At 67.0% G+C, this 114,177-nt stretch carries 105 protein-coding genes (2 of these 105 only partly in view); 36 read left to right on the top strand and 69 right to left on the bottom strand.

Annotated elements, in window-relative coordinates:
- The 13 genes from recA to thyX all read right to left on the bottom strand — a co-directional run.
- On the bottom strand, positions 1-557 hold the 5' portion of the coding sequence (gene recA, locus EYE40_RS03105; protein WP_130980576.1) for a recombinase RecA. Its footprint begins 586 nt before the window's first position; 557 of the gene's 1,143 nt are visible here — the first part of the coding sequence; its start codon is at positions 555-557; its stop codon lies off the left edge, out of view.
- A gap of 245 nt (positions 558-802) precedes the next feature.
- On the bottom strand, positions 803-1,027 hold the full coding sequence (locus EYE40_RS03100; RefSeq protein ID WP_130980575.1) for a DUF3046 domain-containing protein: 225 nt from the start codon (positions 1,025-1,027) through the stop codon (positions 803-805).
- 63 nt (positions 1,028-1,090) lie between these two features.
- Complete coding sequence (locus EYE40_RS03095) at positions 1,091-1,414, bottom strand: helix-turn-helix domain-containing protein (RefSeq protein ID WP_130980574.1); 324 nt, start codon at positions 1,412-1,414, stop codon at positions 1,091-1,093.
- Between the two features lie 168 nt (positions 1,415-1,582).
- Positions 1,583-2,074, bottom strand: a complete 492-nt coding sequence (locus EYE40_RS03090) for a CinA family protein (RefSeq protein ID WP_130980573.1) — start codon at positions 2,072-2,074, stop codon at positions 1,583-1,585.
- Positions 2,067-2,666 carry a CDP-diacylglycerol--glycerol-3-phosphate 3-phosphatidyltransferase gene (gene pgsA, locus EYE40_RS03085; protein WP_130982736.1) on the bottom strand — a complete coding sequence of 200 codons (600 nt, stop codon included), beginning with the start codon at positions 2,664-2,666 and terminating at the stop codon, positions 2,067-2,069. Before pgsA ends, EYE40_RS03090 begins: the two co-directional genes overlap by 8 nt.
- 39 nt (positions 2,667-2,705) lie before the next feature.
- The gene (locus EYE40_RS03080) at positions 2,706-5,480 is read right to left on the bottom strand and encodes an FtsK/SpoIIIE family DNA translocase (protein WP_130980572.1); all 2,775 of its coding nucleotides are present in this window, start codon (positions 5,478-5,480) and stop codon (positions 2,706-2,708) included.
- A 57-nt stretch (positions 5,481-5,537) separates the two neighbouring features.
- Positions 5,538-6,770, bottom strand: coding sequence for an ABC transporter permease (locus tag EYE40_RS03075; protein ID WP_130980571.1), 1,233 nt, complete (start codon positions 6,768-6,770; stop codon positions 5,538-5,540).
- On the bottom strand, positions 6,767-7,492 hold the full coding sequence (locus tag EYE40_RS03070; protein ID WP_130980570.1) for an ABC transporter ATP-binding protein: 726 nt from the start codon (positions 7,490-7,492) through the stop codon (positions 6,767-6,769). The genes EYE40_RS03075 and EYE40_RS03070 overlap by 4 nt, the downstream gene beginning before the upstream one ends.
- Complete coding sequence (locus EYE40_RS03065; RefSeq protein WP_130980569.1) at positions 7,489-8,499, bottom strand: efflux RND transporter periplasmic adaptor subunit; 1,011 nt, start codon at positions 8,497-8,499, stop codon at positions 7,489-7,491. Before EYE40_RS03065 ends, EYE40_RS03070 begins: the two co-directional genes overlap by 4 nt.
- Before the next feature lie 122 nt (positions 8,500-8,621).
- Positions 8,622-9,293 (bottom strand): hypothetical protein, encoded by a 672-nt coding sequence (locus tag EYE40_RS03060; RefSeq protein WP_130980568.1) that lies wholly within the window; start codon positions 9,291-9,293, stop codon positions 8,622-8,624.
- Positions 9,294-9,360: 67 nt separating this feature from the next.
- Positions 9,361-11,037: a ribonuclease J gene (locus EYE40_RS03055; protein ID WP_130980567.1), complete on the bottom strand. Its 1,677-nt coding sequence runs from the start codon at positions 11,035-11,037 to the stop codon at positions 9,361-9,363.
- Positions 11,038-11,086: 49 nt separating this feature from the next.
- The gene (gene dapA, locus EYE40_RS03050; protein ID WP_130980566.1) at positions 11,087-12,064 is read right to left on the bottom strand and encodes a 4-hydroxy-tetrahydrodipicolinate synthase; all 978 of its coding nucleotides are present in this window, start codon (positions 12,062-12,064) and stop codon (positions 11,087-11,089) included.
- Between the two features lie 855 nt (positions 12,065-12,919).
- Positions 12,920-13,618 (bottom strand): FAD-dependent thymidylate synthase, encoded by a 699-nt coding sequence (gene thyX / locus EYE40_RS03045; RefSeq protein WP_130982734.1) that lies wholly within the window; start codon positions 13,616-13,618, stop codon positions 12,920-12,922.
- Between the two features lie 140 nt (positions 13,619-13,758).
- On the opposite strand from thyX, the gene EYE40_RS03040 reads away from it, so the two are divergent.
- Genes EYE40_RS03040 through EYE40_RS03025 form a run of 4 tightly spaced genes read left to right on the top strand, consistent with a single transcriptional unit; the run spans position 13,759 to position 16,004 of the window.
- Entirely contained in the window at positions 13,759-14,166 is a 408-nt protein-coding gene (locus EYE40_RS03040) for a thioredoxin family protein (protein ID WP_130980565.1), read from the top strand.
- 8 nt (positions 14,167-14,174) lie between these two features.
- Positions 14,175-14,639, top strand: a complete 465-nt coding sequence (locus tag EYE40_RS03035; protein ID WP_130980564.1) for a DUF4395 domain-containing protein — start codon at positions 14,175-14,177, stop codon at positions 14,637-14,639.
- 37 nt (positions 14,640-14,676) lie between these two features.
- A complete protein-coding gene (locus tag EYE40_RS03030) occupies positions 14,677-15,102 on the top strand; it encodes an OsmC family peroxiredoxin (protein ID WP_130980563.1) in 426 nt (141 codons plus the stop codon).
- Entirely contained in the window at positions 15,102-16,004 is a 903-nt protein-coding gene (locus EYE40_RS03025; protein WP_130980562.1) for a TIGR01777 family oxidoreductase, read from the top strand. Before EYE40_RS03030 ends, EYE40_RS03025 begins: the two co-directional genes overlap by 1 nt.
- A gap of 10 nt (positions 16,005-16,014) precedes the next feature.
- Here EYE40_RS03025 and EYE40_RS03020 read toward each other — a convergent pair whose 3' ends face one another.
- Both EYE40_RS03020 and dapB read right to left on the bottom strand, forming a co-directional pair.
- Positions 16,015-16,464, bottom strand: a complete 450-nt coding sequence (locus EYE40_RS03020; protein WP_130980561.1) for a hypothetical protein — start codon at positions 16,462-16,464, stop codon at positions 16,015-16,017.
- Entirely contained in the window at positions 16,464-17,198 is a 735-nt protein-coding gene (gene dapB / locus EYE40_RS03015) for a 4-hydroxy-tetrahydrodipicolinate reductase (protein WP_130980560.1), read from the bottom strand. Before dapB ends, EYE40_RS03020 begins: the two co-directional genes overlap by 1 nt.
- 53 nt (positions 17,199-17,251) lie before the next feature.
- Here dapB and EYE40_RS03010 point away from each other — a divergent pair, with 53 nt between their 5' ends.
- Positions 17,252-17,725, top strand: coding sequence for a GNAT family N-acetyltransferase (locus tag EYE40_RS03010; protein WP_130980559.1), 474 nt, complete (start codon positions 17,252-17,254; stop codon positions 17,723-17,725).
- On the opposite strand, the gene EYE40_RS03005 is transcribed toward EYE40_RS03010, so the two are convergent.
- From EYE40_RS03005 to EYE40_RS02995, 3 genes are all read right to left on the bottom strand, one after another.
- A complete protein-coding gene (locus EYE40_RS03005; RefSeq protein WP_130980558.1) occupies positions 17,709-18,062 on the bottom strand; it encodes a hypothetical protein in 354 nt (117 codons plus the stop codon). The two genes, EYE40_RS03010 and EYE40_RS03005, sit on opposite strands and share 17 nt — an antisense overlap.
- Positions 18,063-18,226: 164 nt before the next feature.
- On the bottom strand, positions 18,227-18,829 hold the full coding sequence (locus EYE40_RS03000) for a histidine phosphatase family protein (protein ID WP_130980557.1): 603 nt from the start codon (positions 18,827-18,829) through the stop codon (positions 18,227-18,229).
- 13 nt (positions 18,830-18,842) lie between these two features.
- Positions 18,843-20,201, bottom strand: coding sequence for a M16 family metallopeptidase (locus EYE40_RS02995; RefSeq protein WP_130982732.1), 1,359 nt, complete (start codon positions 20,199-20,201; stop codon positions 18,843-18,845).
- Between the two features lie 183 nt (positions 20,202-20,384).
- Between EYE40_RS02995 and EYE40_RS02990 the strand changes: the two genes are divergently transcribed.
- Positions 20,385-20,987, top strand: a complete 603-nt coding sequence (locus tag EYE40_RS02990) for a TetR/AcrR family transcriptional regulator (protein ID WP_193554476.1) — start codon at positions 20,385-20,387, stop codon at positions 20,985-20,987.
- 96 nt (positions 20,988-21,083) lie between these two features.
- A complete protein-coding gene (locus tag EYE40_RS02985) occupies positions 21,084-21,410 on the top strand; it encodes a hypothetical protein (RefSeq protein WP_130980556.1) in 327 nt (108 codons plus the stop codon).
- Positions 21,411-21,469: 59 nt separating this feature from the next.
- On the opposite strand, the gene EYE40_RS02980 is transcribed toward EYE40_RS02985, so the two are convergent.
- The 3 genes from EYE40_RS02980 to EYE40_RS02970 form a co-directional block, all read right to left on the bottom strand.
- Complete coding sequence (locus EYE40_RS02980; protein ID WP_193554475.1) at positions 21,470-22,435, bottom strand: aldo/keto reductase; 966 nt, start codon at positions 22,433-22,435, stop codon at positions 21,470-21,472.
- 275 nt (positions 22,436-22,710) lie between these two features.
- On the bottom strand, positions 22,711-24,990 hold the full coding sequence (locus EYE40_RS02975; RefSeq protein WP_130980555.1) for a polyribonucleotide nucleotidyltransferase: 2,280 nt from the start codon (positions 24,988-24,990) through the stop codon (positions 22,711-22,713).
- Positions 24,991-25,212: 222 nt separating this feature from the next.
- Positions 25,213-27,147, bottom strand: a complete 1,935-nt coding sequence (locus EYE40_RS02970; RefSeq protein ID WP_240034687.1) for a GDSL-type esterase/lipase family protein — start codon at positions 27,145-27,147, stop codon at positions 25,213-25,215.
- A gap of 135 nt (positions 27,148-27,282) precedes the next feature.
- Here EYE40_RS02970 and EYE40_RS02965 point away from each other — a divergent pair, with 135 nt between their 5' ends.
- Positions 27,283-27,882, top strand: coding sequence for a DedA family protein (locus EYE40_RS02965; protein WP_130980553.1), 600 nt, complete (start codon positions 27,283-27,285; stop codon positions 27,880-27,882).
- On the opposite strand, the gene EYE40_RS02960 is transcribed toward EYE40_RS02965, so the two are convergent.
- Together EYE40_RS02960 and EYE40_RS02955 are read right to left on the bottom strand one after the other, a co-directional pair.
- Complete coding sequence (locus tag EYE40_RS02960) at positions 27,860-29,185, bottom strand: UDP-glucose dehydrogenase family protein (RefSeq protein WP_130980552.1); 1,326 nt, start codon at positions 29,183-29,185, stop codon at positions 27,860-27,862. The two genes, EYE40_RS02965 and EYE40_RS02960, sit on opposite strands and share 23 nt — an antisense overlap.
- A 63-nt stretch (positions 29,186-29,248) precedes the next feature.
- A complete protein-coding gene (locus EYE40_RS02955; RefSeq protein WP_161972338.1) occupies positions 29,249-30,523 on the bottom strand; it encodes a S8 family peptidase in 1,275 nt (424 codons plus the stop codon).
- A 149-nt stretch (positions 30,524-30,672) separates the two neighbouring features.
- Here EYE40_RS02955 and EYE40_RS02950 point away from each other — a divergent pair, with 149 nt between their 5' ends.
- Together EYE40_RS02950 and EYE40_RS02945 are read left to right on the top strand one after the other, a co-directional pair.
- A complete protein-coding gene (locus tag EYE40_RS02950; RefSeq protein WP_130980550.1) occupies positions 30,673-31,365 on the top strand; it encodes an ABC transporter ATP-binding protein in 693 nt (230 codons plus the stop codon).
- Positions 31,362-32,678 (top strand): FtsX-like permease family protein, encoded by a 1,317-nt coding sequence (locus tag EYE40_RS02945; protein ID WP_130980549.1) that lies wholly within the window; start codon positions 31,362-31,364, stop codon positions 32,676-32,678. Before EYE40_RS02950 ends, EYE40_RS02945 begins: the two co-directional genes overlap by 4 nt.
- A gap of 171 nt (positions 32,679-32,849) precedes the next feature.
- On the opposite strand, the gene EYE40_RS02940 is transcribed toward EYE40_RS02945, so the two are convergent.
- Together EYE40_RS02940 and EYE40_RS02935 are read right to left on the bottom strand one after the other, a co-directional pair.
- The gene (locus EYE40_RS02940; protein ID WP_130980548.1) at positions 32,850-33,467 is read right to left on the bottom strand and encodes an FMN reductase; all 618 of its coding nucleotides are present in this window, start codon (positions 33,465-33,467) and stop codon (positions 32,850-32,852) included.
- The gene (locus EYE40_RS02935) at positions 33,464-34,576 is read right to left on the bottom strand and encodes an LLM class flavin-dependent oxidoreductase (protein WP_130980547.1); all 1,113 of its coding nucleotides are present in this window, start codon (positions 34,574-34,576) and stop codon (positions 33,464-33,466) included. Before EYE40_RS02935 ends, EYE40_RS02940 begins: the two co-directional genes overlap by 4 nt.
- A gap of 213 nt (positions 34,577-34,789) precedes the next feature.
- Between EYE40_RS02935 and EYE40_RS02930 the strand changes: the two genes are divergently transcribed.
- Positions 34,790-40,537 (top strand): family 78 glycoside hydrolase catalytic domain, encoded by a 5,748-nt coding sequence (locus EYE40_RS02930; protein WP_130980546.1) that lies wholly within the window; start codon positions 34,790-34,792, stop codon positions 40,535-40,537.
- A gap of 48 nt (positions 40,538-40,585) precedes the next feature.
- Here EYE40_RS02930 and EYE40_RS02925 read toward each other — a convergent pair whose 3' ends face one another.
- From EYE40_RS02925 to EYE40_RS02910, 4 genes are all read right to left on the bottom strand, one after another.
- On the bottom strand, positions 40,586-42,349 hold the full coding sequence (locus tag EYE40_RS02925) for an adenylyl cyclase (RefSeq protein WP_130980545.1): 1,764 nt from the start codon (positions 42,347-42,349) through the stop codon (positions 40,586-40,588).
- Positions 42,350-42,526: 177 nt separating this feature from the next.
- Positions 42,527-42,925 (bottom strand): hypothetical protein, encoded by a 399-nt coding sequence (locus EYE40_RS02920; RefSeq protein WP_130980544.1) that lies wholly within the window; start codon positions 42,923-42,925, stop codon positions 42,527-42,529.
- Between the two features lie 23 nt (positions 42,926-42,948).
- Entirely contained in the window at positions 42,949-44,832 is a 1,884-nt protein-coding gene (locus EYE40_RS02915) for a CASTOR/POLLUX-related putative ion channel (RefSeq protein WP_130980543.1), read from the bottom strand.
- A gap of 127 nt (positions 44,833-44,959) precedes the next feature.
- A complete protein-coding gene (locus tag EYE40_RS02910; protein ID WP_130980542.1) occupies positions 44,960-46,351 on the bottom strand; it encodes a cation:dicarboxylate symporter family transporter in 1,392 nt (463 codons plus the stop codon).
- 112 nt (positions 46,352-46,463) lie between these two features.
- On the opposite strand from EYE40_RS02910, the gene EYE40_RS02905 reads away from it, so the two are divergent.
- From EYE40_RS02905 to EYE40_RS02885, 5 genes are all read left to right on the top strand, one after another.
- Positions 46,464-48,044 carry a sensor histidine kinase gene (locus tag EYE40_RS02905; protein WP_161972337.1) on the top strand — a complete coding sequence of 527 codons (1,581 nt, stop codon included), beginning with the start codon at positions 46,464-46,466 and terminating at the stop codon, positions 48,042-48,044.
- Positions 48,041-48,715, top strand: coding sequence for a response regulator (locus EYE40_RS02900; protein WP_130980540.1), 675 nt, complete (start codon positions 48,041-48,043; stop codon positions 48,713-48,715). The genes EYE40_RS02905 and EYE40_RS02900 overlap by 4 nt, the downstream gene beginning before the upstream one ends.
- A gap of 68 nt (positions 48,716-48,783) precedes the next feature.
- The gene (locus EYE40_RS02895) at positions 48,784-50,097 is read left to right on the top strand and encodes a YhjD/YihY/BrkB family envelope integrity protein (protein ID WP_204742208.1); all 1,314 of its coding nucleotides are present in this window, start codon (positions 48,784-48,786) and stop codon (positions 50,095-50,097) included.
- 32 nt (positions 50,098-50,129) lie between these two features.
- Positions 50,130-51,161, top strand: coding sequence for a M4 family metallopeptidase (locus EYE40_RS02890; RefSeq protein ID WP_130980539.1), 1,032 nt, complete (start codon positions 50,130-50,132; stop codon positions 51,159-51,161).
- The gene (locus tag EYE40_RS02885; protein ID WP_130980538.1) at positions 51,158-51,424 is read left to right on the top strand and encodes a protealysin inhibitor emfourin; all 267 of its coding nucleotides are present in this window, start codon (positions 51,158-51,160) and stop codon (positions 51,422-51,424) included. Before EYE40_RS02890 ends, EYE40_RS02885 begins: the two co-directional genes overlap by 4 nt.
- 415 nt (positions 51,425-51,839) lie before the next feature.
- Here the strand turns inward: EYE40_RS02885 and EYE40_RS02880 are convergent, their stop codons facing one another.
- From EYE40_RS02880 to EYE40_RS02865, 4 genes are read right to left on the bottom strand one after another with little or no spacing between them, the layout of a single operon-like run.
- Positions 51,840-52,796 carry a glycoside hydrolase family 43 protein gene (locus EYE40_RS02880; protein ID WP_240034686.1) on the bottom strand — a complete coding sequence of 319 codons (957 nt, stop codon included), beginning with the start codon at positions 52,794-52,796 and terminating at the stop codon, positions 51,840-51,842.
- A complete protein-coding gene (locus EYE40_RS02875) occupies positions 52,793-53,647 on the bottom strand; it encodes a carbohydrate ABC transporter permease (RefSeq protein ID WP_130980537.1) in 855 nt (284 codons plus the stop codon). The genes EYE40_RS02880 and EYE40_RS02875 overlap by 4 nt, the downstream gene beginning before the upstream one ends.
- On the bottom strand, positions 53,644-54,591 hold the full coding sequence (locus EYE40_RS02870; protein WP_130980536.1) for a carbohydrate ABC transporter permease: 948 nt from the start codon (positions 54,589-54,591) through the stop codon (positions 53,644-53,646). The genes EYE40_RS02875 and EYE40_RS02870 overlap by 4 nt, the downstream gene beginning before the upstream one ends.
- Positions 54,584-55,897: an ABC transporter substrate-binding protein gene (locus EYE40_RS02865; RefSeq protein ID WP_130980535.1), complete on the bottom strand. Its 1,314-nt coding sequence runs from the start codon at positions 55,895-55,897 to the stop codon at positions 54,584-54,586. The genes EYE40_RS02870 and EYE40_RS02865 overlap by 8 nt, the downstream gene beginning before the upstream one ends.
- A 211-nt stretch (positions 55,898-56,108) precedes the next feature.
- Between EYE40_RS02865 and EYE40_RS02860 the strand changes: the two genes are divergently transcribed.
- The 3 genes from EYE40_RS02860 (at position 56,109) to EYE40_RS02850 (ending at position 60,105) form a co-directional block, all read left to right on the top strand.
- The gene (locus EYE40_RS02860) at positions 56,109-57,119 is read left to right on the top strand and encodes a LacI family DNA-binding transcriptional regulator (RefSeq protein ID WP_130980534.1); all 1,011 of its coding nucleotides are present in this window, start codon (positions 56,109-56,111) and stop codon (positions 57,117-57,119) included.
- 49 nt (positions 57,120-57,168) lie between these two features.
- Positions 57,169-58,962, top strand: coding sequence for a glycoside hydrolase family 2 protein (locus EYE40_RS02855; protein WP_130980533.1), 1,794 nt, complete (start codon positions 57,169-57,171; stop codon positions 58,960-58,962).
- Between the two features lie 183 nt (positions 58,963-59,145).
- Positions 59,146-60,105, top strand: coding sequence for a hypothetical protein (locus EYE40_RS02850; protein ID WP_130980532.1), 960 nt, complete (start codon positions 59,146-59,148; stop codon positions 60,103-60,105).
- Position 60,106: 1 nt separating this feature from the next.
- On the opposite strand, the gene EYE40_RS15485 is transcribed toward EYE40_RS02850, so the two are convergent.
- Together EYE40_RS15485 and rpsO are read right to left on the bottom strand one after the other, a co-directional pair.
- The gene (locus EYE40_RS15485) at positions 60,107-60,280 is read right to left on the bottom strand and encodes a hypothetical protein (RefSeq protein ID WP_193554473.1); all 174 of its coding nucleotides are present in this window, start codon (positions 60,278-60,280) and stop codon (positions 60,107-60,109) included.
- Between the two features lie 124 nt (positions 60,281-60,404).
- Entirely contained in the window at positions 60,405-60,674 is a 270-nt protein-coding gene (gene rpsO, locus EYE40_RS02845) for a 30S ribosomal protein S15 (protein WP_130980531.1), read from the bottom strand.
- Between the two features lie 217 nt (positions 60,675-60,891).
- Between rpsO and EYE40_RS02840 the strand changes: the two genes are divergently transcribed.
- Positions 60,892-61,929 (top strand): hypothetical protein, encoded by a 1,038-nt coding sequence (locus EYE40_RS02840; protein WP_130980530.1) that lies wholly within the window; start codon positions 60,892-60,894, stop codon positions 61,927-61,929.
- Positions 61,930-62,034: 105 nt separating this feature from the next.
- Positions 62,035-63,411: an HNH endonuclease signature motif containing protein gene (locus EYE40_RS02835; protein ID WP_130980529.1), complete on the top strand. Its 1,377-nt coding sequence runs from the start codon at positions 62,035-62,037 to the stop codon at positions 63,409-63,411.
- 24 nt (positions 63,412-63,435) lie between these two features.
- Here the strand turns inward: EYE40_RS02835 and EYE40_RS02830 are convergent, their stop codons facing one another.
- Together EYE40_RS02830 and EYE40_RS02825 are read right to left on the bottom strand one after the other, a co-directional pair.
- Complete coding sequence (locus EYE40_RS02830) at positions 63,436-64,047, bottom strand: GyrI-like domain-containing protein (protein ID WP_130980528.1); 612 nt, start codon at positions 64,045-64,047, stop codon at positions 63,436-63,438.
- A gap of 8 nt (positions 64,048-64,055) precedes the next feature.
- Positions 64,056-64,550 (bottom strand): TIR domain-containing protein, encoded by a 495-nt coding sequence (locus EYE40_RS02825; RefSeq protein ID WP_130980527.1) that lies wholly within the window; start codon positions 64,548-64,550, stop codon positions 64,056-64,058.
- Positions 64,551-64,662: 112 nt separating this feature from the next.
- Here EYE40_RS02825 and EYE40_RS02820 point away from each other — a divergent pair, with 112 nt between their 5' ends.
- Complete coding sequence (locus EYE40_RS02820; RefSeq protein ID WP_130980526.1) at positions 64,663-65,412, top strand: SDR family NAD(P)-dependent oxidoreductase; 750 nt, start codon at positions 64,663-64,665, stop codon at positions 65,410-65,412.
- A gap of 7 nt (positions 65,413-65,419) precedes the next feature.
- Here the strand turns inward: EYE40_RS02820 and EYE40_RS02815 are convergent, their stop codons facing one another.
- From EYE40_RS02815 to EYE40_RS02805, 3 genes are all read right to left on the bottom strand, one after another.
- Entirely contained in the window at positions 65,420-66,346 is a 927-nt protein-coding gene (locus EYE40_RS02815; RefSeq protein WP_130980525.1) for an NADP-dependent oxidoreductase, read from the bottom strand.
- Positions 66,347-66,405: 59 nt separating this feature from the next.
- Entirely contained in the window at positions 66,406-67,263 is an 858-nt protein-coding gene (locus tag EYE40_RS02810) for a nuclease-related domain-containing protein (RefSeq protein WP_130980524.1), read from the bottom strand.
- A 113-nt stretch (positions 67,264-67,376) separates the two neighbouring features.
- Positions 67,377-69,623 carry a HelD family protein gene (locus EYE40_RS02805; protein ID WP_130980523.1) on the bottom strand — a complete coding sequence of 749 codons (2,247 nt, stop codon included), beginning with the start codon at positions 69,621-69,623 and terminating at the stop codon, positions 67,377-67,379.
- Positions 69,624-69,857: 234 nt separating this feature from the next.
- On the opposite strand from EYE40_RS02805, the gene EYE40_RS02800 reads away from it, so the two are divergent.
- Positions 69,858-70,940 (top strand): hypothetical protein, encoded by a 1,083-nt coding sequence (locus EYE40_RS02800; protein ID WP_130980522.1) that lies wholly within the window; start codon positions 69,858-69,860, stop codon positions 70,938-70,940.
- 13 nt (positions 70,941-70,953) lie between these two features.
- Here the strand turns inward: EYE40_RS02800 and EYE40_RS02795 are convergent, their stop codons facing one another.
- The 7 genes from EYE40_RS02795 to EYE40_RS02765 form a co-directional block, all read right to left on the bottom strand.
- Complete coding sequence (locus EYE40_RS02795) at positions 70,954-72,201, bottom strand: PrsW family intramembrane metalloprotease (RefSeq protein WP_130980521.1); 1,248 nt, start codon at positions 72,199-72,201, stop codon at positions 70,954-70,956.
- 57 nt (positions 72,202-72,258) lie between these two features.
- Positions 72,259-73,179, bottom strand: coding sequence for a hypothetical protein (locus tag EYE40_RS02790; RefSeq protein WP_130980520.1), 921 nt, complete (start codon positions 73,177-73,179; stop codon positions 72,259-72,261).
- A gap of 30 nt (positions 73,180-73,209) precedes the next feature.
- Entirely contained in the window at positions 73,210-74,523 is a 1,314-nt protein-coding gene (locus EYE40_RS02785) for an MFS transporter (protein WP_130980519.1), read from the bottom strand.
- 62 nt (positions 74,524-74,585) lie between these two features.
- Complete coding sequence (locus EYE40_RS02780) at positions 74,586-75,395, bottom strand: SDR family NAD(P)-dependent oxidoreductase (RefSeq protein ID WP_130980518.1); 810 nt, start codon at positions 75,393-75,395, stop codon at positions 74,586-74,588.
- A 1-nt stretch (position 75,396) separates the two neighbouring features.
- Positions 75,397-75,945, bottom strand: a complete 549-nt coding sequence (locus tag EYE40_RS02775) for a carboxymuconolactone decarboxylase family protein (protein ID WP_130980517.1) — start codon at positions 75,943-75,945, stop codon at positions 75,397-75,399.
- Between the two features lie 20 nt (positions 75,946-75,965).
- Positions 75,966-76,619, bottom strand: a complete 654-nt coding sequence (locus tag EYE40_RS02770) for an MDR/zinc-dependent alcohol dehydrogenase-like family protein (protein ID WP_130980516.1) — start codon at positions 76,617-76,619, stop codon at positions 75,966-75,968.
- A 57-nt stretch (positions 76,620-76,676) separates the two neighbouring features.
- Positions 76,677-78,029, bottom strand: a complete 1,353-nt coding sequence (locus EYE40_RS02765) for an FAD-binding oxidoreductase (protein ID WP_130980515.1) — start codon at positions 78,027-78,029, stop codon at positions 76,677-76,679.
- A 107-nt stretch (positions 78,030-78,136) separates the two neighbouring features.
- Between EYE40_RS02765 and EYE40_RS02760 the strand changes: the two genes are divergently transcribed.
- Genes EYE40_RS02760 through EYE40_RS02750 form a run of 3 tightly spaced genes read left to right on the top strand, consistent with a single transcriptional unit; the run spans position 78,137 to position 81,104 of the window.
- Positions 78,137-79,612, top strand: a complete 1,476-nt coding sequence (locus tag EYE40_RS02760) for an AlkA N-terminal domain-containing protein (protein ID WP_130980514.1) — start codon at positions 78,137-78,139, stop codon at positions 79,610-79,612.
- Positions 79,609-80,091 carry a DUF6328 family protein gene (locus EYE40_RS02755; RefSeq protein WP_130980513.1) on the top strand — a complete coding sequence of 161 codons (483 nt, stop codon included), beginning with the start codon at positions 79,609-79,611 and terminating at the stop codon, positions 80,089-80,091. Before EYE40_RS02760 ends, EYE40_RS02755 begins: the two co-directional genes overlap by 4 nt.
- Complete coding sequence (locus EYE40_RS02750) at positions 80,088-81,104, top strand: YihY/virulence factor BrkB family protein (RefSeq protein WP_204742207.1); 1,017 nt, start codon at positions 80,088-80,090, stop codon at positions 81,102-81,104. The genes EYE40_RS02755 and EYE40_RS02750 overlap by 4 nt, the downstream gene beginning before the upstream one ends.
- Here the strand turns inward: EYE40_RS02750 and ku are convergent.
- Positions 81,085-81,954 (bottom strand): non-homologous end joining protein Ku, encoded by an 870-nt coding sequence (gene ku / locus EYE40_RS02745; RefSeq protein ID WP_130980512.1) that lies wholly within the window; start codon positions 81,952-81,954, stop codon positions 81,085-81,087. The two genes, EYE40_RS02750 and ku, sit on opposite strands and share 20 nt — an antisense overlap.
- Before the next feature lie 89 nt (positions 81,955-82,043).
- On the opposite strand from ku, the gene EYE40_RS02740 reads away from it, so the two are divergent.
- Together EYE40_RS02740 and EYE40_RS02735 are read left to right on the top strand one after the other, a co-directional pair.
- Positions 82,044-84,479: an ATP-dependent DNA ligase gene (locus EYE40_RS02740; protein WP_130980511.1), complete on the top strand. Its 2,436-nt coding sequence runs from the start codon at positions 82,044-82,046 to the stop codon at positions 84,477-84,479.
- 54 nt (positions 84,480-84,533) lie between these two features.
- Positions 84,534-85,109: a protoporphyrinogen oxidase gene (locus EYE40_RS02735; protein ID WP_130980510.1), complete on the top strand. Its 576-nt coding sequence runs from the start codon at positions 84,534-84,536 to the stop codon at positions 85,107-85,109.
- Between the two features lie 3 nt (positions 85,110-85,112).
- Here the strand turns inward: EYE40_RS02735 and EYE40_RS02730 are convergent, their stop codons facing one another.
- The 3 genes from EYE40_RS02730 to EYE40_RS02720 all read right to left on the bottom strand — a co-directional run bounded on the left by EYE40_RS02730 (position 85,113) and on the right by EYE40_RS02720 (position 88,004).
- Positions 85,113-86,582 (bottom strand): aspartate ammonia-lyase, encoded by a 1,470-nt coding sequence (locus EYE40_RS02730; protein WP_130980509.1) that lies wholly within the window; start codon positions 86,580-86,582, stop codon positions 85,113-85,115.
- A 64-nt stretch (positions 86,583-86,646) separates the two neighbouring features.
- Complete coding sequence (locus EYE40_RS02725; RefSeq protein WP_130980508.1) at positions 86,647-86,859, bottom strand: hypothetical protein; 213 nt, start codon at positions 86,857-86,859, stop codon at positions 86,647-86,649.
- Entirely contained in the window at positions 86,859-88,004 is a 1,146-nt protein-coding gene (locus EYE40_RS02720; RefSeq protein WP_130980507.1) for an inorganic phosphate transporter, read from the bottom strand. The genes EYE40_RS02725 and EYE40_RS02720 overlap by 1 nt, the downstream gene beginning before the upstream one ends.
- A gap of 173 nt (positions 88,005-88,177) precedes the next feature.
- On the opposite strand from EYE40_RS02720, the gene EYE40_RS02715 reads away from it, so the two are divergent.
- Both EYE40_RS02715 and EYE40_RS02710 read left to right on the top strand, forming a co-directional pair.
- Positions 88,178-89,437 (top strand): DUF2510 domain-containing protein, encoded by a 1,260-nt coding sequence (locus tag EYE40_RS02715; RefSeq protein WP_240034683.1) that lies wholly within the window; start codon positions 88,178-88,180, stop codon positions 89,435-89,437.
- 312 nt (positions 89,438-89,749) lie between these two features.
- The gene (locus EYE40_RS02710) at positions 89,750-91,183 is read left to right on the top strand and encodes a DUF2510 domain-containing protein (RefSeq protein WP_161972336.1); all 1,434 of its coding nucleotides are present in this window, start codon (positions 89,750-89,752) and stop codon (positions 91,181-91,183) included.
- A 322-nt stretch (positions 91,184-91,505) separates the two neighbouring features.
- Here EYE40_RS02710 and EYE40_RS02705 read toward each other — a convergent pair whose 3' ends face one another.
- On the bottom strand, positions 91,506-93,665 hold the full coding sequence (locus EYE40_RS02705; protein ID WP_130980505.1) for a DEAD/DEAH box helicase: 2,160 nt from the start codon (positions 93,663-93,665) through the stop codon (positions 91,506-91,508).
- Between the two features lie 183 nt (positions 93,666-93,848).
- On the bottom strand, positions 93,849-94,202 hold the full coding sequence (locus EYE40_RS02700; RefSeq protein WP_130980504.1) for a DUF6804 family protein: 354 nt from the start codon (positions 94,200-94,202) through the stop codon (positions 93,849-93,851).
- Positions 94,203-94,292: 90 nt separating this feature from the next.
- Between EYE40_RS02700 and EYE40_RS02695 the strand changes: the two genes are divergently transcribed.
- Positions 94,293-95,270 (top strand): phosphodiesterase, encoded by a 978-nt coding sequence (locus tag EYE40_RS02695; protein ID WP_130980503.1) that lies wholly within the window; start codon positions 94,293-94,295, stop codon positions 95,268-95,270.
- Here the strand turns inward: EYE40_RS02695 and EYE40_RS02690 are convergent.
- A complete protein-coding gene (locus EYE40_RS02690; protein WP_130980502.1) occupies positions 95,250-96,755 on the bottom strand; it encodes a stealth family protein in 1,506 nt (501 codons plus the stop codon). The two genes, EYE40_RS02695 and EYE40_RS02690, sit on opposite strands and share 21 nt — an antisense overlap.
- Before the next feature lie 9 nt (positions 96,756-96,764).
- Positions 96,765-98,237, bottom strand: coding sequence for an FAD-dependent oxidoreductase (locus EYE40_RS02685; protein WP_130980501.1), 1,473 nt, complete (start codon positions 98,235-98,237; stop codon positions 96,765-96,767).
- Positions 98,238-98,297: 60 nt separating this feature from the next.
- Here EYE40_RS02685 and EYE40_RS02680 point away from each other — a divergent pair, with 60 nt between their 5' ends.
- The gene (locus EYE40_RS02680) at positions 98,298-99,623 is read left to right on the top strand and encodes a M20/M25/M40 family metallo-hydrolase (protein ID WP_130980500.1); all 1,326 of its coding nucleotides are present in this window, start codon (positions 98,298-98,300) and stop codon (positions 99,621-99,623) included.
- Here EYE40_RS02680 and EYE40_RS02675 read toward each other — a convergent pair.
- The 8 genes from EYE40_RS02675 to EYE40_RS02640 form a co-directional block, all read right to left on the bottom strand.
- The gene (locus EYE40_RS02675) at positions 99,620-100,543 is read right to left on the bottom strand and encodes a glycerophosphodiester phosphodiesterase (RefSeq protein ID WP_130980499.1); all 924 of its coding nucleotides are present in this window, start codon (positions 100,541-100,543) and stop codon (positions 99,620-99,622) included. The two genes, EYE40_RS02680 and EYE40_RS02675, sit on opposite strands and share 4 nt — an antisense overlap.
- 94 nt (positions 100,544-100,637) lie before the next feature.
- Positions 100,638-100,844: a hypothetical protein gene (locus tag EYE40_RS02670; RefSeq protein WP_130980498.1), complete on the bottom strand. Its 207-nt coding sequence runs from the start codon at positions 100,842-100,844 to the stop codon at positions 100,638-100,640.
- Positions 100,841-102,328, bottom strand: a complete 1,488-nt coding sequence (locus EYE40_RS02665; RefSeq protein ID WP_130980497.1) for an SDR family oxidoreductase — start codon at positions 102,326-102,328, stop codon at positions 100,841-100,843. The genes EYE40_RS02670 and EYE40_RS02665 overlap by 4 nt, the downstream gene beginning before the upstream one ends.
- 48 nt (positions 102,329-102,376) lie before the next feature.
- Entirely contained in the window at positions 102,377-103,231 is an 855-nt protein-coding gene (locus EYE40_RS02660; RefSeq protein ID WP_130980496.1) for an aldehyde dehydrogenase family protein, read from the bottom strand.
- The gene (locus EYE40_RS02655; RefSeq protein WP_130980495.1) at positions 103,228-104,730 is read right to left on the bottom strand and encodes an aldehyde dehydrogenase family protein; all 1,503 of its coding nucleotides are present in this window, start codon (positions 104,728-104,730) and stop codon (positions 103,228-103,230) included. Before EYE40_RS02655 ends, EYE40_RS02660 begins: the two co-directional genes overlap by 4 nt.
- Positions 104,731-104,742: 12 nt before the next feature.
- Positions 104,743-105,768 (bottom strand): deoxyribose-phosphate aldolase, encoded by a 1,026-nt coding sequence (gene deoC / locus EYE40_RS02650; RefSeq protein WP_130980494.1) that lies wholly within the window; start codon positions 105,766-105,768, stop codon positions 104,743-104,745.
- Positions 105,765-106,703: a sugar-binding transcriptional regulator gene (locus EYE40_RS02645; protein ID WP_130980493.1), complete on the bottom strand. Its 939-nt coding sequence runs from the start codon at positions 106,701-106,703 to the stop codon at positions 105,765-105,767. Before EYE40_RS02645 ends, deoC begins: the two co-directional genes overlap by 4 nt.
- 107 nt (positions 106,704-106,810) lie before the next feature.
- The gene (locus tag EYE40_RS02640) at positions 106,811-107,299 is read right to left on the bottom strand and encodes an SRPBCC domain-containing protein (protein WP_130980492.1); all 489 of its coding nucleotides are present in this window, start codon (positions 107,297-107,299) and stop codon (positions 106,811-106,813) included.
- Between the two features lie 43 nt (positions 107,300-107,342).
- Between EYE40_RS02640 and EYE40_RS02635 the strand changes: the two genes are divergently transcribed.
- Together EYE40_RS02635 and EYE40_RS02630 are read left to right on the top strand one after the other, a co-directional pair.
- Positions 107,343-107,723, top strand: coding sequence for a hypothetical protein (locus EYE40_RS02635; protein ID WP_130980491.1), 381 nt, complete (start codon positions 107,343-107,345; stop codon positions 107,721-107,723).
- A complete protein-coding gene (locus tag EYE40_RS02630) occupies positions 107,720-108,667 on the top strand; it encodes an ROK family protein (RefSeq protein WP_130980490.1) in 948 nt (315 codons plus the stop codon). The genes EYE40_RS02635 and EYE40_RS02630 overlap by 4 nt, the downstream gene beginning before the upstream one ends.
- Before the next feature lie 141 nt (positions 108,668-108,808).
- Here the strand turns inward: EYE40_RS02630 and EYE40_RS02625 are convergent, their stop codons facing one another.
- A complete protein-coding gene (locus EYE40_RS02625) occupies positions 108,809-109,279 on the bottom strand; it encodes a hypothetical protein (protein ID WP_130980489.1) in 471 nt (156 codons plus the stop codon).
- Between the two features lie 39 nt (positions 109,280-109,318).
- A complete protein-coding gene (locus EYE40_RS02620; protein ID WP_204742206.1) occupies positions 109,319-110,569 on the bottom strand; it encodes an MFS transporter in 1,251 nt (416 codons plus the stop codon).
- Positions 110,570-110,619: 50 nt separating this feature from the next.
- On the opposite strand from EYE40_RS02620, the gene EYE40_RS02615 reads away from it, so the two are divergent.
- On the top strand, positions 110,620-111,261 hold the full coding sequence (locus EYE40_RS02615) for a maleylpyruvate isomerase N-terminal domain-containing protein (RefSeq protein ID WP_130980488.1): 642 nt from the start codon (positions 110,620-110,622) through the stop codon (positions 111,259-111,261).
- Between the two features lie 49 nt (positions 111,262-111,310).
- A complete protein-coding gene (locus tag EYE40_RS02610) occupies positions 111,311-111,583 on the top strand; it encodes a hypothetical protein (RefSeq protein ID WP_130980487.1) in 273 nt (90 codons plus the stop codon).
- Here EYE40_RS02610 and EYE40_RS02605 read toward each other — a convergent pair.
- The 4 genes in view from EYE40_RS02605 to truB are tightly spaced (at most 11 nt apart) and all read right to left on the bottom strand, a layout consistent with a single transcriptional unit that may run on beyond the window.
- Positions 111,573-112,508 carry a bifunctional riboflavin kinase/FAD synthetase gene (locus tag EYE40_RS02605; protein ID WP_130980486.1) on the bottom strand — a complete coding sequence of 312 codons (936 nt, stop codon included), beginning with the start codon at positions 112,506-112,508 and terminating at the stop codon, positions 111,573-111,575. The genes EYE40_RS02610 and EYE40_RS02605 overlap by 11 nt on opposite strands.
- Positions 112,508-112,927, bottom strand: coding sequence for a hypothetical protein (locus tag EYE40_RS02600; protein ID WP_130980485.1), 420 nt, complete (start codon positions 112,925-112,927; stop codon positions 112,508-112,510). Before EYE40_RS02600 ends, EYE40_RS02605 begins: the two co-directional genes overlap by 1 nt.
- A gap of 11 nt (positions 112,928-112,938) precedes the next feature.
- On the bottom strand, positions 112,939-113,307 hold the full coding sequence (locus tag EYE40_RS02595; protein ID WP_130980484.1) for a hypothetical protein: 369 nt from the start codon (positions 113,305-113,307) through the stop codon (positions 112,939-112,941).
- Positions 113,304-114,177 carry the 3' portion of a tRNA pseudouridine(55) synthase TruB gene (gene truB / locus EYE40_RS02590; RefSeq protein WP_130980483.1) on the bottom strand. 104 nt of this gene lie beyond the right edge of the window, so 874 of the gene's 978 nt are visible here — the last part of the coding sequence; the start codon falls outside the window, past its right edge; its stop codon occupies positions 113,304-113,306. Before truB ends, EYE40_RS02595 begins: the two co-directional genes overlap by 4 nt.

Raw genomic sequence — 114,177 nt, 5'->3', positions numbered from 1 at the left:
GTCTGGCTGAGGCCACCGGTGAGCTTGCGCAGCGCCTGCGACATGAGGCGCGCCTGGAGACCAACGTGGGTGTCACCCATCTCGCCCTCGATCTCGGCGCGGGGCACGAGTGCTGCGACGGAGTCGATGACGATGAGGTCGATGGATCCCGAACGCACGAGCATGTCGGCGATCTCGAGCGCCTGCTCACCCGTGTCAGGCTGCGAGACGAGGAGCGAGTCGATGTCGACGCCGAGCTTCTGCGCGTACTCGGGGTCGAGGGCGTGCTCCGCGTCGATGAAGGCTGCGATTCCACCATTGCGCTGGGCGTTGGCGATCGCGTGCAGGGTCAGGGTTGTCTTACCCGACGACTCAGGGCCGTAGATCTCGACGATGCGGCCGCGCGGGAGTCCGCCAATGCCGAGCGCGACATCCAGCGCAATGGAGCCTGTCGGGATGACGGCTACGGGCGCTCGTTCGTCGCTGCCGAGGCGCATGACCGAACCTTTGCCGAACTGGCGGTCGATCTGGGCGAGGGCGGTGTCGAGGGCCTTTTCGCGGTCTGCTGCTGATGCCATTTTCGTGCTCCTTGGAAATCGTGGGTTGCTGCCCATAGGCTGTCGCTGATCCGGGAACCGATCGTGCAAGGTTCCCAGCCTCCCGACAAAGGCTGATGTTTCAGTTGCGTCCCACCGTATGCGTGGCCGCCGACATTCCGGTGGACCGACGTGCCCGATGGTGGACAACTCGTCTTCGAGAGACGCTATGAAGGAGCCTAGCCATATTCGAACCAGTGTTCGAACGATAAACAGGTGTGTCGCGACTATTCCTTGGGCTCGCGCTGCCCCACGCCGTAGCGCCGCGACTCGGGAACCTCCGACGCCTCACAGAGGGCGAGCCAGATTTCGCGCGGCGCAACCCCGGCCTTGATCGCCTGCACGGCGGTCATGCCGCCGACGGCACTCAGCACCAGGTCGCTCGTGAGCACGCGTCCGTACAGTTCGCCGAACTCGTCGGAGACCGCCGTCCAGAACTCACTCACGCGCATCGAACAAACCTAACCCTTAACGAGGAATGCCCCCGCCATGAGCGGGGGCATCCTCTGAGAAAATCAGCGGCTGACGAGCTCCGAATCGAACTCGGCCACGAGGTCGTCGGGCAGAGTGTCGGGTATCGACGAGACGGTCTCGAAGACAACGCCTTCGATGACGGCCAGGCGGTCGCCGACCTCGCGCATGATGACGGAGATAGGAGTATCGAGAGCATCTGCCACCGAGGCGAGGATCTCGGAGCTTGCCTCTTTCTGGCCACGCTCCACCTCGCTCAGGTATCCGAGTGCAACGCTCGCGCGCGACGCAACCTGACGCAGGGTGCGGCCTTTCTGCAAACGGAAGTCGCGGAGCACGTCTCCGATTTCCTGACGAACTAGAACCATTGGACCCTCCTCATGACTGTGTGCCCTGTACCGACGACCGAAGGGTAATCGACCGATGGAGCAGTAACACTACAACCACCACCTGCATGAACTCTAACCAGAGGTCACTGTGTGGCGCTTGTGAATCCACGAGATGTAACGCGATCGAAACGACGGCTATTCCCGCCGCTAATCCGAGATAGTCAGCAGTCTCGTGAGCTCTAACAATGATTCGTAGACGACGGCCGATCGGATGGCCTCGCGGTCCCCCTCGAGGGCAAGTTCCAGCACGTGGATCTCGATTCCAATGGCGATTGCGACGAAGACCGTGCCGACCGGCTGCCCGCCCTGCGGGTCGGGGCCGGCGACTCCGGTCGTGGCGATGCCGATGTCGGCCGGCAGACCGTCGACCGTGAGGGCCGAACGTACGCCTGCCGCCATCTGTCGTGCGACATCGGGATGCACCGGCCCATGCACAGCGAGAACACTCACGTCGACCGCGAGCAGGCTGGCCTTGAGCTCGGTGTTGTACGCGACGATTCCGCCCCGAACCACCGCCGAGGCACCGGCAGGTCTGATCAGCTCAGCCACGAGCAGGCCGCCCGTAAGCGACTCCGCCACCGCGACGGTGAGACCGCGCTCGGTGAGCGTGGCGATCAGGTCGGCAGCAAGGTCAGACACGAGAAGAACGGTTCTGCTTGTACGCCTGCACGAGGTAGTCGATGCCGGTGTAGACGGTCAGCACGAAGGCTGCGGCCATAGCGACCCAGTTGAGCCACAGCACCCAGTCGCCCAGGAACACCCAGAGCGGGGTGAGGAACAGGGAGATGGCGACCGACTGCACGATCGTCTTCAGCTTGCCGCCGCGGGAGGCCGGGATGACGCGCTTGCTCAGCACAGCGAACCGGAAGATGGTGATGCCGAGCTCGCGCACGACGATGATGATGGTCACCCACCACCACAGCTCCCCCAGGATCGACAGCCCGATGAGCGCACCGAGGGTCAGCACCTTGTCAGCGATCGGGTCGAGGATGATGCCGACATTCGTGATCAGGTTGCGGCCGCGGGCGAGGATGCCGTCGAGGCTGTCCGTCGCGATCGCGAAGATGAAGAGGCCGGCAGCGAGCCAACGCTCGACCCCCAGCTGCCCGTTGTCGACCAGCAGCAGCCAGATGAAGAGCGGTGCAAGCAGGATGCGGATCACCGTGATGATGTTCGCGATGTTCGCGTTGCTCGCGGGGGTATCGCCCGCGCTGAGCACACGACCCCGCATGGTCCCGTAGCGCGGAACGCCAGATTCTGTGGCCACGCGCTACTCCCGGTCGGTCAGGTTCCAGGCATCCTCATCCGACGAGGCCTCGACCTCATCGTATCCGCTGAGTTCCTCTTCGAGAGATTCGGCGACCAGGTCGCGCTGCGGTGCAGCCGGTGCCGGAGACGGTTCGTCCCCTCCGCGGAGCCGCGCGAGCACAGACGGCAACTGCTCCACTGTCACCAGCACGTCGCGAGCCTTGGAACCTTCTGAGGGTCCGACGATCTCGCGCGATTCGAGCAGGTCCATGAGGCGGCCGGCCTTGGCGAATCCGACCCGCAGCTTGCGCTGCAGCATCGACGTCGAGCCGAACTGGGTGCTGACGATGAGCTCGGTCGCGGCGAGCAGCAGCTCGAGGTCGTCACCGATGTCGGCGTCGACCACCTTCTTCTCGGCGACGACGGCGACGTCTTCGCGGTACTCGGGGCGTGCCTGCGCGATGACGTGCTTGACGACCTCGGAGATCTCCTCCTCCTGCACCCACGCGCCCTGCACGCGGATCGCCTTGGAGGCACCCATCGGCAGGAACAGCGCGTCGCCCTGGCCGATCAGCTTGTCGGCGCCCGGCTGGTCGAGGATGACCCGGGAGTCGGTCATGCTCGAGACCGCGAACGCCAGGCGAGACGGCACGTTGGCCTTGATGAGGCCCGTGACGACATCCACCGACGGCCGCTGCGTGGCCAGCACGAGGTGGATACCGGAGGCGCGCGCGAGCTGGGTGATGCGAACGATCGAGTCTTCGACGTCGCGCGGGGCGACCATCATGAGGTCGGCGAGCTCATCCACCACAACAAGGAGGTAGGGGTACGGCGACAGCTTGCGCTCGGAGCCGACCGGCAGCACGATCTCGTTCGCGACCACGGCACGGTTGAAGTCGTCGATGTGGCGGAAGCCGAACGACGCGAGGTCGTCGTACCGCATGTCCATCTCCTTCACGACCCAGGCGAGCGCTTCGGCGGCCTTCTTCGGGTTCGTGATGATAGGCGTGATGAGGTGCGGCACACCCGCGTAGATGGAGAGCTCGACGCGCTTCGGGTCGATGAGCACCATGCGCACCTCGGCCGGCGTCGCCCGCATGAGGATCGACGTGATCATCGAGTTCACGAAGCTCGACTTGCCCGAGCCGGTGGAGCCGGCGACGAGCAGGTGGGGCATCTTCGCGAGGTTCGCGACGACGAAGCCGCCCTCGACGTCCTTGCCGAGACCGATGGTCATGGGGTGCACGCTCTTGGTGCTCGCATTCGAGCGCAGCACGTCGCCGAGCGATACGATTTCGCGGTCCTTGTTCGGTATCTCCACGCCGATCGCACTCTTGCCCGGAATCGGCGAGAGGATGTTGACCTCGTTGCTCGCGACCGCGTAGCTGATGTTCCGCGCGAGTGCGGTGACCCGCTCGACCTTGACACCCGGGCCGAGTTCGAGCTCGTAGCGCGTGACCGAGGGTCCGCGGCTGAAACCGGTGACTGAGGCATCCACTGCGAACTGCTTAAGTACCTCGGTGATCGAGGCGATCACCTCGTCGGTGTCAGAGCTGCGGGCCTTCGACGGCGTGCCGGGCGTCAGCAGCGAGGCGACGGGCAGGCGATACGGCGCGGTGTTGCCGCGAGGCTTCGCCGGTGCTGGGGATGCCACGGGCTCGGGGCCATCGAACTCTCCCGCTTCACCCTTCTCGCTGGCTTTGGTCGTGAAGCCGGGCAGGGGTGTGACGGGTCCGTCCTCGCGGATTCCCGTCTGGTGCGGCTCCACCTCTCCGGTGAATCGCTTGACGGCGTCTTCGGCCTTCACGAGCTCGTCGAAGAGCTGAATGCCGAAGTCGGCCGAGTCATTGAGAGACGAGGCGGGAGCCACGGCTCCGACGATCTCCGTGGCCTGGTCGCGGCCGATGACGGGCGAGTCGAAGGCCTGGTCGTTGGAGCGGGCCTTATTGCGACGCCACCAGGGCAGGCTCGCGGGATCGTCGTCATCGCCGGCGCCGAGGCCCAGGCTGTCGAGATCGGTGAACTCGAGGCTCGTCGTCGACGTCGATCCGTCGGCCTTCTTCTTCGGCTCGGGCACCTCGGTGCCGAACAGGTAGGCGTAGAGCTCACCGAGGCGCGCGCCGATCTTGTTCGGCGGGGTCTTGGTGATGATGAACAGCGACAGCACAAGCAGGGCGAGCACCAGCGGCACGGCCAGCCAGGCGGTTCCGATGGCGACCATCCAGCCGGCGAGCAGCCAGCCGAGAATACCGCCGGAGAGCGCGACGGCCTCGATGCCGTCGGCGGGGGCGGACTGGCCGCCGAAGATGAAGCACAGGCCGCTCACGCTCGTGAGAAGCACCGCGAGGCCGATGCCGATGCGGCCGTTGTCGTGCACGCTCGCGGGGTGGCGGAACAGCCAGATCGCGAACAACAGCATGATCACAGGCAGCGCGAAGGAGACCCGGCCGAACAGGCCGCCGAACGTGTACGCGCTGAGGGCCGAAGCGATGTCGTCGGTCTGGAACCACTCGATGACCGCACCGGCGATCGCGAGCAGGAAGACAAAGAAGGGAACGCCGTCGCGGCGCTCCTCCTTGGCGAGGGTCTCTTTGCCGAGAACGCGCGCGGCGCCGCCGACGACGTGTGCCAGACCCTGCCAGGCGGTGGTCAGGAGGCCCGGTTCATCCGGAGCAACCGTCTTGGACTGAGCCCGCGTCGCAGGCAGCTTTTTGGTCGGTGCGTTCTTGCTCGCAGCCGACCGCGCGCGGGTCGACGACGTGCGTGCGCGCGGGGTCGATCTCGTGCTCGTAGCCATGCGCTCCACGGTACCTGCAACCACCGCCACAGCCCGGTTAGACGGGGCGCGTGTCAGCTAGTAACGAATGGCGTCGATCACCTTGACGCGCACCGCGACGAGGGCGGGAAGGAGGCCCGCGAGGGCTCCGACCGCCGTCGCGCAGATCATGCCCAGCACGGCCGCCTCGACCGGGAAGCCGGGCACGTCCTGCAGTTGCGGCGCAACCTGCGCGCGCACCCACTCGTTCGAGACGACGAGCACCGCGAAGATGACGCCCGCGAGGCCCGCGACGATCGTGCCGACGATGCTCTCCATCATGACCGCGAAGAACACCCGGCCTGCCGTCGCACCGAAGCTGCGGCGGATGCCGATCTCTCGGATTCGCTGCCGCACCGTCACGAGCGAGATGTTGACGAGGCTCAGCGCGCCAAGGAACAGCACAAGCGCAGAGACGCCGCCGACCACGATCTTGAACGGCAACAGTGGATCCTCGCCGCCGGCCTGGTCGGCCCAGCCCGCGTAGTCCTGGCGGGACACATCGACCATGACGCCGGTGCCGAGCGCTCCGGCCACGTCGCGCTTGATAAGGTCAGTGAGGTCGCGAGCGAGCGCCGGCGGAACCCACGCCTCATAGCTCGGCGGGTTCGCCTCGAGCTCGGCGGGCGTCGCGATGCGCTCCCACGCCGAGTAGAGCATCCGCATCTCGGGGTAGTCCTCGTACTGCTGCTTGGGCATCACGGCGGTGACGACGGCCGTGACCGTACCGTCTCCGAGCAGGTCGAGGGTGGGATGGGTGCGCAGGTCGGGTGAACCCATCTTCTCCCAGATGAAATGGTTGACGATGAGGTTCGGGGCGAGACGCTGCTCGTCGGCGTCGGTGAACCACGCGCCCTCCCCCACTGTGGTGCGGTGCATCACCGCGTAATTGACGTCGGTGAGGATGATGTTCACGTCGAGCACGCCGTCCACGAACTGCACGCGCTTTGTGCCGTAGCCGTTGCGGGCCGTGTGACCGATCTTGTAGCGCTCCGCGGCGGTGTCGAACGCGGTGGCGAACTCCGCCGTGTCGATCGGATCCCCGCTCTCGCTGTATGCGCTCACCAACAGCAGCGCGGGTCGGCCACCCTGGGCCTCGTACTGTTCCCGCTGCGCCTGCTCGGCGATCGCCGCGACCCCCACCACACCGGTGATAGCCGCGACCGCGACTGCCACACCAATGAGACTGAGCAGAACCCTTGTCTTGTGGATGCGCAGCTCGGCCCACGCCTCCACGAAAGCGCCGACCAGCCCGGCGAAGAACCCGTTCACAGGGTCACCTCCGGAACGGACTGCGCGAGCGCCTTGGTGATGTCGACTCCGGTGAGCACGCCGCTATCCAGCCGGTAGTGACGCCGGGCGAGAGCCGCGACGTTTGCGTCGTGAGTAATCGTGATGAGGGCAGCGCCCGACTGCTCGGCCACTTCATCCAGAAGCGCCATCACCGACTCGCCGGTCTCGATGTCGAGAGCGCCGGTCGGCTCGTCCGACAGGATCAGTCGCGGTCGGCGCACCAGCGCGCGGGCGATCGCGACGCGCTGCTGCTCACCGCCCGACAGCTTCTCGGGCATGGAATCCATGCGCGTCGACAGGCCCACGCGGTCGAGCATCTCCATCGCGAGGCGTCGGCGCGACCAGAACTGCTTCGCCGGTGCGTAGAGCAGCGGGGTGATCACGTTTTCGAGGGCGGTGCGGCCGGGCAGCAGGTTGAACTGCTGAAAGATGAAGCCGATGTCCGCGCCGCGCTTGCGGTCGCGCTGCCCCGTGCGCAGGGCGCGCACGGGTTCGTCGTCGAAGAAGATCTCGCCGCTCGTCGGGTCGTCGAGCATACCGAGCAGGTTGAGCAGCGTCGACTTGCCGGAACCGGAGCGGCCCACGATGCTCACGTGGTCGCCGACGTCGACCACCAGGTTGACGCCCTTGAGGATCTCGAGCGGCTGCGCGTCGGGCAGTTGCACCGAACGCGTCACCTGCTCGAGGCGGAGCAGGGTCACCGTGATCCGTCCGAGCAGATCTCCATACCGGTCTCGTCGATGACGCACTCACCCGGTTGCAGCGGCATGCCGTCCGGACCGAGGACCTCCTCGCCGCCGAGCGCCCCGGGGACGAACTGCAGGATCAGTTCGCCCTCCTCGAGGCCGTCCTTGATCTCAACGTTGATGCCGTCATTCAGGCCCAGGGTCACGGCGCGCAGCTCTGGCTCGCCGCCCTCGACCACGACGTACACGTTGCCGGTCTCGGCGGTGCCCTCGACCGCGGTCATCGGCACGACGAGCACGTTCTCGGCGATGCCGCCGGCGATCACGATCGTCGCGGTCAGCCCCGGGAAGACGCGCACGTCTGCCGGAACCGCGCACTGCACCAGCGGTCCACCGCTCGACTCGCCCTCACCGGGCTCCTCGCCGGCCAGCGGCGACGTGATGCGCAGGTTGGTGCACGTGAACGGGGCGGGTCCACCGTTGATGGTCACCTCAGCCGTCTTGGGCTGCGTGAGCAGTCGATAGAGCTGTTCGGGCGGGATGCTCCCGCTCACCGTGAACGACGGCGGCGCGATCTGCCCGATCGGGTCTCCCACGACGAAGCTCTGGCCGACCAGTGCGGTCAGGTTGGAGACCGTGCCCGCAACCGGAGCCTTCACGTTGACGAACCTGCGCACGCTCGTGCCGTCGTCACTGAACGTCTCGCTGCGCAGCACGACCATGAGCTGGCCCTTTTTGACCTTCTGTCCGGCCTTGACGTGCACACGGTGCACCTCCCCCGCTGCCGTCGCCGGAACGGCCACGGCCGGGTTCGCGGCGATGTTGCCGGCGAGCGACACGTCGTTCTGCACGGTTCCCAGAGCGACCGGGATCTGCGGTTCAACGATCTCCGCGCTCGGCGACTGCGAGTTGTCTTCGACCGGCTTATCGGGGAAGAATGCGAACTTCACGAGCGCCACCGCCACCACCATGAGAAGCAGGATGCGCAAAATCGGAAAGACCCACGTGCGTGCGATGACCACTCAAAACCCCCAGCTCGGAACAGCGTGCCCGTAACCATAACGCGGGCCATGATCCAAATGAATCATTCGTGAGGATGAACCACAACCCAACGTTTCTCGTCAGTTGTACGTCGTTGCCACGGTCATGCGCTGACGCAGTTTCCGAAGCCGGCGTCGGAATTGGCGAAGGAGTAGGGCTTCACATCGGTCGGGATCACGTGCGCGATCCAGATGACGCCGGGGTCGTAGCCGATGGACGTGTCATTGCCGGCCTCAAATACCAGCTGACCGCTCTCGCCCGCGATGACGTAGAGGTCGATGAGTTCGCTCCGGGTCAACACCGCATCGGGATAAACGGCGAGGAGCTCCTTGACCGTGCTGCCGATACCGATGTCGCCGGCTGTTCGAACGCGGGGGTCGAGTGTGAACAGTGCCTGAAGAACACCGTCGACAATGTTCACGCTGAAGGGAGGCTTGCCGTACTCTCCCGGCCCCCACGGGTAGTTAGTGACCCATTTGCCGGGATCGGTGATCCACCCCGCGGCCACGTCCTCGGCGCAGTACTCCGGGTCGAAGATGACCACGTCGACGTCGGGATGCGTCACGGGAGGCTGCTCCCCGATTCTCAGCGGTCCGAGTCCGTCGGCGCTCAGCACCAGTTCCTCGACGGTCGGCTTGGTCGGCTCCGGCGTGGGAGTCGCCGACGGCGTCTCGGCCGCGGGCGGTGGCGAGGTGGTCTCGGGTGCGGATGGTGCGCATCCGGCCAGCAACACAGTAGTCAATGCGACCAACGCTGCCGCGCGAGGAATGTTCATGCAGCGAGTATTGCAGAAAGGGGCAGACCTTCCGGTCCGCCCCGATCACAAATCCATCACCGTTCGGCTACGCCTCGATAACGACCGGAACGATCATCGGCTTGCGACGGTGCTGGGTGTTTACCCAACGGCCGACCGTGCGGCGGATGACCTGCTGGAAGGCGTGCGTGTCGCGGGTGCCGTTTGCCGCGGCATCCTCAAGGGCCTTGATGACCTGGGGCAGGACCGCATCGAACACGGCGCCGTCCTCGGCGAAACCGCGGGCCTGGATCTCGGGACCGACGATGACGCGACCGGTCTGCTTGTCGACCGCCACGAAGATGGACACGAAGCCCTCCTCCGCGAGGATGCGACGATCCTTGAGGTCGGCATCGGTGATCTCGCCCACGCTAGAACCGTCCACGTAAACGAACCCGAGGTCGAGCTGGCCTACCACGGAGGCGTAGCCGTCCTTGAGGTCGATCACGGTGCCGTCCTCGGCGATGATCGTGTTCTCCTCGGGCACACCGGACTGCACGGCGAGGGCGGCGTTGGCCACGAGGTGACGCTGTTCACCGTGCACGGGCAGAACGTTCTTCGGGCGCAGGATGTTGTAGCAGTAGAGCAGTTCGCCGGCCGAAGCGTGACCCGATACGTGGATTCGGGCGTTGCCCTTGTGCACAACGTTCGCACCGAGCTTCATCAGCCCGTTGATCATGCGGTAGACGCCGTTCTCGTTGCCGGGGATGAGACTCGAGGCGAGAATGATCGTGTCGCCCTTGCCGATCGAGATCTGGTGCTCCTGGTTGGCCATGCGCGACAGCACGGCCATAGGCTCGCCCTGGCTGCCCGTCGACATGTAGACGAGCTTGTCGTCCGGGAGGTTTACGGCCTTCTTCGCGTCGAGCAGCACACCCTCCGGCACTTTCAGGTAGCCGAGGTCGGCGGCGATGCCCATGTTGCGCACCATCGAGCGGCCCATGAGCACGACCTTGCGTCCGTTGGCGTGGGCGGCGTCGAGAACCTGCTGCACACGGTGAATGTGGCTGGAGAAGCTCGCGACGATCACTCGACGCGGCGCCTTGGCGATGAGCGTCTCGAGCACGGGGCCGATGTCACGCTCGTTGGGCGTGAACCCCGGGACATCCGCATTGGTGGAATCGCTCATAAAGAGGTCGACGCCGGCCTCGCCGAGTCGCGCGAAGGCGCGCAGGTCGGTGATGCGGTTGTCGAGGGGAAGCTGGTCCATCTTGAAGTCGCCGGTGTGCAGCACGGTTCCGGCGACGGTCTTGATCGCGACAGCGAGTGCGTCAGGGATCGAGTGGTTGACCGCGACGAATTCGAGATCGAACGGGCCGAGCTTCTCCTTCTGGCCTTCAGCGACGGTGAGCGTGTACGGCGTGATGCGGTGTTCCTTGAGCTTCGCCTCGATGAGGGCGAGCGTGAGTGTGCTTCCGATGAGCGGGATGTCCGCACGCAGCCTGAGTAGGTACGGAACCGCGCCGATGTGATCCTCGTGGCCGTGCGTGAGTACTACGCCGACGATGTCATCAAGGCGGTCCCGGATGGGCGAGAAGTCGGGCAGGATCAGGTCGACGCCGGGCTGGTGCTCTTCGGGGAAGAGCACACCGCAGTCGACGATGAGGATCTTGCCGTCGATCTCGAAGGAGGCCATGTTGCGGCCGATCTCGCCGAGGCCGCCGATCGGGATGATCCGGAGGGTTCCGGGGCGGAGTTTTGCGGGTTCATAGATCGTGACTGGCATCTGTTCCTTTATTGGAGTTGTCGGGGTTTCACCCCATGTTCAAGCCTTGTTAGCGGGTTGTTCCCGCGACCTTGGGCAGTGCTCCGCCGGCGGCCGCGTTGCGGTCGGGGCGGAAGTTGCTGAGGTCGACACCGGGGATCTCGCCGACGAGCGCGATGTCGTCTTCGATCTGCGCGGCTTCGAAGTCTTCGGGACCGACGAGCGGCAGGCGCACGCGCGGGGATCCGATGCGGTGCAGGCCGTGCAGCACGTATTTGGCGGCGACGGTTCCGGGCACGTGGGTCATGATGGCGCGCACGAGCGGCTCGAGCTGCTTGTGCGCGGCTGTTGCGGCGGTCAGGTCGCCGCGGTTGACGGCGTCGACGATGACCCGGTACGGCGCAGCGGCAACGTTGGCGGTGACGCCGATGAGGCCGGTTGCGCCGATGGAGAGGTGCGGCAGGATGAGCGCATCGTCGCCGGAGAAGTAAAGCAGGTCGGTCTGGTTGAGCACGCGGCTCACCTCGGACAGGTCGCCCTTGGCGTCTTTGATGGCGAGGATGTTGGGGTGCTTGGCGGCGCGCAGGATCGTCTCGTACTTGATAGGGATGCCGGTGCGGCCCGGGATGTCGTAGAGGATGACGGGCAGGTCGGTGGCATCGGCGATCATGCGGAAGTGGGTGAGTACTCCGGCCTGCGTCGGCTTGTTGTAGTACGGGGTGACGATCATCACGCCGTCGGCACCAGCCTTCTCGCTGGCCTTGTAGAGCTCGATGGCGTGTGCGGTTTCGTTGGATCCGCCGCCGGTGATGATCTTGGCGCGGCCGCTGCTTACTTTTTTCGCGACTTCGACGAGCTTGAGCTTCTCGGGGTCGGTGAGCGTGGAGGTCTCGCCGGTGGTGCCGGTGACGACGATACCGTCGGCGCCGTCGTTGATTACGTCGTCGATGTGCTTCTCGACGCCAACCCAGTCGACTTCACCGTCTGCGGTGAACGGGGTCACCAAAGCGACGAGGACCTGGCCAAAGGGGTTATCGATCGTAGACACGGTCTAAGGCTATCGCTCGCCATGCCTCCCGGCTCAATCCGGCCCGGGCCGCGAGCGCCCTGCAGCTTCGGACTTGGCGTAGGGCGATGTCCTTGTCAACGGCGACTGCATCTCCGGGCAGTCGCTGTCGACTCCAGTGGAAGAAGACATCCTGCTCGAGCCTTGCGGCGGCCAGGTGGCGTGAGGACGATCGCTCGATGCTCACGTGGCAGGTGTCGAGCCATTCGTAGGAGACGGACCCGACGTGGTACGCGAGGGCACCCACGCATGCGAGTCGCCCGCCTGCCCTGCGCGCTTGCAGCGCGAATTCCGGGATGTTGTTCGTCGCCCACCATCCTTTGCAGACGCGGGTGATGACTCCGTACCGGGCGTCCATGTGTATTTGCTCAAGGATGTGCTTGTCGGCGAGCAGTTGCGCGGTCGTCGCAAGACCGCCACGCTGCCGAATCGACCGTTCTATTGCTCTCATACATCGACTGTCCTCCGAACGCATTCGGCCCAGGTCGAGAGCCGGGAGATTGTGGAAAGTCGAGCCTTCGCTTACGTCGTGAAGGACCGGTCGTACTGGTAACGGTCCACCCCTGGAAACGTTCGTGTTCAACAGGACAAAGACGCGCCTTAAGAACAGGACGCGGGGATAGCGACACCGCTGGTTGTGAAGCGGGATTTACTGCCGCGGTCCTGGTTACGGGTTCACTCCATGTCATGTTCACGGGTTCACGCGACGTCCTGTTTATGGTGCGCGTGTTTGTCCTGTTTAACACGAACGTTTTGGGGTCCAAACATTGCCCTCGCAGCACGGAGCCGCAGACCACCCGGGCGCGCCCGTGACCGAGCCAGGCCCGAGCGCCAGCGCTACGGCGAAACCCGACCGTTCCCGTTGAACGACTCGTAGGTCAGCGGCATGAGCCGGGCGAAGTGATCTTCCATCTGCTCCGCCACCATCTCGATCTCCCGCTGCGGGAAGGACGGGAAGTGCGAGCCCTCGCGCGTTGTACGCAGCGAGAGGAAGGCCATCAGCGAGCGCGCATTCATCGTCACGTACATCGACGAGTAGATGTTCAGCGGCAGCACGATTCGGGCGACCTCGCGGGCGATGCCGGCGTCGAGCATCCTCTGGTACGACTCGAAGGCAGCGGTCGAGGTGGCACGCACTTCGGCCGTGACCAGCTCGGACTGCTCGGGCGTACCCGGCAGGAAGTTGTAGGCGCCCGCCTTGCCGACCTGCAGCAGGTTGCGCTCCGGCGCCGGAACATAGAACGTGCCGTTCAGCTGACGGTAGCGACCGCTCTCCTCGTTGTACGAGTTCATGCGGTGCCGCATGAACTCGCGGAACACGAAGATCGGCGCCTGCACGTAGAACGTCATCGAGTTGTGCTCGAACGGCGAACCGTGACGGTCGCGCATCAAATAGTTGATGAGGCCCTTGCTGCGGGATGCATCCGTCTCAGCATCCTGCGCACTCTCAAGGGTCTTCTCCCCCTGTGTGGAGACGCGGGCGGCGAATAGCACATCTGCATCGCTCGCATTGGCGCGGACCAGTTCCACCTTCATGTCGGAACGGAACTCGATGGGCTGGGGCTCAGTCTCTTCAGGCACGGCCTTCACACTATCCGTAAGCAACGACAGAGGGCGACGTAACAGCCCGTCACACTCCGAAAAAGCGGCCAAACCGGCCGTAGCGTGAACCCACCATGACCGCTCTCGCCATCGCCGGCGTCCTCGCCGCACTCATCGCCACAGCGACAGTGCTCGGCCTGCTCTGGAAGCGACAGGACGGACGCGCCACCCGCGGCAGCGGCAGAGTCGGCCGCGGCGAGATAACGCTCGGAAGCACCGCCACCCTGCTTCAGTTCTCCAGCGAGATCTGCGCCTACTGCCCCGCGACAAGGCGCGTGCTGTCACAGGCCGCAACCGACGACATCGCCTTCGTCGAACTCGACGTCGTCGACAACCAGAAACTCGTGACCAGGTTCAACATCCTGCAGACACCCACGACCCTGATCCTCGACCACAACGGTGCCGTGCAGGCCCGAATCGGCGGCGCGGTGCGACCGGAAACTCTCAATGCAGAACTCGACCGCATACTCGCCGCAGCCTAGGAGCCAGCATGAGCAACACAGGAATCGACCCGCGCGGCCCCCGCTTCGGTGCGGCCATCACCGCAGCACTCCTGCTCGTCGTCATCGGCCTCGCACTGGCCGGCGCCACAACCGCAGCGACCATCATCTTCGCGCTGCAGGTGGCCCTGTTCGCGTGGGGTGCGTTCGCGGGAATCCAGCGGCACCCGTACGGCATCCTCTTCAAGAAGCTCATCAGGCCGCGGCTGGGTGCACCGGCCGAACTCGAAGACTCCACTCCCCCGACCTTCGCCCAGGGCGTCGGCTTCGCCATCACCCTCGTCGGCCTCGTGCTGCAGCTGGCGGGCGTTCCTTTCGGAATAGCGATCGCTGCATCCGCCGCCTTCATCGCAGCGTTTCTCAACAGCGTCTTCGCCTACTGCCTCGGCTGCCAGCTGTACCTACTGCTCGTGCGGGCAGGGATTCTGGGAAGGAAGGGTGCATCCGCACAGTAGGGCGACCTAGGCTGGGCGTGACGAAAGGGACAACACCATGTCAGTCACCAGCGAAGCCACAACCCTCTGGTTCGGAGATCTGTTCGGCGGATCCGGCACCACCTCACTCGATTCCTCGGATGCTGCCGAGTTCCCGGTCTCCTGGGCCGCACGCTCCGAAGGCGCAACCGGCAAGACCAACCCCGAAGAACTGCTCGGCGCCGCGCACTCCGCGTGCTTCTCGATGGCCTTCGCCAACGAACTCGCCACCGCCGGAACCCCGCCCGAGAGCCTGCAGGTCACCGCGGCCGTCACCTTCGAGCCCGGCAAGGGCATCACCGGCAGCCACCTGCTCGTGAGCGCCAAGATCCCCGGCATCAGCGAAGAGGACTTTCAGAAGATCGCGGCCGCTGCCAAGGAGAACTGTCCGGTCAGCCAGGCGCTCTCCGGCATCCCGATCACCCTCGAAGCCAGCCTCGCCTGATGGCTGTGACGGAGCCCCTGCGCGTACTCGTCTCCGGCGCGAGCGGATTCATCGGCACGGAGCTCCGTCGCCAGCTCGGGGCCGAGGGGCACACCGTGCTGCGCCTCGTGCGCCGCGAGCCGACGACGCCCGACGAGTTCGAGTGGGATCCGTCATCCCGAATGATCGACGCGACAGTGCTCGACACCGTCGACGCCGTGATCAACCTCTCGGGGGCGCCGCTCGCGCGTTTCCCGTGGACGCGCGCGTACAAGCGGCAGATCCTCAGTTCGCGCGTGGATGCAACAGCCACCCTCGCCGAGGCGATCCTGTTGAGCGCCACCCCGCCCAAGGTCCTCATCAATGGGTCGGCCGTCGGCTTCTACGGTGACCGCCCGGGGATTCCCGTGGACGAAACGGCCCCCAAGGGTGACGGGTTCCTCGCTGACGTCGTCGACGCGTGGGAACAGGCCGCGCACCTCGCCGATTCCGCCACTCGCGTTGTGACGGCACGCACCGGTCTCGTCGTCGGTCCCGGCGGCGCTTTCGCACCGCTCTCCCTCGCGACGAAGTTCGGTCTCGCCTCGCGGATGGGTCCGGGCACGCAGGACTGGCCGTGGATCAGCCTGCACGACGAGGCCGCCGCGCTGGTGCACCTGCTCACCTCGGAGCTCAGCGGCCCGGTCAACCTCGCCGGCCCCGTGCCCGCAACGTCGGAACAGGTGACGCGAGCCATGGCGCGGGCGCTGCACCGCTGGCACCCGCTCGTGATCCCGACGATCGCCATCCGGACCGCGCTCGGTGAAGCGGGAGTCGCGCTGCTGCTCAAGGCCAACAAGCAGGTGCCGAGCGCGCTGCTGAACGACGGATTCGAGTTCCGCCACAGCACAATCGACGACGCGATCGCTGCGACCTGGAAGTAAGAGCGTGGGGCTAGCTCTTCTGGAGCCGGATGGCCTCGCGCGTCGCCCAACGGGCACGGGCGCGGTCGCCGCTCGCGTCGTAGGCGAGCCCGAGCCGGAACCAGGCGCGCCAGTCATCCGGGGCATCCTCGACCGCGCTCTTATAGATAGGGAACTGCGCGTCTGCCGCTACGGGATCCGCGCGGCCGCTCGGCATCCGCGGCAGGTCGTCAACCGGCAGTGCGCCCTCCGCGCCGAGCTGGGCGAGCAGCTTCTGGGCGTGCAGCACGAACAGCAGCTCGCGCACGAGCAGCCACGCGCCGATGAGCGGGAGCACGAGCAGCGCGATCCCCATCACCACACCGACCACCTCGCCGGTCGACATGAGCGTGATCGCGTACTGGATGACCGCGACGAGATAGAGCGCGAGCAATGCCGCCATCACGATGACCGCGAGACGGCCCCGGTTGGTCTGCTTCATCAGTTGATGCCGGGCAGAAGCTTGTCGAGCCCCACCGTGACGCCGCGCGCGGTGCGGGTGGCCCTCAGGGCCAGCATGATGCCGGCCTCGTAGGCGGTCGGCGAGAGTGTCTCGTGGCTGAGGGTCAGCGTCTCCCCCGTGCCGCCGAAGATGACGTCCTGCTTGGCGACGATGCCCTGCATGCGCAGACTGTGGATCGGCACACTCGAGACCTGCTGCCCGCGGGCGCGCTGGTCGGCGTGCGGGGCGCGCACCGGCCCGAGGTCCAGGCGGGCGTCGCCGATGAGCTCGGCGGTGCGCACGGCGGTGCCGGAGGGCGAATCGACCTTGGTGGACGCGTGCGCCTCGATGATCTCGATGGACTCGTAGAACCGTGCGGCGAGGGCCGCGAACGACGTGGCGAGCACCGAGCCGATCGAGAAGTTGGGAACGATGATGACGCCGACGTCCAGCTTGTCGGTGATGGTTCGCTCGAGCGCGGTGATGCGGTCGTGGGACCAGCCCGAGGTTCCGACGAGCACGTTCAGTCCGTTCGCAACGGCGAACTCGACGATGCTCTGGGACACCGCAGGCAGGGTGAGGTCGACGACCAGGTCGGCGCCGAGCATCCCGGTCAGTTCGTCCTGGGAACCGAGGGAGGCGACGAGCTCGAAATCCTCCGACGCCTCGATGAGACGGGTGGCGAGCTGGCCCATACGGCCCGATGCTCCGACGATGGCGACCCGAGTTCTCATGGGTCAAATCTACCAAGCTCGGGATGCCCGCCCGCTCGTTCTAGGCTGGCTAGATGGTTCGGTACCGGGAAGCGCTTGTCACAGAGGATGCGGCGCACTCGCTGCTCGCCGAATATTTCGAGAGCCGTCGCGCCTCGTTCCCGCCTGCCCAGGGCGAATATCGCACGGTGTTCCCGGATCCGGCGCGGTTCGTGGCCCCGGACGGCGCGTTCCTCGTCGTCGAGTCGGAACCGGAGGGCGACGTGGGCTGCGGCGGCATCCGGCGGGTCGACGAGGTGACCTTCGAGGTCAAGCACGTCTGGATCCAGCCGCGTATGCGCGGTGCGGGCCTCGGCAAGCGGCTGCTCACCGAGCTCGAGCGACGGGCTGCCGAGCTGGGCGCCACCCGCATTGTGCTCGACACCAACGAGTCGCAGGCTGCCGCGGCGAACCTGTACCGCACGACCGGCTACGTCGAGATCGAGCCCTACAACGACAACGCCAACGCGACCAACTGGTTCGCGAAGACGCTCAGTTCGCCCAGTTGATCTGACACAGGATGATTTTCGGGTCACCCTCATATGCGCAGAACTCGTAGCAGACGGAATCCTCTGCCGAGTCCGCGATCTCGGGGAACTCCTCTTCGATCCAGTCGGCAACGGCGCGTTTACGGCCGGAGCGCTCGTCGAATGACGGGACGTCAACCCAACTGACCCGACGCGCGTCGTCTCGCGTGAACCACGGTTCGGCCACGCGCCCGACTCTGTAGCCCTCGATGATGGGCTTCACCGGATCGACTGCCCATCGGCTGAGACGCGGATGCTCGTGAGTCGACTCATCAAAGAACCCATCAGCGCTCACCGTCATCGATTCGACTTCCCCCATGGTCCCACCGTATCTCCGTTGGCAGAGACGTCCGCCCGCGGCAACCAGAAAGTCCTGGGGCCGGGCATCCGCTTCATCTACTCAGCGCTCGCCATCGTGGGCGGGATCATCCTCGCGGTGCGCTACTCGGGCGGCGGCGCTTCGACAGGCTTAGGGACCGACGGTTACCAGGGCTGCGACTCGGGCAGTCCGGTGCGCAGTTCGGGCGGCAGGTGGCCGAGGTCGTTGTGCACGACCAGCACGGGCGGCTTGGCGGAGCGCACGCGGATGATGGTTAGCCCGCAGTTTGCCTGGTGCACCCCGAGCCACCGCCATTTGGGGGCGTCGAGCACCTCGCGCACGAAGTTGCCGATCACGAAGTTGTGGGTGATGAGCAGGTCGTGGCGGTCGCCGCGGGCGGGGGCGAGGTACTCGTCCATCGCGTCGGCCATCTGGGCTTCGCCGGCCTCGATCTCCTCGTCGGTGACTCCCCCGAAGAAGGAGTTGAACGCCGCGGGCATGTCGGGCGTGGGGCCGCTCGGGTAGCAGTCGAACAGGAGATTCGACGGCTGGAGGTCGAGTGCGGGCATCCGGGACCTGATGATCTTGGCGGTGTCTTCGGCGCGCTGCAGCGGCGAATGCCAGGCACCGGTGAACGGCACACCGCTCAGTCTTTCGGCGATAGCCTCGGCCTGGCGACGGCCACGAGGCGACAGAGGTCCGTCGGGAAGCCCGTGCTCGGCGTCCTGCTGCTCGCCGTGGCGAACCAGGTAGAGGTAGTGCGACATGTGCTCCTGCGTCCTATTCTGCGAGGGCCGGCGACTCTGCCAACCCGTCGAAAGCTGCTTCATCCACTGTGCCGACTGCGGCAATCGATAGTTCTCGGGACACGAGTTCCCCAGCGAGTTCACGGATACCGTCGGGCGTAACGAGGTCGATGCGACGCAGCGCCTCGTCGAGGTCCACGAACTCGCCGAGCGTGATCTCGCTGCGGCCGAGGCGCGACATGCGCGTGTCCGAGTCTTCGAGTGCGAGAGCGGATGCCCCGCCCAGCTGGCCAACGGCCCGACGCAGTTCCTCGTCGGTGACGCCGCCGGCCGCAAGCCCACGGAACTCCCCGAGCATCAGCTCGGAGACCTGACCGACCTTCGACGGGGAGCAGCCGGCGTAGATGCCGAAGAGGCCGGCATCGGAATAGCTCGGCGAGAAGGAGTAGACGGAATAGGCGAGACCGCGCTTCTCGCGGATCTCCTGAAACAGGCGGCTGGACATCCCGCCGCCGAGAATCGAGTTGAGCACGGTGAGGGTCGCGCGGCGCGGGTCGGTCGCGGCGATGCCCTCGACGCCGAGCAGCACGTTGGCCTGCTCGATCGGGCGCTGCACAACGACGAGCGGGCTGCCGCGGCGGATGGTCTCGCCGGTCGCCTCGCGGCGCTCTACCGGGGACGCCTCGGTGTCGAGGTTCCAGTCGGCCTTTCTGAGCGCGTCGATGACGCCTGCGACCAGCACATCGTGGTCGACGGCTCCCGCAACAGTGATGACGAGGTCCTGGGCGCGATAGTTGGCGCGGTAGTGGTCCCAGACGGCATCCCGCGACACGGCCTGGATCGTCTCGGGGCTGCCACCGATGGGCCGGCCGAGCGGGTGGTCACCGAGCACCGCCTCGAAGAAACGCTCGCTGGTGACGTCGGTCGGGTCATCGTCGGCCATTGCCAGTTCTTCGAGGATGACGCCGCGCTCGGTCTCGAATTCTTCGCGATCCAACACGCTCGAGGTGAGCATGTCGGCGATGACCTCGACGGCCATCGCGAGGTCCTGGTCGCGCACCTTCGCGTAGTAGCAGGTGTACTCCTTCGCGGTCATGGCGTTGTGCTCGCCGCCGACCGCATCGAAGGCGACGGCGATGTCGAGAGCGGTGCGCGAGTTTGTGCCCTTGAAGAGCAGGTGCTCGAGGAAGTGGGTGGAGCCGAAGGTGTGCGGCTGCTCGTCGCGGGAGCCGACCGCCACCCAGTAGCCGATTGTGGCGCTGCGGGCACCCGGCACGTGCTCGCTCAGGATGCGCACGCCGCTCGGCAACACCGTGCGTCGCACGAGGGAGTCGCCGGAGGCGGTGAAGGAGAGTTCGGCAAGGTCGAGGGGAAGCTGCACGGCACCGTTGATCACCGCCCGAGCCTACGTCATCGAGGTTGCCGGCACGTTTTCCACAGCTTTTAGCACACGAAATTAGTTGCGTAAATAAGCAAGAAACTATTGATGTGGACAAACAGACAAGTCTGTCTGTCCTCTAAGATGATCAAGTCGCCATCCCGACGACACATTCCCCAGCACTTTTAAGGAGCGACCGTGACGGTTGTTGACAGCGACCCGACGCTGCAGCGGGCCCCGTGGGCAAAGCAGCGCATTCTGGATACGGCAAACGAACTGTTCTACGACGACGGCATCCGCGTCGTGGGCATCGACCGGCTCATCAGCGTTTCCTCGGTCACCAAGGCCACGTTCTACAAGCACTACGGCTCGAAAGACACGCTCATCCTCAAGTACATCCGCTCGCGTCACGAGTCGATGCGCCAGGACCTGACTGCGACCATCGACAACTCGGCCGGCGCGGAGCAGGCACTGCGACAGATCGTCGGCGACCTCGCCGCTCGCATCTCGCAGCCCGGCTTCCGCGGTTGTGCGTTCCTCAATGCTGCAGCAGAGTTCCCGGACCCGCAGCACCCCGTGCGCGAGGTCGTGACGGCACACCGCGAGTGGTACACCGACGTGCTCTCGAACCTGCTCGGCGACATGGGGCACCCGATGCCCGGCGACGCGGCTGACGAGTTCCTGCTCGCGATCGACGGTGCTCAGAGCGGCGGCTACGCGGGCGACCCCGTTGCCGCGACGACGAGCCTCCAGCGTGCTGTGGATCGCATCCTCGGCAGCGCGACTCTGAAAGCTGCCTGAACGTAGGCTGACACCAAGCCGATGGGGGCACTAGCCTTGGGTGGCGGATTTACGGTCCCGTAGATCCGCGCCCTTCCCCCATCGAAAGGCAGAGCAATGCCCGAAATCACTCTTCTGTTCATCATCACCCTGCTCGCCGGCGGCCTGTCGCTGTATGACGGCATCGTGCGCCTGCGCGGCCGTGGCAACAGCTCGATCCTCGCGATCGCCGAGCTGGTGCTGGGCGCGCTCCTGCTGCTCTCCCTGTTCGTCGCGGCACTGAACTTCGCGCTCGTTCCGATCCTGCTGCTCATCACGCTGCTCATCATCATCTTCCTGCCCGGCAAGGGACGCAGCGCGCGCACGATCACGATCATCGCTGCCGTGCTCACCGCGGTGCTCGTGCTCACCAGCCTCGGCTGGCTCAATATCCCCGGCTTCTAACCGGCACGCGAAACGGCCCGACCTCTCCAGAGGTCGGGCCGTTCTGCGGTTAACGGCGACTAGGCGGAAGCCCGGTCGAGCTCGGTGATCTGGTGCCGTGTGAGACGCACACTCGCGGCGGCCGTGAGCTCGGGCACCTGTCCCGCGTGGCTCGCGGAGACGACGGGAGCGACGACGTTGCGCTTGGCGAGCAGCCAGGCGAGGGCGACGGTCGCGACGCTCTCCCCGGTCTGGAGCGCGACGATGTCGAGGGCGTGCAACACACGAAGCCCGCGGCGGCCGAGGTAGCCCGACGCATCCTTACCGCGGGTATAGCGACGCAGGTCGGCACGTGAGCGGTACTTGCCCGAGAGAAAACCACTCGCGAGGGCGAAACGCGGCATGACGCCGAGGCCCTGGCGGTCGGCGACGGTCGCAAGATCGCCCTCGAACTCGGTGCGGTTGAGCAGGCTGTACTGGTTCTGAAGCGCGATCATGGGTGCGACGCCGATCTGGGCGGACGCGATGCGCGCCTCGAACAACCGGTTGCCGGTGTGGTCGGACACCCCGAAGTGGCGCACCTTGCCGGCGCGAATGAGCTTGTCCACGGCGAGCAGCGTCTCCTCGAACGGCACGGACTCGTCGTCGATGTGCAGGTACAGCAGGTCGATGAAGCTTGTCTGCAGGCGCTCGAGGGAAAGATCCACGGAGCGTGCAATGGAACCCGCCGAGAGGCCCGGATTATCGAAGCTCTTGCCGACCTTGGTCGCCACGACCATGTCATCGCGGTTGCGGCGGTCGCGCATCCAGTTGCCGATCATGATCTCGCTGCGGCCCGCCGCATACGAGTCTGCCGTGTCGACGAAGTTGCCACCCAGATCGAAGTAGGTGTCGAGGATGCCGTCCGTCGTGGACGTGTCGGCCGTCCAGCCGAAGATATTGCCGCTGATGGCGAGCGGGAAGACGTGAAGGGAGGAGGAGCCGATCTGTCGCAGGGTGGGACGTGGCTGGAGCGTGACCCTGTCGGAGTCGATCGCCGTCGTCATGTTTCAGTACTCCCCCGCGGCTACGCCGCACCTGCCCAATAGATACCCTGCACCCTCCGGGGCAGACCGATCAGTCTGCGTCCTTGGTCGTGACATTACGGGAAAGTGCTTCACAAAATGCGCACGACACGAGAATTGTTACCAGCCCGTCATCTGCCGGACTTTATCGGGCACAAACGGGCCCGAACGCACAGAAACCCACCCCCGAAGGAGTGGGTTTCTGCGTCTTACTCGAGCGCCTGGCGAGAGGCCCCGAGCAGATCTATCTCGCGGCTCTAGCCTTCGGCGGGGGCTTCAGGACCCTCGGACGCGGCAGCAGAGCTGTCGGTGTCCGCGGAGTCGGCCTCGTCGGTGACGGGAGCGAGCGACAGCTTTCCACGGTCGTCGATCTTGGTGATCTCGACCTGGATCTTCTGGCCGACCGCGAGAACGTCTTCGACGTTCTCGACGCGCTTGCCACCGGCGAGCTTGCGGACTTCGCTGATGTGCAGCAGTCCGTCCTTGCCGGGGGTGAGCGAGACGAACGCACCGAAGGTCGCGAGCTTGACGACGGTTCCGAGGAACCGCTCACCGACCTCGGGGTTCAGCGGGTTCGCGATCGCGTTGACAGCGGCGCGCGCAGCCTCGGCCGAGGGACCATCAACGGCACCGATGTACACGGTTCCGTCATCCTCGATCGAGATGTCAGCTCCGGTGTCATCCTGGATCTGGTTGATGTTCTTGCCCTTCGGGCCGATCAGCTCGCCGATCTTGTCAATCGGGATCTGCACGCTGATGACGCGAGGCGCGGTGGGCGCCATCTCGTCGGGAGCGTCGATCGCCGCGTTGATGACAGCGAGAATCGCGGTACGGGCTTCCTTGGCCTGCTTGAGAGCTCCGTCGAGCACGGAGGACGGGAGACCCGCGAGCTTCGTGTCGAGCTGGATGGCCGTGATGAACTCAGACGTACCGGCGACCTTGAAGTCCATGTCGCCGAGGGCGTCTTCAGCGCCGAGGATGTCGGTCAGGGCCGCGTAGCGCGTCTGTCCGTCGACCTCGTCGGAGATGAGGCCCATGGCGATGCCGGCGACCGGGGCGCGCAGCGGCACACCGGCGTTGAGCAGCGACAGGGTCGAGGCGCAGACGGAACCCATCGACGTCGAACCGTTGGAGCCGAGAGCCTCGGACACCTGGCGGATCGCGTAGGGGAACTCCTCGCGGGGCGGCAGCACCGGCACGAGGGCGCGCTCGGCGAGGAAGCCGTGCCCGATCTCGCGACGCTTCGGGCTGCCGACGCGACCGGTCTCACCGGTGGAGTAGGGCGGGAAGTTGTAGTGGTGCAGGTAGCGCTTCTTCTTGACCGGGGCCAGGGAGTCGATCTGCTGCTCCATCTTGAGCATGTTCAGCGTCGTGACACCCAGGATCTGGGTCTCGCCGCGCTGGAAGATCGCCGAGCCGTGAACGCGCGGGATGACCTGGACCTCGGCGTCGAGCGCACGGATGTCGCTCAGGCCGCGGCCGTCGATACGGATGCCCTCGGTGAGCACGCGCGTGCGCATGACCTTCTTGGACACCGACTTGTACGCGGCCGAGATCTCGCCGAGTGCGGATCCCGGAAGTTCGCCGGCTTCAACCTTGGCGGCGATGTCGACCTTGACGCGATCCTTGAGAAGATCGTCCGCCGTCTGGCGCTCGATCTTGTCGGCGATCTGGTAAACACCCTTGAGCTCGTCGTAGGCGAAGCCCGCGACTGCATCGTAGGTGCCCTGCTCGTAGGGCGGGAACAACTGGTAGTCGGCGATCGGCTTTGCGGCCTCGTCGGCGATGGACTGCTGTGCCTTGATGAGCTGCGTGAGGAACGGCTTTGCAGCCTCGAGGCCCTGCGCGACGATGGTCTCGTCAGGCTTCGTGGCGCCCGCCTTGATGAGCTCCCAGCTGTTCTCGGTTGCTTCTGCTTCGACCATCATGATGGCGACGTCTTCGGCGCCGTTCTCATCGACGACGAGGCGACCGGCGACCGTGAGGTCGAACACAGCCTCTTCGAGCTGGCTGAACTTGGGGAATGCCACCCACTGGTCGCCGATGAGGGCGAGACGGATGCCGCCGACCGGACCGTAGAACGGCAGGCCGGAGATCTGGGTGCTGACGCTGGCCGCGTTGATGGCCAGGGCGTCGTAGAACTCGTCGGGAGCGATGCTCAGGACGGTGATGACGATCTGCACCTCGTTGCGCAGGCCTTCGACGAAGGTCGGGCGCATGGGGCGGTCGATGAGGCGGCAGACGAGGATGGCCTCGGTGCTGGGACGGCCCTCGCGACGGAAGAAGGATCCGGGGATCTTTCCTGCGGCGTACGAGCGCTCTTCCACGTCGACGGTCAGCGGGAAGAAGTCGAATCCTTCACGCGGGTGCTTGCCTGCCGAGGTGGCCGACAGGATCATGGTGTCTTCATCGAGGTACGCGGCGACGGCACCCTGTGCCTGCTGCGCGAGTCGACCGGTCTCGAAGCGGACCGTGCGAGTGCCGAACTTACCGTTATCGAGAACGGCTTCGGCAAACTTGATTTCTGGACCCTCCATTGGGGGGTTTCTCCTCTTTGTTTATGGTCGCCACCCGTGTGGCAGCGACGCTCGAGGAGCAGGAGCGGGTTCGATGGCGCACTTATCGAAAGCGCGCACGTGCGTATCCCTAGAGTTGGGGCATGTCTGGCCAACAGTAGAAAAGCTCTCAGCCACTGAGAAGTTCACCACCGGTGACCAGCGTCTTGCCGGCCTGCTCCGTTGTGTTACGTCTACAGGGTATCAGTACGGCCTGTGGCGAACCAGAGCAGGCGCGCCGTCGGTCGGGTTGATCGGCACGAGCGCGCTGTGCTTGGCGACGCGACCGGTGCCTGCGACGCGACCGACCATACGGCGCCCGACCCACGGTCGAACGTGCTGCCAGATCCATTTCGGTGTGCTGAGGGATGCCACGGTCTCCTCGTGCAACGCCACCTCGAGCTCGGCGAGCTCGCGCACGTCGGGCACCCCGAGCAGGGTTGCGGCGCGGTAGGCGAGAACGCGGTGGCCGTGCGAGCTCAGGTGGACGCGGTCCGCTCCCCACGCGCGCGGGTCGGCACACGCCGGGTCGTCGGCGAAATCGAGGATGGTCACGCCGGGATCGTTCGCAACCGAGCGCAGTACGCGGTTGAAGCGTCCGATACGGGCGTGCAGCGCGCCGAGGTAGCGGTAGTGCGGGGCGAAGGCGGTGACGAGCAGCACGTGGGCGCCGGTCGCACGGATCTCGTTCACGGAGGCGACGACCCGCGCCGCGAGACGCTCGGGGTTGGCGGCGCCCCGCACCAGGTCGTTGGCGCCGACGAGCACCGACACGAGGTCGGCCCGCAGGGTGAGCGCGAGCGGCACCTGGTCCTCGACGACGTGGCGCACCCGGCGCGAACGCACCGCGAGGTTGGCGTAGAGCAGGGGTGTGCGGCGCGGTGTCGCGTGGCCGAGCAGCTCGGCGAGCCGGTCGGCCCAGCCGCGGAAGTCGCCGCTCGCCTGGCGGGAGCTGTCGGAGAGCCCCTCGGTGAGCGAGTCCCCCACCGCCACGTAGCGGGCCCAGGCACGTGGCGGGACCGGTGAGACGACGGGGTCCGCGCCGGGGACCAGGTTCCGGAAGTGAGCGAGCAGCTCGTCGCCGAGTCCCGACCAGGTGCGGTGCGCGACCGAGGCGCGGGCCGCGCGACCGAAGGCCCGGCGCTTGACCTTGTCACCGACGAGGTCCATGACGCGAGCGCGCAAGTCGTCGAGGTCGCCGGGCTTGTACAGCCAACCGGTCTGACTCTGGCGAACCAGGTCCACCGGTCCACCCACGCCCGTAGCCACCACCGGCACACCGCTCGCCAGTGCTTCCTGAATGGTCTGGCAGAACGTCTCGTTCTCACCCGGGTGCACAAAGACATCGAAGTTCGCCACAACGTCGGCGAGGGCATCCCCCGCCAGAAAACCGAGGAACTTCGCTTTCGGCAACTGGGCCTCGAGTGCTGCGCGGCTGGGACCGTCGCCGACGATGACGATGCGGCTGTTCGGGATGTCCCCGAGCACGCGAAGGTCGTCCACCTGCTTCTCGGGCGCGAGCCTCCCGACGTACCCGATCACCACCTCACCGCGGCCGGCGAGTGTGCGGCGCAGGTCCGCGGAGCGGCGGTTGGGGGTGAATCGCACGCCGTCCACACCGCGCGCCCACAGTTTCAACGAGGTGACGCCGAGGCGGGAGATCTCGTCCATCGCGGCGGTCGAGGGGGCGAGAGTCAGAGTGGCGGTGCGGTGCACCTTCGCGAGGTGGCGCGTGAGGCCCGCGGCCGCAGCCCCGATGCCGTAGCGGCGCGCGTAGCCGGGGATGTCGGTCTGGTACACCGCGACCGTGGGGATACCGAGGGCGTCCGCGGCCTTGAGCGCCTGCCAGCCGAGGATGAACGGCGAAGCCAGGTGGATCACATCCGGCGCGAAGCGCTGCATGATCGAGGTGAGGTGCGCGGGACTCACGAAGGTGAGGCGCACCTCGGCGTAGCGAGGGAGCGGCACCGAGCGCAGCAGCTCGAGGCCCGCGCCATGCAGCAGCTCGCTCGACGGTGGATCCGCCACGGTGCCGGGGGCGATCACCAGCACCTCGTGACCGCGTTCCCGCAGATGGCGCACCATCTGGAGTACGGAATTGACGACCCCGTTCATCTGGGGGAGGAATGTCTCTGCCACCACAATGATTCTCACGCTCCCAGCGTGACACCCGACTCGTCATTTAGCCCGCCATCGCCGCGCAAGGCGAGAAGGGTTCACCCAATCGTCGCCGGACGTTCGAAGTCGTTCACCTTAGAGGTCTACAACTGAGTCATGGTCGGCTTGGACATTACCGTGATCGCCGAATCGCCCTGGCTGCTGCCCGTGCTGTTCCTGCTCGTTGTGGGCGACGCCTTCCTCGTGGTGCTGCCGAGCGAGACGGCCGTCGTCGCGCTCGGGGCGATCGCCGGATCGACCGGCTCGCCGAATCTGGCCGCTCTCGTGGGAGTCGCCGGGCTCGGGGCGATCATCGGTGACTCTCTGTGCTTCGCGATCGGTCGTTCGGTCGGCTTCGACCGCTGGCGGTGGCAGCGGGAAGGGCGACTCGCGCGGCAACTGGCTCGTGTGCGAGGCACTGTGCTCGCGCGGCCCGCAGTGCTGATCTTCACGGCACGGTACATCCCGTTCGCCCGCATCGCCGTCAACCTCACGGCCGGGGCGACGGGCCTCGCCTACTCGCGGTTCCTGCCGCTCTCCGCGGCGGCCGGGCTCGGCTGGGCGCTCTACAACAGCGTCGTCGGACTGTTCTTCGGCAGCTGGCTGCGCGACCAGCCCGTGCTCGCGGTTGTGCTGTCGGTGATCGTGGCGATGGGGCTGGGATTCCTCATCGATTGGGTGCTGCGGCGTCGGGCTAACGAACCGCCTGCGGACTGAGCTTCGCCGGCACCGCGTGACCGAGCGCGAGCACCCGCCAGCCGGCCCGCTGCCAGGCCACCGAATCGAGGCAGTTGCGGCCGTCGATGACGGTGCGATTCATCACGAGGGATGCCGCGAGCTCGGGGTCGAGGCCGGTGAACGCCTCCCATTCCGTGAGCACCAGCACGAGCTCGGCACCGCGCAGTGCGTCGGGCACATCCGCGTGGTAGTCCAGCCCCGGGGTGGAACGGCGTGCGGTTTCGAGCGCCTGTGGATCGGTGGCGTGCACCACCGCGCCGAGCTCCACGAGTCGTCGCGCGACGTCGAGGGCGGGCGAGTCGCGCACGTCGTCGGAGTTCGGCTTGAAGGCGAGGCCGAGGATCGTAATCCTCTTGCCGACGACACTGCCGCCGAGCTCGTCGACAGCGAGGTCGATCACGCGCTGGCGGCGGCGCAGGTTGATGGATTCAACCTCGCGCAGGAAGCCGAGGTCGACGCCCAGCTCCTCGCCACGCGAGACGAAGCCGCGGATGTCCTTCGGTAGGCAGCCCCCGCCGAAGCCGAGACCGGAGTTGAGGAACTTGCGGCCGATGCGCGGATCCTGGCCGAGCGCGTCGGCGAGCTGGTCGATGTTCGCGCCGGAGGCCTCGGCGACCTCGGCCATGGCGTTGATGAACGAGATCTTGGTGGCGAGGAACGCGTTCGCCGCGACCTTCACGAGCTCAGCCGTGGCGAAGTCGGTGACCATGCGCGGCGTGCCCGACTCGAGGATCTGCTCGTAGACGCGGTCGAGCAGCGCAACTGCCTCGTTGTCACCCTCGCGCACGCCGTAGACCATACGATCCGGCGAAAGGGTGTCGACGACAGCGCGGCCCTCACGCAGGAACTCGGGGTTCCACGCGAGGCGGGCGCCGGCGGACTCCACCACCTCGGCGATGCGGGCGGCGACCCCGACCGGCACCGTGGACTTGCCGACAACGAGATCGCCGGGGCTGAGCAAGGGAACGAGCTGGGCGACGGCGGTGAACAGGAAACCGAGGTCGGCCGCGCCGCTCTCGGTCTGCGGGGTACCGATCGCCAGGAAGTGTAGGCGGGCGCGCTTCACGTCATCCATCACCGTAGAGAAGCTGAGGCGACCGGTCGCGAGTCCCTCGGTCAGCAACTCCGGCAGGCCCGGTTCGTAGAAGGGCACAAGACCGTGGGCCAGTGACTGCACCCGGGCCTCATCGACATCGACCCCGATCACCGTGTGACCGAGACTGACCATTGCAGCGGCGTGAACCGCTCCGAGATAACCGCAACCAATCACCGATATGCGCATGCTTCGACGCTAGGAGCGGCGGGTTAACACCGGCCCTCGATTGGAGGTCGCGCGGGTGAAGCTCTACGACTTCTTCCTGCGACGCACGACCAGCACGACGATGAGCGCAATCACGCCGGCCCCGACCACGAGGCCGCCCAGTCCGAGCAGGAGCGGAAGGACCAAAGTCACCAACAAGTTGGGGACCTCGACCGGCTGCTGGTCGTCCCACGGATCGGTCTGGGGTTCGGGAGGGTCGGCGATCTCCTCCGCGGTCGGCGAATCTCCCTCGCCAACGGTGACCAACGGATTCACGTCGTCGTACACCGTTGGATCCACGCTGAAGATGTGTGTGGCCGAGGCCACGCCGTAACCGTAGGCGAACTCCGGATCGTAGTTGAGGGGGTGATCCTCAACGCCCGTGTTGCGGATGAGGCTCTGCAGGAGCTGATTGCCCGTCGCGTCGGGATACTTCTGCGCGGCCAAGGCAACGAAGCCCGCGACCATGGGCGTGGCGATGGACGTACCGGTGGCCAACTTCTGAGTCTCCCAGCTGCCGTCACCCTGCCACAGAATGTTGACGCCGGGGCCAGCTACATCGACGCTCGAGTCGACGTGATCGCCCTGGATGCGCCCGGCGGAATCCAGGGATTGCACGCCGACCACGCCATTGGAATAGCTGGGGAATCCGCCGAGGTCCTGATCGGCCAGTATGTCGTTGCTGACGGAAGCGATGACGACGATTCCCTCGTGAAGCGCCGTGGCCAGTGCCAGATCCGATTCAACGGAGGCGTTGATCGACGCCGACATCGAGATGATGTCCGCACCAGCATCAATCGCGGCGTAGACGCCGTCGGCAAACGTGGTGTTGGTGTCCTTCGGATCTTTCGGGTTGCAGGTAACGGAGATACTCGCGGAGCCTGCCTCGCCCGCTTCGCCGAGGAGCGTGAAGAGAATCCGCGCGTCCGGGACAATCCCCTTCACTCCCGCCTGGTCGCCATAACCCTGCCCCGAGCCAACAAGGTAGGAGAGGACGTTTGTGGCATGCTCTGCAGGCGTATCTGAGGATTCCGGCGCGATGAGGTTCCCGGCGTCGTTGTAGCACCCCGATGGGCGCACCTCGATGTCTGCCTCATTGAGCGTCGGCACGTCGAGGTTGATCTGGGTGTCGAAGACGGCGATCGTCACACCCTCGCCCGTGAGGTCGGCATCGTGCGCCTCCTGGATATGAAAAGCGTCGAAATACCAACTGCCGTCGGTTGCAGGATCGGCCGACGCAGGCGCCACACTTCCGAATGCGAGAGATACGGCAACCAGTCCGCTGATCGCTGTCGCCGTGCGTGAAATTGCCTTGCCCATGCTCGACCCCATTCGTGCCCCGTGCGACGAACCTCGCCGAGGTTCGACAGTAACAAGAACTCAGCTTCGCTGGTGGTCATCCGCACGACGGACGGGGAGACACCCTGCGACCGACGCGCTCGCTTGCGCCAGCGGCTTGGCTGGAAGTCATGACAACAGCGATTCTCGAGGCCTCGGGCCTCACCAAGACCTTCGGCGCGACACGCGCCCTCGATGGCGTGCGGCTCAGGGTGGCCGCCGGCGAATCCGTGGCCATCATGGGCGCCTCGGGCTCCGGCAAGACGACCCTCCTGCACGTGCTCGCCGGCATCACGGCGCCCGACAGCGGCCGGGTGATCTTCACGCCTCCCACCGGCGTGGTGGATGTCACGGCCCTCGGCGAGCGCGACCGCTCTCGCCTCCGGCGCGAGCAGTTCGGGTTCGTCTTCCAGTCGGGACTGCTGATTCCCGAACTCACCGCCATCGAGAACGTCGCCCTTGCGCTCATGCTCAACGGCACCAGCCGCGGGGAGGCGGAGCACCAGGCCTCAGGCTGGCTCACCGCCCTCGGTCTCGCCGGTCTCGAGCAGCGCCGCATCGGCCAGCTTTCCGGCGGCCAGGCGCAGCGGGTCGCGATCGCCCGCGCGCAGGTCACCGGCGCCTCCGTCATCTTCGCTGACGAGCCGACCGGCGCCCTCGATTCGCATACGTCGACCGAGGTGATGGACGCGCTGCTCGGCTCCACCGTCGGCCAGGGACACACGCTCATCGTCGTGACCCACAACGACGAGGTCGCCGCCCGCTGCTCGCGCATCATCGACATGCGCGACGGTCTCGTCGTCGGCGAGCGGGTGCCCGCATGATCCTCCGCATCTCGTGGCTGCTCGCCCGCCCGGGCCGCGCCGGCGTCGCGACTCTCGCCCTGCCGGTCATCGCTTTCGCGACGGTCACCGCCCTGCTCCTCGTCGTCATCGGCGGCGCGCAGAAGTTCTGGGGCTGGTCGGACGACGACGGCTTCATCTACCAGTTCCTCGCCGTCATCGCCCTCGTGCTGCTGGTCGTGCCGCTCTCCTCCCTCGGCGGTGCGGCGGCCCGGCTGTCCGCCCGGCGACGGGATGACCGGCTCGCCACCCTGCGTCTGCTCGGTGCCACCCCGGCAACGGTCACCGCGATCACCGTGCTGGAGTCCACCGTGCTCGCCGTCCTCGGCGCGCTCGGCGGGGTACTGCTGTACCTCGCCGCTGTGCCACTCGTCGGGCTCATCCACTTCCGCGGCGAGCCCCTCGGCGCGGGTTCCGTGCTGCTCCCCCCGCTGCTGGTGCTCGCGGTCGTCGCCGGCGTCGCCCTGCTGGCCACCGTGAGCGCGGTGCTTGCCCTGCGTCGTGTGCTCATCTCCCCGCTCGGCGTGCGAATGCGGGATGACGCCCCCAAGGAACACTGGATCCGCGCCGTCATCGCCGTGGTCGTCATCGCCGCGACCTACGGGGTCATGGGAGTCATCGGCGCGGGATTCCCGCTCGCGGTCATGCTGACCGTCATTGCCGTCGGCTTCGGGGGCACCCTCGCCGTGCTCGGCCTCGTCGGGCCGTGGGTGGTGCGGATCATGGGGCGCGTACAGTTACGACGCGCGAAGACACCGGCGCGGCTGATCGCGGCGCGCGGCATCCTCGAATCACCGAAGGAAGCGTGGCGCCAGGTCAGCGGCGTCGCGATGACGAGCTTTATGGCGGTCTTCGCGGGGACGGGCGTCGGAGTGATGACGGCCCTGTCCGGCGGGGCGACCGAGGACCTCGAGCTGCTCTACGACATCCAGACGGGTGTACTCATCACCGTCATCGGCTCATTCCTGATGGTGGCCTGCTCGGTGGGCGTGAATCAGGCGGCCAGCATCCTCGACCGCCGCGACATCTACGAGAGCCTGTCCAAGCTCGGGATGCCCGTGGAGACCATGGAAGGCGCCCGCCGCCGTACGGTGATGGCGCCGCTGCTGCTCACCTCGCTCGGATCCGCCGGCGTTTCGGCGATCGTGCTGTTCCCGTTGGCCGGTGCCGCGCTCATCTTCGCGCCCAGCTCGGTGCTCGTGATCCTGGGCGTGCTGGCCGCGGGCATCGCGCTGGTCTGGCTCGGGCTGTTCGCCACCCGGCCAGTGCTCACGCGGGCCGCCCGGCTCGCCTGACGCGCGTGCGAGGCAGGTAAAGACGTTCCAGTTGCGGGAAATCGACCTTGCGTGGCGCGAGAAGGTCGATAGTCCGCAACTCGAGCGCGGGACATCCCGAACCTGGTCATAAAACAGCGAAAAGTGCTCCATAGCGAGAGTTATGGAGCACTTTTTGCGGTCTGGGGAGAGCTACTGCGCGCCGTACCCGCCCACCGGGCTGAAGCCCTCGGGTAGGGCGAACGGGTCGCGCACCTGCTGCGAGCGGTCGCTCACTGCGACCAGTGCGGCCAGCTCACCGGCTGCACGGTCGATGCGGGTCGCGAGTCCACCCTCGCTGCTGCCCCAGTCGGACGACGCCGCGTAGACGGACGTCGGCACGACAACCGAGTGCAGGTAGGTGAACAGCGGGCGCATCGCGTAGTCGAGAGCCAGCGAGTGACGCTCGGTGCCGCCGGTCGCACCGATCAGCACGGGCATTCCGGTGAGCGCCTGCGGATCGAGGATGTCGATGAACGACTTGAACAGCCCGCTGTAGCTCGTGGTGAAGATCGGCGTCACGGCGATCAGGCCGTCCGAGGTCGTGAGCGACTCGATAGCCGCCTCGAGGCGAGGGCTCGCGAACCCGGTGATGAGGTTGTTGGTCACGTCCGAGGCGACATCGCGCAGCTCGACCACGTCGACCTGCACCTCGATGCCGTCATCGGCGAGGCGACGGGTCGTGGCATCCGCAAGTCGATCCGCGAGCAGGCGGGTGGATGACGGCTGACTCAGCCCGGCCGACACGACGGTGATACGCCGTGCGGTCACAGTTGCACCGCCTTCGCCTTGACGTCCGCTGCTTTGACCATGGATGCCGCAACCAGCGACTCGTGAGTCGGGGCTTCCGGCACGTGGGCGGGACGATTTACCGCGAGCTCCTTGCGAAGCACCGGCACCACCTGCTCACCCAGGATGTCGAGCTGCTCGAGCACGGTCTTCAGCGGCAGGCCGGCGTGATCCATGAGGAACAGCTGGCGCTGGTAGTCGCCGTAGTGGTCGCGCATCGCCGCGTACTTGTCGATGACCTGCTGCGGGCTGCCCACCGTGAGCGGGGTCTGCTCGCTGAAGTCCTCCATCGAGGGGCCGTGGCCGTAGACGGGCGCGTTGTCGAAGTACGGGCGGAACTGCTTGACGGCATCCTGCGACTTCGTGGCCATAAACGCCTGGCCGCCGAGGCCGACGATCGCCTGGTCGGCGGATCCGTGACCGTAGTGCTCGAAGCGTTGGCGGTAGTAGCCGACGAGGCGCATATAGTGCTCCTTCGGCCAGAAGATGTTGTTCGCGAAGAAGCCGTCGCCGTAGTACGCGGCCTGTTCGGCGATTTCGGGGCTTCTAATCGAACCGTGCCACACGAACGGAGCCACGCCATCGAGGGGGCGCGGCGTGGACTGGAAGCCCTGCAGCGGGGTGCGGAACTGGCCGGACCAGTCAACGAAGTCCTCGGTCCAGAGGCGGTGCAGGAGGGCGTAGTTCTCGATCGCGAGCGGGATTCCCTCGCGGATGTCCTTACCGAACCACGGGTAGACGGGGCCGGTGTTGCCGCGACCCATCATCAGGTCGACGCGGCCATCGGCCACGTGCTGCAGCATCGCGTAGTCCTCCGCGATCTTCACCGGGTCGTTCGTGGTGATGAGCGTGGTGCTGGTCGAGAGCTGCAGGGTCGTGGTCTTCGCGGCGATGTACCCGAGCATGGTCGTGGGGCTCGAGGGCACAAAGGGCGGATTGTGGTGCTCACCGAGCGCGAAGACGTCGAGGCCGACCTCTTCCGCCTTGAGCGCGATGGTGAGGATGTTCTTGATGCGCTCGTACTCGGTGGGAGTCGAGCCGTTGGTCGGGTCGGTAGTGACGTCTCCGACCGTGAAGATTCCGAACTGCATGGTGTCCTTCTTCTATTCGATGCGTTTGCATGGATATCCTACATAACAAACGTCGCCGCGAAACATTCCCGCAATTGCTTGCGCGTCGAGTGACGAATGCTCCATACTCCGTAGTGCAGCACGATGAATCGATTCATCTGGGCCATTCGAATCTTCCACCCATCGCGCTGACGCTCCGCCGGCCCCAATCAATGACGATTGGAACCCTGCTCCATGCTCGCAGCACTGACCGCTCCCCTGCGCCTCGCACTCCTCTTCTTCCTCATTGCAGCGCTCGTCGCATCCTCTCTCCTCGTGCCGAGCCAGGCGCTCGCTGCGGCCCCACCGATCAGCGTCACGGGACTGCGCGCGAACGATCTCGTCAACCCGCTCGGCATCACCGGGCAGGCGCCGAGCCTGAGCTGGCGCAGCGAGTCAACGGGTCGCGCGGTCACCCAGAAGTCCTACGAGATCCGCGCGGCCTCGAGTGTCGCAAACCTCGAGTCGAATCCGGTCTGGGATTCCGGCACCGTCGCGAGCGACACCCAGCTCAACGTCGCATACAAGGGGCCGGCTCTCGAGAGCAGCACCCGCTACTTCTGGCAGGTGCGCGTCACTGACAACCGCGACAACATATCCGCGTGGTCCGACGCCGCGTGGTTCGAGACGGCCTTCCTCTCCAACGCCGAATGGCAGGGATCCTGGATCGCAGGCAACGACCCCGTGCCGTGGACCGACTACACCGTCACCGCCGACTTCACTCTCAAGCCGTCGAGCGCCTTCGGCCTGTACCTGCGTGCGGCCAACACCAACAACGGCTACATGTGGCAGCTTAACGACGAGATTGCCGGGCACCCACGACTGCGCCCGCATGTCAAGGTCAACGGCAACTGGTCGACCCTGCCCGAGGTGGACCTCACTACGAAGGGCCTCGCCGCCGACGTGCTCAAGAATCGCGGCACCGTCGAGTTCGCGCTCTCCGGATCCACGATCGTCACAAAGGTCAACGGCACAATGGTCAGCTCCATCACCAACACCCAGTTCGCCAGCGGCTACTTCGGCCCGCGCACCGACGTCTCCACCGCAGAGATGGTGACATTCCACTCCCTCAAAGTGACGAGCGCCGCCGGAGTGCTCTACCAGTCCGACTTCGCCTCGGGCCACAACCCGTTCGGTGCGGGCACGATCACCGGCAATACCCTCGTCGTCAAGGACCAGGTCAACGCGCTCTACACGCCGGCCACCAGCCTGCCCATCCTGCGCAAGGACTTCACGACCACCCCGGGAAAGACCGTCACGAGCGCACGCATCTACGCCTCGGCCCGCGGCAACTACGAACTGGCGCTCAACGGCGAGAAGGTCGGCAACCAGGAACTCGCACCGGGCTGGACCGACTTCACCAAGCGCTTCCAGTACCAGACCTACGACGTGACGAGCCAGATACAGGAGGGCGCGAACACCGTCGGCGCATTCCTCGCCGACGGCTGGTACTCCGGCTACGTCGCCTGGTACGGCGCCGACAAGTACGGCAACCAGAACTCGCTGCTCGCCCAGCTCGTTGTCACCTACAGCGACGGCAGCACCCAGACGGTTGCCTCCGACTCGAGCTGGCGCACTTCTGCCGGGCCGGTCGTCAGCGGCGACCTGCTGATGGGCGAGACCTACGATGCCCGCCTCGAGCAGGACGGCTGGAGTGAACCCGGCTTCGACGCCGCCTCGTGGCAGCCCGTCGCAGTGGCCACAAGCACCTCGACCCCGATGCTGCACGCGCAGACCGACGAGCCGATCCGCATCACCGAGGAGCGCCCGGCGCTCAGCGTGTCGGAAGTGCCCACCGGTCGCTTCATCTACGACATCGGGCAGAACCTGTCAGGCGTTCCCGAGGTGACGCTGACCGGAGTCGCCGGCCAGAAGGTCACGCTCCGCCACGCCGAGGTACTGAACAAGGACGGCTCGATCTACGTCGCCAACCTGCGCTCGGCAAAAGCCACCGACGAGTACACGTTCGCCGAGACCGGCACCGTGACCTGGCGCCCGCGGTTCACGAGCCATGGCTTCCGCTACATCGAGATCTCAGGGGTGACGACACCGCCCGCGATCACCGACGTCACGGCCCTGGTCTTCCACTCCGACATCACGCCCACAAGCACCTTCGAGACCTCCGACCCGATGCTGAACCAGTTGCACAGCAACATCGTCTGGGGACAGCGCGGCAATTTCGTGTCCGTGCCGACAGATACACCGGCCCGGGATGAACGGCTCGGCTATTCCGGTGACCTCAACGCCTTCGCCGGCACGGCCACCTTCAACTTCGATTCGCTCGCCTTCATCAAGAAGTGGATGAAGGACATGCGCGACACCCAGACCGCCGACGGCGAGTACCCGGAGTCCGCTCCCCGCGGTCCCGACATGGGCTGCTGCAACGGCGGCTCGGCCTGGTCGGATGGCGGCATCACGATCCCGTGGATGGCCTTCTCGCGCTATGGCGATACCGGGATCATCACTGACAACTGGGAGTCGATGGAGAAGTACTTCGGCTACCTCGACACCAACTTCCCGACCCGCGTGCGCGCCGACGGCCCCTACGGCGACTGGCTGGACCTGAACGATCCCACGCCTGCCGAGGTCATCGGCACCGCTTACTACGCCTATGACGCGCGGCTGATGAGCGAGATGGCCGCCGCGGTCGGCAAGAGCGCCGAGGCCGCGGAATACGCGGCTCTCGCCGAACAGGTGACTGACGTCTTCGTCGACAAGTTCGTCGCCGCCGACGGAACCATCACCGGCAACAGCCAGACCGCCTATGCCCTCGCGCTCGGCATGGACCTGGTTCCCAACGCCCTGCGCAAGGCCACCGGCGACAAGCTTGTCGCCAAACTCGCGACGCGCAACTACCACCTGTCGACCGGCTTCGTCGGCACCCCGTGGCTGATGCCCGCACTCAGCGGAACCGGCAACTGGGACGTCGCCTACCGCCTGCTGGGCAACAAGACGATCCCGTCCTGGGGTTACGAGGTCGAGATGGGCGCCACCACCATGTGGGAGCGCTGGGATTCGATCGACGCGAACGGCAACTTCGGTGACGCCGCGATGAACTCGTTCAACCACTACGCGTTCGGTGCCGTCGGCGACTGGATGTACCAGCACATCGGTGGCATCCAGGTGGGTGACGCGGGGTACGAGTCCTTCACCATCGCACCGCAGCCCGGCGGCGGCATCACTTTCGCCGATACGTCCTACGACTCGGTGTACGGCACGATCGGCTCCGACTGGAAGATCGTCAAGGGTTCGCTCTCCCTCGACGTGGCGGTTCCGACGAACACGACGGCCACAGTGCGCATCCCCGCCTCGAGCGACTGGGCGGTGAGCGAGGGCGGAAAGTCCCTCGGCGACGCCGAGGGTGTCACCGTCGTGTCGACCGACAACGGCGAGGTCGTCGTCGAGGTCGGATCCGGTTCCTACGCGTTCACCGTCTCCGCCGCCGGCGCTGCGCTCGGTGACCTGATCGACGAGGTCGACGCCCTGCGCACGACCGTGTCGACACTCCCGATCACCGCAGCACAGAAGCAGCACCTCGACGCAACACTCGAGGACGTACGGTCGGACGCGGTCGACGCGGCCGGGGACCTGTTCTCCGACAGGCCCGCCGCCATCGCGAACGTGCTGCACGCGATCGCCGAAGTGCGATCCGAGGTCGCCTGGTTGGCGGACTCCGGCATCACGGGGGCCGCACGCGCGACCCTCGACGAGAATCTCGCTGCGCTCGAGAGCGGGTTCGCCGCAGTCGCCGTCACCCTGTCGGGGCTCTCCGCAGAGGTCACCGCCACGACCGGCGCGCTGCTGCCGGGCGCGAGCGCGTCAATCGGCCTCGCGCTCCGTAATGAGGGTTCATCCACCCTGGGCGCCGTGACCGCAACGCTGGACGTGCCCGCCGCGTGGCAGGCTGCGCCCGGCGGAGCTGTCAGTCTCGGAGGGCTTGCGGCAGGGGCATCCAGCACCACCGCATTCGCGGTCACCATTCCGGCTCCACAGCTGCCGGGTAGTGCGACCCTGCCGGTCGCCGTGTCCTACGACCTCGACGGTGTGCGCCTCACGACCATCGTGAACGCCGCACTGGACGTGCGATCGGGAGTCGAGGTGACGGCCGCCACGGCCAGCCCCACCGCGATCTCCCCCGACTCGCGCACCTCGGTCGAGGTGACGGTGCACAACAGCGGCACCCTGCCCACAACCGGTCGGGTCACGCTCGACACGCCCGCCGGCTGGCTCGCACCCGTGCCCTCCGCGGTTCTGACCATCGAACCGGGCACCTCCGCCACGGCGACCGTGCACGCATTCGTGCCGCTCACGCTGAGCGAGGAGACGGTGAAGCTCGATGCCGTCTTCACCCGCTCCGACACGACGCTCGCGAAGCGCGGGGTGTCCTTCACGGCGACCACCGCGATCCCGACGACCGAGTTCATCGATCACGTCGACCTCGGCAACCTGGATTCTGAGTCCGAGCACGGGCTCACCGCGTCCGGACGGTCGGGTGCCGGTAGCGAGGGCGGAAAGACGCGTCGATACTCGGGCAGCGAGTCGCCCTCGCACTTCGAGTTCACGATCGCCGCCCCGATCGGCAAGCCGTTCCTGCTCTCGGCGATCGAGACCTTCGACGGACCGCGCACCAAGGAGTACACGATCATCGTGAACGGCGTGACCGTGCAGGATCGTTTGTTCACGCGCGTGCCGACCTCGGTGGGCACGAGCAGCTACCAGGTGCTCGTCGACGACCCGGCGGCGTTCAGCACCACGGGCACCGTACGGGTTCGCTTCCTGCACAACAGCTCGAACTACGACCCGTCGATTGCGGATGTCTGGACTCTCGCAGTACCGGCCGACACCGTGAAGCCGACTCTCGATGCCACGGTCACGGCCGCCGGTCCCGAGGGCACCGAGAGCTGGAACAGGGGCGCCACCACCGTGACCCTGTCCGCGGCGGACAACCGTCCGGGCGCCGTGTTCACCGAGTACTCGCTTGACGCGGGAGCGTGGACCACCTACTCCGCGCCCGTCGTCGTCTCGGATGAGGGCAACCATACGGTCGCCTACCGGGCCACCGACGTGGCGGGCAACGTGACAGCGGCGTCTTCGGCCTTCGGCATCGACGCCACCGCACCGGTCTCAACGGCGACGATCGTCACGACCCCCGCCGACGTCGCCGCCGAACGCGCTCGCATCACCATCAACGCGACGGATGCCGCCTCGGGTGTCGCCCTCACCGAGTACTCGGTGGACGGCGCGGCGTTCGTGACGCTCCCCTCCGCCAACCGCACCATCACCGTGACTGGTGGAGGCGGCCACGTGCTGCGCTTCCGCTCGACGGACGCCGCGGGCAACGTCGAGGAAACGAAGCAGACACCGTTCGCCGTCGCCACCTCGACGACCCGGCCGTGGACGAACGACGTTGTCGTCGCCCCTGCGATCTCGGGAACCGCGACGGTCGGCAAGGTGCTCACGGCAACCCGCGGCACCTGGACGCTGCCCGCGCTCACCACGACCTATACGTGGAAGCGCAACGGCACGGTGATCGCCGGCGCGCCCAATGCCGCGACCTACACGGTGCAGGCTGCCGACTTCGGCGCCTCGATCTCCGTGCTCGTGTTCGTCAAGAACGGTGCGAGCTCGAACGGTTCGGCGATGAGCGGCTCGGTCGACGTCGTGCGCGGTGGAGTCATCACGGCGACCAAGGCTCCCGCGATCAGCGGGACCGTGAAGGTCGGCAGGGTGCTGACCGCAAGCAAGGGAACCTGGCCGCAGGCGGTCGCGTCGACGAGCTACCAGTGGCTGCGCAACGGCATCCCGATCAGTAAGGCGACGAAGGCGACGTACAAGGTCGTCGCTGCGGATCGCACCCGCACGCTCACGGTGCGCGTCACCGTGAGCCCGAGCTACTACGCCCCCTCGGTCGCCGTCTCGGCGGGCAAGAAGGTACCGAGGTAGTAGACGAGTCGAGTGAAGCCGGGATGGCCGGCTTCACTCGACCGTCACCTAGTTGAACGACACCACGTAGCTCGGGGTGCCGGTGTTGTCGTTGCTCACCGGGGCTCCCGTGTCATTCACGACGTGGTCGATGGTGCCCGCACCGAGGTTCACGGTGAGCAGGCTGTGCAGCTTCACGCCCGGCCGCACCGGCACCTCGAAGCCCCTCGTCGCGTGGATCGTCGGGTCGACGTTCGTGTAGATGTACGCCCCGCCTCCCCACAGCTCGTGCTTCTTGACGCGGTCGTTCACCTTATAGGCGGCCCAGCCGAGGGTCGAGCCGTGCTTCCACGCCGCCTGGTTCGGAGCGTCGTAGGGCAGCTCGTTCTGGTAGAAGATGACCCGCCCCTTCTCGCCGTTCCAGACAGTGTTGTACTGGTGGAAGTGCTCGACGAACAGTCCGGTCGCCGTCACGTTGTCACCGTTCACGACCACACCGTTCTTCGTGGTGTTGACCGTCCAGCCCCAGCCCTCGCCGTGGTCGGCGCGCCAGACCCACAGGTGGTCGAGCAGCACGTTGTTCGAGTTCACCTCGAGCGAGACGTCTGCGCGGCCCACGTGCGGCCCGCCGATACGGAAGAACACGTCGCTCAGCGTGACCGGGTTCTTCGCGGAACTACGGTCGCGACCGTGCTTCGAGCCGACCTGCAGCAGCACCTTCGAGTTGCGGGCTCCGGCGTCGATCGTGATCCCCGCGAGAATCGCGCCCTGCACGTTGCCGACCCGCAGGGCCGTTGTTCCGTTCTGGGCCGTGAGCGTCGCGAAGCCCATCCCGAGCACAACGGCATCGGAACGGTTCACATCGATCGAGTCGCGCACGTCGTACACGCCCGGCGTCAGCAGCAGGTGCTTGCCGCGGGCGAGCTCGCGGTTGATCGAACGAACCGAGTCGCTCGGAGACGCGACGAAGAACTTCTTCAGGGCGATGGATCGGCCGGCCTGTGTGCCGTCCTCCCAGGTGGTGCCCGCCGTGTTGGTCTCGGCCTTGGGAACGAAGACCTGCCACGTGCCCTTGCCGTCTATATAGAGGAACGGCTTTTCGCGAGTCAGCGGTGTCGTCGCCAGGGTCGTGTACGGAGGGTCGGGGAAGGTCTGCGCGGGCGCACCGTCCACACCCGAGAAGACCTGGTTCCAGACGGCGTTCGACCAGGTGCCGATGCTCGAGTTGCGCACGAGATACTGCTGCTGCGAGCCGTTGGTCACGGTGCTCGTCACGGAGTCGGCGATGAAGCCGCCGCTCGCGAACTGCGGACCGGCGGTGCAATAGTCCATCAGGGTGAGGTTGCCCGCCACCTTGACGCGTCGCATCGGTGCGGCCTGCGACGCCGCCCAGAAGTTGCCGGTCGAGCGGCAGCCCTCACCGCCCATGACATTGATCTGCAGGTTTGAGACCGAGCGCCAGAAATTGGTCAGCGCGATGCAGTTGTCGGGCGTCAGGCAACGGTTGTAGACGTCGACGTGGCCGTTGATCTGTACGTCGCTCGGCAGCAGGCCGAGACCCGCGACCTCGGTGTAGTAGCCGACCTCCAGCATGAGCGGCTCTTCAGCCGTGCCATAGGTGCCCGGTGTGAAGAGCAGCGAGTGGCGCTGCTCCCCCATCTCATTGTCGACCTGCTCGTCGCGGATCGCATCCGCCTGCGACTGGATCTCCGCCGTCGTCATCGACGGGTCGAAGATCGTCACGTTGGGGCCGAAATCCGGCTGTGCGGGTAGCGCCGCACTCGCGGCGCTCACCCCGGTGAGACTGAGGGCGAGCACCGTGATGCCCACCATCCCAAAACGTAATCTGTCCACGCTGACCTACTCTCTCGAGCCGGCAGCGTGACACACGCTCGGACAACGCTGACCGGGTGTTAAGTGAATGCGTGGAGCCTATACGGGGGTAGAACCGTGCGTCCAGCTATTGCTTACCCAGTTGTAAGCGATTATGGCGGTCTGTGCTTCGATCAATCAGCGGGTCAGGCCCAGAAGCAGCTCCACCCGCAGGCCGCCACGGCCCTTCACGATCTCGGCGGGGATGCGCGTGGACTTTCCCGCGGCCTCGAGCCGGTTGAGGGCCTCGAGCACGATGGGCTCCATCCCGCGCGGCGCGAAGCCGACGATCGACGACATCCTCGATTCGCTGAAGAAACGTACGGCAAGCGGCGCGTCGGTGCGCTCCTCGTCGAGAGTGCGTTTTGTGATGAACGCCTCGTAGTGGTTTCCGGATGCCTCGACGCGCGTGATCTCGTCCTGGAACTCGTCACTGCCCGCAAGCGTCATCCGCACCCGCTTGTTCTTGGGCACGAGGTCGTAGAGGTAGTTGTTGTATGAACCGCTGCCCGCGTTGCCCGCTCCGAAGAATCCCACGGTGCGAGCCTAGCGAGTGCCGCCTAGTCCTCGGCGAGAACGATGATCTTGTCGCCCGGAAGGAAGGAGAGCCTGCGCGCCTTGCGCGGGTTCACCGTGACGCCGTAGTCGGCATCTCCGTTGCGGCTGTCGGCGGCCAGGCGGTAGCCGATCGCCGTCTCGCCACGACGCCTCGCCGCTTCGAGCACGGTGTAGAAGTCGACCTCGGTGCCGGGAACGACGTACAAGTCCGCCGCGCGCAGGTAGATCTCGCTGCCGACGCTCGAGAACAGCGTGGCGAAGACCTCGGCGAGCGACTTGTCCTCGGAGAGCTGCGACAGCATCAGGCTGATGAGCTTGTCGCTGACGATGAAGTCGTCGGCGCGGGTGACCTCGGCGAGCTCGCGGTTGCGGTCGTCGATCATCTCGCTCACGATGTTGAGGTCCAGGTCGGACTCGTCGGCGATGTCGCGCAGGTGCAGCAGCGTGATGAGCGTCTTGGCGTCCGCGCGCTGGGCCTTCATCGTGTCCTTGTAGGCGAGCACGATGATGTGCGCGAAATCGACGACCGGGATGGCGGCGAGTGTCGCGCGGCTGGTCGCATCGGCGCGGATGAACTCCACGCTGAGGTTCTCGAACTCGGCGAACTGCGGCTTCTCGACGTCGGCGACGACGAGCGCCTTCGAGCCGGGTGCGACGTACTCGGCGAGCTCGCGCAGCATGGTGTGCAGGCCGCTGTTGTAGCCCAGGATGAGCGTCTGCTCGGCCGCCGGCTTCGGGTCCTTCTTTGTGCTCACGTGCTGCGGGTCGACGATGCCCTCGCCGGCCAGTCGGATGAGGCTGTCATCCTCGGCGATCACGATGAGGCGCGAGCCCTCCTCCACCATGGTGTCGGGCGCCGGGTTGATGAGCACGCCGTCCGGGGTCGAGATGCCGATGACCGTGGATTCGGCGAATGCCAGCTGGGTCTCGAAGTAGGTCTTGCCGACGAGGGTGGGCTGGTCGGTGAAATAGATCTCGTCGCCGTCGAAGTCGAGCAGCTCGGTGTAGACGACGCTGAGACCGCTCTGGCGGCTGGTCTGCACGGTAATACGGCTGATCAGGTCGCCCGCGAGCACCCAGTCGGCCTCGTGACGACCGACGAGGTTGGCCGCCTCGAGGTTGGCGGGATCCTGGATCTCGCCGACGATGTGGTACTCGCCGTCCTTGCGGCTGGAGTTGTTGGTGATCGCGAGGGCGGTCTTGATGACGACCGAGTCGGGATCCTCTTCACCCTCGGGGGCGAGCAGGATGATGCTGCGCGCGGTGTTCGGATTGGCGAGCGCGAGGTCGGTGAGATCCATCGGATCTCCGCTGCGCACGATGATGCGCGTCTTGCCGGTCTTGCCGAGCTTCGCGCGGATCTCGTCCTCCATCTCGACCTTGTCGCGGTCGGCGAGCACAACGATGACCGAGCGGCCGCGCGACTCGTTCGCGATGCAGACCTCACTGAGGATCGGGAAGACCTTGTTGCTCCAGCCGAGAACCAGCGTGTGGTCCTTTTCGAGAACCTTCGAGCGGCCCTTGCGCAGTTCCTCGACCTTGGAATCGAAGGCGCTCGAGATGATACCGATGAGGCTTGCCACGATGATGACTCCACCGACGGTGACCACGAGCATCGGCCAGCGGAAGGCCCAGCCCTCGTCGCCGCCCATGGTGCCCGAGTCGAGGGTGCGCATCAGGTTGCCCCAGATGATCTCGCCGAAGTCGGGCTTGTCAGCGCCGTCCTCCATGGGCGGGAAGAGCTGGAAGACCACGACGATGGCCGCGACGACGGCGATGAACGCGAGGCTGGCGAGGGCCAGGAGACCCATGATCGCTACCGTGCCCTTCGACATCACGTTGTCGAACCAATAGCGGAATCTCTCGGTAAAGCCGGGCTTGTTCATGCGTCCTTTTTCTTCGGGTAACGCCCGAGTTTACTGTGCACGCTCTGCAAGAATCGCGCCCCCGTTCGGGTAGCGACGGCAGCACGAAGTGCCCCGGAGCTCGGCTCCGGGGCACTTCGGTTTCTCGCTACTTACGGCGCTTTCCCGCAGGGGTGATGCCGACGATGGCGTTCAGCTGTTCCGTATTCGGCCGCGGGTCTACGACCGGTGCTGCCGCATGCTCGTCGAGGTTGCCGGTGGCGAACTGCGCCTCGTCGAAGCGGTCCTCGCCGGCAAGGGTGCGGCGCACCTGCTCGCGGTCGATCTGCTTCGTCCAGGTGCCGATCAGCAGGGTGCCGACCGCGTTGCCGGTGAAGTTGGTGACGGCGCGCGCCTCCGACATAAACCGGTCGATGCCGACGATCACGCCGACGCCGTCGACGAGGTCGGGGCGGTAGGTCTGCAGTCCACCCGCGAGGGTTGCGAGACCTGCACCGGTGACCCCGGCAGCACCCTTCGACGCGATGATCATGAATACCAGCAGGCCGATTTGCTCAGGGATGGACATCGGTGCGCCCATCGCCGTCGCGATGAACAGCGAGGCCATCGTGAGGTAGATGGCGGTGCCGTCGAGGTTGAACGAGTATCCGGTGGGAACCGTAATCCCGACCACTGATTTCGAGACGCCGACGTGCTCCATCTTGGCGATGAGTCGCGGCAGGGCGGCCTCGGACGAGGAGGTTCCCACGATCAGCAGGTACTCGCGACCGAGGTACTTCATCAGGCTGAAGATGTTCACGCCGGTGACGATCTTGAGCAGGCCGCCGAGGATCACGATGATGAACACGGCACAGGTGATATAGAAGCCGATCATCAGGGTCGCCAGGCTCACGAGCGCACCGGGGCCGGTCTTGCCGACCACCGCGGCGATCGCTCCGAACGCACCGACGGGTGCGAGCCAGAGCACCATCGCGAGGATGCGGAAGACCACGGTCTGCAGGCTCTTGATCGCGTTCAGCACGGGGGTGCCCTTCTCCCCCATTTTCTGCAGTGCGAAGCCGACCAGAAGGGCGACGAACAGCACCTGGAGGATGCTGCCCGAGGTGAAGGACGAGAACAGCGTGGTCGGGATGATGCCGAGCACGAAGTCCGTGGTGGACACCGCCTCGCCCTCGACCTTGTACTCGGCGCCGCCGATGTCGAGGCCCTCACCCGGGTGGATGATGTTGCCGACGACGAGGCCGATGCCGAGCGCGAAGGTCGACATCACCAGGAAGTAACCGAGCGCGAGACCGCCGACCCGTCCGACGGTGGCCGCCTTCGCCACCGAGCCGACGCCGATGACGATGGTGCAGAAGATGACCGGCGCGATCATCATCTTGATGAGGTTGACGAAGCCCTTGCCGACCGGTTCGAGCGATTCGCCGATGGCGGGCCAGAGGGTACCGACGAGTGCGCCGGCCGCGACCGCGAGGATCACCGCGATGTACAGCCAGTGGTTGCGGTCGAGATTCCTGATTGCTCCGAGCATCTTTGCCATAAGAGGTCCTGCCTTCCGCCGCCACAGCCCTGTGGTCGACATCCATGTGGTGAACTGCAGCCAGCTTCGACCCGTGGCCGCCGCCAGAGAACTTGTGGTCATACTGTTCTCTATGGGTCAGCGTCGGTTCAGTGTCGCCTCGCGTATCTTCGCGGGCCAGGTCGTCGCCGCCCTTTTGCTGAGCGGCGTGATGACGCTCCTGCTCTGGCTCGACACCCGAGCAGATGTTGATCGGGATGCCGCGAGGCTCAGCCTCAGCATCTCCACGACGCTTGCCCTCGACCCGTTTGTCATCGCGGCGGTGCAGCAACCGGATCCGACGCGCACCCTGCAGCCCTACGCCGTGGCGGTCATGGATAACGCGCACGTCGACTTCATCACCATCATGGACACCGACTGCACGCGGTACACCCACCGCAACGCCTCGGAGATCGGCAAGAAGTTCATCGGCTCGACGGCCGCCGCGCTGCGCGGGGAGTCCCTCACCGAGACCTTCACCGGCACGCTCGGCCCGTCCGTGCGCGCGGTCGTTCCCGTTGAACAGGACGGCGAGGTGATCGCGATGGTGTCCACCGGTGTTACGGTGACGAGCGTCGCAGCGACCCTGGTGCCGCGGCTGCCCTTCGTATTCGGCGCGGCCGCCATTCTCGTGGTGCTCGGTAGCATCGTGGCCCTGCTCGTGCGCCGCTACCTGCGCCGGATGACCGGCTCTCTGCAACCGGCCGAGCTCTCGCGCATGGTCGACTACTACGAGGCCGTGCTGCATACGGCCCGCGAGGGCATCGTGCTCGTCGACAACCGGCGTCGGGTCGTGTTCTACAACGACGAGGCGGCCGACCTGCTCGGGCTGCCGCCGGCGACCCGGGACGCGGTCGCCATGTCCGTCGAGGACCTCGACCTTCCCGACTCGATCGCTGCACTGCTCACCTCGGGCGAGCGCGCGGTCGAGGAACTGCACCGCGCGGAGCAGCGCACGGTCGTCGTGAACCAGGAGCCGGCCGTGCCGGCGGAGACGGCATCCCGTCGCGACGCGGTGGGAACCGTGATGACCGTGCGCGACCGCACGGAGGTGCAGCGACTGAGCGGAGAACTCGAGTCGGTGCGCACCCTCACCGCCGCGCTGCACGCCCAGACGCACGAGCACGCCAATCGCCTGCACACCGTGCTGTCCCTACTCGAGCTCGACCGTGGGCAGGACGCCATCGACTTCCTCGCCGAGGAGTCCCGCTCGAGCCAGCACCTCGCCGACAGCGTCATCGGGGCCGTCGGTGAACCCGCACTCGCGGCACTTCTGCTCGGCAAGAGCGGGCAGGCATCCGAGCGGGGCGTCGACCTGCAGCTCGACATCGCCGACGGCTTCGAGGCACCCACGCTCACGTCGGTCGAGCTGGTCTCGGTGCTCGGCAACCTCATCGACAATGCCCTGGATGCCGCAGCCGCCGGCACCCAGCCTGCGTGGGTCAGCGTGCGCCTGTCGGGCGCCGAGCTGCGCGTGTCCGACAGTGGGCGCGGGGTCGAGCCGGGCGACGCATCCCGGATCTTCACGCACGGCTTCAGCACCAAGTCGGCGGGCGATCGCGGCTTCGGCCTCGCTGTTGTGCGCGAGATCGTCGACCACAGCGGCGGCAGCATCGACCTCGCGCCGCAGTTGCCGACGACGTTCGTGGTGCGGCTGCCCGAGGTGCCCGCGTGATCCGCGTGCTCGTCGTCGACGACGAGGATCTCACCGCCGCAGCGCACGCCGAGTACGTGCGCCGGATCCCCGGGTTCGACGTCGCGGGCATCGCCTCGACGGCGGCGGCCGCGATTGCCGCGCTGGCCGATGCGACGATCGACCTGGTGCTGCTCGACATGAACCTGCCGGACGGTCACGGAATCGAGGTGGCACGTCGGCTGCGGGCATCCGGAAACCGCGTCGACATCATCGCGATCACGGCCGTTCGGGAGATCGAGGTGGTGCGCGGCGCCCTCTCGCTCGGCATCGTGCAGTACCTGGTGAAGCCGTTCGGGTTCGCGACCTTCAGCGAAAAGCTCGCCGGGTATGCGAACTGGCGCTCGCAGCTCGACGCGTCGACCCACTCGACCACGCAGTCGCAGATCGACGCGATGCTCGCGACGCTCAGCACTCCCACCCTCGTCTCGCTGCCCAAGGGTCTCGCTGCGGCCACCCTCGCAGCGGTCTCCGCATTCGTGCGGTCAGCGGATGCCGCGGTCTCGGCGGTCGAGGTCGCCGAAGCCCTGCGGCTCTCGCGGGTCACGGCTCGCCGCTACCTCGAGCACCTCGCCGACACCGGGGTCGTGACGCGGGGGTCGCGCTACGGCACACCGGGCCGACCGGAACTCGAGTACAACTGGTCGCGCTGACCTGTACGTTGCCCCAGCGTCGCCCGTGTGGGTCGCGTCAGTGCGCACGGTGTCCGTAGCGTGTTGGGATGGCTGAAGAAACCGGACAGCGCGCAAGCACCCGAGCGAAGACCGCACCCGATCCCGAGGACCCGCGCAAGCCGGACTCGCTGACCGAGATCGAGAAGCCGTCGTGGAAGTACGTCGGCCTCAAGACTCTGCGCGAGTTCACCGCCGACCAGTGCACCGACCTCGCGGCAGCCCTCACCTACTACGGGGTGCTCGCCGTGTTCCCCGCCCTGCTCGCCTTCGTGTCGCTGCTCGGCCTGTTTGGCGACCCGCAGCAGACCACGGACGCGCTGCTCGACCTGGTCGGCGGGCTCGTTCCAGCGGACACCCTCGAAGCCGTGCGCGAGCCGATCGAGAGCATCGCCTCGGCGCCCGCGGCCGGACTCGGACTCTTCGTGGGTATCGCGGGTGCGCTGTGGTCGGCGAGCGGCTATGTCGGAGCCTTTGCCCGCGCGATGAACCGCATCTACGCGATCCAGGAGGGTCGCCCGGTGTGGAAGCTGCGCCCGATCACCCTCGGCGTCACCGTGGTCGCGATCCTGTTCGCCGTGATCGCGGCCGTGCTGCTCGTGGTTAGCGGTCCGATCGCTGAAAACGTCGCGGCGACGATCGGGGTGGGCGGGGCCGGGCTCCTCGTCTGGAACATCGTCAAGTGGCCGATCCTCGCGGTGCTCGCGGCGCTCGTCGTCGCACTCCTCTATTACGCGACCCCGAACGTGCAGCAGCCGAAGTTCCGCTGGATGAGCCTCGGCGCCCTGGTGGCCCTGCTCGTCTGGGTGATCGCCTCTGCGGGCTTCGCGTTCTACGCCGCCAACTTCTCCAGCTACGACGAGACGTACGGCTCGATCGGCGGTGTCATCGTCTTCCTGCTCTGGATCTGGATCTCCAACCTCGCCCTGCTGTTCGGTGCCGAGCTCGACGCCGAACTCGAACGGGGTCGCGAGCTGCAGGCGGGCATTGCGGCCGAGGAGCACATCCAGCTGCCGCCTCGTGACACCAAGGTGAGCGACAAGGCGGCGAAGCAGCACCGCAAGGACGTGGCGGCCGGTCGCGCGCTGCGCGGACAGGTCGACCCGGTCGGCGTCTCGCAGGAGATCGCCGACGAGGAGAAGAAGAACGCCGCGGCGGAGAAGAAGGCTGCCGCTGCCGAGAAGAAAGCCAAGTCGCGCGGCACGCGCGAGGAGCAGGAGGCCGCGCTCAAGAGGGCGGGGCTCGCGCTGCACGCGACATCCCTCGCCCAGACGAAGGGCATTCTCGATTCGGCGAAGCTGGCTCGCCGCGCTGACCGCAAGGCGCTGAAGCTGCAGAAGAAGCGCGCCCGCAAGAACAAGTAGCGCTGTCAGGGGCCGGTGCGAGCATGGTGGGCATGAAGTGCTCGATCGTTCCCCCGTACCTGTTGCGTCACCTTGCCCAGCTCGACGACCCCGCGTTCGCGCCGGCCGCTGAGGCTGCGCGCAGGTCGCTGCTGCTCGACGAGCCGCTGCGGGGCATCCGAATGGGCGAGGCAGCTCCGCCGACGACTGCTCCCCCGCGGCCAAGCGTCACTACCCGTCAGCTGCAGGATGCCCGGCGCACCATCTTCGATGCGCGGGGCACCGAGCAGCTCCCGGGCGATGTTGTGGCGTCGTCAGAGCCCGACGGCACGGACGATGCAGTGCTCGAGGCCTGGCAGGGGCTCGGCCACACCCACGACCTGTTGCGCTTCGAGTTCGAGCGCGCATCGATCGACGACGATAACCTGGAGCTGCTCGCAACCGTGCACTTCGGCAAGGATTACGACAACGCGTTCTGGGACGGCCAGCGCATGGTGTTCGGTGATGGCGACGGCGTGGTCTTCACCCGGATGACCCGCTCGCTGAGTGTCATCGGCCACGAGCTCGCCCACGGGGTCACCCAGTACACCGCGAACCTCGCGTACTCGGAGCAGTCGGGGGCGCTCAACGAGTCCATCTCCGACGTGTTCGGCGCCCTGGTCGAGCAGCGCTCACTCGGGCAGTCGGCGGCGGAGGCGAGCTGGCTGATCGGCGAGGGCATCTTCACCGAAGATGTGCAGGGTTCGGCATTGCGGTCGATGTCGGCTCCGGGCACCGCGTACGACGATGACGTGCTCGGCAAGGATCCGCAGCCGGATCACATGGACGGCTTCGTGGTGACCCGCGACGACAACGGCGGAGTGCACCTCAACTCGGGCATCCCGAATCGTGCGTTCTACCTGGTCGCGACCGCGATCGGCGGCAACGCGTGGGAGCGGCCGGGGCAGCTGTGGTACTCGGCGCTCACGTCGGGCTCGCTGTCGGCGACGTCATCCTTTGCCGAGTTTGCGGCACTCACCGTCTCGCTGGCCGGCGACGATGCAGAGGTGGTCACCGGGGCGTGGGAGACGGTGGGCGTGCTGTGAAGATCACGGTGCGACGCAGCGGCGGCTTTGCAGGGTTGACCCGCGAGTGGACGGTGTTCGTCGATTCCTCGTCGGCCGATTCGTCTGAGTGGATGCCCCTGCTCTCGCGCCTCCCCTGGGACGACCGCCCCCGGCTCGAGCCCACCCCCGACCGCTACGTCTGGATCGTGCGAGTCTCCCGTCGGCGGATCACCCTGCCCGAGTCCCGCCTCGAAGGCCCGTGGCGCGAGCTGGTCGAGCGTGTGCAGGCTCGCGCTGACTAGTTGGCACTGCTTAGCCCACGCTGGTTGAGGCCTGGCTGGTTGAGGCCTGGCTGGTTGAGGCCTGGCTGGTTGAGTAGGCCGCCCGCGGCCGTATCGAAACCGGCTTGAGCGCCCCGCGCTCCACCTGCGGGATCCTCCCCTGAAACGTTCGTGTTAAACAGGACAAACATCGGACCCGTCAACAGGACGCCTCCACCCCGAACGCAACCGTTGCCGGTCAACGCGGCGGTCCTGTTCTCGGTGCACGTCCGGTCCTGTTTTCGGTGCGCGTTGTGGTCCTGTTTAACACGAACGCTTTCAGGTGCGGCGGCAGCGGCAGTGCAGATCGGGTTGAGGGCGGTCGGGGTTTCGATACGGCGCTGGAGCGCCTACTCAACCTGCTGGCGCAGTTTCGATACGGCGCTGGAGCGCCTACTCAACCCGCGAAGACCACGGGCTCGTCATCCACCCACGTCAGCGGCAGCACGTTCATACCGCGCTGGATGAAGTTCTCGTCCCAGGAGTGGAAGACGATGACGTCGCCATCCGGACCGGCGATCACGTCCTGGCCGCCGGGGCCGAGGTAGACCCCGCCGCTCAGGTCGGTGGTCATGAGCGGTTCGCCGTGCTTCGTCCAGGGTCCCAGCACCGAATCCGCCGTGGCGTAACCGGTCGCATACGACTCCCCGCCGTAGTCGTTCGCGGAATAGAACAACACGTACTTCGAGCCGTGCTTCACGAGCGTCGGCGCCTCGACGAGGTTGCCCTCCCATGCTTCGGTCTGCTTGACCAACCGGGTCGGCTCGGACAACAGCGTGAGCCCATCGGCCGAGAGCGGTGCCGCCTGCAGCCAGGTGTCCTTGCCGCAGCAGTTGCCGTCGTTCTTGAAGACGAGGAACAGCGTGCCGTCATCGTCGAGGAAGGTCGAGGCGTCGATCGCGCCACCGTCCTCGACCGGGCAGACCAGCGGATCGCCGACCGGCTCGAACGGGCCGAGCGGATCCGCCGACACCGCGACCCCGATGCACTGCGCGGACGGCGTCGCCTGCGCGGTGGTGAAGTACAGCGCGAAGGAGCCGTCGGCGAGAGCAGTGACCTCCGGCGCCCAGGTCTTCCCGCGGATCGCCCACTCGGGCAGTTCAGGAAGCGCGTCGACGTCGAGCTGCTCCCAGGACAGCAGATCCGTCGAGGTCGCCACCTGAACGTTCGCCGCCGCCGAGTTCGTAGCGTAGGCGTAGAAGGTGCCGTCGACCTCGAGCAGATCCGGATCCGGGAAGTCGGCGTCGATCGCGAACCCTGGCGCGGACGACTCGGCAGGAGCGGCAGCCGGAGCTGCGCAGCCCGCCAGCGCGAACATCGCGAACAATCCGAGCGCGAGCGCGGCCCGCGTCATCCCTTGATCCCCGAATTGGCGACGCTCTCGACAATCTGCTTCTGCGCGAGCGTGAACAGGATCAGCACCGGAACCGACGCGATCACCGCTCCAGCCATCACGATGCCGAAGTGCGTCGAGTAGGTGCCCTGCAGCACCGCAAGACCGGGCTGGAGGGTCAGGTTCTCGGGGCTGAGCAGTACGTAGATCGGCCAGATGAAGTCGTTCCAGTTGGTGAGGAAGCTCAGCACCGCGAGCGTGGCGAGAGCCGGGCGCGACAGCGGCAGCACGATCTGCCAGAAGATGCGGAAGTCCCCCGCGCCATCGACCCGTGCGGCCTCCTCGATCTCGGCGGGCAGCGAGATGAAGAACTGCCGCAGGAAGAACACACCAAAAGCTCCAGCGGAACCGGGGATGATGATCGCCCACAGCGAGTCGAGCCAGCCCAGGTTCTGCACGATCAGGTAGTTCGGGATCAGGAAGATGACGCCCGGCACGAGCAGCGTCGCGATGATCACGCCGAAGACGATCTTCTTGCCCACGAACTCGAGCCGCGCGAGCGCGTACGCCGCCGCCGAGGCCGTCACCAAAATGATGAGGGTCTGCGCCGTCGCCGCGATCACGCTGTTGAAGAACCAGGTCAGAATCGGCTGGCTTCCGCCCGCGAGCGTCACGTAGGCATCGACGGTGAACGGGTTCGGGATGGGGTTCGCCGGCGAACTGATCGCGTCGAAGTCCGTCTTGAACGAGGTGAGGAACATCCAGAGCAGCGGCAGCACGATGACGAGCGACACCAGGTACAGGCCGACGTAGACCAGCGGATTGGTGCGCTGGGCGAGACCCCGGCGCTTTGTCGGTGCGAGCGCGCTCATGTGTTGTCCCTCTGCAGCCGGAAGTTGAGAACGCTGACCGCTGCGAGCACCGCGAACAGCAGGTAGCTCATGGCGGTTGCCGCGCCCATCTGGTTCTGGGTGAGGCCCTGGTCGGCGATGTACATGATCGCCGTGCGGGTATCCGTTCCCGGACCGCCCTTGGTGATCAGGTAGGCCTGCCCGAACATGTTCGCCGAGGCGAGGATGGTGACGGTCACCACGAAGGTCATCACCGGGCGGAGACCCGGCAGGGTGACGCTCGTGAACTTGCGCCACGGACCGGCACCGTCAATGGCGGCTGCCTCGTAGAGTTCGGCGCTGATGCCCTTGAGCCCGGCGAGCAGGATGATCGTGTTGAGCCCGAGGGTCCACCAGACGGTGATGCCGACGAGCGAGATCCACGCCCACGGCACCTGCACGGTCCACGGGATGTCCTGGCCGATGAGCGCATTCACCACACCGAGCTGCGGGTCGAGCAGGTAGCGCCACAGCACGCTGATGACCGCGACACCGAGCACGTAGGGGGCGAAGAAGATGCCGCGGAACACCGAGCCGCCCCGCACCTTGTTGTTGAGAAGCATCGCGATCCCGAGCGGGATCACCAGGAGCAACGGAACGCTCGCCACCGTGAAGATGCCGGTGGCGCCCATGCTCTTCCAGAAGTCACCCGAGGTGAGCGATCCGGGAGTGAAGAGGTCGATGTAGTTCTGCAGACCGACAAACGGGTGGTCATCGAGGAGCGGGTTCCAGATGTGCAGGCTGATCCAGAGGCCGTAGATGGCGGGGCCGAGCACGAATACAGAGAAGAGGATGAGGAACGGCGCGAGAAAGAGGTACGCGACGGCGCTTCTGCGCCCCACCGGCTTACTGCGAACCGGCCGCCCCGCCTTCCCGCGCGGGCCGGGGCCCCCGCGGGAAGACAGCTTGACGGCGGTTTCAGTCACCGTACTGCGCTTTGTTCTGCTTGAGCAGGGCGGTCGCCTTGGCGGCCGCGTCATCCAGTGCGTCCTTCACCGACTTCTTGCCGAGCAGCGCCTCGTTCACACCGACCGTGACCTGAGCCATGGCGTTGGTGATTCCGGGAGAGACGGTCTCGAAGTGCGCGTATTCGAGTTCCTCGAGGAACGGCGCGAGGGCGGGGTAGGTCTCGAGCAGCGCGGGGTCTTCGCGAACGTCGTTCTGCGCGGGCAGCTCGCCGGTCGAGGCCCAGTCGGCCGAGTTGTCATTCATCCACTTTACGAAGGTCGCGGCGGCGGCGGACTTGTCGGCGTCCTGGCCCTTGTTGGCCGGGAAGACCCAGTGGGTCGAGCTCGACCAGACGGCCTTCTCGGTTCCGATCTGGGGAACGGGAACCGCGGTCCAGTCGGTGGCCTGCAGAGCCTCGTTCGTGGTCTGCCAGACACCGTTCCAGTTGAACGCGGTCTTGCCGCCGATGAGGGCGTTGATGTTGCCGTCCTGCGCGACATCCTTGGGGCTGTAGCCCTTGTCGATGAGCTCCTTCATCCAAGTCAGCGCCTTGACGCCGGCCTCGGAGTTGAAGGTGGCCTCAGTGACGTCCTCGTTGTAGAGGTCGCCGCCGAACTGCCAGAGCAGCGACTGGAATTCGAAAGTACCGGTGAAGACGTAGCCGTCGACCCACTCACCCTGGATGCCCTTGGCCTTGAGCGCCTCGAGCACTTCGAGGTAGCTCTCCTGGTCGGTCGGAACGGTCTCGGGATCGATGCCCGCTTCTTTCAGCACATCCTTGTTGATGTAGAAGCCGAGCGGGGTGACACTCCACGGCACGCCGTACTGCGCATCCTTGTAGTTGCCCGCGGCCATCAGACCCTCGGGGAAGTTGTCCTCGGCGTATCCGAGAGCGTCGACGACCTCGTCGGTCTTGAGCAGGAGGCCCTGAGCGGCATAGGTTGCCACATCGTCACCGTGCAGCACCGCGACATCCGGACCCTTGCCGGCCTTGATCGCGAGCGGCATCTTGGAGGCGATATTGGCCCACTCGAGTGCGTTGTCCTTCACGACGATGTTGTCGTGGGAGTCGTTGAACTCCTTGATGAGTTTGGGAACGAGCACGGGGGCAGCGCCACCGGTCCAGCCGTTCCAGAAGGTGATCTCGACCTTGGGGCCGTCGTACTCGGCGTCGGCGCGCACGCTGTCGCTGCCGGCGGGCGATCCTCCGGCGCAGGCGACGAGTGACATCCCGAGGCCGATGATGGTGGCTGCAGCGAGGGCGCGCAGCGGGGTTCTCTTCATTACAGTGCTCTCCTTTGAGGTGTAGCCGCGGGGGCGGCGGGCGGTTCGTCAGACCGTGCTGTGACCACCTCGACTTTCGTCCCGGCGGCTCCGGCTCAATTTACAGCGCTGTAATCCGTCCGTCAAGCGCGCTGGTATGACTGGCAGGTTGCTCGCTACAGTGGTATCGCCGGGGCGTTCGCCGCCCCACCGATCGAATCGAGTTCCGCCCATGGCCGCAGTGCGCCTTCAGGATGTCGCCAAGCTCGCCGGCGTCTCCATGAAGACCGTCTCGAACGTGGTGCGGGACTATCCGCACGTAAGCCCGGCGATGCGGGCCCGCGTCGAGGCGGCCATCGAGGAGCTCGGCTACCGGCCCAACCTATCGGCCCGCCGTCTCGCGACGGGCCGAACCGGCATGCTCGCCCTCGCCTTCAGTGACGTGAGCCTCCCCTACTTCGCCGAGCTCGCCCGCATCATCGCTGAGCTCGCCGGCCAGCGCGGGTACCGCCTGCTGCTCGAGCAGACCAATGGCACCATCGAGAGCGAGCGGGCGATCGTCTCCACTCGCGAGGCCGGTCTCGTCGACGGCGTCATCTTCCAGCCGTCGCGCATGACTTCGCTGGAGATCGCGCAGCACCGGGAGGACGTGCCCCTCGTTCTACTGGGCGAAGGCCCCGCCCCGCTCAGTGTCGACCACGTCATGATCGACAACACGGCGGCCGCCCAGGAGGCCACCGAGCACCTCATCGGCATGGGTCGCCGTTCGATCGGTTTCGTCGGCCACGAGGAGTACGACCAGTCGACGACCTCGAAGTACCGGCTCATGGGCTTCCAACAGGCGCTCGAGCGCGCGGGGATCCCCGTGCGGATGGAGCTGCTGCTGTCGAGCGAGACCATCAGTGCACGGGATGCCGCGGCAAGCGTCACCCGCGCGCTGAGCTCGGGACTCACCTTCGACGCTCTCGTCTGCCGGGACGACCTTGCCGCAATCGGGGCCCTGCGAGCGGTGCAGGATTTCGGCCTGAGGGTTCCCGAAGACGTCGCGATCATCGGCTGGGACGACATCTCGATGGCGGCCTTCACCCATCCGACCCTGTCGACGATCGCGCCCGACACGACCCTGATCGCGACGAGCGCCCTGGACATGCTCGAGGAGCGCATCGCCGGCTTCTCCGGCCTCGGTCGGCACCGCATCGCGCCGTACTCGCTCGTGGCCCGCGAGAGCGCGCCCGAGCACTGAGCCGCGTTTCCGGATTTACAGCGCTGCAAAATTGCGGCACACTATTGACATGCAGAACGATGGAGCTCAGCCGATCCACGCCGCCGTGCGCGCCAGCCAGCAGAGCGGCGAGTACCCGCGACCGCAGCTTATGCGCGAGAACTGGGTGGATCTCTCCGGCAGCTGGACTCTCCGCTTCGACGATGACGACGCTGGCCTCGCCGCCGGATGGCACGACTCGCGCGGCTTCGACTCCCCCATTGTTGTGCCCTTCCCGCCCGAGTCCGCCGACTCCGGCATCGGCGACACCGGCTTCCACCGCGTGCTCTGGTATCACCACGCGTTCACGGTCGAACCGCATGCCGAGCCGCGTACCGTGCTGCACTTCGGCGCCGTCGACTACCGCTGCTCGGTCTGGCTGAACGGCATCATGCTCGGCTCACACGAGGGCGGTAACACCCCGTTCGATTTCGATGTGACCACCGCGCTCGTCGAGGGCGAGCAACAGCTGGTCGTGCGGGTCGAGGATGATCCCCTCGACGTCGCGCAGCCCCGTGGCAAACAGGACTGGAAGCTCGAACCGCACGAGGTCTGGTACCACCGCACGTCGGGCATCTGGCAGCCGGTGTGGCTCGAGCACGTGGCATCCGTGTCGATAAAGACGCTTGCCTGGCGGCCCGACGTGCCCTCCGGTACCGTGCGTCTCGAGCTCGATCTGAGCCAGCGCGCTAGCCACACGGCGAATGTCAGGGTCTCGTTCGACGGTGTGGAGCTCGCGAACCAGAGCGTCACGGTGGAGTCGGATCACGTGGAGCTCGTCATCCCGTTGCAGCGGCAGAGGAACGGGCAGGATTACGAGCAGCTGCTCTGGAGCGTGGACCACCCCCGCCTGCTCGACGCGATGATCACGCTGGGCAGCGGCGACGTGGTGCACTCCTACTTCGGGCTGCGCAGTGTCGCGGTCGAGCGGGGCAGCTTTATGCTGAACGACCGACCGGTGTACCTGCGATCGGTGCTCAGCCAAGGCTACTGGCCGAGCTCGCACTTAGCGGCGCCGTCGGCCGACGCCCTGCGCGCGGAGGTGCAGCTCATCAAGGATCTCGGCTTCAACGCGGCGCGCGTTCACCAGAAGATCGAGGATCCGCGCTTCCTGTTCTGGGCCGACCGCCTCGGGCTGCTGCTCTGGGAGGAGATGCCGAGCGCCTACGAGTTCTCCGCGACCGCGATTCGTCGGATGATGACGGAGTGGGCGGACGTCATCCAGCGCGATGCGTCACACCCGAGCGTCGTCACCTGGGTGCCCTTCAATGAGAGTTGGGGGGTGCAGCACATCGCCCACGACCCCGCGGTTCGGGATTACGTTCGCGCCCTCTGGCACCTCACGAAGGCGCTCGACCCCACGCGTCCTGTTGTGTCGAATGACGGCTGGGAGCACCTCGACTCCGACATCTGGTCGGTGCACGACTACGAGTCGTCCGGGGACGTGCTGCGCGCGCGCTACGCATCCGCCTCGTCCATCTTCGATGGGCTTGGACCCGCCGGCCGACGCATGCGCCTCGGCACCGAGCCCGACCGCGGGCAGCCCATCATGCTGACGGAGTTCGGCGGCATCAAGTTCGCGCCCCAGGGTGATGACTCGTGGGGCTACTCGACCGCTTCGTCTGCCGCCGATTTCGCCTCGCGGCTCTCTGCGGTTCTGGATGCCACGCTCTCAAGCCCCGTTCTCGCCGGGTTCTGCTACACCCAGCTCACCGATACCGGCCAGGAGACCAACGGCCTGGTGACAGACGCGCGGGAGCCCAAGCTGCCGCTCGACCAGCTGCGCGCGATCATCACGGCGCCTCGCACCAACCTCGCTGGTTGAGCGCGGTGGAGCTTAGGCAATCGCGCCAGCGATTGCGCGACCCCAGCGCCGAGGGAGCCTGCGACCGAGTGCCCGCGGCCGTATCGAAACCTGCGGCGCGCTACCCTGATCTCAACCGCCCAGCGTTGGAGCCCTGTGAGTTTTGTGCCGCCCGAGAAGCCGCTTTCTGTCGAGCCCTCTCACGTGCAGGTTGCACGCCCCGAGATCGAGAGTGCGCCGAAACGGCAGCACCGCTTCTTCGCCCCGATAGTCATCGCGGTCGTGGCGCTCATATCTGGTGGCCTGGGTCTCGGCTTCTCACTGCTCGGCACTGCGATCTCTTCGCTCGTGGTCTCAGCAGACCCGTATGAGGGCCTCTACGACGATGACGACTACGTCGAGGAGGAGCCGAAGCCGGGCCCGACCGACGACATCGACTTCATGGAATACGGCGAGGAACAGCCACTTCTGTCGGGCGATCCCGCCCCTCCCCGCGCCAAGGTTCCGACAGTGTGCGAGTGGGAGTGTTTCGGTTACTACGCGTTGAGTGCGCCGTCCCCATCCACCATCGAGCTGGAGAACAATGGCCTGGTCGGCGTCAACGAGGACAACTGGTGGTACGGCTCCGTCGCAGACGCCCACGCTCAGGGTCTGGACCAGTGGCGCGCAAGCGGAAGCACGCCGGAGCAGTGTTTCGCCACGGCGCCGCTCATGCCGATCAACCTGGACATCAGCGGAGAAGCGACTCCGGACCGCGAAGTACTCCATACGGATCCGGGCCACATCGATGCCCATGACACGACGACCTTTGTGCAGTCGAATCGCATATTCGCGACGTCGCAGCTCGCGGAAAGCTATCTGGTTCAGCTCGATCGCGAGATCCGTGGATGCACAAGCTTCACCGGCCCGGACGGCCGGCTGAATACCGTCTCCCTGGCGCCTGCGCTCGAGGTGCCGGACAGCATCGGTGTCGTCGGCTGGGTGGTGTCATCGCCGGACTCCCGCACCTACGTCTTCGACCTTCAGCGCGGAAACCTCGTGGAGCGAACGGTGATGACATCCCGCCAGGGCATGGGCGAGGCGGACTTCCGCGCGATTGTCGTCGGCGTGGCGACACGCATCGACAAGGTGCACTTCGACTGCGAGAATCCCGAGTGCAGCTGAACTAGTCGCTGGATCGCGCCAGCAGCCCCCGCAACGCAAAGAACACAAGCACGGCCACGAACAGCACGATGATCACCTTAACGACGAAGTAGATAACGCCGAACAGCACGTTCACCAGCCACCAGGCGATCACGATCGCGAGGATGACGCCGATGATCGTGCCGAGGTTCTTCATACCCACAAGTTTGTCATGTGCGACATCCCGAACTTAAATGAAGAACGGGCCGCCACCCGAAGGTGACGGCCCGTCTATCGACGCTGGTTGAGTAGGCCCGCTAGGGCCGTATCGAAACCTTCGACTAGCGACGCAGTCCGAGACGCTCGATGAGCGCACGGTAGCGGTTGATGTCGACGTCGGACAGGTAGCCGAGAAGGCGGCGACGCTGGCCAACCAGCAGAAGCAGTCCACGACGTGAGTGGTGGTCGTGCTTGTGCTCCTTGAGGTGCTCGGTGAGGTCCTTGATGCGCGCGGTCAGCATTGCGACCTGCACTTCGGGGCTTCCGGTGTCACCAGGGTGAGTGGCGTACTCGTCGATGATCGCTTTCTTGGCATCTGGTGCGAGTGGCATAGATGGCCCCTTTCGTTCGTTGCGCGGTGCTGTTCACCTGATGTGTCAGCTCTCTTGATCCGCGGCCGTTAGACGGCAACCTTGTGAGTTTAGCAGGTTTGGAGTTCGGTACCCCGACTGCACCGGCAGATCGTTTCCAGCACGAATGGCCGCCACCGCGAGGTGCTCGGCACCTGACCCGGTGAGCTACCGTTGAATCCGTACCCGGGAGGACACGATGGCCGACGACACGGACAACACCACCGGTTACACGCACGGCCCGCCACCGATTCCGGTGCCGCCGTCCGCCCCCACTCCGGTCGCCCCGAAGTCTCGCAAGAAGACGCCGCCGTCCGAGCCGGTTCCGGATGCCACAGCTCCCGCCCTCGAACCACCCAGGCCCAGCCGGCTCCTGGCCACGCCCCTCGAACAGCAACCCCCGACGTACTGGGAGGCCCCGATCGAGGAGCCCGAGCCCAGCATCTGGGAGCAGCCGGCCCCAACACCCGCTCCGGCATACACGCAGGCTCCTCCGCCGGTCGTGCCTCCCGGCAAGCAGCCGTGGGGCGTCATCATCAGTCTGGGCGCGCTGGCCCTGGCCATCATCGGCGCCATCATCTTCGTCGCCGCTACGGGCTCGCTCGAGCGTGCGGATATCCGTGCCGACGACCCCGACCCTGCGCCGAGCGGCGCCTACGGCGGCTACACCCCGACCGCCCCTCCCGCGGCTCCCGGTATCACGGGTGCCGACGGCGCGGTCGTCTACACCGGCACCGGCGACGCGATCGTCGACCTCGAACTGCCCGGCGGCACCGACAGCATCGCCGTCGCCACCCTGAGCTACGTCGGCGAAAGCGGCTTCTTCGTCGCCGGTGCCGACGAGTCGGGCGCCCTCGTGCGCACCGTGGCGCACAGCCGCGGCGACTACGCCGGCACGGTGCTCGTGAACGCCGAGTTCGAGGATCCGATCAACCGATTCTCCGTGCAGGGCTCCGGCGACTGGACGATCACTCTGCGCGACCTCGACACCCTGCCGACCATCGGTCCCGAGGGTGCGAGCGGCACAAGTGACACGGTGTTCTGGTACGAGGGACCGGCCGGCACGGTCGCGCTCGACCACGCCGGCGACAGCAACTTCGTCATCTGGAGCTTCGGCGACAACACGGATCTCGTCGTCAATGAGGTCGGCGACTACAGCGGCACCGCCGACTGGCCCGCCGGTCGCTCGCTCATCGAGTTGGGCGCCGACGGCACCTGGAGCGTGTCGTTCAAGTAGCCCTCTTCTCCTCCACAGGGCTGGGTCACGACAGGCTTTCCACCGAATAAATCGCATTCTGACCTGCACAAAAGAAATGTCGGCGGTCGCTGTCACTGTATCCGCATGAACCGATCAGCCCCTCTCCTCGCGCAGGCGATATCCCTGCTTGCCGAGGTCTCGAGCGCGCCGATCACGGGGCTGGCCGACGACGAACTCTGCTCGTTGGCGGGCGCTGTCGAGCATGCGGGGCGGCTGGTGGATGCACTGCGCGCGACATCCGCTGCTGAGATCGATGACCGCTCGCGCTACGAACTCGGTCGCGATGGTCTGGCACAGCGACACGGTCTCAGTCGCGGTGCACATCTCGTCGAGAACATCACCCGCGTCTCCCCTGCCGAAGCAGCGCGGCGCACACGGCTGGGCATCGCGATCCGGCCCCGCGCGGGTCTCACCGGGGAACAGCTGCCGCCCGCGTTCCCCGAGGTCGCACGTGCCATGCTCGGCGGCGATCTGGGAGTGGATGCAGCGAGCACTATCGTGCGCATTCTGGCGCAGGCCGATCGACCCCGAACCGACGGAACGCGGCCCGAGCCCGAGCTGGTGACGGCGGCCGAGATCGCGCTCGTCGAGACCGCGACCCACGAACCCTCCGAGATCGTCGCCGTCCAGGCGCGGGTGTGGCGTGAAGCCCTCGACCCCGACGGAGCGCGTCCCCGCGATGAGGCGCTTCGTGAGGCGCGAGCTTTCCGCGTCGGGCGCGAGGTCGACGGTATGACTCCGTTCAGTGGGGTCGCCGACCCTGTGAATGCAGCCTTGCTACGGGCAGCTCTCAGCGAGCGACACCGCACACCGAAGCTCCAATTCTTCGCCGAGGGAGATTGCGACGAGACGGATGGCGAACCCGCATTCGACGATCCGCGCTCACGCGAGCAGCGGCATTTTGACATCATCATGGGTCTCGTCACGGCAGGAGTCCGTACCGCAACAGAGACCGACATCGGCTACCGCCCTACCGCTTCGGTTATGGCCGTCGTTTCTGCGTCCGACCTTGAGAAGGGCACAGGTGTCGGCTGGCTCGACGACGTGGGCGAGCCCGTGTCACTCGATGGCATCCAGGAGTTGATCTGCGAGGGCGGCCTGCAGCAGGTGGTGCTCGGCGAGCACGGCGAGGTGCTCCTCCTCGGCGAGCTTCGGCGGCTCTTTACCAAGGCGCAGCGTCGCGCACTCGCGGTTCGCGACGGCGGCTGCGTGTGGCCGTCCTGCACGGCTCCACCCGGTTGGTGCCATGCCCACCACGTTGTCGAGTGGAGCAATGGCGGACCGACCGATATCGACAACGGTGTGCTGTTGTGTCCGGCTCATCACCACGGATTACACAGCTCGAGGTTTCGCATGGAGATGCGCGACGGGCGGCCCTGGTTGCTCGCGCCGCCGTGGCTCGATCCGAGCCAGACCTGGCGCCTGCTCGGCAAACAGCGGGCGACGATGGTGGCTGCCTGATGCGCGGCCGAACTCTGCCTCCGGCTACGCCGGCGACACCGGCTGCCGCAGAATCGTCCGCAGCTTCTCGGGCGCCACACGACGCGGGTCGCCGAGGTAGATCTCGTGGTGCTTGCCGCGCTCGACCAGGCCGTTGGCCGGCAAAAACTCGTGATGCAGGCGGTGGATGACCGGCGCCTCGTCATCGTACGAACCCACGTGCATCGTCTGCACGACGCGCCCCTCGTCGAACGTCTCGAACCGCAGTTGCGCGATCACCGGGTTCTTCTTCGAGGCAGCGGCAGTGGAAAGCAGAGACGAGATCTCCGCCGCGGACATCCACTCCGGCTGCCGGATGAACATCGTCCACAGCCAGTCGGCCTTCGCGAGCGAAGCGAACTCGGACGGGTTCTCCGACCACCACAACCCCTCGAGCGGAGCGACAACCAGGTCGCGTCCGGCGGCTTTGCTCGCGAACTTGATCGCGTACGACGCCGCGTACAGGGCCCCAACCGCAGCCGCGTGGGCGGGCGACGTGTTCGGGTCGCCGTGACCGTCGATCGCCAGGATCGCGGCGGACGGGACATCCACTATCTCGAAGCGGCCGACAGGCGGCTTAAACAGGGCGTCGCGCTTGACGTCGAACTTGCCGTTCATGTCTCAGATCAGGCGACAGGAACGCGACGAGCAGCAACCGCATTCGCAGCCCAGATCGGCGCATTCGCCGCGATGTGGGCGAGGCGCTCCTCCTGCGTGTCACCGAGGGGCTGGTGCACCTTGATGATCGTCGACAGGTTGACCCCGCCGTAGGCGAACTGCTCGAACGGGTTCTTGCCGGGCTTGCCCGGCTTGCCGCGGTTGTCGAGCAGCTGGTGCACATCGATGCCGATGATGCCGCGACCGGACTCCCACGCTTCCTTGATCTCGTACTTGACCCACTTGCGCAGTGAGGTCTGGGCCCCGACAAAGACGACGACGCAGTCCTTGCCGCGCATACGTTCGGCGACCCAGCGGGTGACGGCGTTCTCTCCGCCGTAGCCGAGCTCTTCCCAGGCGACGGGGCTGATCGGCTCGTCCGCTTCGAGGCCCATAACGCGACGGGCAGCAGACGCCCGAACCGCATCCTGTGCAAAGTGGTAGCTGAAATACGCGCTCGTCATGTCACTCCCCTGTGCTGTCGACACCCACGGTGGCGGCCACTAGAAGGATAGGGGCTCTCGGCGTTCAGCGGGACACCCCCGAAAGGGTGAAGGACAGCGCTAGCGTTGACGCATGTCACTCGCACTCATCACCGGAGCGACCGCCGGCATCGGCGCCGAATTCGCCCGACAGCTGGCCGCACAGGGAACCAACCTCATCCTCGTAGCACGCGATACGGCACGGCTCGAGGCGAAGGCCGCCGAGCTGCACGCCGCGTTCGGCGTCGACTCCGAGGTGCTCACCGCCGACCTGATGACCCCTGACGGCCTTGCCGCCGTCGAGAAGCGCGTCGCCCGGGATGACGTCACCCTGCTCGTCAACAACGCCGGCTTCGGCCTGCGCCCGCCCTTCGATGAGAATCCGATCGAGGATGAACAGGGCCACCTCGACCTGCTCGTCGCCGTCCCGATGCGCCTCACCCATGCGGCTCTGCAGCAGATGCTCCCGAAGAAATCGGGGACCATCATCAACATCGCGAGCGTCGCCGGCTTCACCCCGCGCGGCAGCTACGGCGCAGCCAAGGCCTGGCTGCTGAGCTTCAGCCGGTGGGCGAACATCCACTATCGCTCGCGCGGCATCACGGTCACCGCCGTCGCACCCGGATTCGTGCACACCGAGTTCCACGACCGTATGAAGGTCGACAAGGACAACGTGCCGGCCTTCATGTGGTTGAACGCCGACCAGCTCGTGCGCATCGCCCTGCGGGATGTCGCGCGCGGTAGGGCGATCTCGGTGCCGACCTTCCGCTACAAGTTTTTGGTCTGGCTCACCAAGTGGGTGCCCGCGAGCATCGTCGCGAAGGGCGCGCTGCGCGGACGGTAGCGGTCGGCTACGGGATCGTGACGACGATCTTGCCGCGCACGTGCCCGCCGTCGAGGTGCTCGAAGGCCGCGACGACCTCGTCGAGCGGATAGGTCGAATCGACGTCGAACACGAGCTCGCCCGCCACGACAAGACGAGCGAGTTCCTCGAGCGTCGCCGCGTTGATCGGTCCGCGCCCGACGTGCACAACCCCGAACTGTTCGGCGTCCGCCGCGATCGTATTGATACGCGACGGGTCGACGCCGAGAGCGAGACCGGCCTCGATGGTCTCCGCACCGTGGTGATCGAAGACGACGGTGACAGTGCGATCCCCCGCGGCCGCGCGCACGCGGTCGACGAGTCCCGGGCCGTAGCTGACCGGGATCACCCCGATCGACCGCAGGAACTCGTGGTTGGACTCACTCGCCGTGCCGATCACTGTGGCGCCCGCGCGCACCAGAAGCTGCGACGTGATGCTGCCGACGCCACCGGCGGCGGCGCTCACGAGCACCACGTCCTCCGCGGTGACGGACTGCGACGCGACCGAGTCCCACGCGGTCTGGCCGACGAGCGACATGCCCCCGGCCGTGATCCAGTCGAGCTCGACCGGCTTGTGGGCGAGGTTGATCTGGTTGGTGAGCACGTACTGCGCGATCGCACTGCCGGCGACGTTGCCGAACACCTCATCGCCGACGGTGACCAGCGTCACACCCTCGCCGACGGCCTCGACGACACCGGCCATCTCCCGGCCGATTCCCGCGGGAAACTGGGCGGGGAGGGAGGGCCAGAGCCCCTCGCGGATCTTGGTATCCGCAGGGTTGAGGCCGGCGACGCGCACGGCGACGCGCACCTTGCCTGCGGCGGGAGGTGCGACATCCCGAGTCACGATGCTGAGCACGCTGGCCGGGCCGTAGGTCGAGTAGCGGGCGGAACGGGCGGGGATCGCGGAAGTCATGCTCCGAGCCTAGGCCGTGTAGGTGCCGCCCAAAGCGAGCGGGTCAGCAGCGGGCGGAGTCAGCGCGGCAGGGCGCCGATGGCGTTGAGCAGGATCACGAACGTCACGCCGAGAAAACTGCCCGCGCCGACCAGCGTGACCGCCGTCGCCCAGAGGACCTGCAGGCGCCATGCCCGCACGACGCTCGACCGCAACGACTCGAACTCGGCGAGCACACCCGAGGTGTCGACATCGTCGGTGAGATGCCAGGTCGACGGCTCGGCCGCGGCCGCAGCGATCGCGGCGACCTCCTTGCCAGAGAGCACACGCGGGCGACGAACGAGCCAGGCCGCGAGCTCCGACGAGGCGATTACCTCGACGTCGCGGTGCTTCTGGCGAACGGTGAGTGACTTGGGCGAGACGACGGCGAGCACACCCGAAACCTCGACGGGGTCGCCGACCGCAGAGCCGAGCAGGCGCTCAACGCGGCCCATCTCGAATTCCATGTTGCGAATGTCGGGATAACGTATCCCGCTCACCATCAGCGTGCGCTGCGAGGCCCACACCGCCTCGCCGGCGAGGTTGCGAGTCGTGACGACGTAGACCCCGCCCGGCCCGATCACGAGGTGCGCGATCTCGATGCCTTCCTCGGCGACCGGAAGAGCGTGCAGCGCGCGCCACTCCGAACCGAGATTGCCGAGGATGTCGCCCACCTCGAGCTCGCCGAGCACGGCCTGATACAGGGGACGGGTCACCGGGGTAAGCGGTGCGACGCCGAAGACACGGGCGAGCCAGGTGCGCGAGCGGGCATCGGCCTGGGCGCGCAGCAGTTCGGACATCACCGACTGGCCGGCGAAGTTGTCGGCGTGGCTGGCATCGATCGGCGAGCCGGAGTTCGATGCGCGATCGCGCGCGGACACATCCCCGTCCGTCATCATTTCCCCACCCCGCCGAGCGTTGCGGCGATTCGCACTGGCGAACGCTCGATACTCAATGGTGCCGCGCCAGGAGAAGGGCCACTACCCCCAGTGAGCGGGTGGGCGGACCGGGATTATGGGGTGCGGATGCCCCGTGGAATCGCTCCGGAAGCGACGAGATGCAGGCGCTGGGTGGGGCGGGTCATCGCCACGTACAGCGCTGCCGCGCCGCGATCGATCTCGTCGACGATGAGCTGCGGCTCCACCACGATGGCCGTGTCGAACTCGAGGCCCTTCGACTCCTGCGGGGTCAGCACCGCTACCGCGCGACGCAGGCCCGCGGCACCGCGACCGATGCCGCCGCGCAGGTCGGTCGCGAGAGTCGCGTAGAGGTCGTCAGCCTGGCTCGCGCTCGCGATGATCGCGACGGTGCCGAGGGCATCGAGAGCGCGATCGGACCTGACAATGTCGAGAACGGCAGCCGCGACATCCGGAGTCTCACGAATGTCGACCGGCCACTCGCTCGACCGCACCGAACGCGATCGGGTGACGACCAGGCCGTGGGCGATCGCCATGGACTCGGCGGTCTCTGCGATCTGGGCGGGCGTGCGGTAGTTGACGGTCAGCTCCTCGAGACGCCACGAGTCGCCGAAAACGGGGCTGAGGGCGCCGTCCCAGTCGGTCGCGGCGGCCGCGGCACTCGCCTGCGCCACATCGCCGACGATGGTGAACGACTTGAGCGGGCAGCGGCGCAGCAGCAGGCGCCACTGCATCGGTGACAGCTCCTGTGCCTCGTCGACGACGATGTGGCCGTAGGTCCAGGTGCGGTCGGCGGCGGCCAGCTCGGCAGTCGAGCCGCGCTCCACGAAGCCCTCGAAACCCGTCGCTAGGGACTCGGCGTCGACGAGACCCTCGACACCCATGTTGCGGATCGCCTGCTCTGCGTTCTCGATGTCGCGCTTGCGCTGCTGCTTGCGCTCGCGCTTCTCGGCGTCGCCCTTGTTGTCGGCCTCGCCGAGCAACTCGGCGGCCTCGTCGAGCAGCGGCACGTCGCTCACCGTGAAGTCCGCGTCACGCTCGCGGTGAAGCAGGGCGCGCTTGGCAGGCGACCAGTCGCCGGTGAGGGTGGCGAGCCACTGCGGGCGCGCGTACAGGTCCTGCAGGAGCTTCTCGGGGGTGAGCGGCATCCAGGCCGTGTTGAGCAGCACCTTCACGTCGTAGGAGGTGCGGATGTCCTCGCGCAGCCAGGCCTGGTCGCTGTCCTCGATCGTGTTGCCGCGCGCGCGAAGCTGCTCGGCGAGGGAGCGGGCGAGCGACGAGAGCGCTGCCTTGTTGAAGGCGGCGCGCGCCACGTTGTGCGGCTTGCGGCCCTCCCACGCGCGCTGCATGGCGTTGCGGATGAGCTGCGGCTCCACGACGAGCTTCTCGCCGTTGACCTCCACCGTCGACGCCTCGCGCGGCACGATCTGCCGGGACTTGACGGCCCGCGCCAGCAGCGGCGCCATTTCGGCGGAACCCTTGAGGCGCGCGACATCCGCAGCATCATCGGCACTGGTGTCGTGACCGGGGAACAACTGGCCGACGCTCGACAGCACCACGCCGGTCTCACCGAGCGAGGGCAGCACCGCCTCAATGTACTGCAGGAACGAGCGCGACGGCCCCACGATCAGGACTCCGGATGACGCCAGGCGCTCGCGGTGCGAATAGAGCAGGTAAGCCGCACGGTGCAGCGCGACGGCGGTCTTGCCGGTGCCGGGACCACCCTGAACAACCAGCACACCACGCAGTTCGGAGCGGATGATGCGGTCCTGCTCGGCCTGGATCGTGGCGACGATGTCACCCATACGACCCGTGCGCTGCGCCGTGAGGGAGGCGAGCAGCGAGGCCTCCCCCTGCAGGGCGCTCGTGTCGCCCTCGAGCAGCGCCGAGTCGAAGATCTCGTCGTCGATACGCACGATGTCGCGACCCTTGCTCGTCAGGTGACGACGGGCGCGGGCACCGAGCGGGTTGGCGGCGGTGGCCTGGTAGAAGGCGCGGGCCTGCGGAACCCTCCAGTCGAGGAGGATCGGCTGCAGGTTCTCATCCCGAAGCCCGATGCGGCCGATGTAACGGTGTGTGACGCCGTCGCTGTCGGCGGCGGACGCGTCGTCGAGGGTCAGTCGTCCGAAGGCGAGGCGCTCGTCGATCTCGGTGAGCTGGCTTACGCGATCCTCGTAGATGCGGGCGAAGGCGTCGCGCTCGGAGCGGTTCTGGTGTGTGCCGCCCTGGTTGCCCGCTCGCACTTTCAGCAGCTCACCGGCCGCCTCGTCGCGCAGGGCGTCGAGCCTCGCGTACAGCGCGGCGACGTACTCGCGTTCGTTCGCCAACTCCGCTGAAGTCACTCGGGATCCTTTGAATTGTTCGGGATTTGCAGGAGTTTCGGCCCCGGGGGCCCGAATCTCCGGCTATCAATTCTAGGGGTTCTACTGACGCGGATGTTCTTCACCTCTTGACCTCCGCGCCGATGAGGAGCATGGTTGAAGCAGATCAACTCATCGCCCAGAAGAGCCGCAGGCAATGCCGCGCCACTGGGCGATGAGTCCGTTAACGGCCACCTCATGTGCCACGATGCTCGTGTGAACCGCACCATCAACTACGAAGCACTCATCTCACCCGTCACCCGCGAGCAGGTGCGCGAATTCCGCACCGGCGCACGCAATGGCGGCGAGTTGTGGGCCGCGAGGATGGGACCGCAGCTGGCCATCAAGGGTGTGGCCACGATCGTCACCGTCGTCGTTCTCGCACTCTTTGCCCTTGTCTTCCTGCGCTTCATCGGCAACAGCTTCTCGACCAACGGGGCGAATCCGGTCGGCATGGCCGCGACGGGCTTCGTCATCCTGTTCCTTGTCGTGGCCGGCATCGTCGTGTTCGCGGCCCTGCGCGGCTCGTTCGGCACCAGCCGCTGGGAGAAGTGGATGCGCCTCAGTCGCTTCGCGGCCGCCAACGGGCTGAGCTTTTCCCCCGAAGACAAGAACCCGCAGTACCCGGGAGCGATCTTCGACCGCGGCGACTCGCGGGTCACGCTGGATCACCTCACCTCTACGACGGGCCGCTTCTTCGACATGGGCAACTACCGGTACCAGACGGGCAGCGGCGATAGCAGAGCCACCCACAACTGGGGTTTCATGGCGTTCAATCTCGACCGCAAGCTGCCGCACATGGTGCTCGACGCGACCTCCAACAACGGACTCTTCGGCGGCAGCAACCTCGGCGTGAGCTTCACGAAAGACCAGGTGCTCAGCCTCGAGGGCGACTTCGGCAAGCACTTCACGTTGTACTGCCCGAGGCAGTATGAGAGAGACGCCCTCTACGTCTTCACCCCCGACCTCATGGCCCTGCTCATTGACGAGGCGTCACCCTTCGATGTCGAAATCGTCGATGACTGGATGTTCGTCTACTCGGCCACACCGTTCGTACCGACGGACCCGGCCGTCTACCAGCGGCTCTTCCGCATCATCGACACGGTCGGAGCGAAGACGCTCACCCAGACCGACCGCTACGCCGACGAGCGCATCGGCGACAGCACGGTGAACCTCGTTGCGCCGCAGGGACAGCGGCTGAAGCGCGGCGGCTCGGTGATCGCGACCATCGCGATTGTGGCCTTCGTCGCCTACTGGGCGTGGAGCTTCTTCGGCAGCATTATCGGGTTCGGGCGCTGAACGGCCCCGCCGCTCAGATGCCGGGTTGAACCGGAGCCGCCGAAGGCGACTGGAGCTGCGCGCGGGTCGCGACGATCGCCAGGAGGAGAGCCGCTTCATCCGCTTCTGCACCGGCTCGCGCGCGGCCGGTGATCAGGCGCTGGCGCGTGAAGGCGAGTCGGGTGGAGTCGCGCGTGTACCGACGCATCACGGCGCCGAGCCCGCGCTGGCGCGCCCAGGCCATCGCCTGGCGGCGTCCGGCACCGGTTGCGAGGGCGTTGACCTCGTCGGGCTTGTACCAGCCGACCGCCGCGTATTCGCTCAGCCTGTCGTGTGTCAGCTTGGCCTCCTTTTTGCGGAGGAAGATCACGAGCAGCACCGCACCGACGAAGAGCGGGAACTGCACCAGCGCGTAGTAGCCGAAGAAGTTCTCACCGACGAAGAACAGCGCACCGTTCCAGAGGGCGTGCAGGCCGATCGCGATGGCGAGACCGCCGAGGAACCAGAGCACCGTCGAGCCCTTGCTGCCACGGCTCGCTGCGATGCCGAGCATGACGCCAGTGGCCGCCGTGAACATCACGTGCGCGAAGGGTGACATGATGCCGCGCATGAGCAGGATGCCGAACACGCTGCCGCTGAATCCGCCCGAGTTCACCAGCTCGACCCCGAAGTAGAGGATGTTCTCGGTGAAGGCGAACCCTCCCGCGATCCAGGCCGCGTAGACGATGCCGTCGACGGGGCTGTCGAAGTGCTTGCGGGCGAACCAGAAGATCAGCAGCAGGCCGAATCCCTTGGCGCTCTCCTCCACGATGGGTGCCTGGATGGCCGCGCCGAAAAAGTCAAAGCCGGCTCCGGCGCCGCCGAGTGAGTCGATGACGAGCTGCACGCCGAGGCCGACGATCAGCGCGATGGCGACCGAGGCGGCCGCACCCCAGAGGAAGCCGAAGGCGAGTATGCCGCGCGGCTCGGGCTCCCAGCGGTCGATCCAGTTGACGCCGAGCAGAACGATGGCGAGCGGGATGAGCGCCATGATGCCGGCGAACCCGACGGCGACGAGGCCGAGGCCGAGCAGGAGGTAGGCGGTCACCCCGAGCGCAACGACACCCAGCACGGCGATACCGACGATGCCGAGCGTGGTCAGGGTGGTGCTGCGGGCGACCGGGGCGCTGACGTGCGGTCCGGTGCCGAGCGCGGCCTCCTGGCGCACGGCGACGGGAGCCTCTGCGGGGCTCGCGGTGGGGCCGTAGGCGGCTGAGGCAGGCGTCGTGTCACTCGAAGTCATGAGAGGACACTACCGGTCGGGAGTTCGGCGGCTCGATCGGCGCGGCGGTCGTGTGCGCTACGACTGTTGGTCGCGAAGAATCTGCAGGGCCCGGGCTACCCGGTCGCCGAGCCCGGCAACACCCTTGCGGGCGTTGCGGTCGAACTCCTCGAGCAGGGCCACGACCTCCGCCCGCTGCTTGAGGTAGACGGCGTGCTGGGCGGTGCGAGCGGCGAGGGCCGCGCGAGTGCCGGTGATGCCGAGGGCGATGCTGATCGGGGTGGCAAGGATGAGCACGGTGCCCATGGTCCATTCGCCCTGGGCGAGCAGCACGATCCACGGCACGAGAGAGACGAGCACGGCGAGGATTCCGAGGAAGCTCGCGCGCCAGAACACCGAGTACGCGACCGACCAGCGGATCGAGCTGACCGCCTCCGTGCCGGTGGGTGCGCGTTTGGTGAAGCCTTCCGAGATGTCCTCGAGCTCGGCGCGGGCTCCGGCCACGCGGGCACGGTTGTTGCGGCCGATGCGGATGCGGCGCTGGCGGGTATCCGCTTGCTGCAGCAGGGCCCGGAACTCGGCGACGCGTTCGACAGTCAGGCGCTGCCCGAGCAGCTCGTTAAGGTCGGCGCGGATCGACGAGTAGTCGGGTCGTTCCTTACGAATGAGACCGGCGACGACGCCGAGACCCGCGAATGCTCCGACCAGGATGACGAGGGCGAGAACCGTCCAGCCCCACACCGAGCCGCCGTCGAAGATGGCGCGCGCAGCGACCTCGACGCCGAAGACGAGGGTGATGCCGAGCACCGCGACGCCGGGGATGGTCCACAGCAGTTCGACGCTGCGCCTGCGGGTCGCGGCCGAGTGGTGGTAGTCACGGGCACGGGCAGCTTCGACGATCCGCTTGGCCAGCGTGCTCACCTGGACGATCGTGATGGCGAGCCAGAGGCCGAGGGCGACGAGGACGGTGACGACGGCGACGGTGCTCAGAGTTTCCACCTAGCGAGGGTATCCCCTCGACAGCACGAATCAGACGAGCTCGCGCGCCCTCCGCGAGATCCCGATGCTCACCACGGCGGCGACGATGCAGAGTCCGGCCGCGCCGAACCAGGCGATGGTGTACTCCCCCGTCGAATCGCGGATGAGTCCCGCCGAGAATGCGGCGATGGCTGCTCCGACCTGGTGCGAGGCGAAGACCCAGCCGAACACGATCGGCCCGTCCTTGCCGAAGATCTCGCGACACAGCGCGACCGTCGGCGGCACCGTCGCGACCCAGTCGAGCCCGTAGATCACCACGAAGATGATGATCGGCGGCTGCACCGTCGCGGAGAGCAGGAACGGGAGCACGAGAAGGCCGAGACCGCGGAACGCGTAGTAACTCGCGAGCAGTACGCGCGGGTTGAACCGGTCGGTGAGCCATCCGCTGGCGATGGTGCCGACGATGTCGAAGATCCCGACGAGGGCGAGCAGCCCGGCCGCGGTGGTCTCCTGCATTCCGTGGTCGTGAGCGCTCGGGATGAAGTGGGTTCCCACGAGCCCGTTCGTGGTCGCCCCGCAGATGGCGAAGCCCGCCACGAGAGCCCAGAACGTGCGCACCTTCGACGCCTTGGCGAGCGTGGCGAGGGCGATGCGCACGGCGTTGCCGCGGGCGGGCGGCGTGTGCTCCCACGTGGCGGGGGCGCCGTAGGGCGTCATCCCGATATCGACCGGGTGATTGCGCAGGAAGACCAGCACCAGCGGAACCACCACGAGCGCGCCGCCCGCGACGAGGAGAGATGCCTGGCGCCAGCCCTGCTGTTCGACGAGGATCGCGATGAACGGCAGGAAGGCGAGCTGCCCGGTCGCGCTTCCGGCGGTCAGGATGCCGACCACGAGCCCGCGGTTCTTCACGAACCACTGGTCGGCGACGGTTGCCGCGAAGACGAGCGCCATCGAGCCGGTGCCGAGGCCGATGAGCACTCCCCAGGTGAGCACGAGCATCCACGGCTCGGTCGCGAAGACGCTGAGTGCGGCGCCCGCGGCCACGAACAGCAGGGCGACGGATGTCACGGCTCGCAGTCCGAAGCGCGCCATGAGGGCGGCGGCGAACGGTGCCATCAGGCCGTACAGCAGCAGGTTGACGGTCACGGCGAGCGACAGCTGGGTTCGGGTCCAGCCGAACTCCTCCTCGAGCGGCAGCATCAGCACGCTCGGCGCCGCCCGGAAGCCCGCAGCACCGACGAGCGCGAGGAACGCAACGAGCGCGACGATCCAGGCCGGGTGGATCCTGCGGGTGTGCGTTGCTGTGGTCACGGATCGAGTATCCACCGATTGAGACTGCCACGCCCGACGAGAAGCTGCCATATCTCCCGCGCAACCGGCAGTGAGTGCTCCAACCCGAGAGTCTTGAAGCGCTCTTGGCGGCTTCAGCGGGTGAGGAGGCCCGCGTCGAGGGTGAACTGGGCGCCCGTGGCGAAGCGCGCGCGATCGCTCGCGAGGTAAAGCACGAGCTCGGCGACATCCGAGGTCTCGATCCAGGGCACACCCGGCAGGAGGTTGCCCGCGCTGCGCTCCGCGATCTCGAGGGCCGTCGCGCCCTCCAGCTCGGCGAGTCCGTCGTTCATCGGGGTGTTGACGCCTGTCGGGTGAATGCTGACCACGCGGATGCCGAACGGCGCAAGCTCGATCGCCCACGCCTTGGTCAGGCCGGTGAGCCCGTGCTTCGACGCGACGTAGTGCGAGAGTCGGTTGCCACCTCGCAGCCCCATGACCGAGGAGTTGTTGATGATGACGCCGCGACCGGCCGCCTTCAGGTGGGGCACGACCGCGCGGGTCACGAGGAAGGGGCCCTTCAGGTTGATGTCGAGCATCGAGTCCCACTCGAGCTCGGTCATCTCATCCACCGCGGCGTAGGCGACGATGCCCGCGTTGTTGAACAGCACGTCGATGCGGCCGAACTCGGTGATCGTGGCATCCACCGCGGCCTGGATGGCGGCGGCATCGCGAACGTCGCCGGTGAACACGAGCGCGCGGCGGCCGAGCGCCTCGACCTCGTCGCGAAGCGAGTCGAGTTCGGCGGTGGAGCCCTGCGCGTACGCGGGGTACTCGATCTTGCCGGCGACATCGAAGCCCACGATGTCAGCTCCGGATGCTGCGAGCGCAAGCGCCACGGCACGCCCCTGCCCGTGTGCCGCACCGGTGACGAAGGCCACCCGTCCGGCGAACTCGGAGGACACTTCAGCCCTCCGTGCGGGTGTCGCCGGGCTTGCGGTACTCGTAGAGCACCTCGTCGAGCGGAACCCGCCCGACCATGTTGACGAGGTTCGTGGCGACCATCTGGCCCGCAAACGCGACGAGGATCACCCGCAGCTTCGGGCTGAATGCCGCCTCGAGCCGGGTGTACATCTCATCGGGGATGTGGTGCGGGTCGCGCGCGATCAGGCGCCCCCAATCCATCAGCAGCTGCTCGGTCTCGGTGACCTGCGGGTTGTCGACGTTCTCCCCCGAGTCGATCAGCACCTTGCGGAAGAACACCGAACAGACGAGACAGTCGTTCTCCTCGGAGATCGCATAGGAGAACAGCGACACGGCCCGCTCACCGATGAACGGCGCGAGCTCGTCGCGCAGCGTGTACCACTCCATGTAGGCGGTGAAGCTCGGCACGTGGCTCAGCAGCGTCGCCTTCATGTTGGTGATGCGGCCGCCGTGAGCCTCGACCTGATGGTCACTCGCGGCCTTCGCCGCGTCATCCAGTTCGTCGTATGTCGTGATCGGCAGGAACGTCATGCGCCCAGCCTAGGGCGAGGTTACGCCGCCTTGTCGAATTGGTCAGCGGGAAGTAATACAACCGGACCGTCAGCCATCGCACCGCGGGCGGTCGCCGCTTCGGAGAGCGGGTAGGTGGTGATCGGGATGACATCGAACACGCCCTTGCGCACCGCCTGAAACACGTCCGACGCTGCCTGCTGGCCGGTGCCGTGGCCGTTCCGCCACTGGCGGGCCACCGTGTAGTCGGCGGCCGTGATCGCGACGTCCGCGGTCGAGGCGTCAGCGACGACGACCCCGCCGAGGAATTCGACCCAGGCCGCGACGAACAGGTGTGCGCCGGAGGAATCGGGGGTGATGCTGACCGAGTTGCCCGAGCCGATCGAGTGCAGTTGCTTGACGATACAGCGCGAGAGCAGGCCGAGCGGAAGGAAGCCGACAGCCTTGTCGATTGCGACGTCCTTGGGGAAGCCGATCAGGTCGCGCTCGCTCAGCGTGGGGCGCAGTCCCTTGTTGGCGGCGTCGGCCGGGTAGGCGACGCGGTCACCGGGGGCGAATCCAGCGGCTTCCGGTCCAACGGCCTCGATGAAGCCGGCGGCCTGCAGGCCGAGAGAGCTCATTCCGACGGCACCGAGGCGCACGCGCACCTCGCCGGTCTTCGGACGGGGAAGGATGGATGATCGGGTAACAGCCATGTCAGGAAAAACGCCGGACAGGTGCCGGATATTCCCACGCTTGCTGGACGCGCGCTGTTAGAAGACTTTGCCCCGGTTGAGCAGACCCTGAGGGTCGAAGACGCCCTTGATCGAGCGCTGAAGCTCGAGCTGCTCGCTTCCCAGTTCCTCGCCGAGCCAGCGCTTCTTGAGCAGGCCGACGCCGTGTTCGCCGGTCAGCGTGCCACCGAGACGGAGGGCCGTGAGGAAGAGCTCGTCGGCCGCGGCCCAGACAGCGGCCGGGACATCCACGCCCTGGAACACGAAGTTGGGGTGCAGGTTGCCGTCACCCGCGTGGGCGACCGTCGCGATGTCGACACCGTGTTTGCCCGCAATAGCGGTGATGGCGTTGAACATGGCGGGCAGGGCACTGCGGGGCACGCAGACGTCTTCGATGAGCACGGTTCCGCGCGCCTCCATGGCGGGGTGGAAGGCGCGGCGCATCCCGAACAGACGGGCGCTCTCGGCCGGATCGGTCGTGTGCTCGGCGTCTCCCCCGAGCGAGCGGATCACGGCGAGCGCGTTCTCCGCGCCGACCGAAGCGCCGTGGCCATCAGTCTGCACGAGCAGGAATGACTGGCCGGGTCGCACGTCGAGGCCGAGATGGTCGGCGATGCTGGCCATGGCGTTGGGGTCGAGCAGTTCCATGATCGCGGGGCGGATGCCCGTGGCCGTGATCACGGCGGCGGCACGTGCGGCGTCCTCGACAGACGCAAACCACGCACCGATCGTCGAGGCGATGCCCTGCGGCAGCGCCTGAACCTTGACGGTGGCCTCGACGATCACACCGAGGGTGCCTTCGGAGCCGATCATCAGGCCGGCGAGGTCGAGACCGGTGACGCCCTTGACGGTGCGGTGACCGAACTCCATCAGCCGACCGTCGGCGAGCACGACCTTGACTCCGAGCACCGACTCGCGGGTGACGCCGTACTTGGCGCAGAGCAGGCCGCCGGCGTTAGTCGCGATGTTGCCGCCGATGGTCGAGATGGCGCGGCTGGCCGGGTCGGGGGCGAACCACAGGCCGCTCGGCTCGAGCGCCGTGTTGAGGTCGGCGTTGATGACGCCGGGCTGGACGACCGCGAGCTCGTCGTCGCGGGAGATCTCGAGGATGCGGTTCATGCCGATCGTCGACAGCACGATCTCGCCCGCCCCGGCGATCGCTCCGCCCGCCAGTCCGGTGCCGGCACCCCGCGTGACGACGGGCGTGCCCGTCTCGGTCGCGTAGCGCATCGTGCGCTGCACGTCGTCGATGCTGCGGGCGTGCACCACGGCGAGGGGTGCAGCGTCGGAGACGTGGCCGGACTTGTCGGCGCGGGCGGCCTCAAGATCCGCGGTGGACACCGAGACGATGTCGCCGAGGGTGTCACTGAGCTTCGCGAGGGTGGATGTCACCCTGCGAGCATACGCATTCGGTCTGGAACGAGCGCCCAGGTCGTGTCTGATTTCCGCTAGCCAGCGTCGGTGGCCGGTGCGAGGCTGGGGTCATGGAGAGTGGGTACATGGAGAACGCGTCGGCACTGTTCGCGGAGCGCTATCGCGCCATGTCCTCCCGAGACGCCCGCTTCGACGGCCAGTTCATCACCGGGGTGCACTCGACGGGCATCTACTGCCGCCCGAGCTGCCCGGCCATGACCCCCCACGCGCGCAATGTGTCGTTCTATCGCACCGCTGCCGCCGCGCACGAGGCCGGGCTGCGCGCCTGCAAGCGCTGCCTTCCGGATGCCGTGCCCGGCTCCCCCGACTGGAACACCCACGACGACCTCGCGAGCCGCGCCATGCGTCTCATCACCGACGGTGTCGTCGAGCGCGAGGGCGTGCCCGGTCTCGCGAACCGCCTCGGCTACACAACACGGCACCTCACCCGCGTGCTCGTGGCGGAGCTCGGCGCCGGCCCTCTCGCACTCGCCCGGGCGCACCGAGCCCAGAACGCCCGTGTGCTGCTCACCTCGACCGACCTCTCCGTCGCCGACGTCGCTTTCGCGTCGGGCTTCTCGAGCATCCGCCAGTTCAACGACACCATCCAGTCGGTGTACGAACTCACCCCGAGCGCCCTGCGCGCCTCGAAGCGGTCCGCCGACCCATCCTCCCCCGGCAGCATCACGCTACGCCTGCCCGCGCGCGCCCCGTTCGACGGCGCCGGCGTGATGCGCTACCTCCAGGGCCACGCGATCACCGGCGTCGAGACCATGGTCGACGGCTCGTTCGAGCGCGCGCTGCGCCTCCCCCGCGGCGTAGCCCGTGTCTCCCTCCGGGTCGAGGGAGACTCAGTGATCTGCACCGCCCGTCTCGATCAGATAGCGGATGTCGCGACCCTCGTCTCCCGCGTGCGCCGTCTCTTCGACCTCGACGCCGACAGCCTCGCGATCGACGCCGCGCTCGGCTCGGACCTGCAGCTCGCGCCGCACGTCGCGCTCTCGCCCGGCATCCGCATCCCCGGAGCCCTCGACCCCGAGGAGGCCGTATTCCGCACCCTCGTCGGCCAGCAGATCTCGGTGGTCGCGGCGCGCACCGTGCTCGGCCGCATCAGTGTGCAGATCGGAGACGAGGGGCTCTTTCCTACCGCGGCACAACTCGCCGAGCACGGGCATGCCGTGCTGCGCGGGCCTGCGACGCGCATCCGGAGCATCATCGGCGCAGCCGAAGCGCTCGCGAGCCGCGAGCTCAGTCTCGACGTCGGGCTGCCGGCGCCCGAGTTCATGTCGCGGCTCACCGCGCTGCCCGGCATCGGTGAATGGACCGCCGGCTACCTCGCGATGCGGGTGCTGGGCTCACCCGACATCCTGCTCGCGAGCGACCTGGTGATGCTGCACAGCGCGCGCGACCTCGGTATCCCGGCCACCGCGAAGGGGCTCGCGGCCCATGGCGAGCGCTGGGCTCCGTGGCGCAGCTACGCCGGGCTGCACCTGTGGCGCGCCCGTGAGCGCAGCACAAGGGCTGCCGGGTCTCCCGCTGCTGTGGATACCATCGGGGTGTGAAACCCGAACCTGCCGCGCGACACGAGACGGAGTCCGAGCGGCTCGACCGCAACTGGAACGAGATCCTGCAGGAGCTGCGCGTCACCCAGACCGGAACGCAGATCCTCACCGGATTCCTGCTGACGCTCGCCTTCCAGCCGCGGTTTGCCGAGCTCGACGCGTTCCAGATCGACGTGTACCTCGTGCTCGTGGTGCTCGCCTGCATCACGACCGCCCTCGCCCTGGCCCCGGTCAGCCTGCACCGGGCGCTGTTCCAGAAGCGCGCCAAGCGGCAGATCGTGCACATCGGTGACTCCATCCTGAAGCTGACACTCGCGGGTGTTGCCGGAGTGTTGACCGGCGTGACCCTGCTCGTCTTCGACGTGGTCGTCGGACGTGCGGCGGGCGTCATCGCGGGCAGCGCCACCCTCGTCTTCGTGCTGCTCGCCTGGCTGCTGGTGCCCCAACTGGCACGGCCGAGACGCGGCGAGCGCCCGTGAACAACGAGAACGGACCGGTCCCCACGAGCCGTGGCCTGGACCGGTCGACCTGGGAGTACGCGGGCAAGCGCGCCTTCCACGGCTTTATGCGGCACCGGGGACTGGACTCGGCCGCCGCGCTGACCTTCTTCGCGGCCCTGGCCCTATTCCCTGCAACCCTGACCGTCGTGTCGTCGTTCGCGCTGCTCAACAACCGGGAGAACGCGATCCGCAACATCCTGAGCGTGGCGAACGAATTCGTGACCGAGGACACGGTCGAGACCCTGCGCGATCCCCTCACCTCCCTGCTGTCGATCGGCAACCCGGGGCTCGCGTTCGCCATCGGCCTCTCACTCACCCTCTGGTCGGTGTCGAGCTATGCGACGGCATTCGGGCGCGCCGTGAACACCGTGTACGAGGTACAGGAGGGGCGGCCGATCTGGAAGTTCCGCGGCCTCATGATGCTGGTGACCCTGCTGCTGATGATCGGCTTCGCCCTCATCGTGGTGATCCTGCTCGGCACCCCGAGCGCCGCGCGCACCATCGGTGAGGCGGCGGGCTTCGGCGAACCGTGGCTCACGGTCTGGAACGTCGGCAAGTGGCCCGCACTCGCCGCACTCGCCTTCTCCCTGGTAGCCGTGCTCTACTACGCCACCCCGAACGTGCGGCACTCGCGTCTGCGCTGGGTGTCGTGGGGCGCCGCCTTCGCGCTCCTCGCCTGGGGCGTCGCGACCCTCGCCTTCGCCGTCTACGTGATGACAGTTGGCACCTACGACAAGGTCTACGGCTGGATCGGCGGGGGCCTCGCGCTGCTCGTGTGGCTCTACATCACCAACCTCGTGCTCGTGATCGGCGCCGAGGTCGACGGCGAGCTCGTGCGGGTGCGCCAGCTCGCCGCAGGCATCCCCGCGGAGGACACCATCCAGCTGCCCGCGCGGGACACCACGCGAACGCTGATGCTCGCGCGGCAGCGGGCCGACGATGTGCGCGAGGGGCGGGAGATACGGGAGAAGGCTAGCCGGCCTTCTTCTTAGCAGCCGTCTTCTTCGCGGGAGCCTTCTTGGCCGGAGTCGCCTTCTTGGCTGGGGTGCTCTTCGCTCCGCGGCTCTTGTCGACACTGCGTCGTAGCGCCTCCATCAGGTCGAGCACCTCGCCGCCACCTTCCTCCTCGGCCTGCTCGCCGAAGGTCTCCTCGGTCGAGACCGCGTCGCCCTTCTTGAGCTTCACCTCGATGAGCTCCCGCAGCTGCTCCTGGTACTCGTCGGTGAACTTGTCGGGAGCGAAGTCGGCCTCGAACGATTCGACGAGAGACTTCGACATCTCGAGCTCCTTGGCCGAGATGCGCACTTTCTCATCCAGCGCCGGGAACTTGGCCTCGCGCACCTCGTCATCCCAGAGCAGAGACTGCAGCATCAGCACGTCACCACGCACCCGCAGCGCACCCAGCCTGGTCTTCTGCCGCAGCGCGAACTGTACGATCGCCGTGCGGTCGGTGTCTTCGAGGGTGCGGCGCAGCAGCGCGTACGCCTTGTTCGACTTCGAGTCCGGTTCGAGAAAGTAGCTGCGCTCGAACATGATCGGGTCGAGCTGATCGTTGGGCACGAACTCGACGACGTCGATCTCGCGACTGCGCTCCTCCGGCAGGGACTTCAGATCATCGTCGGTGAGGATGACGGTCTCCTCGCCATCGTCATACGCCTTGTCGATGTTCTCGTAGGCGACGATCTTGCCGCAGATCTCGCACCGTCGCTGGTACTTGATGCGGCCGCCGTCCTTGTCGTGCACCTGGTGCAGGGCGATGTCGTGGTCCTCGGTCGCGCTGTAGACCTTGACCGGCACGTTGACGAGGCCGAAGGTGACAGCGCCTTTCCAGATAGCTCTCATGACTCCAGTATTTTCCTGAAACCGTGAGTTGCGCCAGAGCTGCCGCAGAACACTGGCAATTCGCCGGTCAGCAGGAGAACCATCGAGGCATGGCGGACAAGGGCGAAATGGTAGAAGTCGACGGGCATCGACTCAGGCTCACCAACCTCGACAAAGTGATGTACCCGGCCACCGGAACCACCAAGCGCGATGTCATCGACTACTACGCTCGCATCGCCCCGGTGCTGCTGCCGCACTCCACCAACCGCCCGGCCACCCGCAAACGCTGGGTGCACGGGGTCGGCACGGCGAGCAAACCCGGGGACATGTTCTTCCAGAAGAATCTCGACGATTCGACTCCGGGATGGGTGAAGCGGCGCGAGATCGAGCACAAGGACCACTCCAACGAGTACCCGCTCGTCAACGACCTCGCCACCCTGACCTGGTTGGCCCAGATCGCTGCGCTCGAGATCCACGTTCCGCAATGGCAGTTCGGCCGTACCGGGGTGCGCCACAATCCCGACCGCCTCGTACTCGATCTCGACCCCGGCGAGGGTGCGGGGCTCGCCGAGTGCGCGGAGGTAGCCCGACTCGCGCGCGCGATACTGACCGGGATGGGGTTGGACCCGATGCCCGTGACGAGCGGGAGCAAGGGCATCCACCTGTATGCGGCATTGGACGGCAAGCAGGACTCGGCCGCGGTGAGCGCCGTCGCGCACGAACTGGCCCGCGCGCTCGAGGCGGATCATCCCGACCTCGTGGTGAGCGACATGAAGAAGACCCTGCGCGACGGCAAGGTACTCGTCGACTGGAGCCAGAACAACGGCAACAAAACGACCATCACGCCGTACTCGCTGCGCGGACGCGAGCGGCCCATGGTCGCGGCCCCACGCACCTGGCGCGAGCTCGCGAGTAAGGATCTCGAGCACCTCGACATGGAGCAGGTGCTCGCGCGAGTGAAGCGGCGTGGCGACCCGCTCGCCGGGCTCACCGCGGGACACCTCGGCGCGCTCGAACCGACCGAGCAGCGTATGGCCGGCTTCGACCGACTGGAGAAGTACCGCTCGATGCGCGACGGGTCGAAGACGCCCGAGCCGGTTCCGGCCGACGCCGCCGAGCCGACCGATGGGCAGAGCTTCGTCATTCAGGAACACCACGCGCGCCGGCTGCACTACGACTTCCGGCTCGAGCACGACGGAGTGCTCGTGAGCTGGGCCATACCGAAGAACGTGCCGACCGACCGCAAGACCAACCACCTCGCCGTGCAGACCGAGGACCACCCGCTCGAGTACGGCAGTTTCGAGGGAACCATCCCGAAGGGCGAGTACGGCGCGGGAGAAGTCACCATCTGGGATTCGGGCACCTACGAACTGGAGAAGTGGCGTGACGGCGAGGAGGTCATCGCGACCCTGCACGGCGAGAAGCACGGCAGCCACCGCTACGCGCTCATCCACACCGGTGGGAACGGGCGTGCCGGCGGTGCCCATTCAAGCAATAACTGGCTCATCCATCTGATGGCGGATGCCGATGAGCCGCACCACGCTCCCCCGCCGAAAAAGGTCCCGTCGAAGAAGCGCGCGACCAAGGCCCCACCCTCCCCCATGCTCGCGACGCTCGGCACCGCGCAGACTCTGCGTCACGAGAAGGACTGGGCGTTCGAGATGAAGTGGGACGGCTACCGCGCCATCGCCGAGGTGCGGGACGGCACGGTGCGGCTGCTCAGCCGCAACGGCAACGACCTGACCGCCGCCTGGCCCGAGTTCGACGAGCTCGCGGAGGCGATCGACGGGGACGCGATTTTCGATGCGGAGATCGTCGCGCTGAACAAGGCCGGGCGCCCGGACTTCTCGCGACTGCAGTCGCGCGCCAAGCTCACGAAGAAGGCGGAGATCACCAAGGCGCGCGAGTCGACGCCCGCCCACCTCTTTGTGTTCGACATCCTCGAGCGCAACGGGGAATCCCTCGTCGGCGAGAGCTACGACGAGCGCCGCGCGGCACTGCTCGACGCGGTGACGGAGCGGGGGGCCATCCGGGTGCCACCGGCGTTCGAGGGCGACCTCGACTCGGCCATCGCCTCGAGCCGGGAGCTGAAACTCGAAGGCGTGATGGCGAAGCGCCGCGACGCCGTCTACCGCCCGGGTCGACGATCGGATGACTGGGTCAAGATCAAGCACCACCGCAGCCAGGAGGTCGTCGTTGTGGGCTGGCGGCCCGGCGCGGGCAACCGCTCGCATCGGGTCGGGTCGCTTCTGCTCGGCATCCCCGAGAAGGACGGCCTGCGCTACATCGGCCGGGTGGGCACGGGATTCACCGAGAAGGAGCTCGACGACCTGCGTGGCCGCCTTGCCCGGATGCAGCGTGCTACCAGCCCCGTGAGCGACGTTCCCGGTGCCGACGCCCGCGACGCGCACTGGGTCACCCCGAAGCTCGTGGGCGAGGTGGAGTTCGCGGAGTGGACTCCCACCGGACGCCTGCGCCAGGCCAGCTGGCGTGGCCTGCGCGCCGACAAGACGGTGGCGGACGTCACACTCGAGACTCCAAGCTGACACTCGCCTGTACGAACGCTGCACACCCCACGCATCAAAACTAAGGTGGAACGCATGAACCCCAAGATGCTGCTCCTTGTTGGTCTCGCCGCCGGATACGTGCTCGGAGCCCGCGCCGGGCGCGAGAAGTACGACACCCTCAAGGCCAAGGCGAACGAGCTGTGGGAGAATCCCCGCGTCGCTCGTGCCCGCCGCGATGTCGAGGCCTACGCCCGACAGCAGGCTCCGATCATCCGCGAGCGTGCGGAAGCGGCCGCCAAAGCGGCACCCGGAGTGATCGCCGACGCCGCCAAGGACGTCGCGAGCAAGACCAGCGAGGTCGCCCGCGACGTCGCCACGAAGACCTCAGACGTCGCGAAGGACGTCGCCGGCAAGACGTCCGAGGTCGCCAAGGACGTCGCCGCGAAGACGAGCGCGACTGCCAAGGACGTCGCGTCGAAAACCTCGGCCACCGCGAAGAACGTGGCAGCGAAAGCCACCGACGTCGCCGGCGACGTGCGCGACTCGGTCGTGAAGACTTCGAAGGACCTGCGCGGCATGGGCGAGGACGCCGTCGACCGCGCTGTCACCGCCGCCGGAACGGCTCGTGACAACGCGCTCGAGACCGACGAGCCCGACGACCGCCCGTAAGTTTTAGCCTTCGGGCAGCTTGGGCAGCATGATCGCCGACGTGATCGGCACCATGCCGCTTAGCCGCTCCGGCGCCAGCACGCGCTGCACGTCCTCGAGCGTCATCAGGCCCGACGACACCACGAGGTCGGCGATCGACGCATTCGTTGTGAGTGCCGTGTGCGCGAGCGTCGCCGAGGCCGAGTAGCCGATGTACGGCGTGAGAGCTGTCACCACTCCCACGGACGACTCGACCTGCATCGAGAGGCGCGCGGTGTTGGCCGTGATCCCGTCGATGCAGTTCACCCGTAGGGTGTAGCAGGCCTTCGTCATCCAGGCGAGCGACTGCAGGATCGAGTGGGCGATCACCGGCTCGAAAGCGTTGAGCTGCAACTGGCCGGCTTCCGCGGCCGCGGTGACCGTCGCATCCGCACCGATCACGCTGAAGGCGACCTGGTTGACGACTTCGGGGATCACCGGGTTCACCTTGCCGGGCATAATCGACGAGCCCGCCTGGCGCGGCGGGAGGTTGATCTCGCCGAATCCAGCCTGCGGACCGCTCGAGAGCAGGCGCAGGTCGTTGCAGATCTTCGACAGTTTGACCGCGGCGCGCTTCAGGGTTCCGCTCAGCGTCATGAAGATGCCGGCATCCGAGGTCGCCTCGATCAGGTCGGGGGCAGTCTCCATCTCGATACCGGTCACCTCGACGAGGTGCTTGCGCACGGCCTCGGCGTAGCGCGGGTCGGCGGTGATGCCCGTGCCGATCGCTGTCGCACCCATGTTGATCTCATTGAGCCACGGGATGACCTCACCCAGCCGGTCGTAATCCTCGGAGAGGGTGTGCGCGAACCCCCGGAATTCCTGGCCGAGGGTCATGGGAACGGCATCCTGCAGCTGCGTACGACCGATTTTGAGGATGTCGTTGAACTCCGCGCCCTTCGCGGCGAACGCGGCCGTCAGCAGCTTGTGCTCGGCGAGCAGGCGTTGCACCCCGAACACCATGGCGAGCTTGATCGCGGTCGGGTACACGTCGTTGGTGCTCTGGCTGCGGTTCACATCGTCGATCGGGTGCAGGTGGGCGTAGTCGCCGCGCTCGAAGCCCATAAGCTCAAGGCCGCGGTTCGCGATCACCTCGTTCGTGTTCATGTTCGTGCTGGTGCCGGCACCGCCCTGGATCACCCCGACGCAGAATTCTTTGTGCAGCGCGCCCTCGACGATCTCGATGCAGACCCGCTCGATCACGTCGGCCTTCGCCTGTTCGAGCACACCGATTTCGGCATTCGCTCGGGCCGCCGCCTGCTTGACCCGCGCCAGGGCGGTGATCAGGTCGGGGTAGTTGGTGATGGCGCGGCGCGTGATCGGAAAATTCTCGAGCGCCCGGGCCGTGTGCACCCCCCAATAGGCGGAGGCCGGTATCTGCTGGGAACCCAGCGAGTCGCTCTCGGTGCGGGTGGCTGTGGGATCGTGCTGCGCTTGTGGCGCGTGCGTCGTCATGTATTCAGTCTCCTTTGACTGCCAGTCTTCTTGCGCCGGGTGGGCGAAAGCAAGCTTTGTGGAACTACTGTCCCACGGTGTGCAGCGCGGGCACGATCAGATAGATGCCGAACAGCACAAATGCGCCGCACAGAATATAGAGGGCGATGGATGCGCCGCGTCGCCACGGTTCTGTTCCGTCACCCAGGCGCAGCGCCAGCGAGAACAGGGTCACGACCACGGAGGCGGCGACGAGGGACACCACGACCACCGTGACGAATGCGAGCCAGTCGATCATCAGCGGTTCGCCTTCTTCTTCGGCTTCGGTCGCACGAAGGCTCCGGGCTCGGGTTGGTGGAAGTGGTTGGCGTCGACCCTGCTGCGGCGCGAGCGCAGGAAGATGAACAGGATGGTCGCGACCGCGAGGGCGACGTCGATGATCACGCCGACGAGTCCGAAGCTCGCGATGAACGCAGCCAGCGCTCCCACCGCTCCCGCTGCGGGAATTGTGATGAGCCAGCCGAGCGCGATACGCCCCGCGGTCCGCCAGCGCACCGAGGCCCCCTTGCGGCCGATACCCGTGCCGATGACCGAACCCGAGGCGACCTGGGTGGTCGAGAGCGCGAAGCCGAGATGCGTCGAGGCGAGGATCGTGGCCGTCGTCGCCGCCTCGGCCGCGAAGCCCTGGGCGGGCTCGACGTCGGTGATGCCGCGGCCCAACGTCTTGATGATGCGCCAGCCGCCGGAATACGTGCCCGCCGCGATCGCCAGTGCGCAGACCAGGATGACCCACCACGCGGGTCCGGTGCCGGCATCCTGCATATTCGCCGCGATGAGGGTCAGGGTGATGACACCCATCGTCTTCTGGGCGTCATTCGTGCCGTGGGCGAGCGAGACGAGCGACGAGGTGAAGATCTGCCCCTTCTTGAACCCGTCGCGCTCGCGCTTCTTGGTGATGGTGAACGCGATGCGGGTGACGACGAAGGCGACGAGCCCCGCAGTAAGAGGAGCGAGCAGTGCCGGGATGAGGATCTTGGAGACGACGACTCCCCCGTCGATCGCCCCGATGCCGGCGCCGACGATCGTGGCACCGATCAGTCCGCCGAACAGGGCGTGGCTCGATGAGGAAGGCAGGCCGAGCAGCCAGGTCACGAGGTTCCAGACGATCGCACCGATCAGACCGGCGAGGATGAGCTCGGGCGTGATCTGGATCCCGCCCTCGCCCTCGCGGATGAGCCCGCCGGAGATGGTCTTGGCGACCTCGGTACTGAGGAAGGCGCCGACGAAGTTGAGCACCGCAGCGATGAGCACGGCGGTCTTCGGTTTGAGGGCACCCGTGGCGATTGGAGTGGCCATGGCGTTCGCCGTGTCATGGAAGCCGTTGGTGAAGTCGAAAACGAGAGCCAGTGCAATGACTAGCGCGACCATGAGCTGGATGTCCACTGCGACGACTCTAGACCCCCGAATCGGTCGCGCACCAGCCGAGGCATTGTTGCCGGGATACCCCCGGGAATGGGGGTGTGCGACTTGGCTCGGCGGGGATGCGCTACGGGAGTGCGGCTCAATATACTCATGGGGACTTGAAAGAACACACTTTCAGGCGAGGGGAAAATATCGTGTCTCAAGATGACCTTTTTGGCGCTCCCGCTGGCTGGTACCCGGATCCTCTGGGCCTCCCGCAGCTCCGCTGGTGGAACAACCACGCCTGGACCGAGCAGACTTCTGCCGCGCGCCAGCCGATGGTCATGCAGGACACCAAGTTCGCCTGGGCCGACGACGAGCTGCCCACGCGTCGCGAAGAGCGCGAACGTGAGCGAGCACGCGACGACCGCGAGCCCGTGAAGACTGTCGCACCGACCGCCGAGACTCTTCGTGAGCTCGAGCCGCCGCGTGCGTTCACCAAGATCGACGAGCCCGACCCGATCGCCTCGATCTTCGACGCAGCTCCCGCCGGCGCACCCTTCGGTGCCGCCGCGCCCGCCGCTGATGTGTTCGAGACGCCTGCTTCCCCCGAGCCGGCCGCCGCAACCGCACAGTCGCTGTACACGCCCGACGCCGAGGCAGAGCACGTCGTCAAGCTGACGCCGTCGTTCGGCTCGCTGTTCGACTCCAGCTCCGCAGCCTCACCGCTGCTCATGGCTGCGACCGAGAACTCGCTCGACAACCTGTTCGGAACGAAGACGGACCGCCGCGCGGCCCGCGCTCGCACCCCGATCGTCACGGCAGAGCTGCTCAACATGGAGGCCACCGGCGCCAAGGCCCGCGTCAGCAGCGGTCCCGCGTGGATGATCGCCATGGTGCCGTTGTTCCAGCTGGTACTGAGCCTGCTGTTCCTGACCGCCTTCGGTATGGGAAGCAACCTGGCCGTGTTCGTCGGCATCCTCGTCGTTCCGTACTTCATCGTCATCGGCCTCGCGTTCGCCGACCACCGCGCACTCTCGCGTGCGGGTCACGACCGTCCCGCACACTGGGGCTGGGCTGCTCTCACCGCTCCCGTCTACCTGCTGATGCGCGCTCGTGCGAGCATCCGCGAGACCGGTCACGGTATCGGCCCGGTTCTCGTCTGGTTCGGCCTCGGCGCACTGCACATCGCGTCGGCCGTGGCCATCCCGGGTCTCATCATCGCCCTTCTGCCGGCCATGTTCTCTAGCCAGATCGAGCAGTCGGTCGCCGATGACGCCTTCCTGATCAGCCGCTCGGCCATGACCGTCGACTGCCCGCCCTCGCCGCCGCTGCTCATCTCCGAGAGCGTCACCTGCAAGGGAACGGCAACCGCCTCCGGCCAGAAGTACGACATCAAGGTCAGCCTTGAGCGTAAGAACGGTTGGGTCTCCTGGCAGGTCACTGACTGGGGCGTCTGGGGCATGAGCAACTAGGTTCATCCCTGACCAGCATTTTCCCGGTGCGGCGCGGTGGCTTTCGAGCCCCGCGCCGCACCATTTTTGTACCCCCGAAAACTCGCCAAAACTTTTTTCACATTGGTAACGAATTAAGGGCATCGGTGTGCCATCATGAGTCATCACCCGAGTCCCCCCGCTTGGGTGTCAATACTCACTGCATCGAAGGTTTTCGAGCCTCGGTGAACCCCCGTTGATTCCCTTTCGCCTTACCCGAGTTTGAAAGAGTCGGCCGCCGCCATGTCAGCATCCTCAGCAGCAGCGTCTTCCGGAGCGGTTTCTTCCGGTGCAATGGCACCGGGATGGTACCCCGACCCCGACGGTCGCCCGCACCAGCGATGGTTCAACGGCGCCGACTGGACCAGCGAGCTCGCCCCCAGCGGCAGCAACCCGCCCCGCCTGAGCGTCGTCGGTGACGCCTCATACGCGCCCACTCCCGCGCCGGCCCCCGCCTACAGCGCAGCACCGTCTCCCATGCCGACCATGCTCGCCACGGCACCACCGCCTGTCGCCAGCCAGGGCCAGTACGGCATCAGCAGCCTTCCCGCCTATGCTCCGGATGCGCCCGTCGCGCCCAGCTACGGCGTACAGACCTCGTCAGCGTTCCAGACCGCACCGGCCGCACCGCCGGCGAGCCCCGCATACCCGTCGTTGGCTCACCTGCCAGGCCCGGGAGTCGCCGCGCTGCCCGCCGCCGACGTACGCCTCGCTCTCGCGCCCACGCCCGCCCCTGTGCTATCGACCCCTGTGCTCTCGACCCCCGTGCCATCCGCCGCTCCGGTGGCCCCCCAGGCGCACCGTCCTGTCGTACAGGGCCACAGCGGCATCGCTACGCCTCCTGAGGGCACCTCCCTTCCGCAGTCGAGCCGTCCCCGCGCTCAGCGCGCCCTCGACCTCGCTACCCAGTCCTCCGCGCTCGGTATCGCCTACGACCGTGCCGACTACGGCGCCGCGTCGCCGACGATGTCGACGGAGGAGGAGATCTCGGTCGCGGCCTCTCGCGCCGCGACGCTGGCCGCGTTCACCCAGGGTCTCAGCAACGACCTCCTCGCGCCCGCTCCCGCAGCCGCGCCGCCGGTTGTGGCTCCAGCGGTCACCGCACCCTCCGTCTCTGCGCTCGCACCGACCTGGCCGAGCGCCGTCTCGCTGCTCGAGGCGCCCGTCGCGCTCGTACCGGCCTACCGTGTTCCCGAGACCGCCGCTTTCGCGGTGCCGACGACCACTCCCGCGCTGGGCTTCTCGGGTACGACACTGTCCGCACCCGGCCTGGGCTCCAGCTACCAGCCGTTCGCCATGATCCCGGAGGTCCGCAAGGGCACCGATCTGAAGCCCGCCCGCACCTACACCGCCGCCGCCTGGCTCATCGCGCTGCTGCCACTACTCATGGTGGGCGTCGGAGTGGGCATCGTGCTGTTCTACCCGGAGTTCTACTCGCGCTTCGCGCAGGTCGGCATAGTAGCCGTCGCGACGCTCGTGTCCTTCGCCCTTGCGGCGCGTGACCGCAGCGAGCTGATCCGCGCTGGACACGCGCGCGCCGCATCCGCCGCCTGGATGATCCTGACCCCGGTCGGCTATTTCGTCGCCCGCATGATCTTCACGGCTCGCCAGTCCAAGGGCGGCGCCTGGCCGCTCGTGCTCTTCATCGCGGTCGTCGGTGCGAGCGTCTTCGGCATCATGCAGCTGCCCGAGTGGGCTCCTGCCCTGCTGCTGACGCCGGCCGGCTGAACCGAATCCTGATTCGTCTGCGGTTTATGGCTCCTGCCGTGACGGTTGCCATGGCCGCGCTCGAAATCTGCGCTTAACAAGTCAACGCCGCCGGGCGAGGCCCGGCGGCGTGAACTGCTCGGATGACGGTGACCGGGTCTAACTGCGAGTCCCGCAGGATCACCCCCGTGATTCCTGCGGTCCCTGCCTCGGTCACCGTCATCCCTAGTCCCCCGACTAGTGCATGAATCGAATGTATTCGAGGACGACCTGGGAGCGCTCCCCCCCGTCCGGGTTACTACCCGTTCAGCAAAGAAAGCAGCATAATGCGCCGTTCGCGCAATTAATCCTCGTCGTCGACGTCTTCCGAGTCGCCGATGGCGTCGCGCAGGAGGCTCATCAGCGCCTGCAGCTGGATGTTCGACTCGGCCGCGACCTCCTGGTCCGAGCCGTCGAGGGCCCGTGCCGCGAGGCCCGCCTTGCTGTCGATGAGCTCGGCGATCTTCGCGTCGATGGTGTGCGCCGCGATGATGCGCCAGGCCGTGACCGGCAGTTCCTGTCCGATGCGGTGCACACGGTCGATGGCCTGGGTCTGCTCGGCGCTCGTCCAGCTGAGCTCGGCGAGCACAACGTTAGAGGCCGCCTGCAGGTTGAGGCCGACGCCGGCGGCGGTAAGCGAGGCGACAACGACGGAAACTTCCGGATCCTTGTCGAAGGAGTCGATCGCATCCTGCCTCGCCTTCGGCGACTGGTCGCCGCGGATCGAGACGGACTTGAGTCCGACCTTGGCGAAGTGCTGCTCTGCGACATCCATCACATCGATGTGTTTGGCGAAGAAGACGACCTTGCCGACGTTGCGCGCGAGCTGCGCCGTGTAGTCGGCGGCCAGCCCGGCCTTGGCCTGGCCGATCTTGCGCACCATCGTGAATACGTTGTCGCCGGTCTTGGCGGCCTTCGATTCGTCGAGCTCGGCGTGGGCGACGACGCGCAGGATATCCTCGCGGTCAGCGTCGGGCTTGAGGGCACGCACGCGATTGTAGGTGGTGAGCAGGCGAGCGGTGAGCGCGGCCTCCGCGGCGCGGATCGTGCGGCCGAGATCGTCATCCAGCTCGACGGGGATATCGGCGACGCGGCGGGCGGGGATATCGGAGGCGACGTCCACCTTCTTGCGGCGCACGATACCCATGTCGATGACGGCCTGGCGGGCCTCGGCGAAGAAGCCGAAGTCGGCGGGGGTGAGACCGGTGTCCTCGAGTTTGTCGATGAGCGGCGAGAGCGGCTTCTTGTCGTCGATCCAGCCGAGGAACTGCCAGATCGCACGGAAATCGTCGATCGTGTTGATGAGCGGCGTACCGGTCAGGGCCACGAACAGCGCGCGCGGCTGGGAGGCGCGGATGCTGCGGCTGAGCGCCAGCACGTGCTTGGAGCGCTCGCTCTTGAGGTTCTTGATGAAATGCGCCTCGTCGACGACCATGCCCTTGAATCCGAAGCGTCCGAGCCAGCCGACGTGCCGGTCGAGCACCTCGTAGTTGACGATCACGACGTCGCTGAACGCGTCGACGTCCTTGCCGTCGCCATGCACGACCGTCGCGGTGCGTCCAGGCGTCCACAGCTCGACCTCGCGCGCCCAGTTCGTCTTGACGACGTTCGGCACAACAACGAGCAGCGGGTAGGAATTTGAGACGGATGCGGCGACGAGCGCCTGTGCGGTCTTGCCGAGCCCGGGCTCGTCAGCGAGCAGGAAGGTGCGGTGCCCCTTCTTGACCTCCTCGACGAAGCGGGCCTGGTGGCGCATGAGTTCGAGGTTTCCGCCGGGCGTGGTGAGGCTGGAGGCCTCGGGCAGGTCCATGCTCGCTGCCCCACCGCCGGCGCCGTACTCAAAGGCGCGGAACAGCGGTTCGATGAGCTCCCAGTTGCCCAGGCGGTTGGTCTTCTCCGTCTTCGGCACAAGCGCGCTGAAGTCGGGGGCGAGGAAGGGGTTCGACATCTGCATCTGGCGCACGGACTGCGGCACCACCTGCTTCTCGATGGTCTTGTCGACGGGCTTAGGCTCGGTCGTGATGATGAGCTCGTCGGGGCTCAGCTCGACACCCGCGGCGATCAGCAGGTCGCGGCGCAGCGTCTTGGCTGCGGCACTGACGACGGCGTCCTCGCCGAGCATTGAGATGAGGGTCGTGTCGCGCGCGGCGGTCTTCGCGAGGATGCCCGCGAGGCCGTCGAGACGCTTCTGCTCGTTGGAGCGCTCGGCATCGGTGAGCGTGGGGTCGACCTTGACCCGGGCACGCTCTTCGCGCAGCAGCAGCGTCGCGACCTGGAAGCGGGCGCGGTTGGCAGGCTTGAGCGGTCCCTTCTGCACGGCGGTCTCTACCTCGCGGGCGACCCGCGCGAGCACGGGGATGACCCCGGCGTCGTCACCGGGCCGCGGCCTGCGGCTCTGGGTGGTACGTCGCTGCGACTGGTTGCCCGATCGCTGGCGCTTCTGGCGCTGGCCCTGTTCGGCCATTGTTCTCCTCGTAGCCGGGCTGCTGTGCTGCGGCTGGTTTCGGTAGGCAGAAATCTGCGGCCCAACAGGCCACGAGACGGCGTCCGTTCGAGGTATTCCAGACCCGGTCGCGATGCGACCAGTGGACTCGGCGGGCGTTGCAGCCAGTCTACCCCCATTGGGGCCGCAGCTGTGCGCTGGCTGTCAGCGCCGGTTGCGATCCTCTTCATTCGGCACCTTCACGAGGATCGCCGCGCCCACGAAGACGAGCACCGACAGGTAGTGCAGGGCCGGGATGACGCCGTTCTCGTCGAGCGCGAGGGGCCACACGGGGTTGAACAGCACGGCGATCGGCACGAGCCCGAGCAGCCACCACCACTGCCTCGCCTGCCAGGCGAAGACGGAGAGGATGAGCGCGAGGATGCTCACCGCGTACTGGATGACGAGGTAGCCACCCGTGCCGATGAGCGGAATCCCGACAAAAAGCACGATCGCGGCGAGCAGGCCGGGCGCGAGGGCGGTGCGGCGGAACTGGGGTGTGGGGTAGCGATCGGACATCAGTACGAGTGTATTGCCGCGCGCGATGGTCACCGACTCGCACCCTCCGCTTCACCCGCCGTTCAGGCTTTCTCTGGTGGAATGGAGGGCATGAGCCCCAGAACGGCCGAGTATCCCCGGCCGGATCACTTCCTGCTTCACCTCAGCGACACGCATTTTGTGGCCGAGGGCGATCTCTACGACTCGGTGGACAGCGAGCGCAACCTGCGCGACCTCTTCGACCAGCTCGAGGCGTCAGGGGGCAGGCCGGAGGCCATCGTCTTCACGGGTGACCTCGCCGACAAGGGCGACCCCGCCGCGTACGCCCGCCTCAAGGCGATCGTCGAGCCGGCTGCGGCCTCTCTCGGTGCCCGCGTCATCTGGGTGATGGGCAACCACGACGACCGCAGCGCGTTCCGCGAGGGACTGCTCGGCCAGGGGCCCGGCACCGCACCGATCGACCGTGTGCACTGGGTCAACGGGTTGCGCGTGATCGCCTTGGACTCGACCGTGCCCGGTCACCACTACGGCGAGATCTCGTCGGCCCAGCTCGACTGGCTCGCCGAGGAGCTCGCGATCGCCGCCCCGCACGGCACCATCCTCGCCCTGCACCACCCGCCGATCCCGAGCGTGCTCGACCTCGCGGTGATGGTCGAGCTGCGTGACCAGCGCGGGCTGGCCGAGGTGCTTCAGGGTTCGGATGTCCGCAGCATCATCGCGGGACACCTGCATTACTCGTCCACCGCCACCTTCGCCGGCATTCCCGTTTCGGTGGCCTCGGCCACCTGTTACACGCAGGACCTCAACGTGCCGGTGGGCGGCACACGTCCGCGCAACGGTGCCCAGTCGTTCAACCTCATCCACATCTATGAGGACACCGTGCTGCATTCGGTCGTGCCGCTCGGTGAGAGTGTGCCGATCAGCTATGTGAGCGCCGAAGAGACCGCGATCATCCTTCGTCGGGAGGGCGTGCGCATCGCGCCCTCGACCGCCGCGGCGATCGACGAGGACACGCTGCTCACGGTTCCGATCGACATCATCCGGCCCGTGGCCGCGAACGTGGAACGGTCAGCCAGCCTGGATGTGTGAGACCGCCGCCGAGGTCTCCCACGGAGCGGCGATCGGGAAGTAGCTGTCGAGGAAAGACCGCACCGCTTCGGCGCGCTCCTCGGCGGAGATCTCGGGGAAGCTGCCGTCGTTGAGGCAGAACATGTCGAAGTTGCGCTTGCGCAGCAGCTTCTCCATCACGACGAGGCCCTCGCGCATGGTCGTGTCGACGTACTTGACCTTCGCCTCGGTCTGCAGCACGGCGTTGCCGGTGAGCAGCGCGTAGTAGTGGTACAGCGAGTTGGTGACCGAGATGTCGGTGGCCGAACGGAACCGGCTGCCCGCGGTGCGCGCGAAGTCCTCGGGGAACTCCCGCTCGAGGTCGAGCAGCACGCTGCGGCGGATCGGCGCGGCGCAGTGCTCGAGGTGCCGCGTGATGGTGACGCCGAAACGCTCCTCGAGCAGTCGACGGTTCACGCGCGCCGCGTTCTCGAAGCCGCTGCGCTGGGTGTTGCTCGTGCCCAGGCCGATGCGGGTCGTCGCCTCGACGAACTTGGTGACGCCACCGGGCGAGAAGAACATGTCGGGCGTGACAGCGCGACCGAAGAACATATCGTCGTTGGAGTACAGGAAGTGCTCGGCGATGCCGGGGATGTGCGCGAGCTGGCTTTCGACGGCCTGCGAGTTGTGGGTCGGCAGAACGCTCGGATCGACGAAGAACTCCTCGCTGCGCACGATCGTGACGCCGGGGTGCTCGGCCAGCCAGTACGGCGCAGGTGAGTCGGTCACCACGAAGATGCGCCGCACCCAGGGGGCGAACAGGTGCACAGAGCGAAGCGCGTAGCGCAGCTCGTCGAGCTGGCGGAACCGGGCAGCGTGGTCGTCGCCCTCCCCCACCACGTAGCTCTGCATCTGGCGGGCGCGCGCTCGCTGGAACTCGATGTCGGTGCCATCTACCCAGGAGAAGACCATGTCGATGTCGAAGGTGATGTCGGAGGCGACGGTCTGGAACATGGGCTCGAAGGTGCGCCAGGTGTGGCCGTAGCGCTCGACCGTGGTCTCCACGACCTCCGAGCGCGGGATGCGCCGACGGGTGAGCGCCGACTCTGCGGGTGCCTCGACGTAGTCGTCGGAGAAGATCCAGGACTCGAGCCTCACGCCCGACTCCTTGCCGTAGGTGAGACCGCCAATCGGGGCGACGCGGGGGCGGAAGATGATGCTGGACCGGTCCTTCGGACCGAGGTGCAGCAGTCCATCGGAGATGAGTACGGCGGGGCCGGCGTCTTTGGCATCCTGCTTGATGAGGAAAGGCTCGTCGGCCATGCCCGCGATGAGGGCCGCGCGCACCGCCGTGGCGTCAGCGGTGTCCACGGCGAGAACCGGTCGCTGGTCGTTGCCGTGCACGAGCATATAGGGCAGTCCGGCCGACTCGAGCAGCGCGCGCACGAACAGCAGATCCTCGACCATCGCCTGGTGCGGGGTCTGATCCTTGTTCTGCAGTGCGGGTGTCGAGCGGTTTTTGGCCATCGGGCAATCCTAGTTGACGGGCGTCAGATCACGCGTTGCGGGGCCCTCGAGGCGGGTTCCGCTTGCGCTGAAACGCGATCCGTGCGCCGGGCAGTCCCAGCTGCGCTCGGCGTCGTTCCAGGTGAGCGCCGCACCCAGGTGCGGGCACACGGCGCTCACGGCGCAGGTGGTCGCGTCGACGGTCGAGAGTCCCACCGGCCGCACTCCTCGACGTCCCACAACGCCCTCGCCCTCGGCCGGAGACGTCTGTGGCAGGGGTGTGGAGAGCGCGTGCGCGTAGCCCTTGAGGTACCACCAGCCCACAGCGGCGTTCTCACCGATGCCCCGACCGATCGCCTCCGGCGTGGTGAAGCGGCGGTGCAGAGTGCGCTGCCAGTCCGTGCGGCCACCCAGCAGGTCGGCGTGCAGCGTGAGAGCGGATGTCACGGCGCCGGTCATCCCCCACTTCTCATAGCCGGTCGCAAGGTAGATACGGCCCCGGCCTCGCGGCAGGAAACCGACGAACGCCACGTGGTGCGGTGTCGAGTAGTCCTGCGCCGACCAGGTGTGGGTGACGTCGGCGCCGGGCCAGTAGCGCAGCGTCCAGTCGAGCAGCTCGTCCGCTGCACGTTGCGGCGAGGGGTGGCGGCCCACGGCGTGCCCGTTGCCGCCGGTGAGCAGCAGGTCGCCGTGGGTGCGGATGGAGCGCGTGGGCGTCTCCGCGCCGAGGAACATGCCGTCGGGCAACTGTTCCTCGGGAACCCGGGCTGAGAGCGCGTAGCTGCGGTGGGCGGAGAGCTTGGCGAAGTACAGCCCCCGATCGAGGATCGGCGTGCCCGTCGCGAGGATGACCCGCTCGGCGGCCAGGTCGCCGAGGCTCGTGACCACACGCGTCGGCGACGAGGCGGCGACCCGCGTGACCCGTGCACCCTCGTGGATCACGCCGCCGAGTGCGCGCACGTCTTCGGCGAGCGCCGCAAGCACACGCAGGGGATCGAACTGCGCCTGGTCGGGCAGCAGCACGGCGCCGAAGGTCGGGAACGGGAGTTCGACGTCGTTGACCCGCTGCACGGGAAGTCCCGTTGAGCGGGCGACCTCATACTCGCGTTCGACCTGCGCCGCGCCATCCGGAGTCGCAGCATAGGTATAGGCGTCGCGTCGCTCGACGGGCACCCCGCGCAGCTCGCAGTAGCGCAGCAGCCAGTCGAAGCCCGCGGTCGCGCCGTCGACGTAGGCCTGTGTGGCCGACTGATAGAGGGTCGAGCGGATCTTCGACAGCTGGGTGCCCTGCAGCAGGCTCAGCTTCGCCGTGGTGTTGCCCGTGGACACCGCGCCGACCGTGCGGGCTTCGAGCACCGCCACCCGTCGACCGGAGCGGGCAAGCAGCAGCGCGCTCACGAGGCCGGTCAGGCCGGCGCCGACGATCACCTCGTCGTAGTGCGCACCGGGCAGGAAGTCGTCGGTCGGGATGGGAGGAGCTTCGGCAAGCCACAGTGAGGTCATTGCGGCACGCTAAGCACGCTGTTTGGGAGTTCACTGGATGGCTGGGAATAGGCTTCGAGCATGGACTCGTCACTCGAGCGCTTTCGCGAGCTGCTCCGCCTCCCCACGATCTCCCGCTCCGACGAGACGCTGACCGACTGGGAGCCGTTCGACGCCTTTGTGGCTGCGCTCCCCCGGCTGTACCCGGCGCTGCACGCCGCCCTCACCCTCGAGATCGTGGAGGGTCACTCGCTGCTCTACCGCTGGAAGGGCTCGGGTGACGGCGCGCCCGCCGTGCTCATGGCGCACTACGACGTGGTGCACGCGACCGACGAAGGCTGGGAGCATCCGCCGTTCGCGGCCGAGCTCGTCGGGGACGGCGAGGAGGCCGTGCTCTGGGGCCGCGGCGCGATCGACGACAAGGGTGCGCTCGTGAGCACCCTCGAGGCGGCGGAGCGACTCGCCGAGCGTGGCTACATCCCCGCCAACGACGTGTACCTGAGCTTTGGGCACAACGAGGAGACAGCGGGAGGGGGTGCAGCGGCGGCCGCAGCCGTGCTCGAGGGGCGGGGCATCCGCCCGGCTCTGGTGCTGGATGAGGGCGGAGCGGTCGTCGAGGACATCTTCCCCGGAGTTGCGGGCCCGATCGCGGTGATCGGGGTCAGCGAGAAGGGCCTTGCCGGTGTGCGGCTCAGCGTCGAGCAGGAGGGCGGGCACGCCTCCACTCCCCCGCGCTTCGCGGCGACCGTGCGGCTCGCGCGTGCCATCGTGCGCCTCAACTCCAAACCGTTCCCTGCCGGCTTCTCCTCGGCGACGCTCGAGATGGTGCGCACCCTGGGCTCACACTCGACAGGACCGCTGCGCTTCGCCGCCAACAACCTGTGGCTGACCCGCGGTGCGCTGCTCGGCGTGTTCTCCCGCCTGGGCGTCGAGACGAGCGCGATGGTGCGCACCACGCAGGCCGTGACCGAGCTCTCCGGGTCGGGCGCGGCCAACGCGCTCGCCGAGCGGGCGACGGCCACCGTCAACGTGCGGGTGGCCGTGGGATCCTCGGTGGCCGAGGCGGTTGCGCACATCCGGCGGGCGGTGCGGGATCCCCTCGTCACCGTCGAGGTCATCGAGGCCTCGGAGCCGTCGCCGATCTCCCCCTCCAGCGGACCGGCGTGGGAGCTGCTCACCGAGACCATCGAGTTCGCCTACCCCGGCACGATCGTCACGCCCTACGTGCAGCTCGGGGCGAGCGACAGCCGCCGCTTCACGGGCATCAGCGATCACGTCTACCGATTCAGCCCGTTCGAGCTGTCGTTCGAGGAGCGCTCCACGCTGCACGCGATGAACGAGCGCATCCGCGTTGCGACCTGGCTGCGCGGCATCGACTTCTACGAGAAGCTGATCAGCGAGCTCTAAGTACCGGGCGCCGTTTCCGCGAGCCACTTGTCCAGCGTCGACGGCTTGTCGGTGATGATGCCGTCCACGCCGAGGGCGAGCGCCTCACCCCAGCGCTCCTCACTGTTGAGCGTGTAGAGCAGCAGCCCCAGCCCGGCCTCGTGCATCTCCTCGACGGCGGCCGGGTGCTCGCGCAGCCCGTCGGCGCTCGTGAGGATCGCTATCGCGCCGAAGTGGGTGGCGAGTCCGACCGGGTCTCCGGGCAGCTCTCTGGTGATGATGACGCGCGGGAAGGACGGCCCGACCTTTTCGATGTTCATCAGCGTCGTGTAATCGAAGCTCGCAAGCGTCACCCGCCCTTCAACACCCCGCGCCTCGATCAGTTCGACCACGGTCTGCACGTTCTCCTTCGGCCAGAAGCCCTTGAGCTCCATCAGCACCTTCTTGTCGGCCGCCAGAGCTTCGGCCGCGGCGAAGACCTCGAGGAACTCGTCAAGCGTCGGGATGCGGGTTCCGGCGAAGCGCGGCGCATACCACTTGCCAGCGTCGAGCTTCTTGAGCTGCTTGAGGGTGAGGGTGTCCACGGCACCCTTGCCGTTGGTGGTGCGGTCGACCGACTCGTCGTGGATGAGCACGGGCACGCCGTCCTTGCTGAGCTGCACGTCGGTCTCGACGAACGCGAGCGAGCTGTCGAGGGCGGCCTGCAGTGCGGGCAGCGTGTTCTCGGGAGCGTTCGACCGGTCGCCGCGGTGCCCCGCCACAAAAGCAGGTTCACCGGGCGCTCGGAGCGCGCCGAACACGCTGGCCGCGTAGACGCGTGAGACACCGGGGCTCAGCGTGATGAAGAGCACGGCAACCATCGTGACGACGATGATCGGGATGACGCTCTTCGAGCGCGGGAACCGGGACCTGCGGGGTTGCACAACACTGCCAGTCGCCATTGACTCGCCGTTCTCTTCGGGTGGGCCCGCAACCGGGTTGCCCCACTCTAGCAGCGACCGTTACCGTTCTGTTACATTCGGCTCGCCGGATACGTCAGTGCTTGTAGTGCCCCGTCGCCTTAGCGAGCAGCAGCTGCTCGTCGATGCCCTCCGCCCGCTCCAGCTGGGCGATCAAGCGTGCCGCCCGGCATCCCCCGAGCGTCAGCACAATGCGCCCGCCGCGCTCGATCTGGAGCCCACCGGCCTTGGTCACCCGGTAGGCGAAGGGATCGGATTCGAGCCGGCCGCGCGCATCCGTCATGCCGCGGTGTCCGCCTGGCCTGCGTCGGAATTGCCCGCGGCCGCAGCCGCCGTGATGCGGTTGGCCATACCCGCGAAGATCACACCGTGGAACGGCAGGATCGCGAACCAGTAGGCGCGGCCCGCTAGACCCTGCGGGAAGAACACCGCCCGCTGGCGGTACACCGATCCGCCATTCGGGTCGGGCTCGGCGGAGAGCTCGAGCCAGGCCTTGCCGGGCACCTTCATCTCGGCGCGCAGGCGCAGGAAGGTGCCGCGGCGAATCTCCTCGACCCGCCAGAAGTCGAGGGCGTCACCCTGGGCGAGGCGCTTTGCGTCGCGGCGTCCGCGGCGTAGGCCCACGCCCCCTACGAGCTTGTCCATCCAGCCGCGCACGGCCCACGCGAGCGGGAACGAGTACCAGCCGTTCTGGCCGCCGATGCCCTCGATGATCGTCCAGAGCTGATCGGTGCTGGCCGGCGTGTGCTGCTCGCGCGCGTCGAGGTACACGGTGTGGCCCGACCAGTTCGGGTCGCTCGGCAGCAGGTCGCTGGGCGCGCCCGCGACGCTCGAGTTCTGCCAGCTGGTCTCCACCTCGCCGGCGCGCATTTTGCCGAGCGCCAGCCGCACAGCCCTGCGGTAGCCGGTGAGGCCACCCTCGGGGTCGGGGATGTACTTCTCGATGTCGTTCTCGCTCACCACGGCGTCGAACTGCAGCGAGGACACGATCGGCACGGCGAGGGCGCGCGGGATCGGCGTGACGAGGTTCACCCACTGCGCGGCCAGCCAGGGGGTGAGCACGGGCAGGGAGGCGATCGGGCGCTGGGGCAGGCCCGCCTCGACCGCGTAGCCGTTCATCATCTGGCCGTAGCGCAGCACGTCCGGTCCCCCGATGTCGAGGGTGCGATTGAGGTCGGCGGGGAGTTCCGCGGATTCGACGAGGTAGTAGAGCACATCCCGAACCGCGATGGGCTGGATGAAGTTGCGCACCCACTTGGGCGCCGGCATGTAGGGCAGCACGTCGGTGAGGTGGCGGATCATCTCGAATGACGCGGAGCCCGAGCCGATCACCACGCCGGCCTGCAGGGCGGCCGTCGGCACACCCGATTCGAGCAGGATGCGCCCGACCTCGGCGCGGGAGCGCAGGTGCGGCGACAGGTCGCCATCGGGATGCAGCCCGCCGAGGTAGACGATGCGCTTGACGTCGGCGGCTTTCGCAGCCCTCGCCATGATGCGCGCGATCGTGCTCTCGGTGCGCTCGAAGTCGCCCGTGCCGGCCATCGAGTGCACGAGGTAGTAGACGACCTCGCGCCCCTCGACGGCACGCTTCACGGCGGCAGCGTCGGCGAGGTCGCCCTCGACGATCTCGACCCGGTCGGCCCAGGGCACGTCGCTCAGGCGCTCGGCACCGCGCACGATGACCCGCACGTCGTGCCCTGCGTCGAGGAGCCTGGGGACCAGTCGTCCGCCGATGTAACCCGTTGCTCCCGTGACAAGAATGCGCATGCGCCCAGCGTATTTACGCTGGCTGGGAGCACGCGCACTTACTGTGACTTAGATGAGTGACTTGGTGTGCCAGACCGTCTTCGTCTCGGTGAAGGCGAGCATGCGGTCGAGCGCCGGGGCGGGCGTGCCCGTCACCGGCGTGAGAACACGCTTGAGGGTGTCCGCTGCGGCGATCTGCAGCTCCACCCAGTCGAGTGCATCAGCACCGGCGAGGTCGAGGCCGTTGACGTCCGCGTGGCTCGCGAGCCACGGCGCAATCTCCGCAGCGGACCCGGTGAGCACGTTGATGACTCCCCCGGGAACGTCGCTCGTCGCGAGCACCTCCGAGAGGCTGATCGCCGACAGCGGCAGCGCCTGGCTGGCCACAACGACCACGGTGTTGCCGGTGACCACCGCGGGCGCGATGACGCTGACGAGCCCGAGCAGACTCGAATCCTGCGGCGCCACGGTCGCGACGACACCCGTGGGCTCCGGGGTCGACAGGTTGAAGTACGGCCCGCTGACCGGGTTGCCGTTGCCCGAGACCTGCACGTACTTGTCGGCCCAGCCGGCGTACCAGACCCAGACGTCGATGGCCGCATCCACCTGGCGGGATGCAACGGCCGCCGTCACACCCTCACTCGCGCTGATCTCCTCGACGAACTGCGCACGACGCCCCTCGAGGAGCTCGGCGATGCGGTACAGAACCTGTCCGCGGTTGTACCCCGTGGCGCCGGACCAGCCGGAGACGGCTGCGCGCGCCGCCACAACGGCATCCCGAGCGTCTTTGCGGGAGGCCTGGGCAGCGTTCGCGAGGAAGTCGCCCTTCGCCGTCGTGACCTCGTAGGTGCGGCCACTCTCGCTGCGCGGGAACTTGCCGCCGATGTAGAGCTTGTAGGTCTTGGGGATGGTGAGGCGGGTCATTTCTTCGCACCCTTCTTGGTCGTGGCGGGCAGGGCGGCAGCGGTCTCGTAGGACTCGACCAGAGACGCCGTTTCGAGGTAGGCGGCGAGCCCGTGGCGGCCGCCCTCACGGCCGTAGCCGGACTCCTTGTAGCCACCGAACGGCGAGGCGGGGTCGAACTTGTTGAAGGTGTTCGCCCAGACCACACCGGCCTTCAGCTTGTCGGCGACCGCGAGGATGCGGCTGCCCTTGTCGCTCCAGATTCCCGCGGAGAGGCCGTAGGGCGTGTTGTTCGCCTTCGAGATCGCCTCGGCGGGGGTGCGGAAGGTGAGCACCGAGAGCACCGGTCCGAAGATCTCCTCGCGCGCGATGCGGTGGCTCGTCGACACGTTCGTGAATATCGTGGGCGCGAACCAGAAGCCGTTCTCGGGGATCGCGCAGTCCGCAGTCCAGCGCTCGGCGCCTTCCGCGTCGCCCACGTTGGACAGCTCGCGGATGCGGTCGAGCTGCTCGCGTGAGTTGATCGCCCCGATGTCGGTGTTCTTGTCGAGCGGGTCGCCGAGGCGCAGGGTCGAGAGGCGCGTCTTGAGGCGGTCGACGACCTCGTCGTGGATGTTCTCCTGCACGAGCAAGCGGCTGCCCGCGCAGCAGACGTGACCCTGGTTGAAGAAGATGCCGTTGACGATGCCCTCGATGGCCTGGTCGATGGGGGCGTCGTCGAACACGATGTTGGCCGCCTTGCCGCCGAGCTCGAGGGTGAGTTTCTTGCCGCTTCCGGCGGTTGAGCGCGCGATCGCCTTGCCGACCGCGGTCGAGCCCGTGAAGGCGACCTTGTTGACGTCGGGGTGGTTGACGAGCGTTTCGCCGGTCGCTCCCGCGCCGGTGACGATGTTCACGACGCCCGCCGGCAGATCGGCCTGCTGCAGGATCTCGGCGAACAACAGTGCGGTGAGGGATGTCGTCTCCGCGGGCTTCAGCACCACCGTGTTGCCGGCGGCGAGGGCGGGGGCGATCTTCCACGCGAGCATCAGCAGCGGGAAGTTCCATGGGATGACCTGCGCGGCCACTCCCAGCGCGCGCGGGTGTGCTCCCAGTCCGGCGTAGTCGAGCTTGTCAGCCCAGCCGGCGTAGTAGAAGAACCAGGCGGCGACGAGCGGCACGTCGACATCCCGAGTCTCTTTGATCGGCTTGCCATTGTCGAGGCTCTCGGCGACGGCGAGCTCGCGCGACCGCTCCTGCACAAGGCGCGCGATGCGGAACAGGTATTTGCCGCGATCGGCGCCCGACAGTTTCGACCAGGTGCGGTCGTAGGCGCGGCGGGCGGCCTTCACGGCGAGGTCGATGTCGTTCGCGTCGGCGGTCGCGATCTGCGTGATCGCCTTCTCGGTTGCGGGGTTGATGCTCGAGAACGGGGCGCCGTTGCCGTCGACGAACTCGCCGTCGATGAACAGCCCGTAGCTGCCGCGGAGGTTGAGTAGTGCCGTCGACTCGGGGGCCGGGGCGTATTCGAGGAATGACATTATCTGGGTCCTTTAGTCGACGGTGACGTAGTCGGGGCCGCTGTAGTGGCCGGTGGTGATCTTCTGGCGCTGCAACAGGACGTCATTGAGAAGGGATGAGGCTCCGAAACGGAACAGGTGGGGCTCGAGCCATCCCTCCCCGACGGTCTCGGCGACCGTGACGAGGTACTTGATCGCATCCTTCGAGGTGCGGATGCCGCCCGCGGGTTTCACGCCGATTCTCTGCCCACCAGAAGCGCCGCCGGTGAGTTTGTACCAATCCCGAACCACCTCGAGCATCGAGAGGGTGACGGGCAGCGTGGCCGCCGGTGCCACCTTGCCGGTGGAGGTCTTGATGAAGTCCCCGCCGGCGAGGATCGCGAGCCAGCTCGCGCGACGCACGTTGTCGTAGGTGTTCAGCTCACCGGTCTCGAGGATCACCTTGAGGCTTGCTGAGCTGCCGTCGGCGCGGCGGCAGGCTTCCTTGACCGCGACGATCTGGTCGAAGACGACGCCGTAGCGACCGGCGAGGAAGGCTCCACGGTCGATGACCATGTCGATCTCGTTGGCGCCCGCGGCGACGGCGTCGGCGGTGTCGGCGAGCTTGACGGCGAGCGAGGCGCGCCCGCTGGGGAAGGCTGTGGCGACGGCGGCCACCGAAATGTTGCCGTCATCCGGGTCACCGTGCAGGGTGCCGAGGGCGGCGACCGCATCCCCGACCATGTCACCGTAGACGCAGACGGCGGCAACGCGCGGGGTGCTCGGGTCGGACGGGTCGGGGGTGATCGCCTTGGCGACGAGCGACCGCACCTTGCCGGGGGTGTCTGCACCCTCGAGGGTGGTCAGGTCGATTAGGCGGATGATCGTGTCGAGCGCCCAGGCCTTCGACGTGGTCTTGATCGAGCGCGTGCCGAGGTCGGCGGCGCGGGCCTCGAGGCCGACTGCATCGACACCGGGGAGGCCCTCGAGGTGCAGCCGGAGGCTCTTCTCGGTGAGGTCACCCCCGATCAGGTTGAGCGCCCTCTCGGCGGGCGCAAGGGAGGGAACGGCGATGGTCATGAGTTCTCCTTGATCAGGTCGTTTGCTGTCGCCTCGTCGGTCACGATGACGGAGCACAGCCCGCTCGTGACGACGGCGCGGGCGACATCGTGTTTGGCGGATCCGGCGACGACGAAGATGGCGAGCTCGGCGTTCTTCAGCCGATCGAGTCCGAGGCCGACCGTGCGGTCGTTCAGGCCCGGGTCGACGATGTTGCCGTTGGCGTCGATGTAGCGGCCGACAACATCGCCGACCGCGCCCTTGCGGGTGAGTTCGGCGACACCGTCGGCATCGAGGTAGCCGCTGTCGACGAGCACGGAGCTCTGGTCCACCACCCCCGCGCTGTAGACGTAGGCGGATGCCGTGGTCGCCATCTCGAGCACGCCGGCAACCGTGCGGTCGGCTTCGATCGCCGCCTTCGTCTCGACCCGCTCGAGTATCGCGGGGCTGGGCAGCAGGATCGCCTGTCCCTCGGCCTTGCGGGCGATCTCGACGGCGGTCGTCGCCGCGGTCCCCGCGCGCCGGTTGAGGGTGACGCCGCCGTTGATCTGCACCACGGTGATTCCGTGGGCCCAACCCGGTTCCAGTTTGTCGGCGATCTCGCTCAGGGTGCGACCCCAGCTGATGCCGAGCGTGCGCGGAACGGGCCGGAGCGCGGTGAGGTAGTCGGCGGCGGCCTGTGCCACGCGGGACTGCACATCGCTGTCGTCGGCGAGGGTGGGAACGACTATCGCGTCGACGAGCCCAAAGCGCTCCCGCAGGTCGCGCTCGATGCCGAGGCGACGGGCTCGCGGGTGCACGATCTCGATGCGCACGATGCCCTCGGCGCGGGCCTGAGTGAGCAGCCGCCCGACCTTCCAGCGCGTGATCTTGAGCAGCGCGCCGATCTCGTCCTGGGTTTTGTTCTCGTCGTAGTAGAGCTCGGCGACACGCACGATGGTCAGTTCGTCCGTCATCCGCGCCTCCCTTGGCTCTCATCCAAGGGTAGGCGCGTGGTGCACGGGTTACAACATCCGTGGGGTGGTCTGCTCAGATGAGCAGCGCTCCGCGACAGACGCGCACACTAGTTGCGCGAGCTCCTCGATGCCGCGTCGAAGTAGGAGTTCCAGGTCGCACCGCGATCGCGCTCCCAGTTCGCCCAGTCGACCGGGTGACCACGAAGGAGGTCCTCGAGCTGGTCGAGGTTGGTGCGCCAGTGCGCCACGATGTTGGCGGAGAACCGGGGCTCGACTGGAGCCCCGATGCGCACGGTGAGGCGAGTGGCCCCTCCGCGTGTGCCGCCCTCGAGGATCTCGAGCTCGATATCGAGCTCACCGATGTTGGACGTGGCCACGGTCAGCCGCTGGAGGGGCTCGAGTTCGGTGATCTCGCCCCTCGTGGGCGCGAGGTAGGTCGGGCCCATCCACTCGATGTCGAAAATGCCGCCCACGCGCGGATCGATCTCGACATCGCCGAGCCAGCCGGAGATGAGATCGGGGTCGATGAGGGCATCCCAGACGATCTCGACGGGGAGGTCGTAGTCGCGGGTGAACTCCAGTTGCAGGCTCGGCACGCACCTAGTTTAAGACAGCGCGCGGCGGCCCTAAACTAGCGGGATGACGAAGACGCCCGGGCCCGCAGAAGCCCCCCCGAGCCGCCATCCCGCCATCGCGGCACTCGACGTGATCGTCGGCTTCGCATTCCTGCTGACCGGGCTGGGCATCGCCTTCGTCGTGATCGCGACCAGCCTGCAGTTCCCGCTGCTTCTCGGCAACTGCACGCAGGAGTGCGCTGCCGGCCTCCTGAATGCACTCGTCGTTGTGATCATCGCCGTCACGGTGCTCGCCTGGGCGCTGGGCGCCGGATTCTTCATCGTTCGAGCCTTCCAGAAGCGCGTCGCGTGGTTCTGGCCCACCATCGCCTTCGCTGTGATCGTCGTGACCTTCTGGGTCGGCACGGCACTCGTCGGCCTGAGCCTTCCCGGAGTTGCGCAGTGACATCCCTAGCCCTCGCCGTCGACTTCGGCGGAACCAAGGTCGAAGCCGGCCTCGTCGATGCGCAGGGCAACGTGCTGCCCGAGAGCCGTTTCCGTCGGCCGAGTGGTGGCGGGTCGACCTCCGAGCAGCTCCAGGCCGCGGTCGCCGGTGTGGTGCGCGATGCGCTGTCCACGCTTCCGGATGACGCCACCCTGCTCGGCGCAGGCGTCGGCTCCGCCGGCCCCATCGAGGTCGTGGGCGGTACCGTGTCGCCGTTGAATGTTCCGGCCTGGCGCGGGTTCCCGTTGCGGGACTTCGTGACACAGGTTGTTCGCGAGATCGTACCCGGCACCCCCGTCGTGCTGCGCATGGACGGCCTGTGCATCGCCCTCGCCGAGCACTGGGTCGGCGCGGGTCGTGGCTACGACAACGTCATGGGGATGATCGTTTCAACCGGCATCGGTGGAGGACTCATCGTGCAGGGCATGGCGGTCCAGGGCCCTACGGGCAACGCCGGGCACATCGGCCACATCGAGGTCGGCTGCTTCGACGACCCGTGCAAGTGCGGCGGCATCGGCTGCGTCGAGGCAATCGCCTCCGGACCGAAGACCGTCGACTGGGCGGTCGGCCAGGGCTGGGTCGGATCGACTGGCGAAGAGCTTGCGGCGGCCTACGCTGCGGGCGATCCCATCGCCCACGCCGCGGTTGCGCGCTCCGGTCGCGCCATCGGCCAGGCCATCGCGTCTGCAGTGTCCCTCGCGGACATCGAGCTGGTCGCGATCGGCGGCGGGTTCTCTCGCGTCACCCCCGACCTGTTCGACATGATCCGCTCGGCCATCGCCGAGCGCGCCGCCTTCGGCTTCGTCACCAAGGTCAAGGTCGTGCCGTCGGCGCTCTCCGACGCCGGCCCGCTCATCGGTGCCGCGGCGCTCGTGCACCGGGGCGAGCTGCTCACCGAGGTCTAGCCGCGCCGAGTTGCCTGCGTTCGGTTGAGCGCGGCGAGTTGCCCAAAAACGTCGCCTCGGCGCCGGATCAGGCAGCAGAAGTGGGCAACTCGCGCTCAGGTTCGCCCGAATCGAAGGGCCGTCTTCGGCAATCACGGGCGGTCATTCGCACGTCCCGGTTACCTCGCCACGAACGGAATTGACCCAATGGGCGTCCGACAGGCTGTTTCCATCAAGCCGCGCAGTCCGCGACAGAACGGTATCTCCGTCGTCGGTGAGTTGAAGGGTGACGTCGACCCACGCCCCTTCGAATGTGGCGTTCTCAATGTCGGTCGAAGTGAAACCCTCAGGATCCTGTCCGAGGAAGATCGGTTCATCAGCATCCGCGGACCGGGCGATGCCTGAGGTCGCCCAGATGAGCTTCGCGGTCGCGCCCTCGGCCTTGTCGGTCGTCGTCACGCGGATAGCCGAGTATTCGTGATCTCCACAGAAGGCGAATGCGACACGGTAGTCGACGAAGCGCATCGATATATCTGCGTTCTCATCGACCGTGGCGGGCGTCTCAGCCGTGCAGCCCGTAAGGGCGACCAGTGAAACAGCCAACAGAACAAGGTTTACAGCACGCACGTCCACGATTGCCTCCGAGCCCCGCAGACGCGAGTCCCGCTCAGACTAGCGCGCGGCGTGCTCCGCGAGCTCGTCCTCGATGAAACGTCCCCGCCCGATCACGACACCGGCGATGACCGCGGTGAGTGCCGTCGCGAGGAGGAAGTACAGGGGCAGGGTCCATCCACCAGAAATCTCGTGCAGCACCCCGACCAACAGGGGTCCTACGGCACCGATCGTATAGCCGATGCCCTGCGCGAAGCCACTGAGCGCGATCGAGCCGGCGTGGGTGCGCGTGCGGGAATTGATGAGGACGAGGCACACCGGGAACAGGATCGGCCCCAGCCCGATCAGCAGCACCCAGAGCCACGTGGCGGCGGTCGGGGCGAAGATGAGTCCGAGGTAGCCGAGTACAAAGAAGGCGACGCCGGCGTGGATGATCCAGCCCGCGTTCTTCAGTCGGGTCACGAGAATCGGCGCGATGATCGACGCCGGCAGTCCCGCGAAGCTGAACAGGGCAAGCAGTGAGCCGCCGGTAATCGGGGTGACGCCGGCGATGTCGCCGAGGATCTCGGGCAGCCACGCGAACGCGGCATACGCGTTGAGCGACGACACGGCGAAGGCGAGCGTGATCGCGAGGGCCGCGGGCGACCGCCACAGCCGGTTCACGAGCGCGGGCGGGGGTTCCTCGAGTTCCGGCGTCTCCTCGTGCTGTGATGCGGCGAGGGATGCGCGGTGCCGGCCGAGCAGGATGACCCACGGAATCAGCGCCACCATGGCAAGCCCCGACCACACACCGAGCGAGAATCGCCAGCCGATCGAGTCGGCGAGGGGCGCCGCAAGCAGCGCGGGCAGCGCGGTGCTGATCGACATCAGGGTCGCGTAGGTGGCCGTGACGAGCCCGATGCGGTCGGGGAAGTAGCGCTTCACGGCCGGCGGCAGCAGCACGTTTCCGATGCCCATGCCGACGAGGGCCAGCGCACTCCCGATCAACAGGACCGTGTAGCTTCCGGACGCCGAGCGCACCAGATGCCCCACGATCATGATGCCGATCGCCAGCACCAGCGAGGCCTCGAGGCCGATGCGGCGCGCGATCGGGGGTGCGATCAGGCCGGAGAGAGCGAAGAAGACGGGAGGCAGCATCCCGAGCACGCCGAGACCGACCGTGGTCAGTTCGATGTCCACCGAGATCTGATCGATGATCGGCGAGATCGCGGCGACCGCCGAGCGCAGGCTCAGGGCGATGGTGACGATGGCGAGCAGGGCGATGACGCGACCCCTCCAGAGCGGCGCGGGAGCTGCCGGAATCTGGGACACGTCACCAGTGTACGGGCGCGCTCGCAGCCGCCCGTGCCTAGGCTGGGGGCATGAGTGATCTCTCCGGCTACTTCCCGCTCAGCCAGCGCCCGAAGCGCGACGAGACCGCCGTCACCAACAACTGGGCGAAGGCGCGCGGCACGATTCTGCTCGAGCTCGCGGGACTCCTCGGAGAGTTGGACCCGGCGGACTGGGAGCTGCCGGGCCTGCGCCCCGGGTGGACCGTGCGGGACGTCGCCGGCGAGCTGGTGTGGCTTGCCGGTTCGGGATGGGCGAGCCGGGCATCCCGTGTCTGGGGCAGGTCGCTGACCGAGTGGAGCAGCCAGGCCGAGGCCTCCGAGCGTTTCGCGCGGGAACAGCACGGCGACCTCGCCGCCCGGCTGCACACAATCGCCGTGGACGACCTCGCGCCGAACGCGCGGCGGAGTGTGCGCGCCCTCTCCCCCGCAGTCGTCGCCGCGTTCGAGTTGTCCACAGCGCTCGGGCGGCCGATCGCGGTCGACTCGATCGTGAGCGGCGCGGTCGCCCTGGCCCGTGGAATCGGCGGGCCGGTCGAGGTACGGGCTGTGACCAGCGTGCGCACCCTCGTCGCCACCGACGCGGACTGGCGGGTGGGCCGTGGACCGGAACTGCCCGGCACAGCAGCCGCGCTGGTGCTCTTCCTATTCGGTCGCAGCCGACCCCCGGAGTAGCGTGGGAGCGAGCCGGTCATCGGGTCCGGCCTGACAGTGGGGAAACTCCATGGCAAAGAATGACGGCTTCGACCTCGGCGATCTCGGCGACATCGTCGGCGGGCTCATCCAGGGCAAGGGTGTCGACGTGAAGACGCTTGAACCGCTGTGGGAGAAGGTTCAGCCCACGCTGAAGGGTCTCGACACCGACGCCATTCTCGACACGGTGGGCAACTGGGCGAAAGGACTAGACCTGCCGCTCGTCAACAAGATTCCGGACGGCACGATCGACGATCTCAAGAACGGCGTCAAGGTGCCGCTCTCCAAGCTCATCAAGGGCTGAGGATCGCCCGAATCCCCTGCTCGTCGCGGGCCATTTGGGTCGCCAGTTCGTCCATGCCGGAGAACTTCTGCATGCCGCGGATGAAGCGCACAAACGACACCTCGACGGTCTTGTCATAGAGGTCGAAGCTCTGGTCGAGCACGTGCGCCTCGACCTGCTTGTCGGGCACACCCTCGAACGTCGGGTTGTTTCCGATCGAGACGGCCGCGCCGTAGCGCTCGCCGTCGACGGTCAGCCACGCGGCGTAGACGCCGTCTGCGGGGATATAGCCCTCGATCGCGGGCGACAGGTTCGCGGTCGGGTAGCCGAGCTCGCGACCGCGCTGTAGACCGTGCACAACGGTCGAGCGGATGGTCGGAAGTTTACCCAGCACCTCGGCGGCCTTGTCGACGTCGCCCGCGGCGAGAAGCTCGCGCACCCAGGTACTGGAAGCACGGCGCTCGGATCCCGCCGCGACGACGTCGTCGATCAGCCGCACCTCGAATCCGTTCTGCGCGCCGAGCTGCTCGAGGAGCTCGACCGTGCCTGCGCCCTTCGCGCCGAAGCGGAAGTCGGAGCCGACGAAGACCACGCGCGCGTGCAGGGCATCCACGAGGATGCGCGTGACGAAGTCCTCGGGGCTCTGCTCGCTGAACGCCTTGTCGAAGGTGAGCATGATCGTGGCGGCGAGCCCGGTTTCGGCGAGCCGCTCGACCTTCTGCGGGTTGCTCAGCAGCGGTTCGGGGCACAGCTCGGGGCGCAGGAGCGCGAGCGGGTGGCGGTCGAAGGTGACGGCGGTCGCGGTGAGGTTCTCCTCGGCGGCGACCTTCAGCAGGTTCTCGAGCACGGTGCGGTGGCCGGAGTGCACGCCATCGAACTTGCCGATCGCGACGGCGCTCGGTCCGAAGTCGTCGGGGATGCTCCCCAGGTCCTCGTAGAACTCCATCAGAACGTTTCCTCGGCGGCGCGCGGCCTCTTGCGATAGAGGAAGATCATGCCGAAGATCGGCAGCACCAGCGGTACGAACAGGTAGCCCGCACCGAACACCGACCAGACGGTCTTCGCGGGGAACAGGATCGGGTCGACGAGGCTCAGCGCACCCACAACGAGCACCCCGAGCAGCTCGAACGAGATCGTGATCCAGGCGATGCGGTACCAGGTGTCGCCCTTCTTGATGAGGGCGATCGTAGCGAGGATGTAGACCACCGCGGCAAGAGCCGACAGCGAGTAGGCGATCGGCGCATCGTCGAAATCGGTTGCGATCTGCACAAAAGAGCGACCGGTTGCGGCGAGGGCGAGCACCGCATAGACGGCGATCAGAACGCGGCCGGCGCCAGTCGAGCGGGACGAGGTAGTTGTGGACATCGGGTTATAGGTTACGCGACCTGAACGGCCCAGATCTGCTGCATGCGAAGCACCATCACCGCGACCGCGAGGCAGGCCACCCCGAGCACAACCGTGCTCCAGCGAGTGCGGTCCACAAGGCCGTAGCTGATGGCGGCCGGCGGGATGAGAATCGCCGACACGAGGTAGGTGTAGTACTCGAGCACACTGCCCGTGGCGTTGTTGCCGAAGGCCGGGGCGAGCAGCGCGACGACCAGCTGCGCGACCAGCAGCACGCCGACGAGTGCGGTGCCGCCCATCGTGTAGTCGTTGGGCTTTTTTCCCGCCAAACCGAGGATGACGGCGAGCACGCCCACCAGTATCGCGATGCCGGCCTGCACCCAGGAGAACCACTCGATCACTGGCTGTCTCCTGACTCGGTGGCGTTCACACCGATCACTTCGTCGGTCGGGAAATTGACGAGCGGCTTGACCAGGCCCGTGCCGTCCTTGAGGCTGCCCGGCAGCACGGTGACGAGGCCCACCAGCCGTCCATCGGGTGCGAGAACCGCGACGGGGGCATTGTCGTCGGCGGCAGCCGGGATGCGGATGCGTTTTCCGTGGACGAGATGGATCACCTCCGCATCGGTCGCGGTGAACGTGGGGAACAGCGTTTCGGCGATGGCGGCGGGTGCGATCAGTTGGGACGCAGGTGCGAGGTCGTCGAGCTCCGCGGCATCCTTCACGTCGAATGGTCCGATGCGCGTGCGGCGCAGGGCGGTGAGGTGGCCACCCACCCCGAGCGCACTGCCGAGATCTCGGGCGAGCGCGCGGATGTAGGTGCCACTTGTGCACTCGACGCGCACATCGACGTCGGTGAAGGAGCCGTCGCGCCGTGTTTCGAGAATCTCGAACGCCTTGATCGTGACGGCCCGTGCCTTGAGGTCGACGGTATGCCCCTCGCGCACGAGGGCGTAGGCGCGCTTGCCGTCGACCTTGATCGCGCTCACCGAGCTCGGCACCTGCTCGATGTCGCCGGTCAGCTTCGCGATTCCGGATGCCACGGCGCTCGCCTCGACCCCGGACGCGTCCACCTGCTCGAGCGGCTCGCCCTCGGCATCGTCGGTGGTGGTCGACAGGCCCAGGCGGATGGTGGCGAAGTACTCCTTGTCGAGCCCGACCAGGAACGTCAGAAGTCGCGTGGAGCTGTTGAGGCCGAGGAGCAGCAGGCCGGTCGCCATCGGGTCGAGGGTGCCGGCGTGGCCGACCTTGCGCGTTCCGGCGGCCTTGCGT

Origin of the sequence: Glaciihabitans arcticus, from assembly GCF_004310685.1 — a bacterium.
GTDB classification, from domain to species: domain Bacteria; phylum Actinomycetota; class Actinomycetes; order Actinomycetales; family Microbacteriaceae; genus Conyzicola; species Conyzicola arctica.
Note: the sequence above shows the minus strand (reverse complement) of the source record. Positions and strands in the feature narration are given on the sequence as shown.

Excerpts from the sequence above, each read along its gene's own strand:
- EYE40_RS03100 (WP_130980575.1), bottom strand. The coding sequence starts at position 1,027 with ATGCGCGTGAGTGAGTTCTGGACGGCGGTCTCCGACGAGTTCGGCGAA.
- EYE40_RS03095 (WP_130980574.1), bottom strand. The coding sequence starts at position 1,414 with ATGGTTCTAGTTCGTCAGGAAATCGGAGACGTGCTCCGCGACTTCCGT.
- pgsA (WP_130982736.1), bottom strand. The coding sequence starts at position 2,666 with ATGCGGGGTCGTGTGCTCAGCGCGGGCGATACCCCCGCGAGCAACGCG.
- EYE40_RS03080 (WP_130980572.1), bottom strand. The coding sequence starts at position 5,480 with ATGGCTACGAGCACGAGATCGACCCCGCGCGCACGCACGTCGTCGACC.
- EYE40_RS03060 (WP_130980568.1), bottom strand. The coding sequence starts at position 9,293 with ATGAACATTCCTCGCGCGGCAGCGTTGGTCGCATTGACTACTGTGTTG.
- EYE40_RS03055 (WP_130980567.1), bottom strand. The coding sequence starts at position 11,037 with ATGCCAGTCACGATCTATGAACCCGCAAAACTCCGCCCCGGAACCCTC.
- thyX (WP_130982734.1), bottom strand. The coding sequence starts at position 13,618 with ATGAAGGTGGAACTGGTCCGCGCCAATGCGAGCGATGCAGATGTGCTA.
- EYE40_RS03040 (WP_130980565.1), top strand. The coding sequence starts at position 13,759 with ATGACCGCTCTCGCCATCGCCGGCGTCCTCGCCGCACTCATCGCCACA.
- EYE40_RS03035 (WP_130980564.1), top strand. The coding sequence starts at position 14,175 with ATGAGCAACACAGGAATCGACCCGCGCGGCCCCCGCTTCGGTGCGGCC.
- EYE40_RS03030 (WP_130980563.1), top strand. The coding sequence starts at position 14,677 with ATGTCAGTCACCAGCGAAGCCACAACCCTCTGGTTCGGAGATCTGTTC.
- EYE40_RS03025 (WP_130980562.1), top strand. The coding sequence starts at position 15,102 with ATGGCTGTGACGGAGCCCCTGCGCGTACTCGTCTCCGGCGCGAGCGGA.
- EYE40_RS03020 (WP_130980561.1), bottom strand. The coding sequence starts at position 16,464 with ATGAAGCAGACCAACCGGGGCCGTCTCGCGGTCATCGTGATGGCGGCA.
- dapB (WP_130980560.1), bottom strand. The coding sequence starts at position 17,198 with ATGAGAACTCGGGTCGCCATCGTCGGAGCATCGGGCCGTATGGGCCAG.
- EYE40_RS03010 (WP_130980559.1), top strand. The coding sequence starts at position 17,252 with ATGGTTCGGTACCGGGAAGCGCTTGTCACAGAGGATGCGGCGCACTCG.
- EYE40_RS03005 (WP_130980558.1), bottom strand. The coding sequence starts at position 18,062 with ATGGGGGAAGTCGAATCGATGACGGTGAGCGCTGATGGGTTCTTTGAT.
- EYE40_RS03000 (WP_130980557.1), bottom strand. The coding sequence starts at position 18,829 with ATGTCGCACTACCTCTACCTGGTTCGCCACGGCGAGCAGCAGGACGCC.
- EYE40_RS02985 (WP_130980556.1), top strand. The coding sequence starts at position 21,084 with ATGCCCGAAATCACTCTTCTGTTCATCATCACCCTGCTCGCCGGCGGC.
- EYE40_RS02980 (WP_193554475.1), bottom strand. The coding sequence starts at position 22,435 with ATGACGACGGCGATCGACTCCGACAGGGTCACGCTCCAGCCACGTCCC.
- EYE40_RS02975 (WP_130980555.1), bottom strand. The coding sequence starts at position 24,990 with ATGGAGGGTCCAGAAATCAAGTTTGCCGAAGCCGTTCTCGATAACGGT.
- EYE40_RS02965 (WP_130980553.1), top strand. The coding sequence starts at position 27,283 with ATGGTCGGCTTGGACATTACCGTGATCGCCGAATCGCCCTGGCTGCTG.
- EYE40_RS02960 (WP_130980552.1), bottom strand. The coding sequence starts at position 29,185 with ATGCGCATATCGGTGATTGGTTGCGGTTATCTCGGAGCGGTTCACGCC.
- EYE40_RS02955 (WP_161972338.1), bottom strand. The coding sequence starts at position 30,523 with ATGGGCAAGGCAATTTCACGCACGGCGACAGCGATCAGCGGACTGGTT.
- EYE40_RS02950 (WP_130980550.1), top strand. The coding sequence starts at position 30,673 with ATGACAACAGCGATTCTCGAGGCCTCGGGCCTCACCAAGACCTTCGGC.
- EYE40_RS02945 (WP_130980549.1), top strand. The coding sequence starts at position 31,362 with ATGATCCTCCGCATCTCGTGGCTGCTCGCCCGCCCGGGCCGCGCCGGC.
- EYE40_RS02935 (WP_130980547.1), bottom strand. The coding sequence starts at position 34,576 with ATGCAGTTCGGAATCTTCACGGTCGGAGACGTCACTACCGACCCGACC.
- EYE40_RS02930 (WP_130980546.1), top strand. The coding sequence starts at position 34,790 with ATGCTCGCAGCACTGACCGCTCCCCTGCGCCTCGCACTCCTCTTCTTC.
- EYE40_RS02925 (WP_130980545.1), bottom strand. The coding sequence starts at position 42,349 with ATGGTGGGCATCACGGTGCTCGCCCTCAGTCTCACCGGGGTGAGCGCC.
- EYE40_RS02915 (WP_130980543.1), bottom strand. The coding sequence starts at position 44,832 with ATGAACAAGCCCGGCTTTACCGAGAGATTCCGCTATTGGTTCGACAAC.
- EYE40_RS02910 (WP_130980542.1), bottom strand. The coding sequence starts at position 46,351 with ATGGCAAAGATGCTCGGAGCAATCAGGAATCTCGACCGCAACCACTGG.
- EYE40_RS02905 (WP_161972337.1), top strand. The coding sequence starts at position 46,464 with ATGGGTCAGCGTCGGTTCAGTGTCGCCTCGCGTATCTTCGCGGGCCAG.
- EYE40_RS02895 (WP_204742208.1), top strand. The coding sequence starts at position 48,784 with ATGGCTGAAGAAACCGGACAGCGCGCAAGCACCCGAGCGAAGACCGCA.
- EYE40_RS02890 (WP_130980539.1), top strand. The coding sequence starts at position 50,130 with ATGAAGTGCTCGATCGTTCCCCCGTACCTGTTGCGTCACCTTGCCCAG.
- EYE40_RS02880 (WP_240034686.1), bottom strand. The coding sequence starts at position 52,796 with ATGACGCGGGCCGCGCTCGCGCTCGGATTGTTCGCGATGTTCGCGCTG.
- EYE40_RS02875 (WP_130980537.1), bottom strand. The coding sequence starts at position 53,647 with ATGAGCGCGCTCGCACCGACAAAGCGCCGGGGTCTCGCCCAGCGCACC.
- EYE40_RS02865 (WP_130980535.1), bottom strand. The coding sequence starts at position 55,897 with ATGAAGAGAACCCCGCTGCGCGCCCTCGCTGCAGCCACCATCATCGGC.
- EYE40_RS02860 (WP_130980534.1), top strand. The coding sequence starts at position 56,109 with ATGGCCGCAGTGCGCCTTCAGGATGTCGCCAAGCTCGCCGGCGTCTCC.
- EYE40_RS02855 (WP_130980533.1), top strand. The coding sequence starts at position 57,169 with ATGCAGAACGATGGAGCTCAGCCGATCCACGCCGCCGTGCGCGCCAGC.
- EYE40_RS15485 (WP_193554473.1), bottom strand. The coding sequence starts at position 60,280 with ATGAAGAACCTCGGCACGATCATCGGCGTCATCCTCGCGATCGTGATC.
- rpsO (WP_130980531.1), bottom strand. The coding sequence starts at position 60,674 with ATGCCACTCGCACCAGATGCCAAGAAAGCGATCATCGACGAGTACGCC.
- EYE40_RS02840 (WP_130980530.1), top strand. The coding sequence starts at position 60,892 with ATGGCCGACGACACGGACAACACCACCGGTTACACGCACGGCCCGCCA.
- EYE40_RS02835 (WP_130980529.1), top strand. The coding sequence starts at position 62,035 with ATGAACCGATCAGCCCCTCTCCTCGCGCAGGCGATATCCCTGCTTGCC.
- EYE40_RS02830 (WP_130980528.1), bottom strand. The coding sequence starts at position 64,047 with ATGAACGGCAAGTTCGACGTCAAGCGCGACGCCCTGTTTAAGCCGCCT.
- EYE40_RS02825 (WP_130980527.1), bottom strand. The coding sequence starts at position 64,550 with ATGACGAGCGCGTATTTCAGCTACCACTTTGCACAGGATGCGGTTCGG.
- EYE40_RS02820 (WP_130980526.1), top strand. The coding sequence starts at position 64,663 with ATGTCACTCGCACTCATCACCGGAGCGACCGCCGGCATCGGCGCCGAA.
- EYE40_RS02815 (WP_130980525.1), bottom strand. The coding sequence starts at position 66,346 with ATGACTTCCGCGATCCCCGCCCGTTCCGCCCGCTACTCGACCTACGGC.
- EYE40_RS02810 (WP_130980524.1), bottom strand. The coding sequence starts at position 67,263 with ATGATGACGGACGGGGATGTGTCCGCGCGCGATCGCGCATCGAACTCC.
- EYE40_RS02795 (WP_130980521.1), bottom strand. The coding sequence starts at position 72,201 with ATGACTTCGAGTGACACGACGCCTGCCTCAGCCGCCTACGGCCCCACC.
- EYE40_RS02785 (WP_130980519.1), bottom strand. The coding sequence starts at position 74,523 with ATGGCAGCTTCTCGTCGGGCGTGGCAGTCTCAATCGGTGGATACTCGA.
- EYE40_RS02775 (WP_130980517.1), bottom strand. The coding sequence starts at position 75,945 with ATGACGTTCCTGCCGATCACGACATACGACGAACTGGATGACGCGGCG.
- EYE40_RS02770 (WP_130980516.1), bottom strand. The coding sequence starts at position 76,619 with ATGGCTGTTACCCGATCATCCATCCTTCCCCGTCCGAAGACCGGCGAG.
- EYE40_RS02760 (WP_130980514.1), top strand. The coding sequence starts at position 78,137 with ATGGAGAACGCGTCGGCACTGTTCGCGGAGCGCTATCGCGCCATGTCC.
- ku (WP_130980512.1), bottom strand. The coding sequence starts at position 81,954 with ATGAGAGCTATCTGGAAAGGCGCTGTCACCTTCGGCCTCGTCAACGTG.
- EYE40_RS02740 (WP_130980511.1), top strand. The coding sequence starts at position 82,044 with ATGGCGGACAAGGGCGAAATGGTAGAAGTCGACGGGCATCGACTCAGG.
- EYE40_RS02735 (WP_130980510.1), top strand. The coding sequence starts at position 84,534 with ATGAACCCCAAGATGCTGCTCCTTGTTGGTCTCGCCGCCGGATACGTG.
- EYE40_RS02730 (WP_130980509.1), bottom strand. The coding sequence starts at position 86,582 with ATGACGACGCACGCGCCACAAGCGCAGCACGATCCCACAGCCACCCGC.
- EYE40_RS02725 (WP_130980508.1), bottom strand. The coding sequence starts at position 86,859 with ATGATCGACTGGCTCGCATTCGTCACGGTGGTCGTGGTGTCCCTCGTC.
- EYE40_RS02710 (WP_161972336.1), top strand. The coding sequence starts at position 89,750 with ATGGCACCGGGATGGTACCCCGACCCCGACGGTCGCCCGCACCAGCGA.
- EYE40_RS02705 (WP_130980505.1), bottom strand. The coding sequence starts at position 93,665 with ATGGCCGAACAGGGCCAGCGCCAGAAGCGCCAGCGATCGGGCAACCAG.
- EYE40_RS02700 (WP_130980504.1), bottom strand. The coding sequence starts at position 94,202 with ATGTCCGATCGCTACCCCACACCCCAGTTCCGCCGCACCGCCCTCGCG.
- EYE40_RS02695 (WP_130980503.1), top strand. The coding sequence starts at position 94,293 with ATGAGCCCCAGAACGGCCGAGTATCCCCGGCCGGATCACTTCCTGCTT.
- EYE40_RS02690 (WP_130980502.1), bottom strand. The coding sequence starts at position 96,755 with ATGGCCAAAAACCGCTCGACACCCGCACTGCAGAACAAGGATCAGACC.
- EYE40_RS02685 (WP_130980501.1), bottom strand. The coding sequence starts at position 98,237 with ATGACCTCACTGTGGCTTGCCGAAGCTCCTCCCATCCCGACCGACGAC.
- EYE40_RS02680 (WP_130980500.1), top strand. The coding sequence starts at position 98,298 with ATGGACTCGTCACTCGAGCGCTTTCGCGAGCTGCTCCGCCTCCCCACG.
- EYE40_RS02675 (WP_130980499.1), bottom strand. The coding sequence starts at position 100,543 with ATGGCGACTGGCAGTGTTGTGCAACCCCGCAGGTCCCGGTTCCCGCGC.
- EYE40_RS02670 (WP_130980498.1), bottom strand. The coding sequence starts at position 100,844 with ATGACGGATGCGCGCGGCCGGCTCGAATCCGATCCCTTCGCCTACCGG.
- EYE40_RS02665 (WP_130980497.1), bottom strand. The coding sequence starts at position 102,328 with ATGCGCATTCTTGTCACGGGAGCAACGGGTTACATCGGCGGACGACTG.
- EYE40_RS02660 (WP_130980496.1), bottom strand. The coding sequence starts at position 103,231 with ATGACCCGCCTCACCATCCCCAAGACCTACAAGCTCTACATCGGCGGC.
- EYE40_RS02655 (WP_130980495.1), bottom strand. The coding sequence starts at position 104,730 with ATGTCATTCCTCGAATACGCCCCGGCCCCCGAGTCGACGGCACTACTC.
- deoC (WP_130980494.1), bottom strand. The coding sequence starts at position 105,768 with ATGACCATCGCCGTTCCCTCCCTTGCGCCCGCCGAGAGGGCGCTCAAC.
- EYE40_RS02645 (WP_130980493.1), bottom strand. The coding sequence starts at position 106,703 with ATGACGGACGAACTGACCATCGTGCGTGTCGCCGAGCTCTACTACGAC.
- EYE40_RS02635 (WP_130980491.1), top strand. The coding sequence starts at position 107,343 with ATGACGAAGACGCCCGGGCCCGCAGAAGCCCCCCCGAGCCGCCATCCC.
- EYE40_RS02615 (WP_130980488.1), top strand. The coding sequence starts at position 110,620 with ATGAGTGATCTCTCCGGCTACTTCCCGCTCAGCCAGCGCCCGAAGCGC.
- EYE40_RS02610 (WP_130980487.1), top strand. The coding sequence starts at position 111,311 with ATGGCAAAGAATGACGGCTTCGACCTCGGCGATCTCGGCGACATCGTC.
- EYE40_RS02605 (WP_130980486.1), bottom strand. The coding sequence starts at position 112,508 with ATGGAGTTCTACGAGGACCTGGGGAGCATCCCCGACGACTTCGGACCG.
- EYE40_RS02600 (WP_130980485.1), bottom strand. The coding sequence starts at position 112,927 with ATGTCCACAACTACCTCGTCCCGCTCGACTGGCGCCGGCCGCGTTCTG.